The organism is Stenotrophomonas testudinis (assembly GCF_024499815.1).
Lineage (GTDB): Bacteria > Pseudomonadota > Gammaproteobacteria > Xanthomonadales > Xanthomonadaceae > Stenotrophomonas.
The window spans coordinates 1-113299 of sequence record NZ_JAMOKY010000004.1 but is presented as its reverse complement, the minus strand read 5'-3'; the positions used below and the strand labels follow the sequence as shown (position 1 = coordinate 113299).

107 protein-coding genes, 1 tRNA gene, 1 pseudogene and 1 riboswitch are annotated in these 113299 nt (G+C 67.6%); of the genes and pseudogenes, 60 read left to right on the top strand and 49 right to left on the bottom strand.

All coding sequences use genetic code 11. From position 1 onward, the window contains the following. Window positions 1-50: 50 nt before the first annotated feature. A complete protein-coding gene (locus NQ204_RS04265; protein ID WP_256643171.1) occupies window positions 51-1154 on the top strand; it encodes an NADH:flavin oxidoreductase/NADH oxidase in 1104 nt (367 codons plus the stop codon). Window positions 1155-1156: 2 nt separating this feature from the next. Here the strand turns inward: NQ204_RS04265 and NQ204_RS04260 are convergent, their stop codons facing one another. Next, window positions 1157-2068, bottom strand: coding sequence for a LysR family transcriptional regulator (locus NQ204_RS04260; RefSeq protein ID WP_256643170.1), 912 nt, complete (start codon window positions 2066-2068; stop codon window positions 1157-1159). A gap of 135 nt (window positions 2069-2203) precedes the next feature. Between NQ204_RS04260 and NQ204_RS04255 the strand changes: the two genes are divergently transcribed. From NQ204_RS04255 to NQ204_RS04245, 3 genes are all read left to right on the top strand, one after another. Then, window positions 2204-3082, top strand: coding sequence for a hypothetical protein (locus NQ204_RS04255; protein ID WP_256643169.1), 879 nt, complete (start codon window positions 2204-2206; stop codon window positions 3080-3082). Window positions 3083-3151: 69 nt separating this feature from the next. Further along, the gene (purU, locus tag NQ204_RS04250; RefSeq protein WP_116864342.1) at window positions 3152-4003 is read left to right on the top strand and encodes a formyltetrahydrofolate deformylase; all 852 of its coding nucleotides are present in this window, start codon (window positions 3152-3154) and stop codon (window positions 4001-4003) included. A gap of 84 nt (window positions 4004-4087) precedes the next feature. Next, window positions 4088-5059, top strand: a complete 972-nt coding sequence (locus NQ204_RS04245) for a glutathione S-transferase family protein (protein ID WP_256643168.1) — start codon at window positions 4088-4090, stop codon at window positions 5057-5059. Between the two features lie 13 nt (window positions 5060-5072). Here the strand turns inward: NQ204_RS04245 and pncA are convergent, their stop codons facing one another. The 5 genes from pncA to NQ204_RS04220 all read right to left on the bottom strand — a co-directional run bounded on the left by pncA (window position 5073) and on the right by NQ204_RS04220 (window position 11040). Beyond that, window positions 5073-5699, bottom strand: coding sequence for a bifunctional nicotinamidase/pyrazinamidase (gene pncA / locus NQ204_RS04240; RefSeq protein ID WP_116864340.1), 627 nt, complete (start codon window positions 5697-5699; stop codon window positions 5073-5075). A gap of 56 nt (window positions 5700-5755) precedes the next feature. Then, on the bottom strand, window positions 5756-6427 hold the full coding sequence (locus NQ204_RS04235) for an epoxyqueuosine reductase QueH (protein ID WP_116864339.1): 672 nt from the start codon (window positions 6425-6427) through the stop codon (window positions 5756-5758). A gap of 141 nt (window positions 6428-6568) precedes the next feature. Further along, window positions 6569-6797, bottom strand: a riboswitch (cobalamin riboswitch). A gap of 80 nt (window positions 6798-6877) precedes the next feature. After that, window positions 6878-8287 (bottom strand): nicotinate phosphoribosyltransferase, encoded by a 1410-nt coding sequence (locus NQ204_RS04230; protein ID WP_256643167.1) that lies wholly within the window; start codon window positions 8285-8287, stop codon window positions 6878-6880. 65 nt (window positions 8288-8352) lie between these two features. Then, the gene (locus NQ204_RS04225) at window positions 8353-9402 is read right to left on the bottom strand and encodes a bifunctional nicotinamide-nucleotide adenylyltransferase/Nudix hydroxylase (RefSeq protein ID WP_305888278.1); all 1050 of its coding nucleotides are present in this window, start codon (window positions 9400-9402) and stop codon (window positions 8353-8355) included. Between the two features lie 231 nt (window positions 9403-9633). After that, entirely contained in the window at window positions 9634-11040 is a 1407-nt protein-coding gene (locus NQ204_RS04220) for an FAD-binding oxidoreductase (RefSeq protein WP_256643166.1), read from the bottom strand. A 162-nt stretch (window positions 11041-11202) separates the two neighbouring features. Here NQ204_RS04220 and NQ204_RS04215 point away from each other — a divergent pair, with 162 nt between their 5' ends. Together NQ204_RS04215 and NQ204_RS04210 are read left to right on the top strand one after the other, a co-directional pair. Continuing rightward, on the top strand, window positions 11203-13083 hold the full coding sequence (locus NQ204_RS04215) for an RpoH suppressor (RefSeq protein WP_343238436.1): 1881 nt from the start codon (window positions 11203-11205) through the stop codon (window positions 13081-13083). A gap of 44 nt (window positions 13084-13127) precedes the next feature. Then, complete coding sequence (locus tag NQ204_RS04210) at window positions 13128-13562, top strand: hypothetical protein (protein ID WP_256643165.1); 435 nt, start codon at window positions 13128-13130, stop codon at window positions 13560-13562. Between the two features lie 183 nt (window positions 13563-13745). On the opposite strand, the gene NQ204_RS04205 is transcribed toward NQ204_RS04210, so the two are convergent. Then, window positions 13746-15113 (bottom strand): helix-turn-helix domain-containing protein, encoded by a 1368-nt coding sequence (locus NQ204_RS04205; protein WP_116864407.1) that lies wholly within the window; start codon window positions 15111-15113, stop codon window positions 13746-13748. Window positions 15114-15227: 114 nt separating this feature from the next. On the opposite strand from NQ204_RS04205, the gene NQ204_RS04200 reads away from it, so the two are divergent. From NQ204_RS04200 to mmsB, 5 genes are read left to right on the top strand one after another with little or no spacing between them, the layout of a single operon-like run. Further along, window positions 15228-16733 carry a CoA-acylating methylmalonate-semialdehyde dehydrogenase gene (locus tag NQ204_RS04200; RefSeq protein ID WP_256643164.1) on the top strand — a complete coding sequence of 502 codons (1506 nt, stop codon included), beginning with the start codon at window positions 15228-15230 and terminating at the stop codon, window positions 16731-16733. A 14-nt stretch (window positions 16734-16747) separates the two neighbouring features. Then, a complete protein-coding gene (locus NQ204_RS04195) occupies window positions 16748-17914 on the top strand; it encodes an acyl-CoA dehydrogenase family protein (RefSeq protein ID WP_256643163.1) in 1167 nt (388 codons plus the stop codon). After that, the gene (locus NQ204_RS04190; RefSeq protein ID WP_116864404.1) at window positions 17911-18708 is read left to right on the top strand and encodes an enoyl-CoA hydratase; all 798 of its coding nucleotides are present in this window, start codon (window positions 17911-17913) and stop codon (window positions 18706-18708) included. The genes NQ204_RS04195 and NQ204_RS04190 overlap by 4 nt, the downstream gene beginning before the upstream one ends. After that, window positions 18705-19880 carry an enoyl-CoA hydratase/isomerase family protein gene (locus tag NQ204_RS04185; RefSeq protein WP_256643162.1) on the top strand — a complete coding sequence of 392 codons (1176 nt, stop codon included), beginning with the start codon at window positions 18705-18707 and terminating at the stop codon, window positions 19878-19880. Before NQ204_RS04190 ends, NQ204_RS04185 begins: the two co-directional genes overlap by 4 nt. Further along, complete coding sequence (gene mmsB, locus NQ204_RS04180; RefSeq protein WP_256643161.1) at window positions 19877-20767, top strand: 3-hydroxyisobutyrate dehydrogenase; 891 nt, start codon at window positions 19877-19879, stop codon at window positions 20765-20767. Before NQ204_RS04185 ends, mmsB begins: the two co-directional genes overlap by 4 nt. A 168-nt stretch (window positions 20768-20935) precedes the next feature. On the opposite strand, the gene NQ204_RS04175 is transcribed toward mmsB, so the two are convergent. Both NQ204_RS04175 and NQ204_RS04170 read right to left on the bottom strand, forming a co-directional pair. Continuing rightward, window positions 20936-21361 carry an organic hydroperoxide resistance protein gene (locus tag NQ204_RS04175; protein ID WP_256643160.1) on the bottom strand — a complete coding sequence of 142 codons (426 nt, stop codon included), beginning with the start codon at window positions 21359-21361 and terminating at the stop codon, window positions 20936-20938. Window positions 21362-21470: 109 nt separating this feature from the next. Then, the gene (locus tag NQ204_RS04170) at window positions 21471-22451 is read right to left on the bottom strand and encodes a cation diffusion facilitator family transporter (protein WP_488192339.1); all 981 of its coding nucleotides are present in this window, start codon (window positions 22449-22451) and stop codon (window positions 21471-21473) included. Window positions 22452-22659: 208 nt separating this feature from the next. Between NQ204_RS04170 and NQ204_RS04165 the strand changes: the two genes are divergently transcribed. The 4 genes from NQ204_RS04165 (at window position 22660) to NQ204_RS04150 (ending at window position 27790) form a co-directional block, all read left to right on the top strand. Continuing rightward, window positions 22660-24114, top strand: coding sequence for a SulP family inorganic anion transporter (locus NQ204_RS04165; protein ID WP_256643158.1), 1455 nt, complete (start codon window positions 22660-22662; stop codon window positions 24112-24114). 87 nt (window positions 24115-24201) lie between these two features. Next, a complete protein-coding gene (locus tag NQ204_RS04160) occupies window positions 24202-24762 on the top strand; it encodes a lysozyme inhibitor LprI family protein (protein WP_256643157.1) in 561 nt (186 codons plus the stop codon). A gap of 3 nt (window positions 24763-24765) precedes the next feature. Beyond that, window positions 24766-25365, top strand: a complete 600-nt coding sequence (locus NQ204_RS04155) for a lysozyme inhibitor LprI family protein (RefSeq protein WP_256643156.1) — start codon at window positions 24766-24768, stop codon at window positions 25363-25365. A gap of 40 nt (window positions 25366-25405) precedes the next feature. Continuing rightward, window positions 25406-27790, top strand: coding sequence for a VgrG-related protein (locus NQ204_RS04150; RefSeq protein ID WP_256643155.1), 2385 nt, complete (start codon window positions 25406-25408; stop codon window positions 27788-27790). A gap of 48 nt (window positions 27791-27838) precedes the next feature. Here the strand turns inward: NQ204_RS04150 and NQ204_RS04145 are convergent, their stop codons facing one another. After that, a complete protein-coding gene (locus NQ204_RS04145; protein ID WP_256643154.1) occupies window positions 27839-29638 on the bottom strand; it encodes a peptidoglycan-binding domain-containing protein in 1800 nt (599 codons plus the stop codon). 43 nt (window positions 29639-29681) lie between these two features. Then, window positions 29682-30086, bottom strand: coding sequence for a lysozyme inhibitor LprI family protein (locus NQ204_RS04140; RefSeq protein WP_256643153.1), 405 nt, complete (start codon window positions 30084-30086; stop codon window positions 29682-29684). A 235-nt stretch (window positions 30087-30321) separates the two neighbouring features. Between NQ204_RS04140 and dusA the strand changes: the two genes are divergently transcribed. The 4 genes from dusA (at window position 30322) to NQ204_RS04120 (ending at window position 34152) form a co-directional block, all read left to right on the top strand. Beyond that, on the top strand, window positions 30322-31353 hold the full coding sequence (gene dusA, locus NQ204_RS04135) for a tRNA dihydrouridine(20/20a) synthase DusA (RefSeq protein ID WP_256643152.1): 1032 nt from the start codon (window positions 30322-30324) through the stop codon (window positions 31351-31353). 213 nt (window positions 31354-31566) lie between these two features. Continuing rightward, entirely contained in the window at window positions 31567-31950 is a 384-nt protein-coding gene (locus NQ204_RS04130; RefSeq protein ID WP_164073701.1) for a hypothetical protein, read from the top strand. Window positions 31951-32021: 71 nt separating this feature from the next. Further along, window positions 32022-32705 (top strand): response regulator transcription factor, encoded by a 684-nt coding sequence (locus NQ204_RS04125; protein WP_079224892.1) that lies wholly within the window; start codon window positions 32022-32024, stop codon window positions 32703-32705. A gap of 22 nt (window positions 32706-32727) precedes the next feature. Beyond that, window positions 32728-34152: an ATP-binding protein gene (locus NQ204_RS04120; protein WP_079224893.1), complete on the top strand. Its 1425-nt coding sequence runs from the start codon at window positions 32728-32730 to the stop codon at window positions 34150-34152. A 37-nt stretch (window positions 34153-34189) separates the two neighbouring features. Here the strand turns inward: NQ204_RS04120 and NQ204_RS04115 are convergent, their stop codons facing one another. Beyond that, window positions 34190-35008: a M90 family metallopeptidase gene (locus NQ204_RS04115; RefSeq protein WP_243402737.1), complete on the bottom strand. Its 819-nt coding sequence runs from the start codon at window positions 35006-35008 to the stop codon at window positions 34190-34192. Beyond that, entirely contained in the window at window positions 34975-35259 is a 285-nt protein-coding gene (locus tag NQ204_RS04110) for a hypothetical protein (RefSeq protein WP_116864393.1), read from the bottom strand. The genes NQ204_RS04115 and NQ204_RS04110 overlap by 34 nt, the downstream gene beginning before the upstream one ends. Window positions 35260-35401: 142 nt before the next feature. Here NQ204_RS04110 and birA point away from each other — a divergent pair, with 142 nt between their 5' ends. The 12 genes and pseudogenes from birA to NQ204_RS04055 all read left to right on the top strand — a co-directional run bounded on the left by birA (window position 35402) and on the right by NQ204_RS04055 (window position 44221). Continuing rightward, on the top strand, window positions 35402-36367 hold the full coding sequence (gene birA / locus NQ204_RS04105; RefSeq protein WP_256643151.1) for a bifunctional biotin--[acetyl-CoA-carboxylase] ligase/biotin operon repressor BirA: 966 nt from the start codon (window positions 35402-35404) through the stop codon (window positions 36365-36367). Beyond that, entirely contained in the window at window positions 36364-37095 is a 732-nt protein-coding gene (locus NQ204_RS04100; RefSeq protein ID WP_108767424.1) for a type III pantothenate kinase, read from the top strand. The genes birA and NQ204_RS04100 overlap by 4 nt, the downstream gene beginning before the upstream one ends. A gap of 10 nt (window positions 37096-37105) precedes the next feature. Then, the gene (locus NQ204_RS04095) at window positions 37106-37936 is read left to right on the top strand and encodes an SPOR domain-containing protein (protein ID WP_256643150.1); all 831 of its coding nucleotides are present in this window, start codon (window positions 37106-37108) and stop codon (window positions 37934-37936) included. A 40-nt stretch (window positions 37937-37976) separates the two neighbouring features. Beyond that, a tRNA-Thr gene (locus NQ204_RS04090) sits at window positions 37977-38052 on the top strand. A 162-nt stretch (window positions 38053-38214) separates the two neighbouring features. Beyond that, window positions 38215-38556: an Arm DNA-binding domain-containing protein gene (locus tag NQ204_RS04085; RefSeq protein WP_256643149.1), complete on the top strand. Its 342-nt coding sequence runs from the start codon at window positions 38215-38217 to the stop codon at window positions 38554-38556. Further along, a complete protein-coding gene (locus NQ204_RS19655) occupies window positions 38510-38671 on the top strand; it encodes a phage integrase central domain-containing protein (RefSeq protein WP_488192338.1) in 162 nt (53 codons plus the stop codon). The genes NQ204_RS04085 and NQ204_RS19655 overlap by 47 nt, the downstream gene beginning before the upstream one ends. Beyond that, window positions 38635-38898 (top strand): annotated as a pseudogene (locus tag NQ204_RS04080) (tyrosine-type recombinase/integrase); the annotation flags it as partial. The gene NQ204_RS19655 and the pseudogene NQ204_RS04080, both read left to right, overlap by 37 nt. 128 nt (window positions 38899-39026) lie before the next feature. Beyond that, complete coding sequence (locus tag NQ204_RS04075) at window positions 39027-39212, top strand: hypothetical protein (protein WP_116863149.1); 186 nt, start codon at window positions 39027-39029, stop codon at window positions 39210-39212. A gap of 494 nt (window positions 39213-39706) precedes the next feature. Further along, window positions 39707-40762, top strand: coding sequence for a radical SAM/SPASM domain-containing protein (locus NQ204_RS04070; protein WP_116863154.1), 1056 nt, complete (start codon window positions 39707-39709; stop codon window positions 40760-40762). Beyond that, on the top strand, window positions 40759-41805 hold the full coding sequence (locus NQ204_RS04065; protein ID WP_256643147.1) for a hypothetical protein: 1047 nt from the start codon (window positions 40759-40761) through the stop codon (window positions 41803-41805). The genes NQ204_RS04070 and NQ204_RS04065 overlap by 4 nt, the downstream gene beginning before the upstream one ends. Before the next feature lie 13 nt (window positions 41806-41818). Next, window positions 41819-42334, top strand: a complete 516-nt coding sequence (locus NQ204_RS04060) for a hypothetical protein (protein WP_116863156.1) — start codon at window positions 41819-41821, stop codon at window positions 42332-42334. Window positions 42335-43993: 1659 nt separating this feature from the next. Then, on the top strand, window positions 43994-44221 hold the full coding sequence (locus tag NQ204_RS04055; protein ID WP_133249393.1) for a hypothetical protein: 228 nt from the start codon (window positions 43994-43996) through the stop codon (window positions 44219-44221). A gap of 1004 nt (window positions 44222-45225) precedes the next feature. Here NQ204_RS04055 and NQ204_RS04045 read toward each other — a convergent pair. Continuing rightward, the gene (locus tag NQ204_RS04045; RefSeq protein WP_256643145.1) at window positions 45226-45747 is read right to left on the bottom strand and encodes a hypothetical protein; all 522 of its coding nucleotides are present in this window, start codon (window positions 45745-45747) and stop codon (window positions 45226-45228) included. 531 nt (window positions 45748-46278) lie between these two features. Here NQ204_RS04045 and NQ204_RS04040 point away from each other — a divergent pair. The 4 genes from NQ204_RS04040 (at window position 46279) to NQ204_RS04025 (ending at window position 49083) form a co-directional block, all read left to right on the top strand. Beyond that, on the top strand, window positions 46279-47049 hold the full coding sequence (locus NQ204_RS04040) for a DUF3011 domain-containing protein (RefSeq protein ID WP_256643144.1): 771 nt from the start codon (window positions 46279-46281) through the stop codon (window positions 47047-47049). Between the two features lie 409 nt (window positions 47050-47458). Then, on the top strand, window positions 47459-48379 hold the full coding sequence (gene rocF / locus NQ204_RS04035; RefSeq protein WP_256643143.1) for an arginase: 921 nt from the start codon (window positions 47459-47461) through the stop codon (window positions 48377-48379). A 151-nt stretch (window positions 48380-48530) separates the two neighbouring features. Continuing rightward, on the top strand, window positions 48531-48668 hold the full coding sequence (locus NQ204_RS04030) for an entericidin A/B family lipoprotein (RefSeq protein ID WP_079224917.1): 138 nt from the start codon (window positions 48531-48533) through the stop codon (window positions 48666-48668). A gap of 193 nt (window positions 48669-48861) precedes the next feature. Then, the gene (locus NQ204_RS04025; protein WP_164073688.1) at window positions 48862-49083 is read left to right on the top strand and encodes a CsbD family protein; all 222 of its coding nucleotides are present in this window, start codon (window positions 48862-48864) and stop codon (window positions 49081-49083) included. Between the two features lie 79 nt (window positions 49084-49162). Here the strand turns inward: NQ204_RS04025 and NQ204_RS04020 are convergent, their stop codons facing one another. Next, on the bottom strand, window positions 49163-49975 hold the full coding sequence (locus tag NQ204_RS04020) for a hypothetical protein (RefSeq protein ID WP_256643142.1): 813 nt from the start codon (window positions 49973-49975) through the stop codon (window positions 49163-49165). 108 nt (window positions 49976-50083) lie between these two features. Between NQ204_RS04020 and NQ204_RS04015 the strand changes: the two genes are divergently transcribed. From NQ204_RS04015 to NQ204_RS04000, 4 genes are all read left to right on the top strand, one after another. Next, a complete protein-coding gene (locus NQ204_RS04015; RefSeq protein WP_256643141.1) occupies window positions 50084-51379 on the top strand; it encodes a tryptophan--tRNA ligase in 1296 nt (431 codons plus the stop codon). A 172-nt stretch (window positions 51380-51551) separates the two neighbouring features. After that, window positions 51552-51848: a hypothetical protein gene (locus NQ204_RS04010; RefSeq protein WP_099819624.1), complete on the top strand. Its 297-nt coding sequence runs from the start codon at window positions 51552-51554 to the stop codon at window positions 51846-51848. A gap of 184 nt (window positions 51849-52032) precedes the next feature. Continuing rightward, window positions 52033-52965 carry an MBL fold metallo-hydrolase gene (locus NQ204_RS04005; protein ID WP_256643140.1) on the top strand — a complete coding sequence of 311 codons (933 nt, stop codon included), beginning with the start codon at window positions 52033-52035 and terminating at the stop codon, window positions 52963-52965. Between the two features lie 81 nt (window positions 52966-53046). Beyond that, window positions 53047-54699, top strand: coding sequence for a M28 family metallopeptidase (locus NQ204_RS04000; protein ID WP_116863170.1), 1653 nt, complete (start codon window positions 53047-53049; stop codon window positions 54697-54699). An 89-nt stretch (window positions 54700-54788) separates the two neighbouring features. On the opposite strand, the gene NQ204_RS03995 is transcribed toward NQ204_RS04000, so the two are convergent. Beyond that, window positions 54789-55121, bottom strand: a complete 333-nt coding sequence (locus NQ204_RS03995) for a hypothetical protein (protein ID WP_243402670.1) — start codon at window positions 55119-55121, stop codon at window positions 54789-54791. Window positions 55122-55152: 31 nt separating this feature from the next. Further along, window positions 55153-56487: an MFS transporter gene (locus tag NQ204_RS03990; protein WP_116863171.1), complete on the bottom strand. Its 1335-nt coding sequence runs from the start codon at window positions 56485-56487 to the stop codon at window positions 55153-55155. A 312-nt stretch (window positions 56488-56799) separates the two neighbouring features. Between NQ204_RS03990 and yedA the strand changes: the two genes are divergently transcribed. Next, window positions 56800-57705, top strand: coding sequence for a drug/metabolite exporter YedA (yedA, locus tag NQ204_RS03985; protein ID WP_116863172.1), 906 nt, complete (start codon window positions 56800-56802; stop codon window positions 57703-57705). Between the two features lie 10 nt (window positions 57706-57715). Further along, the gene (rarD, locus tag NQ204_RS03980; protein ID WP_116863173.1) at window positions 57716-58642 is read left to right on the top strand and encodes an EamA family transporter RarD; all 927 of its coding nucleotides are present in this window, start codon (window positions 57716-57718) and stop codon (window positions 58640-58642) included. Window positions 58643-58742: 100 nt separating this feature from the next. Here the strand turns inward: rarD and NQ204_RS03975 are convergent, their stop codons facing one another. The 5 genes from NQ204_RS03975 to NQ204_RS03955 form a co-directional block, all read right to left on the bottom strand. Further along, entirely contained in the window at window positions 58743-61568 is a 2826-nt protein-coding gene (locus NQ204_RS03975; protein WP_256643139.1) for a TonB-dependent receptor plug domain-containing protein, read from the bottom strand. A gap of 359 nt (window positions 61569-61927) precedes the next feature. Beyond that, window positions 61928-63244 (bottom strand): ABC transporter permease, encoded by a 1317-nt coding sequence (locus NQ204_RS03970; RefSeq protein ID WP_116863175.1) that lies wholly within the window; start codon window positions 63242-63244, stop codon window positions 61928-61930. A gap of 12 nt (window positions 63245-63256) precedes the next feature. Then, entirely contained in the window at window positions 63257-64414 is a 1158-nt protein-coding gene (locus NQ204_RS03965; RefSeq protein WP_116863176.1) for an ABC transporter permease, read from the bottom strand. 14 nt (window positions 64415-64428) lie between these two features. Then, window positions 64429-65118, bottom strand: coding sequence for an ABC transporter ATP-binding protein (locus NQ204_RS03960; RefSeq protein ID WP_049480023.1), 690 nt, complete (start codon window positions 65116-65118; stop codon window positions 64429-64431). A 104-nt stretch (window positions 65119-65222) separates the two neighbouring features. After that, window positions 65223-66473, bottom strand: coding sequence for an efflux RND transporter periplasmic adaptor subunit (locus tag NQ204_RS03955; protein ID WP_116863177.1), 1251 nt, complete (start codon window positions 66471-66473; stop codon window positions 65223-65225). Window positions 66474-66676: 203 nt separating this feature from the next. Between NQ204_RS03955 and NQ204_RS03950 the strand changes: the two genes are divergently transcribed. The 4 genes from NQ204_RS03950 to NQ204_RS03935 are packed head-to-tail and all read left to right on the top strand — an operon-like array spanning window position 66677 to window position 70178. Continuing rightward, the gene (locus tag NQ204_RS03950) at window positions 66677-67585 is read left to right on the top strand and encodes an ABC transporter ATP-binding protein (RefSeq protein WP_256643138.1); all 909 of its coding nucleotides are present in this window, start codon (window positions 66677-66679) and stop codon (window positions 67583-67585) included. Next, window positions 67582-68358: an ABC transporter permease gene (locus NQ204_RS03945; protein WP_256643137.1), complete on the top strand. Its 777-nt coding sequence runs from the start codon at window positions 67582-67584 to the stop codon at window positions 68356-68358. Before NQ204_RS03950 ends, NQ204_RS03945 begins: the two co-directional genes overlap by 4 nt. Before the next feature lie 6 nt (window positions 68359-68364). Continuing rightward, window positions 68365-69579: a sensor histidine kinase gene (locus NQ204_RS03940; RefSeq protein ID WP_256643136.1), complete on the top strand. Its 1215-nt coding sequence runs from the start codon at window positions 68365-68367 to the stop codon at window positions 69577-69579. Continuing rightward, complete coding sequence (locus NQ204_RS03935) at window positions 69576-70178, top strand: response regulator transcription factor (protein WP_116863181.1); 603 nt, start codon at window positions 69576-69578, stop codon at window positions 70176-70178. The genes NQ204_RS03940 and NQ204_RS03935 overlap by 4 nt, the downstream gene beginning before the upstream one ends. Window positions 70179-70262: 84 nt before the next feature. Here the strand turns inward: NQ204_RS03935 and NQ204_RS03930 are convergent, their stop codons facing one another. The 9 genes from NQ204_RS03930 to NQ204_RS03890 all read right to left on the bottom strand — a co-directional run bounded on the left by NQ204_RS03930 (window position 70263) and on the right by NQ204_RS03890 (window position 78162). Next, a complete protein-coding gene (locus tag NQ204_RS03930; protein ID WP_116863182.1) occupies window positions 70263-70799 on the bottom strand; it encodes a cytochrome b in 537 nt (178 codons plus the stop codon). After that, window positions 70796-71902, bottom strand: a complete 1107-nt coding sequence (locus tag NQ204_RS03925; protein ID WP_256643135.1) for a catalase family peroxidase — start codon at window positions 71900-71902, stop codon at window positions 70796-70798. Before NQ204_RS03925 ends, NQ204_RS03930 begins: the two co-directional genes overlap by 4 nt. Window positions 71903-72043: 141 nt before the next feature. Next, window positions 72044-73411, bottom strand: coding sequence for a leucyl aminopeptidase family protein (locus NQ204_RS03920; protein WP_256643134.1), 1368 nt, complete (start codon window positions 73409-73411; stop codon window positions 72044-72046). A gap of 3 nt (window positions 73412-73414) precedes the next feature. Continuing rightward, on the bottom strand, window positions 73415-74137 hold the full coding sequence (locus NQ204_RS03915; protein ID WP_108767453.1) for an HAD family hydrolase: 723 nt from the start codon (window positions 74135-74137) through the stop codon (window positions 73415-73417). Between the two features lie 31 nt (window positions 74138-74168). Continuing rightward, entirely contained in the window at window positions 74169-75275 is a 1107-nt protein-coding gene (locus tag NQ204_RS03910; RefSeq protein ID WP_256643133.1) for an AI-2E family transporter, read from the bottom strand. Window positions 75276-75342: 67 nt separating this feature from the next. Continuing rightward, the gene (locus NQ204_RS03905) at window positions 75343-75789 is read right to left on the bottom strand and encodes a protein sip-5 (protein ID WP_256643132.1); all 447 of its coding nucleotides are present in this window, start codon (window positions 75787-75789) and stop codon (window positions 75343-75345) included. After that, a complete protein-coding gene (locus NQ204_RS03900) occupies window positions 75786-76256 on the bottom strand; it encodes a phage holin family protein (RefSeq protein ID WP_116863188.1) in 471 nt (156 codons plus the stop codon). Before NQ204_RS03900 ends, NQ204_RS03905 begins: the two co-directional genes overlap by 4 nt. A gap of 8 nt (window positions 76257-76264) precedes the next feature. Further along, complete coding sequence (locus NQ204_RS03895) at window positions 76265-76627, bottom strand: hypothetical protein (protein WP_108767457.1); 363 nt, start codon at window positions 76625-76627, stop codon at window positions 76265-76267. A gap of 101 nt (window positions 76628-76728) precedes the next feature. Further along, a complete protein-coding gene (locus tag NQ204_RS03890) occupies window positions 76729-78162 on the bottom strand; it encodes a Do family serine endopeptidase (RefSeq protein WP_256643131.1) in 1434 nt (477 codons plus the stop codon). Window positions 78163-78609: 447 nt separating this feature from the next. Here NQ204_RS03890 and NQ204_RS03885 point away from each other — a divergent pair, with 447 nt between their 5' ends. After that, the gene (locus NQ204_RS03885) at window positions 78610-79572 is read left to right on the top strand and encodes a histone (protein ID WP_256643130.1); all 963 of its coding nucleotides are present in this window, start codon (window positions 78610-78612) and stop codon (window positions 79570-79572) included. Window positions 79573-79678: 106 nt separating this feature from the next. Continuing rightward, window positions 79679-80359, top strand: a complete 681-nt coding sequence (locus tag NQ204_RS03880; RefSeq protein WP_256643129.1) for a hypothetical protein — start codon at window positions 79679-79681, stop codon at window positions 80357-80359. A 28-nt stretch (window positions 80360-80387) separates the two neighbouring features. Here NQ204_RS03880 and NQ204_RS03875 read toward each other — a convergent pair whose 3' ends face one another. Beyond that, window positions 80388-80747 (bottom strand): DUF1428 domain-containing protein, encoded by a 360-nt coding sequence (locus tag NQ204_RS03875; RefSeq protein WP_108767461.1) that lies wholly within the window; start codon window positions 80745-80747, stop codon window positions 80388-80390. 286 nt (window positions 80748-81033) lie between these two features. Between NQ204_RS03875 and NQ204_RS03870 the strand changes: the two genes are divergently transcribed. Together NQ204_RS03870 and NQ204_RS03865 are read left to right on the top strand one after the other, a co-directional pair. Then, complete coding sequence (locus NQ204_RS03870; RefSeq protein ID WP_116863191.1) at window positions 81034-81606, top strand: OmpO family porin; 573 nt, start codon at window positions 81034-81036, stop codon at window positions 81604-81606. A gap of 189 nt (window positions 81607-81795) precedes the next feature. Then, window positions 81796-82473 carry a response regulator transcription factor gene (locus NQ204_RS03865; RefSeq protein ID WP_116863192.1) on the top strand — a complete coding sequence of 226 codons (678 nt, stop codon included), beginning with the start codon at window positions 81796-81798 and terminating at the stop codon, window positions 82471-82473. Between the two features lie 9 nt (window positions 82474-82482). Here NQ204_RS03865 and NQ204_RS03860 read toward each other — a convergent pair whose 3' ends face one another. Continuing rightward, a complete protein-coding gene (locus tag NQ204_RS03860; RefSeq protein ID WP_079224964.1) occupies window positions 82483-82872 on the bottom strand; it encodes a DUF6165 family protein in 390 nt (129 codons plus the stop codon). Between the two features lie 187 nt (window positions 82873-83059). Between NQ204_RS03860 and NQ204_RS03855 the strand changes: the two genes are divergently transcribed. Further along, the gene (locus tag NQ204_RS03855) at window positions 83060-83758 is read left to right on the top strand and encodes a TorF family putative porin (RefSeq protein WP_116863193.1); all 699 of its coding nucleotides are present in this window, start codon (window positions 83060-83062) and stop codon (window positions 83756-83758) included. Here NQ204_RS03855 and NQ204_RS03850 read toward each other — a convergent pair. After that, a complete protein-coding gene (locus NQ204_RS03850; RefSeq protein ID WP_305888284.1) occupies window positions 83755-84903 on the bottom strand; it encodes an MFS transporter in 1149 nt (382 codons plus the stop codon). The two genes, NQ204_RS03855 and NQ204_RS03850, sit on opposite strands and share 4 nt — an antisense overlap. A 157-nt stretch (window positions 84904-85060) precedes the next feature. Between NQ204_RS03850 and NQ204_RS03845 the strand changes: the two genes are divergently transcribed. Further along, the gene (locus tag NQ204_RS03845; RefSeq protein ID WP_256643127.1) at window positions 85061-85948 is read left to right on the top strand and encodes a LysR family transcriptional regulator; all 888 of its coding nucleotides are present in this window, start codon (window positions 85061-85063) and stop codon (window positions 85946-85948) included. Here the strand turns inward: NQ204_RS03845 and NQ204_RS03840 are convergent. Continuing rightward, a complete protein-coding gene (locus NQ204_RS03840) occupies window positions 85917-86384 on the bottom strand; it encodes a YehS family protein (protein WP_256643126.1) in 468 nt (155 codons plus the stop codon). The genes NQ204_RS03845 and NQ204_RS03840 overlap by 32 nt on opposite strands. Before the next feature lie 84 nt (window positions 86385-86468). Between NQ204_RS03840 and NQ204_RS03835 the strand changes: the two genes are divergently transcribed. Both NQ204_RS03835 and NQ204_RS03830 read left to right on the top strand, forming a co-directional pair. Continuing rightward, complete coding sequence (locus NQ204_RS03835) at window positions 86469-86972, top strand: hypothetical protein (RefSeq protein ID WP_256643125.1); 504 nt, start codon at window positions 86469-86471, stop codon at window positions 86970-86972. 150 nt (window positions 86973-87122) lie between these two features. Then, a complete protein-coding gene (locus tag NQ204_RS03830; protein ID WP_116863197.1) occupies window positions 87123-87875 on the top strand; it encodes an SDR family NAD(P)-dependent oxidoreductase in 753 nt (250 codons plus the stop codon). 129 nt (window positions 87876-88004) lie between these two features. On the opposite strand, the gene NQ204_RS03825 is transcribed toward NQ204_RS03830, so the two are convergent. The 4 genes from NQ204_RS03825 to NQ204_RS03810 form a co-directional block, all read right to left on the bottom strand. Continuing rightward, a complete protein-coding gene (locus NQ204_RS03825; RefSeq protein WP_256643124.1) occupies window positions 88005-88907 on the bottom strand; it encodes an SPOR domain-containing protein in 903 nt (300 codons plus the stop codon). Between the two features lie 21 nt (window positions 88908-88928). After that, a complete protein-coding gene (gene argS, locus NQ204_RS03820; RefSeq protein WP_256643123.1) occupies window positions 88929-90617 on the bottom strand; it encodes an arginine--tRNA ligase in 1689 nt (562 codons plus the stop codon). 128 nt (window positions 90618-90745) lie between these two features. Then, window positions 90746-91450: a RadC family protein gene (gene radC / locus NQ204_RS03815; protein ID WP_256643122.1), complete on the bottom strand. Its 705-nt coding sequence runs from the start codon at window positions 91448-91450 to the stop codon at window positions 90746-90748. A gap of 70 nt (window positions 91451-91520) precedes the next feature. Beyond that, on the bottom strand, window positions 91521-92147 hold the full coding sequence (locus NQ204_RS03810; protein ID WP_116865391.1) for a response regulator: 627 nt from the start codon (window positions 92145-92147) through the stop codon (window positions 91521-91523). 228 nt (window positions 92148-92375) lie between these two features. Between NQ204_RS03810 and coaBC the strand changes: the two genes are divergently transcribed. The 3 genes from coaBC to NQ204_RS03795 are packed head-to-tail and all read left to right on the top strand — an operon-like array spanning window position 92376 to window position 96496. Next, window positions 92376-93641, top strand: a complete 1266-nt coding sequence (gene coaBC / locus NQ204_RS03805) for a bifunctional phosphopantothenoylcysteine decarboxylase/phosphopantothenate--cysteine ligase CoaBC (protein WP_256643121.1) — start codon at window positions 92376-92378, stop codon at window positions 93639-93641. Next, window positions 93638-94126 carry a dUTP diphosphatase gene (gene dut / locus NQ204_RS03800; protein WP_116865360.1) on the top strand — a complete coding sequence of 163 codons (489 nt, stop codon included), beginning with the start codon at window positions 93638-93640 and terminating at the stop codon, window positions 94124-94126. The genes coaBC and dut overlap by 4 nt, the downstream gene beginning before the upstream one ends. A 12-nt stretch (window positions 94127-94138) precedes the next feature. Further along, a complete protein-coding gene (locus tag NQ204_RS03795; protein WP_256643120.1) occupies window positions 94139-96496 on the top strand; it encodes a phosphomannomutase/phosphoglucomutase in 2358 nt (785 codons plus the stop codon). A gap of 75 nt (window positions 96497-96571) precedes the next feature. Here NQ204_RS03795 and NQ204_RS03790 read toward each other — a convergent pair whose 3' ends face one another. From NQ204_RS03790 to pyrE, 8 genes are all read right to left on the bottom strand, one after another. Beyond that, complete coding sequence (locus NQ204_RS03790; protein ID WP_116865362.1) at window positions 96572-97285, bottom strand: response regulator transcription factor; 714 nt, start codon at window positions 97283-97285, stop codon at window positions 96572-96574. Beyond that, on the bottom strand, window positions 97266-99926 hold the full coding sequence (locus NQ204_RS03785; RefSeq protein ID WP_256643119.1) for a sensor histidine kinase: 2661 nt from the start codon (window positions 99924-99926) through the stop codon (window positions 97266-97268). The genes NQ204_RS03790 and NQ204_RS03785 overlap by 20 nt, the downstream gene beginning before the upstream one ends. A gap of 51 nt (window positions 99927-99977) precedes the next feature. Next, window positions 99978-100628, bottom strand: a complete 651-nt coding sequence (gene kdpC / locus NQ204_RS03780; RefSeq protein WP_256643118.1) for a potassium-transporting ATPase subunit KdpC — start codon at window positions 100626-100628, stop codon at window positions 99978-99980. Next, on the bottom strand, window positions 100625-102682 hold the full coding sequence (kdpB, locus tag NQ204_RS03775) for a potassium-transporting ATPase subunit KdpB (RefSeq protein WP_116864938.1): 2058 nt from the start codon (window positions 102680-102682) through the stop codon (window positions 100625-100627). Before kdpB ends, kdpC begins: the two co-directional genes overlap by 4 nt. Window positions 102683-102692: 10 nt before the next feature. Continuing rightward, on the bottom strand, window positions 102693-104402 hold the full coding sequence (gene kdpA / locus NQ204_RS03770; RefSeq protein ID WP_256643117.1) for a potassium-transporting ATPase subunit KdpA: 1710 nt from the start codon (window positions 104400-104402) through the stop codon (window positions 102693-102695). Between the two features lie 12 nt (window positions 104403-104414). Next, window positions 104415-104507 carry a potassium-transporting ATPase subunit F gene (locus NQ204_RS03765; RefSeq protein ID WP_079225483.1) on the bottom strand — a complete coding sequence of 31 codons (93 nt, stop codon included), beginning with the start codon at window positions 104505-104507 and terminating at the stop codon, window positions 104415-104417. A gap of 373 nt (window positions 104508-104880) precedes the next feature. Continuing rightward, window positions 104881-105525, bottom strand: a complete 645-nt coding sequence (locus NQ204_RS03760; RefSeq protein WP_116864936.1) for a hypothetical protein — start codon at window positions 105523-105525, stop codon at window positions 104881-104883. A 16-nt stretch (window positions 105526-105541) separates the two neighbouring features. After that, a complete protein-coding gene (pyrE, locus tag NQ204_RS03755) occupies window positions 105542-106201 on the bottom strand; it encodes an orotate phosphoribosyltransferase (protein WP_108767480.1) in 660 nt (219 codons plus the stop codon). 163 nt (window positions 106202-106364) lie between these two features. Between pyrE and NQ204_RS03750 the strand changes: the two genes are divergently transcribed. The 3 genes from NQ204_RS03750 to NQ204_RS03740 all read left to right on the top strand — a co-directional run bounded on the left by NQ204_RS03750 (window position 106365) and on the right by NQ204_RS03740 (window position 108772). Next, the gene (locus tag NQ204_RS03750; RefSeq protein ID WP_116864935.1) at window positions 106365-107165 is read left to right on the top strand and encodes an exodeoxyribonuclease III; all 801 of its coding nucleotides are present in this window, start codon (window positions 106365-106367) and stop codon (window positions 107163-107165) included. Then, window positions 107162-108463 (top strand): AmpG family muropeptide MFS transporter, encoded by a 1302-nt coding sequence (locus NQ204_RS03745; RefSeq protein WP_116864934.1) that lies wholly within the window; start codon window positions 107162-107164, stop codon window positions 108461-108463. The genes NQ204_RS03750 and NQ204_RS03745 overlap by 4 nt, the downstream gene beginning before the upstream one ends. Window positions 108464-108541: 78 nt before the next feature. Beyond that, entirely contained in the window at window positions 108542-108772 is a 231-nt protein-coding gene (locus tag NQ204_RS03740) for a hypothetical protein (RefSeq protein WP_116864941.1), read from the top strand. Window positions 108773-108851: 79 nt separating this feature from the next. On the opposite strand, the gene NQ204_RS03735 is transcribed toward NQ204_RS03740, so the two are convergent. Together NQ204_RS03735 and NQ204_RS03730 are read right to left on the bottom strand one after the other, a co-directional pair. Then, complete coding sequence (locus NQ204_RS03735; RefSeq protein ID WP_116864940.1) at window positions 108852-109979, bottom strand: anhydro-N-acetylmuramic acid kinase; 1128 nt, start codon at window positions 109977-109979, stop codon at window positions 108852-108854. Between the two features lie 67 nt (window positions 109980-110046). Further along, entirely contained in the window at window positions 110047-111522 is a 1476-nt protein-coding gene (locus NQ204_RS03730; protein WP_116864933.1) for a M23 family metallopeptidase, read from the bottom strand. A 167-nt stretch (window positions 111523-111689) separates the two neighbouring features. Between NQ204_RS03730 and tyrS the strand changes: the two genes are divergently transcribed. After that, complete coding sequence (gene tyrS / locus NQ204_RS03725; RefSeq protein ID WP_116864932.1) at window positions 111690-112901, top strand: tyrosine--tRNA ligase; 1212 nt, start codon at window positions 111690-111692, stop codon at window positions 112899-112901. The last annotated feature ends 398 nt before the right edge of the window (window positions 112902-113299 follow it).

Genomic DNA, 113299 nt, shown 5'->3' with positions numbered 1-113299 from the left:
CAGGCTCTGCAGCGGTGCAATACGCACCCCCTCCGCATGTCCTTACCGTCTTGAGCCAGCTGTTCTCGCCGATGTCCCTCGGCCCCCTGACCCTGCCCAACCGCATCGTGATCGCGCCGATGTGCCAGTACTCCGCCGAAGAGGGCCGCGCCAGCGACTGGCACGCCATGCACCTGGGCAACTTGGCGCAGTCCGGCGCCGGCCTGCTGATCCTGGAAGCCACCGCGGTCGAACCGCGCGGACGCATCAGCTGGGCCGACCTGGGCCTGTGGGACGATGAGACCGAGGCCGCCCTGGCGCAGGTGCTGGCCAGCGTGCGCCGCTGGTCGTCGATGCCGCTCGGCATCCAGCTGGCCCACGCCGGTCGCAAGGCCTCCACCGCCCGCCCGTGGGACGGTGGCCGCCAGCTGCCGGCCGACGATGCCCGTGGCTGGACCACGGTGGCGCCGTCGCCGGTGCCGTTCCATGCCGCTGACCCGGCACCGGAGGCGCTGGATGAAGCCGGCATCGCCGAGGTCATCGCCGCCTTCGCCGCCAGCGCGGTGCGCGCCGAGCGCTTGGGCTTCGAGCTGATCGAGATCCACGCCGCGCACGGCTACCTGCTGCACCAGTTCCTGTCGCCGCTCAGCAACCGCCGCACCGACGGCTACGGTGGCTCGCTGCCGAACCGCCTGCGCCTGCTCGTGGAAGTGTTCGATGCGGTGCGCGAAGCGGTGTCGGACAAGGTGTCGGTGGGCGTGCGCATTTCCGCCACCGACTGGGTCGATGGCGGCTGGGACCTGGTGCAGAGCGAAGCGCTGGCGCAGATCCTCGACGCACGTGGCTGCAACTTCCTGCACGTGTCCAGCGGCGGCCTCGACGAGCGCCAGAAGATCAGCGTCGGCCCGGGTTACCAGGTGCCGTTCGCGACGGCCATCAAGGCCAAGAAGCTGCGCATGCCGGTCATCGCGGTCGGCCTGATCACCGAGCCGGAACAGGCCGAATCGATCCTGCGCCACAACCAGGCCGATGCCATCGCCCTGGCCCGCGGCATCCTGTACGACCCGCGCTGGCCGTGGCACGCCGCTGCCGCGCTGGGCGACAGCGTGGTGCCGTCGCCGCAGTACCTGCGCTGCGAGCCGCGCGAAGCGCGCAACGTGTTCCGCGCGCGTTAGCCTCAGACCTGCCAGGCCGGCGCGATGCCGGCCTGCAGGTGCTCGAACAGCGCGCGGATCTTCGCGGTGAAATCGCGGCGATCGCTCACGCAGAAGAACACCTCCATCGGCTCCGGCTGCCAGTCGCTGGTCGGATCGAACACCGCCTGAAGGCGGCCATCGCGCAGATAGGGTTCGGCCACGAATGCAGCCAGCCGGGTGATGCCTGCACCTGCAGCGGACAGTTCGGCCAGCGCGTCGATGTCATCGCAGACCATGCTCGGCGGCAGCGCAGCGTCCACCCGCTGTCCGTCCTTCAGCAGGCCCCAGCGCAGCGGCCGGCCATCGGTGGGGAAGCGGTGCAGCAGGCCGCGATGGCCATTCGGTGCGGCCGGATCGGCCGGCGTGCCGTGCGCCTTCAGATACGCCGGCGACGCACAGAACACGAACGGAATACGCGCCAGCGGCCGCGCCACCAGCCCGTCTTCCAGCTGCGCGCCGATGCGGATGCTCGCATCCACCGCTTCCGGCCCATGCTGCACGGCGCGATCGCTCAGCCGCAGTTCCAGCTGCAGCTGCGGGTAGCGCTGCTGCAGGCTGGGCAGCAGCGGTGCCAGCACGTGGCGGCCGAACGCGCTGCTGCTGGCGATGCGCAGCGGCCCGGACGGTTCGATGTCGCCGGCGGTGACCATCGCCTGCGCGCGCGCCAGGTCGGCCTCGATGTGCCGCACCTGCGCCAGGTACACCGCACCGGCCTCGCTGAGCGCCAGCTGCCGGGTGCTGCGGTTGAGCAGGCGCACGCCCAGGTGGGCTTCCAGCCGGTTGATGTTCTGGCCCACGGCGGTGGCGCTGATGCCAAGGTGGCGGGCCGCGGCGGCAATGCTGCCGGTCTCTGCGGTGCGGGTGAAGCTGCGGATGAGCTGCAACAGGTTCATGACCGACCAGCTTGCCATGCGGGAGGGCAAGTATCGCTTGGGTCTGTACCAAGCCGCGCAGCGTTGTCGCGTCCGCATCTGGTGTGTGCCCATCGACCGCGCTAGGCTGCCTGCATCCATGGGGAAGGAGGCCGCATGAAGCCGATCGCGCTGCGTCGTTGGACGGGTGGGCTGCTGTTGTTGGCCAGCGCCGGCGTGTCCGCCGCCCCGACCCCTCTGGCCGACCGCCTGCTGGCCATCGACGAGGACGCGCGGGCGGTGCCACTGGCCGAGCGCGTGCAGCGCCTGCAGGCGGCCTATCAGGCCGATCCGCTGGCATCGATGCTTGCCGAAAGCTGCCAGGCCGTACCGGCCGAGCGCGTGGAGGATGCATTCGCGGCCACCCAGCTGGTCAACTTCTACGCGCCGGACGCGCAGCGGCTGGACCAGATGCAGTGCCTGTTGCCGCGTCTGCGGGGCCAGCGCGATGCCGAGAAGGCCCGCGCCGATGAACTGCACCGTGCGCTGATCGCACAGCGTCGGTTCGCCCAGGCCAATGCGCTGCGCGCCGACGCCGGCCTGGATGCCAAGGTCCTGCCCGAGATCACCGGCGATATGGTGGCGGCGCGCCAGGTGCTGGTGCTTTCAGACGCCGACCACGCCGTCCGCCGCACCCTGCCGCAGCAGGGCTGGCAGGTCGTGGCGCTGGTCCATCCGTACTGTGGTTTCTCGCAGCGTGCCCTGGCGGCGATCACCACCGATCCCGCGTTCGCCGGGTTGCGGCCACACCTGCAGCTGGTGGTGCCCAACGACCAGAGCTGGCCCAGCCAGCAGATGCTGGACTGGAACCGTGCCCATCCCGATCTGCCGATGCAGCCGCTGCAGCCCGGCCCGGCCTGGACGGCGCTGCGCACCGGCCAGACGCCCACCTTCCATCTGCTGAAGGACGGCGAGCTGACGACCACCGCGCTGGGCTGGGAGAACGACGGTCAGGCGCTGCGGGCACTGCAGGCGCTGATGGAGGCGCCACGCTGATCATCGGCGCACACGGTTGCATCGGTGACCATCGTCCCCGCCGCCACGGCGCTGCCCTAAACTCGGGCGATGCGCCCCGATTCCATTCTTACCCTGTCCTGCCCCGACCGCACCGGCATCGTCTACCGCGTGTCCGGGCTGTTGTTCGACCACGGCTGCAACATCCTCGACGCCCAGCAGTTCGGCGACGAGGAGAGCGGACGCTTCTTCCTGCGCGTGCATTTTGACCGCGACGCCAGCCTGCCGCTGGATACCGTGCATGCGGCGATGGCCGCGCTGGCCGCCGACTACGGCATGGACTGGCAGCTGCACGACGGCCGCCGCCGCGCGCGCCTGCTGGTGCTGGTCAGCAAGCAGGGTCATTGCCTGAACGATCTGCTGTTCCGCGCCCATAGTGGCCAGCTGAAAGTGGATATCGCCGCGGTGGCGTCCAACCACGCCGATTTCGCGCCGCTGGCCGCGTCCTACCAGGTGCCGTTCCATCACCTGCCGGTGAACGCGGACACGCGCGCGGTGCAGGAACAGCAGATCATCGATCTGGTCGAGCGCGAGCGCATCGACCTGGTGGTGCTGGCGCGTTACATGCAGATCCTCTCACCCACGCTGTGCCGTGCCCTGGCCGGCCGCGCGATCAACATCCACCACAGCTTCCTGCCCAGCTTCAAGGGCGCGCAGCCGTACCACCAGGCGCACGCGCGTGGGGTCAAGATCATCGGCGCCACTGCGCACTACGTGACCGAGGATCTGGACGAAGGCCCGATCATCGAACAGGACGTGGCCCGCGTGGACCACGCGATGGCGCCGCGCGAGCTGGTGCGGCTGGGCAGCGATACCGAATCACAGGTGCTGGCGCGCGCCGTGCGCCGGCATGTGGAGCACCGCATCCTGCTCAACGGGCATCGCACGGTCGTGTTCCGCTGAGGGGCCCCGCCTCCACGCAGTTCTCACCGGACGTTGCGGCTCCACGCGCTACGGTATCGGTTCTGCAGCAGAGGGAGCACCGGCATGGGCCAGCTCGTTGATGGCGTCTGGCAGGTCGGCACCGCAGGTGCCGCCGGCGAGGATGGGCAGTTCCACCGCGAGGAATCCACGTTCCGCCACTGGCTGACAGCCGATGGCGGGCCTGGGCCGCAGGGCCAGCCAGGGCATGCGGCCGCATCCGGGCGTTACCGCCTGTATGTCAGCCTGGCCTGCCCCTGGGCCCACCGTGCCCTGATCATGCGCGCGCTCAAGGGTCTGGAATCAGTGCTGCCCGTATCGGTAGTGCACTGGTACATGGGTGACCAGGGCTGGACGTTCCAGCCAGGGCGCGGCGTGATACCCGACCCGGAACTGCAGGCGGAATACCTGCATCACCTGTACACCGCCGCGAAGCCGGGCATGACCGGCAAGGTGACCGTGCCGGTGCTGTGGGACCGCGAGCAGCGCAGCATCGTCAGCAATGAATCGGCCGACATCCTGCGGATGTTCAACGAGGCATTTGACGGTCACGGTGCGCTGCCCGGTGATTACTACCCTGAAGCCCTGCGTGCGGACATCGATGCGATCAACGCACGCGTCTACGAGGCGGTCAACAACGGCGTCTACAAGGCAGGCTTCGCCAGCACCCAGCAGGCCTACGACGAGGCCGTGGGGCCGCTGTTCGAAACGTTGGACATGCTTGATGCGCAGCTTCAGCAGTCGCCGTGGCTGGTGGGTGGTCGAATGACCGAGGCCGATATCCGCCTGTTCACTACGCTGCTGAGGTTCGATGCGGTCTACCACGGCCATTTCAAATGCAATGTGCGGCAGATCGCCAGCTACCCCGGTCTGAACGGGCTGCTGCAGCGGATGCTGGCGATGCCTGCGGTCGCCCGCACGGTGGATGCCCACCACATCACCCACCACTATTACCAGAGCCATCGCCAGTTGAACCCGTCCGGCATCGTCGCGAAGGGGCCGGCACGGTTGAGGGATCTGCCGCCCGCGCAGCTGTGAAGGCGGCCATCGATCAAAGGATCGCAATCCCCGCCTTGCCCAGCGCCTCACGCACCATCGCGTCATTGGCTTCGGTCACCGGCCGCGTCAGCTCCCACAGGAACTTCACCCGGAAGCCGGATTTCACCGCGTCCTGCGCGCTCCACAGCACGCAGTAATCGCGCGCCAGGCCGCACACATGCACCTCGCAGATGCGTCGCTCATGCAGCCAGCCGGCCAGGCCTGTCGGCGGGCGCTCGCCCTCCGGGCCATGGTTCTCGCGGAACGCGCTGTACGAATCCACCTGCTGGCGGGTGCCCTTGCGCAGGATCAGGTCGGCCACGGTCCAGTCCACGCCCGGGTGCAGCGCGGCGCCGTCGCTGCCCTGCACGCAGTGGTCCGGCCACAGGGTCTGCGGCTGCGCGTGCAGCAGGATGCTCTCGAACGAGCGCGTGCCGGGGTGCTGGCTGGCGAAGGAGGCGTGGTCGGCCGGGTGCCAGTCCTGCGTGGCCACCACCGTACGGTAGCGGCGCTGCGCCAGCAGCTCGGCAACCGGCGCCACCAGCGCATCGCCCTGGTCACAGGCCAGCGCGCCACCGGGCATGAAGTCCGGCTGCAGGTCGATCACCAGCAGGGCGACATCGGCGGGCAGGGCGGTCATGGCAGGGTCCAGCACAGCAGAAGGGGCGACCAGCGTGGCCGCCCCCCGCGCGCACGTCAATCGCCTTGCGGCGTTTCAGCATCCTGGCCGTAGTACAGCAGGCCGATCTTGATGCGCTCGCGACCGGTTTCGCGGCGGTGGCGGTTGGCATCGCGCAGCGAATACACGCAGCCGCAGTACTCCTGCTGGTAGAACTGTTCGCGCTTGCTGATCTCCACCATGCGGCTGGCACCGCCGCCCTTGCGCCAGTTGTATTCCCAGTACTGCAGGCCTTCGTAGCGCGATGCCGCGCGCACGCCGCAGTCGTTGATCTGCGCCATGTTTTTCCAGCGCGAAATGCCCAGCGACGAACTGATGGTGTCGTAGCCGTGCTCATGCGCGTACAGCGCGGTGCGCTCGAAACGCATGTCGAAGCACATCGTGCAGCGGATGCCGCGCTCGGGCTCGTTTTCCATGCCGCGCGCACGGCTGAACCAGTTGTCGGTGTCGTAGTCGCAATCGATGAAGGGGATGCCGTGCTGCTCGGCGAAGCGGATGTTCTCCTGCTTGCGCAGCTCGTATTCCTTCACCGGGTGGATGTTGGGGTTGTAGAAGAAGATCGCGTAGTCGATCCCGGAGGCGGTGATCGCCTCCATCACTTCGCCCGAGCAGGGCGCGCAGCACGAATGCAGCAGCAGGCGCTTGCCGTCGGCGGGGAGGGACAGGGCGGGGCGTTGGAACTCGGTCATCGTCGGGTGCATCTGGGCGTGGGCAACGGGTCTGGCCGGAAACCGTGAACAGGACGCGCGCGGCCACGCCGCCTGCACGCCCAGGACGACATTGGCCCCGGCAACCTCCCCGCGGAGATTCCAGGTCGAGTCAGGGGACGGTCGTGTCCCCCGGCCGGGGCCGGTATTCGGGCTGATGGACACGGGCCGCAGCCCACCTACTACCTGCCGCTTCCCAGGCGCGAGCCCAGTGCTGTTGGCAGGATTCGTTTCCATTCACCGCTGCGGGGCAGCTCCGGAATGGGCGCGCGAGGCGCCTTCACCGGATTCCCATTCAAATCCCTGCCGTTGTCGCAACGACGGCAGGGATACCTTCGGCGTGCCCACGGTGGACGCGTTGCCGGCGTGGGTCAAGAGGCAGTGGGGTCGGAGCCCGTTGCGCTGCAACGGGATCCGACCCCGGAGACGCCGTCAACGTCCCGCAGCAGCCCGCGCGCGGATGTCCTCCAAGCGCTGGTCGTACAGCAACCGCCCGTTCTCCCACACGGTCACCATCGCATCCTCGAAGCCGGCCGGCAGCGTGTCGTCACCGCTGGCTGGCAGCGCCACCGTGTGCAGGCTGCCGTCGTCCAGCCGGCGCAGCAGGCGCATGCGACCGCGCTTGCTGGTCTTGCCGGCATCGGTGATCGGGTCCTTGTAGACGTCGATCCACGCACCGTCCACCCGCGCGGCCGAGCACTTCAGCGCGAACTTCTGCGTATCGCGATCCAGCCGCTGCAGCAGGGCACCGCCCATGCCGAAGGCCACGTTGTCGGCAGCGTAGCCGTCCCCTGTGATGCGCTGCAGGATGGCGCGGATCGTGTCCGGGTTGATGCCATCGCCCTGGATCACCCGCAGGTGGTTGAGCACGCGGTAGCCCTTGCCGTTGATCGTATGGCCAAAGGCCTCGTCCAGGCGGCGCAGGCTCTCGGCCACCACCTCCACCGGGTCCCCCGAATCGGGGCGGATGACCAGGGTCGCGCCCGAGGCGATCACTTCATCGCGCAGGGTGGTGCCCCAGTGTTCGCTGATCGCGCGGTAGATGTCATAGCTGTCCGACACCACTGCGACGATCGCACCGGGCTTGCCGAACTGGCGCAGCATGTTGCGGTAGGCATCCACTTCGCGCTCGCGGCCCCAGCTGGTGATGGTGCTGTGCTCGGCGGCGGGAATCGAATAGCCGGCCATCGGCGCGTGGTAGTGCGCGCGGGCCAGGCACAGCGCCGAGACGGTGTCGGTGCCGAGGAAGTTGACCAGGTGCGCGGCACCGCCCAGCGCGGCCGACTGCAGGCTCGACACACCGCGTGCGCCGAAGTCGTGCAGCTTGAACGGCAGCTGCCCCTGCGGGTCGTCGCTGGTCTGCTGCAGGAAGCCGGCGACGGTCTGCCGCGCATGCCAGCTGATGGTGGCCACGGTGACCGGGTACCACACGCGCAGCAGCAGGGTTTCCAGGTACGAGGGCACCCAGAACGCGGCCGGGTCGGTCGATTCGATGGTCATCAGCGCCTGGTGCGTGGGCACCACGCTGCCCTCGGGCACGGCGCGGATGCGTACCGGCAGGTGGCCGCCGAGGCGGTCGACGATATCTCGCCAGCCGGCTTCATTGAACGGTTCGCCATGCGCGGCGAACACCGCGGCGGCGTCGTCGATGTCGGCGTGGGTGATGGGCCGTGCCAAGGCGTCCTTGAGGATCGCCTGCAAGCCGAAGAACACCGTGCGGTCGTGCAGGCCGCCGCGCGATTCCACGTAGAAGAACGTGGCATCGGTACCCGGCGGGTACTGCAGCCAGTGGCTGGCCTTGTAGCTGTCGGTGTCGAGGAGAAGATTATCGAGGTAATGCATGACGGAAGCTCCTTCGCGTCGAGTGACACCGGCGGTCTATCCGCCGGTGGGGAAAGCCGGTCGGGTCAGCCCCGGCCGAGGAAATACTCCAGGATGTGCAGGTGGTCTTCGAACAGCTGCGGGCCCATCTCCAGCGCTTCGCTCACCGGAATCCAGCGCGCCTTGTCGGCATCGTCGCCGCCGCGCACCGCCGGCAGTTCACCGGCCGGGAATTCGAAGTGGAAACCGTGGGTGATGGTGCGGCCGCGCTGGCTTCGGTCGGGGTGGTCGAACACCTGCTGGCTCTTCAGCGAACCCTTCAGCACCGGCAGCGGGATCTTCAGCCGGGTTTCCTCGCGCAGTTCGCGCAGGCAGCTGTCGAGCAGGCTCTGTTCCTGGCCGACGAATCCACCGGGCAGAGCCCATAGGCCCTTGCCGGGTTCCGAACGGCGGCGCACCAGCAGCACGTGGCCCGAATGCACTACCACCGCATCGGTGGTGACGAAAGTGGGCGCGTAGGGCGCGTCCTTCCAGGCGGCCTTGTACTGTTCGATGAAGCGGTACTCGGCCACCAGCTGGCCATAGGCCGGTGCGCTTCTGCGGAAGGCTTCGAGCATGTCGTACACCGGCGCCGGCACGTTGCCACGCAGCATCAGCAGCGCACCGTGGAAGTCGACGTCGCCGGCTTCGAACAGGTAGCGGCGCAGCTCGGTGGCCGACAGGGTGGCCGTGTGCTGCACGTCCACCAGTGGCCACTGCGGGAATTCGCGCAGGTAGTAGCTGGAGGCGTCCTTGTCCATGCCGATCAGGCCGACCTTGGCATCGGCGGCGGCGCCGTCGTTGCGTAGGGCTTCGGCGACCTGGCGCTGCACGTTGGCGATCCACTGCGCTTCGTTGTACAGGTGGTCGCGCAGCGGGCGGATCAGCAGGCGTTGGGTGTTGCCATCGAGGGCGGCCTGGATCATCACGGCGCGTTCGGCCACGGTCCAGGGATTGCGCAGGCTGCGGGGGGTATCGGCAGAGCCGACCAGGAAGATCAGCTTGCGGGCCCGGCTCAGGGCCAGGCGGGCAACGGCGGCGTGGCCGTTGTGGAAGGGCTCGAAACGCCCGATGAAGACGAGATAGTCGAATTCCATGAGAATCCCTCATGTCGTTGTGGCAGCCGCGGGTCTGTCCCTTGGCTTGGTGCAGATGCTACGCCGATGGTTGTGGGGGTCAAGTGTGGGGGTTGCCGGCAGGGCTGCGCCCTGCACCTGCCGAGGCCAGAGCAGGAGCCTGCTATCCGTGGGTTGGCGGGGGGGGCCGGTTGAGGGAGACGCTGCAAGTACGTCCCTGTAAGCTCGGTCGCCGCTTGCTCGTGTGCGCTGCTAAGGCGCTGCGAGGTAGCGCTGCCAGAGGTGGTTCACCAGCTGCATCTGCGGGTCGTACTGGCGTTTGCGTTCAACGAATGCGTTCCACTGCGGGTACGCGCGCTGGAACTGCTCGCGTGTGGCGTGCGGGCGGTAGGGCAGGTAATACCGGCCGCCGCTTTCCACTGCCGCGTCGATCAATGCGCGGGTCCAGCGTGTGGACATCGTGTCGCCCCACGGGTGCCGTCGTTGCTTGTGGTACAGCACGAAGCAGAACACGTCTTCGTTCGCCCACTTCATCAATGCGGTCGTATCAGCGGGGGCGTGGCGGATCGATACATTCAGTGCGTCGACACGGTGGTGCTGCAGGATCGCGGACATGCGCGTGGCGAAGGCCTGGAAGCTGCCCACGGGGATGAAGTATTCCTGCAGCAGGTAGGTCGACACCGCGCGCATGCGGGGTTCCAGCGAGGCCACATCCAGGCTCGCTTCCAGGTTGCGATGGATCACCCGCGGTTCGGCCATCTGCTGCCTCACCACCGAGCTCTCGCGCAGCTGCGGGCCGCCGGGCAGTTCGGTGACGGCCCAGATCATGTTCTGTTCGTGGACATAGTTGGCACCCCGCGGTATCAGGCGCCGGGTGTCGGTCAGCGCTGCAGTGCTGCGCCGCCAGGTCACGGTCACCGGTGCATCGAAACGCGGCGGAATGAGGTCGGCGTTGTGCATCAACGCATCGCTGCGCGACGCCACGTTCTCGCGGAACCACTGCGGGTAATCGGCCAGCGCCACCCGCTCCATGTGCCGCGCCATGCGGTCGTTGTCGGCCAGGTCCAGCTCGACTTCACTGACCACGCCGATCAGGCCATAGCCCCCGATGACCGCGGCGAACAGCTCCGGGTGCTGCGTGCGCGAGGTCTCGACCACCTCGCCGGACCGCAGCACCACCTGCAGCGCACGCACGGTGGAGGCCATGCTGCCGCTGCCGACGTAGCGGCCATGGCAGTTCACCGACACCGAACCGCCGACGGTGAAATTGCTGAAGCTCTGCATCACCTTCACCGACAGGTTGTGCGGGTCCAGCCATTCCTGCAGCGCGCGCCAGCGCATGCCGGCCTGCACGCGCACCGCCTTGCGCGCGACGTCCAGCCACAGCAGGCGGTGGCTCGGCGTCAGGTCCAGCTGCAGGGCGCCGGCCGCACTGGTCTGCCCGCCCATGCTGTAGCGGCCGCCGGCCACGCAGACCGTGCCCCGGTGCTGCTGCAGGGCGGCCTGCAGGTCGGCCGTTTCGGCAACGGCCCGCACCGCGGCCACGTCGGTAGGTTCCAGCTGGCTGATGTCGTTGGCCACGGGCGTGCCGCGCCGGGTACAGGCACTGGCGGCAGTGGCGGCGGCACAGCCTGCGATGAACGCGCGACGGGTGGTCATGGCAATCCCTGCATGAGTGTCCTGGGCGCAGTGTGCCCCGGCACGGCGGGAGTGGCCAGTAGGCCTTCCGTGGGCGGGTTCTCAGGCTGTGAGAACCCTTCGCGTCATACTGCATCCGTAGCGTCGGGTGGCATCTCAGGCACAGTCAGCGGGGGCAGGGTAGTGGCAGACAAGTACTGCGATCTGGTCATGAAGGGCGGCATCACCAGCGGCATCGTGTACCCCAATGCGGTACTGACGCTGGCCCGCGATTATCGGTTCAAGAGCATCGGTGGCACCTCGGCCGGCGCCATTGCCGCGGCGGTGGCGGCAGCGGCGGCCTATGGCGATCGCCGCCAGCAGGCCGGCGAGCACCTGGCCGACGACGCCGGCTATGGCGGCCTGTCGGTGGTGTCGGCGCAGCTGTCGCGGCGCGGCTTCATCTACAGCCTGTTCCAGCCGGCGCGCGGTGCGCGGGCGGCCTACCGGCTGCTGGTCGCGCTGACCGGTGGTTACGGCTGGCCGCGCAAGCTGCTGTGCCTGGCGGTGGCCGTGTTCGAGATCGCCCCGCTGGAAGTGCTGGTGTCGCTGGCGCTGCTGCTCGGCCTGGGCTGGTGGGGTGGCGGCTGGAGCGGTGTGGCGGCCACCCTGCTGCCGTCGCTGCTGTGCGCCTATGGTGCCGGCGTGGCCGGTGCCGCGCTGCGGGTGGCGCGGGTGGCGCGACGCAACCTGCTGGGCCTGTGCAGCGGCCTGGGCCGCGATGCACGCACACCGGCTCTGACCGAATGGCTGCACCGCAGCCTGCAGCAGCTGGCCGGCAAGTCGCTGGATGCGCCGCTGACCTTCGCGGACCTGCACGACGCACCGCGCTATGCCGGCGAGCCGGAGAGCCCGCATGCGATCAGCCTGCAGATGATCACCACCTGCGTGTCGCACAACGAACCGCGCACGCTGCCGCTGGGCGGCGCGCAGTTCTGGTTCCTGCGCGAGGAGTTCGAGCAGCTGTTCCCGGCCAGCGTGGTGCAGTGGCTGGTCGACCACGCCGGTGCGCCGGTGGAGGCGGACGGGCGGCAGTATCACCACCTGCCGCAGGGCCCGCAGCTGCCGGTGCTGGTGGCCACCCGCATGAGCCTGAGTTTCCCGCTGCTGATCAGCGCGGTGCCGCTGCATGAACCGGCGCGTCGTGAGCGCCGCTGCGAACCGTCGCCGGCCGCGGCCGCGGCCGATGCCGAACACAACGTGGCCGACAGCATGGAAGGGCTGACCAGTGCCGGCCAGTCCTGCGGCCCGGTCATCACCGCCTTCCGCATCTGCTGGTTTTCCGATGGCGGCATCAGCAGCAACTTCCCCATCCACCTGTTCGACGCGGCGATGCCACGCTGGCCGACCTTCGCCATCAACCTGGTCTATCCGCAGAACGCCGAGGATGTCAGCCACGGCGCCACCGGCCAGCAGGCACTGGAGCGCGCGGTTGTCCTTCCCACCGAGAACCGCCATGGCTGGCAGCGGCACTACCAGTCGATTGCCACGCCGTTGGCGGCGGCCGAGCTGGGTCGCTTCCTGTTCGCGGTGGTGGCGACCATGCAGAACTGGCGCGACCTGCTGCAGGCGCGTGCACCGGGTTACCGCGACCGCATCGTGCATGTGAGCCTGCAGGGCGACGAAGGCGGCATGAACCTGGACATGCCGCAGGAGGTGCTGAGCCGCATCGCCGACAAGGGCAGCCTGGCCGGTGCACGCTTCTGCGCGTTCTCGTTCGAGAACCACTACTGGATCCGCTGGCGCAACCTCGCTTCGGCCTACCAGCGCTATACGCTGGAAGTGGCGCGCACCGACGACCCGGCGCAGCAGGTGCTGGCTTATCGCGCGGCGTACTCCATCGTCGCCAGCGGCGAACCCGTGCCGCCGTCGTACAAGCTGGGCTCGGAAGACAAGCGCCGTGGTTCACAGCAGCTATGGGCGCAGATGGTGGAGCAGGGCCGCACCTGGGAAGACCTGGGCCCGGACCTGACCGACGGCGCACCACGCCCGCTGCCGCAGATGAAGGTCACGCCGATCTACTGAGCCCGATGGATACAATCGCGGCCCCCCATTGCAAGGAACGCCCCATGTCCCGTCAGCAGCTGCTGGACCTGCTCGAACGCCTCGACGCCCGCGATCCGGAGCACCTGCCGGTGGTACCGCTGGCCGCGTACTTCGAAGGCAACGATTTCGAAGAGTGCATCGCACCGAACCAGTGGGGCTACGGCCGCCCGCCGATTGCCGAGCTGTACGCACGCCTGGCCGCGATTGCTGAAAAGCCGGAAGTGGAAGGTGTCTACGTGGGGCTGCACCAGGACTGGGGCAGCGCACTGGACGACGACAGCGAATGGCCTGCCGCGGAGAACGTGCACGTGCTGACCCGCGCCGACGCCGCAACCGTGGAAGGCTGGCTGCAGGGCCTGGAATGCGACGGCGTAGGCGAAGGCTGGCCGTACGGCCAGCACATCGACGCTCCCGTGCCCTCGGAAGGCCACCGCGTACTGACCGTGTTCTGGGACTAGAACGTGCCAACCAAGGTTGGCAGCTACCAGTAGAGCCACGCCACGCGTGGATGCATTTCGCGCACGGCCAGAGCGTGCCGACCAACGGTCGGCACCCACCCCGCCTTCCCACGGAATGTCCGCTGTTGCTGTTGCTTCGGCTAGAGGCTTCTGCAGGTGCAGGGCGCAGCCCTGCAAAACCCCTTACCTCCCCGGCAACTGCGCGAACGCGCGCTGCATGCAGTCCTCCCGCGGGCACACCCGGCACCCCGGCCCAATCGACACCGAATTGCCCGGGCTCTGCACATCCAGCCCCAGCGAATACACCAGCCGTTCCGCATGCTGCAGGTCGCAGCCCAGCGCCACCGCAAACGTCTTCCGCGGCTGCCCATGCCCCACCGGCCCGCTGCTTACCTGCCGCGCCAGCCAGAAGTGGCGCCGCCCATCGGGCATGCGCGCGGTCTGCGTCAGGATCCGCCCCGGCTGGTTGAACGCCTCGTAGACGATCCACAGCGGGCACGACCCACCCACCTGAGAGAAATGGAAGTCGGTCGCCGAATGGCGCTTGGACACATTGCCCGCACGGTCCACGCGGATGAAGAAGAACGGCAGCCCCGGTGCACTGCGCCGCGCCAGCGTGCTCAGCCGGTGGCACACCGCCTCGAAGCCCACGCCGAACTGATGCGCCAGCAGCTCGATGTCGTAGTTGCTGGCCTCGGCCGCACGCAGGAAGCGCATGTACGGCATCACCAGCGCCCCGGCGAAGTAGTTCGACAGGCCGATCCGCGCCTGCGCGATGCGCGCGTCATCGTGGAAGCCCGCGCGGGCGATCACCGCATCGATCTGCGGCAGGTAACCGTGCAGGGCCAGTTCGGCCGCCATCTGGAACGCCTGCTGGCCCGGTTCCAGGTAATCGGGCAGCCACAGCCGCCGCGCGCCGGCATCGAACTGCCGCTTCTCGCGCCCGGCCTGCAACGCAGCCACTTCCACCAGCACGCCGTGGCGGTCGGCCAGCAGCTGGCGCAGGCGCGGCGCCACATGCCCCGGTGACAGCCCCCACTCGGCGAACAGGCGCTCGGCCAGTTCGTCCAGCTCGGGGATGTGGTTGTGCATACGGTTGAAGAACTCGCGCACCTGGTCGCCGGCGGGCAGGGTGCTGCCGGCCGCCGGCTCGCCCAGCTGGAATTCCAGCGCAGCGGCATGCTCGCGCAGGGCCAGGTGGCGGCGGTGCAGGTCCAGCAGGGCGCGGCTGACCTGCGGCAGGTTGCCGGCCAGTGCCCGCAGTTCGGTGGCACTCACCTCCGCCAGACCCAGGTCGCGCAGCGTCTCGCCCAGCGCCTCCTGCAGCGCGGCGGGCTCATCGTCGTCGAACAGGGCGGAAACATCGCCCAACACCTCGCCCAGCTTCTTCTGCACGGCCGGCGTCAGCGGGCGCTTGTTGCGCTCGATCTGGTTCAGGTAGCTGGCCGACAGGCCGAGGGCACGAGCCAGGTCCACCTGGCTGTAGCCGCGCTGCTCGCGCAGCCGCAGCAGGCGCAGGCCCAGCTGGCGTTGTGAAGGCTGGAAATTCACAGAATTAACATGAATCGTCTGGCGTGTTGGCCAGATTAAGCGGATTCAGGCCGGAAATCGAGGTGGGTGATGTGAATAATGCCAAGCATCTTTCGAGCCAGTGGGATTGTCGTCATGACTGTTGCAGCGCCCCGTATCCGCATGCTGATCGATGGCCAGTTCATTGAATCGGCCACCTCCCACTGGCAGGACGTGATCAATCCGGCCACCCAGGACGTGCTGGCCCAGGTGCCGTTCGCAACCACCGGTGAAGTGGATGCCGCCGTCGCCGCCGCCAAGGAAGCCTTCAAGACCTGGCGCAAGACCCCGATCGGCACCCGTGCGCGCATCTTCCTGAAGTACCAGCAGCTGATCCGCGAGAACATGAGCGAGCTGGCCCACATCCTCACCGCCGAACAGGGCAAGACCCTGCCCGACGCCGAAGGCGATGTGTTCCGCGGCCTGGAAGTGGTCGAGCACGCTGCCGCCATCGGCAACCTGCAGCTGGGCGAGCTGGCCAACAACGTGGCCAACGGCGTGGACACCTACAGCATCATGCAGCCGCTGGGCGTGTGCGCCGGCATCACCCCGTTCAACTTCCCGGCGATGATCCCGCTGTGGATGTTCCCGATGGCGATTGCAACGGGCAACACCTTCATCCTCAAGCCGTCCGAGCAGGACCCGATGGTGACCATGCGCCTGGTTGAGCTGGCGCTGGAAGCCGGCATTCCGAAGGGCGTGCTGAACGTCGTCCACGGTGGCGAGGAAGTGGTCAACGCGATCTGCGACCACCCGGACATCAAGGCCGTGTCGTTCGTCGGTTCCACCCGCGTCGGCACCCACGTCTACAACCGCGCCTCGCTGGCCGGCAAGCGCGTGCAGTGCATGATGGGCGCCAAGAACCACGCCGTGGTACTGCCGGACGCCAACAAGGAACAGACCCTCAACGCGATGGTCGGCGCCGCCTTCGGTGCGGCCGGCCAGCGCTGCATGGCCGCCTCGACCCTGGTGCTGGTGGGTGAAGCTCGCAACTGGGTGCAGGATCTGGTGGCCAAGGCGCAGACCCTCAAGGTCAGCGGCGGCACTGTGTCCGGCACCGACGTCGGCCCGGTCATTTCCTGCAGCGCCCGCGAGCGCGTCGAAGGCCTGATCGCCTCGGGCGTGGAACAGGGCGCCAAGCTGGTGCTCGACGGCCGCAAGCCGCAGGTCGATGGCTTCGAGAAGGGCAACTTCGTCGGCCCGACCATCTTTGCCGGTGTCACCACCGACATGCGCATCTACCAGGAAGAAATCTTCGGGCCGGTGCTTGTCATCCTCGAAGCGGAAACGCTGGACGAGGCCATCGCCATGGTCAACAGCAACCCGAACGGCAACGGCACCGCGCTGTTCACCCAGTCCGGCGCAGCCGCGCGCAGGTTCCAGGAAGACATCGACGTCGGCCAGGTCGGCATCAACGTGCCGATCCCGGTGCCGGTGCCGCTGTTCTCGTTCACCGGTTCGCGCGCGTCCAAGCTAGGCGACCTGGGCCCGTACGGCAAGCAGGTCGTGCTGTTCTACACCCAGACCAAGACCGTCACCGCACGTTGGTTCGATGACGAGACGCTGAGCCACGGCGTCAACACCACCATCAGCCTGAAGTAAGGGCAGGAGCAGCCATGAGTCACTCGATGACGACGGACCAGGAAGAAGCGCAGCAGGCGTACCGCGAAGCGGCGCGTGACTTCGCACAGGCCGAACTGGCGCCGCACGCCGCGCGATGGGATGCGGAGGGCATCTTTCCGCGCGAGGCGATCGCCAAGGCCGGTGAACTGGGCTTCTGTGGTCTGTACATGGACCCGGAAGTCGGCGGCAGCGGCCTCAGCCGCCTGGACGCCGCCGTCGTCATCGAGGAGCTCGCCAGCGTCGATCCGTCGACTGCGGCGTATGTCAGCATCCACAACATGGCCTCGTGGATGGTGTCCAAGTGGGGCCAGGCCGAACTGCGCGATGCGTGGGGCACCGATCTGTCCTCGGGCAGCAAGCTGGCCTCGTACTGCCTGACCGAGCCGGGCGCCGGCTCCGATGCGGCTTCGCTGAAGACCACCGCCGTGCGCGACGGTGACTTCTATGTGCTGAACGGCTCCAAGGCCTTCATCTCCGGCGCCGGTGCCACCGAGCTGCTGGTGGTGATGGCGCGTACCGGCGGTGCCGGTGCGGGCGGTGTCAGTGCCATCGCAGTGCCGGCAGACCTGCCGGGCATCAGCTATGGCCGCAAGGAAGAGAAGATGGGCTGGAACAGCCAGCCCACCCGTGGCATCACCTTCGAAAACGTCCGCGTGCCGGTCAGCCACCTTCTGGGAGAGGAAGGCGGCGGCTTCAAGCTGGCGATGAAGGGACTGGACGGCGGACGCATCAACATCGCCGCCTGCTCGCTGGGTGCCGCGCAGGGCGCGCTGGATGCCGCACGCCGCTACATGGGCGAGCGCCGCCAGTTCGGCAAGGCGCTGGCCGATTTCCAGGCGCTGCAGTTCAAGCTGGCCGACATGGCCATCGAACTGGTCGCCGCCCGGCAGATGGTGCACTCGGCCGCGCGCAAGCTCGACGCCGGTGCCAGCGATGCCAACGTGTGGTGCGCGATGGCCAAGCGCTTCGCCACCGATGCCGGCTTCAAGATCTGCAATGAAGCGCTGCAGATCCACGGTGGCTACGGCTACATCCGCGAATACCCGATCGAGCGCCTGCTGCGCGACAGCCGCGTGCACCAGATCCTGGAAGGCACCAACGAGATCATGCGGGTGATCGTTGCCCGCCACCTGCTCAACACCGAAGAGGAACTGCGATGAAGGATTGGCGTACCCAGGAGCACGTGGGCCTGAAGGTCGAGGCCGATGGCCACACCGCCGTGGTCACCCTGCACAACCCGCCGGCGCACACCTGGACCGTGCACAGCCTGTCCGCGCTGCGCGACCTGGTGGGCGCGCTCAACGCAGACCGCGACATCTACGCGCTGGTGATCACCGGTGACGGCGAGAAGTTCTTCTCCGCCGGCGCCGACCTCAACCAGTTCGCCTCGGGCGACAAGGCCGCCGCACGCGAAGCCGCACGCCGTTTCGGCGAAGCCTTCGAAGCGCTGTCCGGCTTCCGTGGCGTGTCCATCGCCGCCATCAACGGCTACGCCATGGGCGGTGGCCTGGAATGCGCGCTGGCCTGCGACCTGCGCATCATCGAAGACCACGCCCAGGTGGCGTTGCCGGAGGCCACCGTCGGCCTGCTGCCGTGCGCCGGTGGCACCCAGAACCTGCCGCGCCTGGTCGGCGAGGGCTGGGCCAAGCGCATGATCCTGCTGGGCGAGCGCATCAATGCTGAAACCGCCGTGCGCATTGGTCTTGCCGAAGAAAAGGTCGGCAAGGGCGAAGCCAAGGCGCTGGCGCTGGAATGGGCGAAGAAGGCCGGCAAGCAGAGCCCGACCAGCATCGCCGCCTGCAAGACCCTGGTGCAGTCCACCCGCACCGGCACCCACGCCTCGGCACTGGTGGCCGAGCGCGAAGCCTTCGTCGATCTGTTCGACACCGCCGACCAGGTCGAGGGCGTGAGCGCCTTCCTGGAAAAGCGCGCCGCGCAGTGGAAGAACGCATGACCACCGACACCGTTGCCGACGACGCACCGGTGCTGTTCGAAGAGCGCGTGGCCGGCAACGGCACGCGCATCGGCTTCGCCACGCTCAACGCGCCGCGCACGCTCAATGGCTTCTCGCTGCCGATGGCGCACCTGCTGCTGAAGCAGTTGAACGCCTGGGCCGACGATGACGGCATCGCGATGGTGGTGCTGCAGGGTGCCGGCGAAAAGGCCTTCTGCGCCGGTGGCGACCTGCACAGCCTGTACAAGGCCATGGTCGCCTTCCGCAACGCCGGCCACGGCGACATCCGCGAAAACGACTACGCCGCTGAGTTCTTCGACGTCGAATACCGCGTTGATTACCTGATCCACACCTACACCAAGCCGATCCTGTGCTGGGGCCACGGCATCGTGATGGGCGGCGGCATCGGCCTGATGTCCGGCGCCAGCCACCGCGTGGTCAGCGAGCGCTCCAAGCTGGCCTTCCCGGAAATCACCGTCGGCCTGTTCCCAGATGTGGGCGGCAGCTGGCTGCTGCCGCGCGTGCCGGGCAAGGGCGGCCTGTTCCTGGCCCTGACCGGCGCGCTGCTGAACCCGGGCGATGCCATCTACGCCGGCCTGGCTGACGTGCACGTTGCCGAAGAACGCCGCAGCGCGGTGTTCGATGCGCTGCTGCAGGTGGCCTGGTCGGGCGATGCCGCGCACAACCACGAGCGCCTGGATCATCTGCTGCAGTCACATGCCAGCGATGCAGCCACCGGCCCGCTGCTGGCCAATGCCGCGCAGGTCGACGCGCTGTGCGCAGGCGACGATCTGCCTGCGATCATCGCGCGCATCCGCGACCTGCAGACCGACGATGCCTGGCTGCAGGCCGCACAGAAGACCCTCGCTGCCGGTGCACCTGGTTCGGCGCGGCTGGCCTTCGAACTGCAGCGCCGCAGCGCCGGCCAGGACCTGGCCAGCGTCTATCGCCTGGAGTACGTCACTGCGCTGCACTGCGCCGCCCGTGGCGACTTCGCCGAAGGCATCCGCGCGCTGCTGATCGACAAGGACCGCAACCCGCAGTGGAACCCGGCCACCCTGGCCGAGGCCACCGCCGCGTGGGCGGACACGTTCTTTGTTTCCCCCTGGGCCGAGGCCGCGCACCCGCTGGCCGACCTGGGCACTCCGCTTGCTGAAAGGAGCCTTGCATGAGCCGCATTGCATTCATCGGGTTGGGCAACATGGGTGGCCCGATGGCCGCCAACCTCGTCAAGAACGGCCACACCGTGCGTGTATTCGACCTGGTGCCGGCCGCGGTCCAGGCCGCCGTCGACGCCGGTGCCAGCGCCGCACCGTCGGCGCGCGACACCCTGGCCGACGCCGAAGTGGTGATCTCGATGCTGCCGGCCAGCCGCCACGTCGAAGGCGTGTACCTCGGCGATGACGGCATCCTTGCCGACATCCCGGCCAGTGCGCTGGTCATCGACTGCAGCACGATCGCCCCGGCCAGCGCCCGCAAGGTCTCTGAAGCCGCTGCCGCGCGTGGCCTGCAGATGCTCGACGCACCGGTGTCCGGCGGCACCGCCGGTGCACAGGCGGGCACGCTCACCTTCATCGTCGGTGGCGAAGAGGACGCGCTGGAACGTGCGCGCCCGGTGCTGCAGGCGATGGGCAAGAACATCTTCCACGTCGGTGCGAGTGGCGCCGGCCAGGTTGCCAAGCTGTGCAACAACATGGCGCTGGGCGTGATCATGGCCGTCACCGGCGAAGCCATCGCCCTGGGCGTGGCGCACGGTCTGGACCCGAAGGTGCTGTCGCAGATGATGGCGGTCAGCACTGGCCGCAGCTGGGCCACCGAAGTGTGCAACCCGTGGCCGGGCGTGCTGGAAAACGCGCCGGCCTCGCGCGGCTACAGCGGCGGTTTCGGCAGCGACCTGATGCTGAAGGACATGGGTCTGGCGGTGGAAGCGGCGATGAATGTCGGCGCCTCGATCCCGCTGGGTGAAGTGGCCCGAAACCTGTATTCGATGAACCACCAGGCCGGTCGCGGCAAGCTGGATTTCTCCAGCGTCGTGCAGCTCATCACGAGCGAGAAGTAAGGCTTGAACGTGTAGAGCCGAGCCTATGCTCGGCTGTATGGATCAGCCGAGCAGGGGCTCGGCGCTACACAAGCAAATGCGTCCCCGGCCTTGTGCCGGGGCCCACCCGAGGTGGGATGGGCGGATGCCCGGTTTCGACCGGCATCCGCCCATTTTTTTGGGGTCGGATCAGGCAACGATCAGCGTCACGTCGATGTTGCCGCGGGTGGCGTTGGAGTAAGGGCAGACGACGTGGGCCTTCTGCACCAGCTCCTCCAGCTGCTCGCGCGGCACACCCGGGGCGTTGATGGTCAGCTCGGCTTCGATGCCGAAACCGGTCGGGATCTGGCCGATGCCGACCTTGCCGGTGACGGTGGTCTCGGCCGGCAGCGCGACCTTGGCCTGGCCGGCGACGAACTTCAGCGCGCCAAGGAAGCAGGCCGAGTAGCCGGCAGCGAACAGCTGTTCCGGATTGGTGCCCGGGCCGCCGGCGCCGCCCAGCTCGCGCGGGGTCGACAGCTGGATGTCCAGCACGTTGTCGGAGGAGACCGAACGGCCTTCACGGCCGCCGGTGGAGGTGGCCTGGGCGGTGTACAGAACCTTTTCGATGGACATGGGATGCTCCTGGTCAGTGGGTGGGTGTTTCGACGGGTCTACTTTGCCCGGTCCTTCAGGACGATGGGTGATAGTTCGTCCTGAATATTTGATTTATCGTCCTATCTACTTAGATCGTCCACTCGCGGTCGGTGGTGAACATGATTGTCAGCCAGCGGTCCGGCGAGGCCTCGCCCAGCGCATCGCCGATCTCGTCGCGCAGCTGGTCCCACTCCACCAGCGGCCGCGGCGGGTCGTCCTCGCGGACCACGAAGAACAGCTCGATCTGCTCGCCACGGCCGACCTGGGCCACGTAGCTGCGGTGTTCGACAAAGCCATGCCGGGCCACGATGTCGCGCGCCACGGCATCCACGTGCGCCTGCAGTTCCGGCGGGGTCACCAGCAGGATCCCGGCCAGCGCGCGGCGCACCGTGCCCAGCGGCGCCACCATCACGAACAGGCAGACCACCGCCAGGATGGCCGGATCGATATAGGGCCCGACCCAGGCCAGCGACGTGCCCTGCACCAGCACGCCGCCCACGAACGCGACCACATAGCAGGCCGACATGCTGGCGGCGATCACCCAGTTCTTCGCGTCCAGGGCGATGAAATCCGAACCGATGCGGCGGTTGGCGCGCCACACGAACGCGCCGAACGCACTTTCCGCCAGCAGCGAGACCACACCGAACACGATGGCCGGGCCCAGCGCGATGTGGCGCCCGCCGGACATCAGCGCATCCACCGCATTGACCAGCGCGTACAGCGCCGCGCCGATCATCAGCAGGCCGCTCACCCCCAGCACGATCGGTTCCAGGTGCCAGAAGCCCATGGTGAAACGCTGGTTAAGCCGCGACTGCAGCGCATCGGTCTGCGTGGACAGCGCGATCAGGCGTGCCACCAGCAGCGACAGCCAGGTCATCACCACGTCGATCAGGCCGTAGATGCCATCGAAGATGATCAGCGAGGAATTGGCCAGCAGGCCGAACACCACGCCGGCCAGTGCAACCGCCAGCGAGAAGGCGATGGACAGGCGCAGCACGCCCTGTTCGGTGGCGGGGTCGAAGAAGCGGGGAGAGGGCAGGACCATGGCCCGATTGTAGGGCCGCGCCATGTCACCCGGCGTTCAACCGCCGCCCGCGCTACCCCTGCCGGGTCGCTTCCCGTAGACTGCGCGCCTCCCACGTACCGGCTCCCGACTGCAGTGATCACGCCACCCTGACCCTTGCCGCACCTCGGCAGCCGGCCCGCCCGGCTCAGGAACCCGTGTCTTTCCACTGCAGCGCCACGTGGCCCCACGCCCGTGCGCGCGGAGTTTTCCCATGCAAACGTCCTACCCCCTGCGCCAGCAATGGCTCGGCAACATCCGTGGTGATCTGCTGTCCGGCATGGTCGTAGCCCTGGCCCTGATTCCCGAGGCCATCGCCTTCTCGCTGATCGCCGGCGTCGACCCCAAGGTCGGCCTGTACGCCGCGTTCTCGATCGCCGTGGTCACCGCCATCGCCGGCGGCCGCCCCGGCATGATCTCCGCCGCCACCGGCGCAATGGCGCTGGTGATGGTCGACCTGGTCAAGGACCACGGCCTGCAGTACCTGTTCGCCGCCAGCATCCTGGCCGGCCTGCTGCAGGTGCTGGCCGGCGTGTTCAAGCTCGGCTCGCTGATGCGCTTCGTCTCGCGCTCGGTCATCACCGGCTTCGTCAACGCGCTGGCCATCCTCATCTTCCTGGCGCAGATGCCGGAACTGATCGGCCGCGGCCCCACTGTCTACGTGCTGTGTGCCGCCGCGCTGGCCATCATCTACCTGCTGCCGCGCATCACCCGCGCGGTGCCGTCGCCGCTGGTCGCCATCGTCGTGCTCACCGCCGTGGTCATCGGCTTCGGCGTGGACGTGCGCAGCGTCGGCGACATGGGCCAGCTGCCCGACAGCCTGCCGCACTTCCTCATTCCCGACGTGCCTCTCACCTGGGAAACGCTGCGCATCCTGCTGCCGGTGTCGGCCACGCTGGCCGTGGTCGGCCTGCTGGAATCGATGATGACTCTGCAGATCGTCGAGGACATCACCGAGACCCCCAGCGAGCGCAACCGCGAGTGCGTCGGCCAGGGCGTGGCCAACACGGTTACCGGCTTCCTCGGCGGCATGGCCGGCTGCGCGATGATCGGCCAGTCGGTCATCAACGTGACCTCCGGTGGCCGCGGCCGCCTGTCCTGCCTGGTGGCCGGCGCGCTGCTGCTGGTGCTGGTGGTGTACGGCAGCGACTTGGTGCGGCAGATCCCGATGGCGGCGCTGGTGGCGGTGATGATCATGGTCAGCATCGGCACCTTCAGCTGGCGCTCGCTGCGTGACCTGCGCACCCATCCGCGAAGCTCGTCCGCCGTGATGCTGCTGACCGTCGTGGTCACCGTGGCCACCCACGACCTGGCCAAGGGCGTGCTCAGCGGCGTGCTGCTGTCGGCGCTGTTCTTCGCCCGCAAGGTCGGCCGCATGCTGGATGTGCAGCGCGAAGACACTGCCGATACCCAGATCTACCGCGTGCGCGGCCAGGTGTTCTTCGCCTCGGCCGGCCAGCTCGGTGCGGCGTTTGATTACCAGCACGTGGCGCCGAAGGTGCAGATCGACCTGCGTGATGCCCATCTGTGGGACCTGACCGCAGTGGCGGCGCTGGAGCGCGCGCAGGAAAAGCTGGCCGGGCATGGTGCGCAGGTGACGGTGGTGGGCCTCAATGCCGCCAGCCAGACCCTGATCGAGCAGGTGGGCGGCGCGCGCGGCGGGCACTGAGGCACCGCGACGGCGCCCACACAATCTGAATCCGGTCAGGCACCTGAAACCCGGGCTGCCGTAGGATTGCCGGCGTGATGGGGACCGATGGACGGCCCCGCCGGGGCCAGCTTCTGCTGGCCCCACGCCAGGGAGATGCAGGTGATGCAGGCAATGCGCTTCCGTAAGCACATGACCCTGAACCGTCGACGCTGGACGGCGCTGATGCTGTGCATGGCACTGGGCGCGTGCCAGGCGCCTTCCTCCACGGCATCGACCGACACGCCATCGACCGAAGCAGCCGCCACCGCGCCCGCGCAGGCCGTGCTGCGGCCTGCATACAGCCAGTGCGTGCGGGACGCGCGTGGCATGGACGACCAGCTTGAAGCGTGCGACGCCAGCGAGCTGGCCTACCAGCGGAAGCAGATGGAGGCCGAGGTCGCGCGCCTCATGGGTGGCGCCGATGGTCCTGCCAAGGACCGCTGGATGGACGAGCAGGCGAACTGGGCCGAAGACACCGACATGCGTTGTTCACCGGCCAGCGACCACGTGGGACCGATGCTGGATGCACAGTCGTGCCGCATCAACCGGTATGCCAAACGCGCCGTCGAGCTTCGTTCGCGCGAGCTGGCGCCACACTTCAGTGATCCCGTTTCCAAGGAGAGATGAGCAATGCAGGCAATGATGCTGTTTACGTGCAACCGACGCCATCTACCCGCCAACGCGGCTGCATTCTTCCTTGCGCTGGTTACCAGCTTCGCCCTGACCGCCTGCGAGGACACAACGGGGGACGCGACGACGGCCGCAGCCCCTGCAGCATCGGCCCAGGCAGGCAACGCTGCCTCCGCAGCCCCGCCGGCAGCGCTCGCCGCACCCGGAGCGTCCACCTCGGCCGACGCCGATGCGGAAGACTTCCCGGCCCCGCGCCCGGATGACTCATACAACACGGCGACGCTGCGTCCGCAGTACGCGACCTGTGTGAATGCTTCCGGCGGCGCGACGCCCGCCCTGCAAGCCTGTGGCGATGAGGAACTGCGCTATCAGGAGGACCGGTTGGCGGCGGTTGTCGCAGAGCAGGTGGCCCGCCCGGACAGCAAGGCCAAGGATGACTGGATGGAGGCGCAGGCCGCGTGGTGGTCCGACACCAACCGTTACTGCACGTCGGACCCCGGTACCGAAGGCCAGGGCCAGATGCTGGACGCACAGTCCTGCCGCATCAACCGCGTGGCCAACCGCGTTGACCAGTTGAACGCTTCGACCGATCAACCCTGAGCCCCCTCTTCGAACCTCCAAACGCAAGGAGACCAGCAGCATGGACGTGGTGACCGACGCAAAGAAGGCGATGGACGGCTGGCACCGCGGCCAGACTTCCGCAAGCTACGAAACCAGCAATCGCGGCCCGGGCTGGATTTCCTCTGGAAAGGGCGACCATGGCGGCGTTTCCTATGGCACCTACCAGTTCGCCAGCGCAGTGGGCGGGGTGGACGAATACCTGGCGGGCTCGCGTTACGGCGCCGAATTCCGTGGCCTGACGCCGGCCACCCAGGCCTTCAACGATCGCTGGAAGGAGATCGCCGACCGGGACCCGGGTGCCTTCGGTCGCGACCAGCACAACTTCATCCAGCACCAGTACTACGACAAGCAGCTTGCGCGCCTGAAGGACGCAGGGGTGGATCTGCAGGGCCGTGGCCCCGCGGTGCAGGATGCCCTGTGGAGCACGTCGGTGCAGTACCGGAACATGACCCGCGGTGTCTTCGTCAACGGCCTGAAGGAGGCTTATGGCGATGGTTACAAGCTGTCTGAACTGAGTGATGAGCAGATCGTGCGCGCGGTGCAGGACTACAAGCACGACAACGTGCAAAGACACTTTGAGAGTTCACCCACGCAATGGAATGCGCTGCGCGAACGCACGCTCAATGAAAAGGCGGATCTGGTCGGGCTGGCGCGTTACGAGCAGGTCAGCCGCCATCCGCAGGATTACCAGGGCAAGACCTACGAACAGGCGTTCGGCGAACCGCTGCACCGTGCGCGGGGCAGCCATGCCGCGCGCCCAGCGATGGCCGACGGCGTGCTGGTGCAGGGCGAGCGGGGTGCCGAGGTGCAGGCCCTGCAGCAGAAGCTGGCGCAGGCCGGCTACACCGGCAAGGACGGCAAGGCGCTGAATCCCGATGGCGATTTCGGCGGCAATACCGAACACGCGGTGCGACAGTTCCAGAAGGCCCATGGGCTTGAGGAAGATGGCAAGGCCGGTCGCGATACGCTGGCCGCGCTGGGCGCTGGTACCCAGGCGCGAGCACCCGCGGGCGAGCGCAGCCACTCGCCGGCCCCGGCCTCGGCGGCCGCTGCTGCCTCCCCCGGTGGAGGCCGCATCACCGTGGTCGAACCGTATGGCAACGTCACCAGCAATCGTACGCTGGCCCACGGCATGAGCGGAGACGAGGCCTATCGCCTGCTGAAGATCCACCACCCCAACACCAACGCCGAAGCGGTGCGGACCGGCGATGCCAGCAAGGCCGATCGCCAGTCCGGCATGGTGGAAGGGGAGATGGAGAACATCCGCACCACCGGCGACAAGAACGGCATTCCGCTGGTGCGCAAGGACCTGATCCTGACCGACCGCCTGGCCAACCGCGATGTGATGATCCCCAACCCGGTGGCCGGCTACGTGGAGTTCCTGAAGGACCCCACCAACGGCATCCGCATCTACAGCCACCCGGCCGGCGATCCGCGTCGCGAGCTGGTTGGCCAGGTCATGCACGGTGCGGCTGGATCGTCGCCGTACAAGAACGGTGACTTCGTTGAATACGGCGCGCCGCTGGTCAAGCAGTCAAACGCCGGCACCAAGGCCGTGCACGCCCACATCGAGCTCGAGCCGGACCAGTACCGCCGCTACCTGGGCGACATGCTCAACGACCGCATCACCCTGGGCGGCACGGTGCACGCGCAGGGCCCTGCCGCCGCGCAGGCCGCGCGCAGTGCGCAGCAGGCGCCGATGGCCGACGGCATGCTGGTGAAGGGCGAGCGGGGGGATGAGGTCAAGGCGCTGCAGGGCAGGCTGGCCGCGCTGGGTTACACCGCCGCCGACGGCAAAGCGCTGGGCGCCGATGGCATCTTCGGCAAGGACACGCTGGCTGCGGTCAAGCAGTTCCAGGCCAACAACGGCCTGGACGATGACGGCAAGGCTGGCCGCCTGACGTTGGCGCGCCTGCAGGATCCGGCTGCAGTAAAGGCTGGCGCGCAGACCACCACCGCCCCGGCACGTGCCGAGCCGGTGGCACCTGCCACGCCCGCAACGCCCGCCAGCATGCGCGACGCCGGGCATGTCGAGAACCCGCGCTTCAACCAGGCGCTGGAGAAGCTGCAGGCGTTGCAGCAGCAGCGCGCACAGGCCGGGCTGAGCCCGCTGTTTGCCAACGCACAGGAAACCGAACGTGCCGCCGGCCAGCTGGCCTATGAGAGCAAGGTTGCCGGCATGCGCCAGATCGACCATGTGCTCGCGCGCCCGGATGGCACGGGCCTGTTCGCGGTGCAGGGCAACGTGGGCGACCCGGCTGCACAGCGCGCCTTCGTCGATCGCCAGCAGGCGGTGTCGCAGTCGGTGGAAGCCAGCACCCGGCAGAGTGCCGAGCTGGATAGCCAGTTCAACCCGCAGGTGCAGGCCCAGCAGGAAGACCAGGTGAAGGGGCGCGCGCTGTAAGGCTGCTGAAAAGACAGGCCCCGGGCTGTCCCGGGGCCTGTAGTGCGCTTACGCCATCATGGCCCGCGGGCCGTGCTGCTGGGTCTGCTGGTCGATCCGCTGCTGCTCGCGCTGCTGGTCGCTCACCTGCAGGGCGCGCTCGCTGTTTTCCTGCACGCTCTGGCCCATCGCCTCGGCCGTGGACACCGGTGCGGAATTGCGGTTCAACGCGCTTTCGTCGCGCATCGCATTGGCCTGCACGGCGCGCGCCATCGAGCCATCCTGGTTGAGCTCCACCCGGTCGATCTTCCACATCCCGGCCCGGGTCGCTTCCACGGTGAGAGCGGCGGCCAGCTTCTCGCTGTGTTCGCCGGACGGCAGCCCGCGCGCTTCCTCGGCGAATTTCACCTGCACCAGCGTCTCGGTGTACAGCCAGTTCTGCGGGCTTCGCGGGTCGGACATCGGGTACACCGTCTCGCGCGCCGGATCGGCGGCGGTCTGCTGTCCAGGGTTCTGGTTCTGGCCCTGGTTCTGACCCTGACCCTGCACCCGCTGCTGCATTTCGCTGGCCAGTGCCTGGCGGGTGTCCGCATCGGCGATGCCGGTGGCGGGCAGGCCGTGCTGCTGCTGGAACGTGTTGATGGCATGGCGGCTGCCAGCGCCCAGGTAGCCATCGCTGGCGATGGCCTGGCCCTTGGCATCGGTCAGCCCCAGCGCGGCCAGGTTGCCCTGCAGTTCGCGCGCTTCGCGGTCGATGGCGGTCAGCGTGTCACGGCCGGCCTTGCCGTCCACCGGGTCCAGGTTGTGTGCGCGCTGGAATTCCTCCACCGCCTGACGGGTGGTGGCATCGAAGCGGCGGTCGGGGTTCAGCGTCTGCTGGCCATCCGCGCTGGCAAAGCCGAGCGCCACCAGGTTGTTTTCCAGCTTCAGCACCTCGCGGCCGCTGGAGCCCTCCTTCAGCGTCTGCGAAGCGGCCTGCTGCCGCGGCGCGCCGATCTGGCCCAGCGCCACCTGGATGTCGGCATCGTTCTGCTCGCCGGCCGGCGAGAAGTCGCGGCTGCTCACCTTGGCGTGGGCGCGGTCCATCGCGTCCTTGTTGTTGGCGTAGGCATCCTCGTAGCGCACGGCGATGTCACCGGCCTTGGGCGCATCGAAATACTGGTAGGTCTCGCGGATCTGGCCGGCCTTGGCGCGCAGCGCCTCGTAGTCACCGCCTTCTTCCAGCACCTTCTGCAGCTTGGGCAGCTGGCTGGGCAGCTGGTTGGCGGTCTTGGCGATCAGGCTGATCGCTTCGAAGCGGTTTTCCTCGGCGATGTTGCTGCCATGCGTGTCCACCATCGTCATGCCGGTCTGGGTGGCGTTGCGCACCTGCGGGTAATCGATGTTGGCGTGGATCCACTGCTTGCCTTCGGCCGACCCCGCCCACGCGTTGATGCTGTCGCGGGTGTTGGTGTCGATGAATTCGATCGAGCTGCGCCCGCTGAGGCCATTGCCGTGGCTGAGCAGGTCGCGGCGCAGGTCGGCGTGGTCCTGGGTGAAGGGCAGGTTGTGCGCCTTGGCGTAGGCGCTGGCCTGGTCGATCACTGCATCGACATAGGTGGTCTCGCCCGGTTTCAGGGCGTGGCCGTCGATGGCGCCCAGCGCCCATTCGCCACGCTGGCCGAAGTCGACCTGGATCGCGCCCAGGCTGTAGCCGCTGTTCTGTGCGACCCGGCTGACGGTGCCCCAGTGCGGTTCGCTCACGCCCTGGGTGATGCCGGCGATGGCCAGGTGGTAGGACGCGGGGCCGCCCTCGGTGCCACGGCCGACCGCGAAGTACACCGCGCCGGAGGTGGCATCCAGGTCGTGGGTGTCGATATTGGTAGGCATTTTCTACATCCTTGTGCAGGGGGAGGGCATGCCCTCCCGAAGGTCAGTCCAGCAGCTGCAGGTAGGCCTGGAGCTGGTCGGCACGCGCGCTCAGGCGCATCGCGTCGTTCAATCCGCTCTGCAGGTTGCCCGGCTGCGAATCGTCGTACAGCGCGGTCTCCAGTTCGCCATCGCGGCTGCGCGACTGCAGCCAAGCGCGTTGCGCGTTCACCAGCTTGGTCTTCTTCGCGCCGCTCAGCTTGGCCTGCAGCTGTTTGTAGGCCTGGTTCAGGCGCTGGTCCTGGCGGGTGGTTTCCGACGACAGGCACGCGGCCTGCTCGATCGCACCTTGCGCCTTGTCCCTGCAGGCGGTGAAGGTCGGGCTCAGCCCGGTCGCGGCCGGTGCCGCGGTCGCCGTGCCAATGGCCAGGGCGGCCACGGCCAGTGCTGCGGCGAGGGTCCTGCTCATACGCTTGTGCTGCATCGTCTGCTCCACACGTCCAATCCATTGCGAGCGCGGGACTATAGCGGCGTCAACATTCCGACACCGTCAACGGAAGGCGACAACTGTGACCGGTTGCTCAGGATGATGGATCTGGATTGGCCTGGCCTTCAGGCAGGCGGCGCCGGTGCCGTCCCCGCAGCACCCGAGGCCCGCCCGGCGCCATTCAGCCGTCCGGTGTAAACTATTGATCTCACTGGTAATGCCAGTCTCCACGATCAACACCCCGATGACGTCCGCCACCGCCCGTTACGCTGATTCCCTACGCCTGTCCGTTGCCCCGATGATGGATTGGACGGACCGCCACTGCCGCGTGTTCCACCGCGTGCTGGCGCCGGGTGCCCGGCTGTACACCGAGATGGTGCACGCCAACGCCGTCATCCACGGTGACCGCGAGCGCCTGCTCGGCTTCGACGCCAGCGAACAGCCGCTCGCCCTGCAGCTGGGCGGCAGCGATCCGGCCCTGCTGGCGCAGGCCGCGCGCATTGCCGCCGACTGGGGCTACGACGAGGTCAACCTCAACTGTGGCTGCCCGTCCGACCGCGTGCAGGCCGGGCGTTTCGGTGCCTGCCTGATGCGCGAACCGGCGCTGGTGGCCGAGTGCGTGGCGGCGATGGTCGCAGCGGTGGACATCCCGGTGACGGTGAAGTGCCGCCTGGGCGTGGACGAGGACAACGAGTACGACGTGTTCGCCGGCTTCGTCGACCGCCAGGTCGCCGCCGGTGCCGCCATGGTCGTGGTACATGCGCGCAACGCCTGGCTGAAGGGCCTGTCGCCGAAGGAGAACCGCGAGGTTCCGCCGCTGAAGTACGACTGGGCCTACCGCCTCAAGCAGGCGCGCCCGGCGCTCCCGGTGGTCATCAACGGTGGCCTGGCCACGGTGGAAGCCGTGCAGGCCCAGGCCGCGCATGTCGATGGCGTCATGCTTGGCCGCGCCGCGTACCACGACCCCTACCTGCTGCATCAGCTGGAGGCGCTGCACACCGGCGCCGCGCTGCGCCCGCGTGGCGAACTGCTGCGCGCGATGCGCCCCTACATCGAGGCCCGCCTGGGCGAGGGCCTGGCCCTGAAGCACATCACCCGCCACCTGCTGGGCCTGTTCCACGGCCAGCCGGGCGGTCGCGCGTTCCGCCAGGTGCTGAGCGAAGGCGCACACCGCCCCGGCGCCGACTGGGCGCTGATCGAGCAGGCGCTGGCGGTCACCGAGCGCGAGGCCGATCGCGCCGCAGCGTGATTTCAGTCACATTCCTGACTTGACAAGGCCCATGGATTCGTCCCGAATGTTCACTTAGATGAACGACGCCGGAGAGCACCCGGAAAAGTTCAGATCGGATTCACCGCGCCAAACCAATCATTTGCAAAGGAAATGTAAAGGCCGGGTCTCGTATCCGGTGCTCCGGATTTACGACTTTTGAACGAATCGCCGTGCTCGGCTAGGATCGCATCGATGTCTTCCGCTCCCTTCCACCGCCGCATTGCCCTGGCCACCTGCGTGGTCCTGGCGGCTGCCCCCCTTTCTGCAGCGATGGCCCAGCAGCCACCGCGCGGTGGTGGCGGCGAGCCGCGTGCGGCCATGCGCGCGGAAATGATGGATCGTGGTGGCCGTGGCGACGACCGTTCGCTGTCCGATGCCGTGCGCCGGGTGCAGCGCTCCACCGGTGGCCACATCCTCGGCGCCGAGCGCGTGCCGTTCGATGGCCGGGACATCAACCGGGTCAAGTACATGGATGACCGGGGCCGGGTCCGCTACATGGACGACCCCGCCCCGGCACGTTCACAGCCGCGCACGCCGCGGTCGGATATGTCATCACTACGCGGCGATAACCCCTGAACAGGGATAGTTGCCGTAATACACCGTACCCACAGGCCTCCGGGCCACACCCAGGACACTAGGGAGAGTTCATGCGTATCCTTCTGGTCGAAGACGAAGCCCCGCTGCGTGAGACCCTGGCAGCCCGGCTCAAGCGCGAAGGTTTTGCCGTCGATGCTGCACAGGACGGCGAGGAAGGCCTCTACATGGGCCGCGAAGTACCGTTCGACGTCGGCATCATCGACCTGGGCCTGCCCAAGATGTCGGGCATGGAGCTGATCAAGGCTCTGCGCGACGAGGGCAAGAAGTTCCCGGTGCTGATCCTGACCGCGCGTTCGAGCTGGCAGGACAAGGTCGAAGGCCTCAAGCAGGGCGCCGACGATTACCTGGTCAAGCCGTTCCATGTGGAAGAGCTGCTGGCCCGCGTCAACGCGCTGCTGCGCCGCGCCGCCGGCTGGAGCAAGCCGACCCTGGAATGCGGTCCGGTTGCCCTGGACCTGGCAGCACAGACGGTCAGCGTCACCGGCAGCAATGTCGACCTGACCAGCTACGAGTACAAGGTGCTGGAATACCTGATGATGCATGCCGGTGAACTGGTCTCCAAGGCCGACCTCACCGAGCACATCTACCAGCAGGATTTCGACCGCGACTCGAACGTGCTGGAAGTCTTCATCGGCCGCCTGCGCAAGAAGCTGGACCCCGACGGCGAACTGAAGCCGATCGAGACCGTGCGTGGCCGCGGCTACCGTTTCGCGATCCCGCGCAACGAGGGCTGAGCCTTCCACAAGGCGATAAACGATGTCCGGCCGTCTGTGGTTCTTCCGACGCTGGCGGCCGCGCTCACTGCAGGCGCGCCAGCTGTTCGCCGCGTCCGTGGGTCTGGTCGCGTTCCTGGCCCTGGCCGGTTACGCGCTCGATGCCGCCTTCGCCGACACGGCGAAGGCGAACCTGCGTGAGCGCCTGAAGAACTACGCTACGGCCTACGCGGCCGGCATCGACTTCACTCGCGACCGCTCGCTGTACATCCGCGAGCAGCCGCCGGATCCGCGCTTCGACGTGCCCGGCAGTGGCCTGTACCTGCAGGTGGTGATGCCGGACGGCAAGGGCAATTCGATGTCCGCCGAAGGCCCGATGCTGCCCACGGTGGGAGGCGGCCTGCTGGCCCCGCGCCAGGAAGTGTTCGAAGGCCCGCTGCCGATGATCCAGATCGACGGCAGCCAGGGCTCGGTCTACCGCTACGGTCTGGGCCTGGTGTGGGATGCCGACGCCGACCCCGCCACCGAATTCCCGTACACCATCTACGTGATGGAAGACTCGCGCGCGCTGGGCGCGCAGCTGCGCGTGTTCCGCAGCCGGGTCTGGTTCTACCTGGGCGGCATCGGCCTGATCCTGCTGCTGCTGCAGACGGTCATCCTGCAGTGGAGCCTGCGCCCGTTGCGCCGGGTCATCACCGAGCTGACCAAGGTGCAGCGCGGCGAGACCGAGCGCATGAGCGAGCGCCACCCGCGCGAGCTGGAGCCGCTGACCGACAGCATCAACGCCTTCATCGAGAGCGAGCGCGAGAACCTCGAGCGCCAGCGCAACACCCTGGCCGACCTGGCGCACAGCCTGAAGACGCCGATCGCCGTGCTTCGCACGCAGATGGACAGCGGTGCCGGCGATGGCGCCCTGCGCGAGGAACTGGACGTGCAGCTGCAGCGCATGAACAATCTGGTGTCCTACCAGCTGGCGCGCGCCGCCTCTTCGGGCCACAAGCTGTTCTCCGCACCGCTGCCGGTGGAATCCAACGCCGAGGAAATCGTGCGTGGCCTGGAGAAGGTCTACGCGTCGAAGGGCGTGCTCTGCGAATTCGACATCGACCCGGCCGCGCGTTTCCACGGCGAACCGGGCGACCTGCAGGAACTGCTGGGCAACCTGCTGGAAAACGCCTTCAAGTGGGCCAAGCGCCGCGTGCTGCTGACCGCGCAGCCGCTGCCGGCACCGAACGCGCGCCGCGCCGGCCTGCTGCTGGCGGTGGACGACGATGGCCCGGGCATCGCCCCGGAAGACATCGGCAAGGTGCTGCAGCGTGGCGTGCGCGGCGACGAACGCGTGCAGGGCCACGGCATCGGCCTGTCGATCGTGCAGGACCTGATCAAGGATTACCGCGGCGAACTGCTGGTCGCCCGCTCCAGCGAACTGGGTGGCGCGCGCTTCGAAGTGCGCCTGCCGCCAGGGCCGTAACGATCCGGCAATCCGATCCGCCGGGCATGGCCCGGCGCTACCGCTGCTCTGTAGAGTCGAGCCATGCTCGACTGCTTTCAGCCGGCGGCTCACCATAGAACCGCCGCAGGTGCGCGGCCACCTCCGGCAGCGCCTGCGCCAGCACCTCCGGCGCGGAGAAGTGGTACTCGCTGGCCACGGCGAAGAACTCTTCCGGCGCTTCGGCGGCATAAGGGTCGATCAGCGTTTCCTCGCCAGCATCCACCTGCGCGCAGAACGCATCGTAGGACTGCTGGAAGGCCGCCGCCCATTCGCGCTGCCACGCACGCGGCAACGGCGGCGTGCCGTCCATCGCGCCATCCAGTGCATCCAGCTTGTGCACCATCTCGTGCACGGCCACGCAGTAGCCTTCGTGCGGTTCGGCCAGGTCGGCCTGCACGTCGGCCCAGGACAGGATCAATGGCCCGCTGTCCCACGACTCGCCAATCAGTTCGTCATCCCATTCGTGCAGCACGCCGGCTGCATCCATGTGGCTGCGATGCACACGGAAGGCATCGGGGTAGACGATCAGCTGCGACCAGCCTTCCAGCCCGACCTCGCCGAATTCCAGCAGCGGCAGGCAGCACAGCGCGGCCAACAGCACGCCGTCGGCCACCTGCAGCTGCAGGTCGCCAATCGGGGTGATGGTTTTCTCATGCAGGAAGCGGGTGGCCAGCACGCGCAGACGCGCACGGCGCGCATCGTCCAGGCCCCGCAGCCAGGCGGCGCGGCCGCAGGCTTCATTCCACATCGCATCTTCGATGGGCCGCGGCGCAGGCCGCAGCCACTGCAGCAACGACTTGATCAGCGGAACATACCCGGCAGGTAGCTGTGCCACTTCGGTGCGCGGATGCGCTGCAGCACATCGTCATCGCTGCCGCCGCCACCGCTGCTGGTCGCGCTGCTCGCCGCCGGGCGCACCGGTGCCGGCTTGGCCGCGGTGGCCGAAGCGGTGGTGGTCGAAGCACGCTGCGAAGCGGCATCCGGGGTGGAGTACACACAGCCCCCACGGCTGTCGTCCAGCGATGCTGTTGCCGAGGCCGCGAAGGGCATCGCCAGCAGGATCAGGCAATGGGCATAGTGGCGCATTGACGACATCCAGGTTGAGGGAGGGTGAGTTCCCGATTCTAGCCCGAACCCGGCCCTGGATTGGAAGCCCCTCCCCCGGCACCCCGCGGGCGTCGCTGGCGGCTTTCCCGCATAATTCCGTTCTGACCTTGTGGAAGCTGCCGTGGACGATCGCCAATTGCTGGCCAAACTCGCTGCCGGTCGCCTGTCCGGCGACGCCCTGGCCCGTGAGCTGGGCCAGACCCGGGCGGCCATATGGAAGCGTATTCAAGGACTTAGAGCTGCCGGTGTGGACATCGAAGGCCGTGCAGGCGAGGGCTACGGCCTGAGCCAGCCGCTGGAGCTGCTGGACCCGGCGGCCATCCGCGCGCACCTGCCCGACGACGCCGTGGCCCTCCTGCATGACCTGCAGGTGGCCTGGACGGTGGATTCCACCAATGCCGAATTGCTGCAGTGCAGCGCGCCGCAGCGCGGCGTTTGCGTCCTGCTGGCCGAGCGCCAGACCGGCGGTCGCGGTCGTCGTGGCCGCAGCTGGGCCTCGCCGCTGGCCGCCCACGTCTACCTGTCGGTATTGCGCCTGTTCTCCGGTGGCCTGGGACGCCTGGCCGGCCTCAGCCTGGTGGCCGGCGTCGCCGTGGCCGAGGCGCTCCACGACCTGGGCTACACCCAGGCGCAGCTGAAGTGGCCCAACGACGTGCTGGTGGACGGGCGCAAGCTGGTCGGCCTGCTGGCCGAGGGCGGAGGCGAATATGCCGGCCCGGCACGCGCGGTCATCGGCATCGGCATCAACGTGCACATGCCGCCGGCCTTCGCCGAACAGATCACCCAGCCCTGGGTCGACCTGGACACCCTGGCCGGCAGCCATGTCGACCGCAACGTGGTGGTGGCCGCCGTGCTGGCGCGCCTGCTGCCGGCGCTGGACGTGTTCGACCGCGAGGGCCTGGCCCCGTTCCTGCCGCGCTATGCCGCCTTCGACATGCTGGCCGGCCGCGAGGTGCGCGTGGAGCTGGAAGGCCAATGGCAGCACGGCACCGCGCTGGGCCTGGCCGATGACGGCGCCCTGCGCGTACGCATCGATGGCCACGAGCGCCTGCTGCATGCCGGCGAAGTGAGCGTGAGGAAGGCATGAGCGATTGGTTGTTCGACCTCGGCAATTCGCGCTTCAAGTTCGCTCCGTTGCAGGGTGACCGTGCCGGTGATGTGCAGGCCTGGGCGCATGGCGCCGAAGGCATGGCCGCGCAGCCGCCGCACAGCCTGCCCACGGGCGGCACCGCCTTCGTTGCCAGCGTGGCCGCACCGTCGCTGACCACCGCCATGCTGCAGCAGCTGCAGGCCCGCTTCGGCGATGTGCGCGTGGTGCGCACCAGTGCCGAATGCGCAGGCGTGCGCATTGCCTACGCCAAGCCGGAAAAATTCGGCGTCGATCGTTTCCTCGCACTGCTGGCCGCGGCTACCGCACGGCGTCCGGTGCTGGTGGTGGGCGTGGGTACCGCGCTGACCATCGATCTGCTCGACGCCGACGGCCAGCACCACGGCGGCCGCATTTCCGCCTCGCCCACCACCATGCGTGAGGCGCTGCATGCGCGCGCGGTGCAGTTGCCGGCCAGTGGTGGCGACTACAGCGAATTTGCCAACGACACCGCCGACGCGCTGGCCTCCGGCTGTGATGGCGCCGCCGTGGCCCTGGTCGAACGCAGTGCGCGCCAGGCGCAGGCGCTGCTGGGCGTGGCTCCCGCACTGCTGGTGCATGGCGGCGGCGCACCGGCATTGATGCCGTTGCTGGACGGCGCCGATTACCACCCGTCGCTGGTGCTGGACGGCCTCGCCCGCTGGGCGGTGCACCAGCCCGCAGGCTAGTATCGGCAGCATGCTGACCCGTGCCCTGATCGTCGTGCTGGCCATCCTCAACGTAGGCGTCGCCAGCTGGTGGCTGCTGCGCAGTGAACCCGCGCCGGCCACGCCACCCCAGCCCGCCACCGGCGTGGCCGAACTGCGCTGGCTGCCGGGCGGCACCGATGCCGCTGCCGTGGCGCAGACCGCCGCCACCACCGCGCCGACCGAGGCGCTGCAGGAGCGTGAGGCTGCGCCCAGCGCCGCCGTGGCCGCCACCGAGGCACCGGCAACCACGCCGCCCGCCGAGGCCGCCCCGTCTGCGGAGGCCGCGCCTGCCGTGGCCGCTGCCGAAAAACCGGCCGAGCCCGTGGTCGAGAAGCCCGTCGTGGAGAAGCCTGCCGCCCCGCCGCGCTGCGTCGCCCTCGGGCCGTTTGCCGACCGTGCCGCGGCCGTGGCCGCACAGGGCCGTGCCGGCAAGCTGCTGGCCCCGGCGCGCCTGCGCGAACAGCCCGCCGCCAGCGGCAGCACCCGCTACCGCGTGCTACTGCCGGCCGCTGCCAGCCGCGAAGACGCCCAGGCCATGGTCAAGCGCATCGTCGCTGCCGGCCTCAGCGATTACTACATCATCAGCCAGGGTGAAGAGAGCAATGCCATCGCCCTGGGCCAGTACCGCAACCGCGAAGGCGCCGAGCGCCGCATCGCGGCCGTGCAGGCGGCCGGGTTCCAGCCGCGCCTGGTGGCCAGCGGCGATGCCGGGCAGTGGTGGCTGGAAGGGCAGCTGGCTGCCGGCAGCGAACCGGCGCAGGCGCAGCAGCGCAGCGGTGCCGCGCAGCAGCGGTCGCTGGAATGCACGCGACTGCGCTAGAATCGCCCCACCACGGCGCTGCCGCCGGTGAAGCCCCCATGCCGCTTTAGCTCAGTTGGTAGAGCAACTGTCTTGTAAACAGTAGGTCATCCGTTCGATTCGGATAAGCGGCACCATCCTCCGATCCACTGGCATCCACGGATGTCCACGGTGCACAATCAACCCGCTGAAATGGCGGGTTTTTTTGCTTTTCTGCCCCCGGCCGTCCATGAGCATCCACCCAGACTGGGTGTGCAATTGGGGGTACATGGGGATTCAAGCAAGAGAGATAGGACGATGTGCCCCCAACGGCCCATAAGTCGTTGACGGATATCGCTGCAAGTAACGCAAAGGGCAAAGAGAAGCCCTACAAGCTTGCGACAGGAGCAGGGCGCTACCTGCAGGTCATGTCCAGTGGGAATCGCTACTGGCGAATGAAGTGCCGCCATGCGGGCAAAGAGAACTTGCTCTCCATCGGGGTCTACCCGGAGGTGACTCTGAAAGAGGCGTGTGGCAGGCGCGACGGCGCGCGTGCGCAGCTGCGAGACGGGAAGGATCCTTCTGAGGAGAAGCAGCTTGGAAAGCTGCGAGTGGATGCTCGAGACATACGCGTTCCCATGGCTGGGCAAGCGCGCAATTGAAGACATCAGCACTGCAGAGGTTCTGTCAGTTCTTCGCCGGCTTGAGGCTCAGGACAAGATTGAGTCGACCCAACGACTGCGCTGCGTAGGCTGGGCTACGGGACAGACGACATGACAGGTCACGGATTCCGGAGCATGGCGTCCACGCTTCTGCACGAAATGGGGTGGACGTCGGATGCGATTGAGCGGCAATTGGCTCATGCGGAGCGGAATCCAATCAAAGCAGCTTACAACTGTGCTGAGCATCTTCCGGAGCGGCGGCGAATGATGCAGGCATGGGCTGACTACCTGGACAAGCTGAAGAGTGGAAAAGCGAAGCCAGTGCTGCGAGCAGTTGCTTAAGTACGCCAGATGGTATGTGGCCCGTAGTCAAGAGCGTCCATCGCGCTTATCCGCCGGTCTACCGGTGGCTTTGCCGACCCGGATGTTCGCTTTCGGCCACACCCCAACACAGCCCAGGCCTGGTTCCCATGTCGGAGAAGCATGACCGCGGCCTCTCTGGCTTGGATGCCTACTACACAGGCATCCAGGCGCTTGACGAAAATCCTTGGCGTCGACGCAGCCGCCCGTATCTGGAAATGGAAGCATTGGGAGAGACTGTGCTGGAAAGAATCAGACTGTTCCTCAACCTGGAAAACATCTTCAACGTCCGCTAGAGCATCCACAACCCGACGCCTTGGCCTCGCCGCGCCGACGATGGCCAGTGGACCTTGGATGTATGACCGCTGGAAGAGGTTGTGGTGGATGGTGGTGTTGGGATGACGTCCTAGGGTGTGGCCCCGCCCGGAGCGGCGACGTCTGCTTTCGGCCAGAAGCGGACGTCCACCGGATCTGCCTGCCAGTCATCCTCGTCGCGCCGACTGGCGATGCTCGCGACTTTCGCGCCATAGCTGCACAGATGTGATACCACCCGGCAGCACGGTGCCGGCTGGATATGCCGCTTAAAACACGCCCCGCGAGTGCTTCACAGCTCTTGCGCAGCGGCCGGCCGAGCGCGAAAGCAGGAGTTATGAGTTGGGTTTGGCAGTGAGTTGCCATCGCCTGAATGCGTGTGGTAGAAACTGAACCGTAGCAGCCAGCAGTAGCGACGGAGCGATGATCTTATCTCGCTCTGAAATGGATCTTCGCTTTCTGAAAAGGAGGTTATGACGTGTCTCTGGATGAGCATCTTGCTCCTCGCACCATCACGATGATCACGACGTACGGCTGCACTGCGGAATGCCGGCAGTGCTGCTTCGAATCGAGCCCCCGCGTGAAGGGGCGCCTATCTCTCGAAGAGATGACGCAGTCAATCTCTGACGCGAAGCGCAATTTCCCCTCTCTTCTGGTTGCAGTCTTCAGCGGCGGCGAAGCCACTATGCTCAAGGCTGACCTTACCGCCGCCATTGCACATGCAACTAACGAAGGCCTTTCGACACGAATCGTCAGTAATGGATCGTGGGGGAAAACAATGGCCAGCGCACGTAAAAAGGTCGCTGAACTGGCTGGCGCAGGACTCAAAGAACTGAACCTCAGCACCGGCAAGGACCATCAGGAATGGGTTCCTGCCAAGAGCATCATGCACTGCGCAGTTGCTGCTGCCGAGCATGGGCTTTTCTGCTTGATTACGGTTGAAGCGGACGTCGAGGGAAATCCTCACTTCCGCGCAGTAGTGGAGCAGCCGGAGGTCCGGGCATTGGTCCAGGACAGAAAGCTGGTCATTCAGTCCAACTCCTGGATGCCCTTCCAGGAGACTGGCGACGTGCGAGGTGGAACGGTTGCGAAGCAGACACTGCGCAAGGGGTGCGGCCAGATCTTCGACAACATCGTCGTGACGCCCTACAGAGAAGTCTCGGCGTGCTGCGGCCTGACGCTGGAACACATTCCAGAGATGAAGCTTGGCAGCATCAATGATGAAGCGGTATCAAAGATCTACCAGCGGCAGACTGATGACTTCCTCAAGTACTGGATTCATGCTGACGGTCCGTACCAGATCATCGAAAAGCTCTTACCAGAGCAATCCGCCAACGATCTTCTCAAAGACGTAGTCCACATCTGTCAAGCCTGCGTAATCCTTCACAAGAACCCTGATGTACGCAATCGCTTGCTCGAAAGGCATAAGGAGTTCATGCCGTCTGTCATGACGCGCTTCTTCCTGGCCAAGGCTATCAATGAAGTGGGCTTGAAGCGAGTTGCAAGTCAACCTGCCATGGAGGCAATTCAATGAAGCGTCGTCGTTTCATCCAGTCTACCCTCGTCGCTGCCACTGCAGCCCCTGCCGCGGCAGGTTTGGCTGCTTCCAACGCCGGCACGCGACTCTATGGTGAACCAGGGAGTTTGACCGGTGGCTCGCAGGGAGCCGCTCGCTTCATGTTGCCCATCTCCAGAGCGGGCGTTCCAGTAGAAGGCTGGCTGGAGTACTCAAGGTTCAGTGCCCTGATCGAGGATCTGTTGAAGGACCGTGCTGCCAGTACAGCATTCAATCAAGACCCTGCTGGCTTTCTGAAGAGTCGAGGCATGGACGGCTCGGAGCTCGTAAAGGGCGATGCGAATGTTGCATTGTTGATTGCAATGTCCCAGCCAGAGGTAAAGCAGGCGGTCTTGGACAAGGACTACCGAGCAGTTATCTCCTACCTGCAAGCAGCTGGCACTTTCTCGCCTGTGTCTACTGACGCTCTCACGAAGAGAGTTGGTAACGTTATCCAGCACAACCGGAATGAGATCGCCAGCGGCCTCAAGTTGGCTCCCGGCACCAAACTGGATCTCAAGACCTACAAAAAACTGCTCGCAAGTTCAAATGGTGGCGCCACTCCCCTGGACGCAGCTGCCTTGGCCGCGGTCGGAGATAACAACGACGCATCGCTATTACTCGGTGCTTTCGCCCTCGTTGTTGCAGCCGTTGGTGCTGCTGTGGGTGTGCATTCCGTGGTGGTTGCCTTCACTTGGCTGGCAATCGTGTCGAGCGTGACAGTTGAAGGTGGCGGCGAAGATGATGATGAGAAGAGTCGCTCAGCCCGAGCATATGGAGGCCTGCTGCAAATCTCGGATCCTGGTGCCCAGCAGAACATCGAAATTGCGGGTCGACTAGCCCAGCTTACTGGCTCACCTCGCGTATTCGAGCTGACCAAGGACGAGCTGGCCCGGGCAGAGCTAGGCGCGTTCTTTGCAGCGATGAAGGAACACAGCCTACTTGACTACGATGAAGCGGAGCTTCCCGATCTCGTAGAAGCAACGCTTGGGTTCACCGAGAAATCGATCGGAATGAGCTAGGAGATCCGGACGTATGCAATGCACCATCCCCGTCTCTCTGTTCAATCGCAGCATGCTCTTCCAAGAGCTTGCCCCCGCGGCCGTCCTCTTCATCTGTGCTATAGGCCTCGCATTCCATGGCGGTCTGGAGCCCAGAAAGAAGTTATTTGCGATCGCCATCCTTTGCGTCGTTGGAAGTGCGACCTCGGCATCCACAGCGATGCTGGCGCTGCGTTCGAAGATCGATATCAACGGCGGCACTGCCACCTTGCATGCGGGCTTCTGGAAGGCCGAGTTGCCTACGCCCGCGTTAGTAGGTGCAGGGGCAACTGAACAGGTCAGCGATTCGCTAAGGAAGCGAAAGAATGGCATGAGCTCGGGCGGCGTCAATGCAGGCTGGTTCGAGGATCCGAACGGCAAGCGTGTCTTCGCACTGTCCGCAGGACGAACTCCCGTTCTTCTGACCACCAGCAGCGGCTTCAGCCTGGTACTGGACCAGTCGACAGCTGATGCGATCACTGAGTGTATTCGCAGCGAATCCAGTCGCTAGCGATGCTTGCCCATCGGGTTCCATGGCGCAGCCATGGTGGAGGAACCACCACTTTCAAGCTGGCATTCGAGCGACCCCACCATCCCTTGCGTGCATCCAGCAGGCACGCGGCGCGCTGCGTGCCCACTGTGTCACGGACGTATCTTCACGAGCGGTTGCTTGCGTGAGCCGTGGGGTACATGGCTTGGGGTTGCGGCATCCAATTGATTACTGGAGGCAGGTGCTCCGCTTCATTGGCGCTTTGGCTGGCGTCTGCTCCCGGCCATTAGCGGGCGTCAAGTACGCTCTGCTGAGGTGAGCGTTGCGAGCGAGATTCGTGTCTCCGAGTTACTCGCAGGATCACAGGGCGCGCCCAAGGCTGCTTCGTTGGTTTGCGCTCCAGCTGGCCTAAGTCCAAATTGAAGAGCAGTGTTGAAGTGAGCGTGCCGAGTTGAAGCGTGACAGTCCGAGATATCCGGCAGTGTCCGCTCCCAAAGGAGCGATAGCACGTTCGCGGCAGGGAGCGTAGCGATTGCCGTGAGCGGATGCCAAAAGCGTCAGCGAGGGAGGCTACGCGGGTACAGCCGCTGGAAGGCTGGATACCCTCGCACCGGAGGACGTGTTGGCAGCTGGTCAATCTCAGCCGGCTTGGTTGAGCGAGTGGCCCCGAGGTCCTGGTGGCCGGCTCCTCGCTGCCACGTTACGATCGTCAAGCGCCGAGATATCAGATTCAGGGGCCATATAGATCGTCCGGGTTGATCCCTGCTCGGATCAAAATGCGATCACGCCGCAACTGTTCTTCCCATTGTGCTGAGAACTGCGCTGTTGGCACGTCCGCAGAGTTGTGGCACGTCGGACACGTGAGCTGAACGCCGGTTGCGACTTCTTCAAGCCCCCGGCCTGCAGACAGTCGGCACTCTCTGCCGCAGAGCTGACAACTGCAGATGACAGTCTCGACGCTCTTGAGGCTGCCGTTGATGCGCAACAGAGCGCGGATCCTGAGGATCCGCAACGAAATTGACGTGGTCATGGGGTCCAGCCATATCAGGGCTGGACACGGGCGCGAAGAATGTCGCGCCGGAGAAGAGCCAAGAACGGTCACTCTATCGTCCATCCGATGAAAGACGCATCAAGCCGAGCTGTGCCAACGACTCTCTCGTGATCATTTCTGGCGTGTGCAGCAAAGTGCGACTATGTTCGATAGTCCCTCGCGCCTGCTCGAGGTTACTGACGTATTCGTTGTCCTACAAAGGGGAAACGGAAATGAGCTTCCAGCAGCCTTCCGCGATCTCTTCAGCGCCGGGATTTCCTCGCAGACTAGGCCGCCTTGCCAAACGCTCCTGAAGGTCGTGTAGCCAGGCAACCTGGGTGCCATGCGGATTTCTGGTGTATATGTCGCAGGCCAGTCGAATTACGGGCGCAACCTCGTGACGGAAGTTCAGCGCAGGAAGAGCCCCGGCATTGAAGGCCAATTCCCAGTGAGCAAGCTCTCTGTCTATGTCGACGTAGTCCTTGTTTCTTGGGCTTTCCATGGCAGTTCTCCTTTCGGGGCTCCGACTCTACTCGCTTAGTCACTCTGCTGTTTGCGCCCTTGTTCATAAATGGGACGCTGCAGTACGCCCTCCTAACGGAGAAGAGAGGACTGTGAGTGGGCAGCACCTAGCTGCAGTGGAGTGACGTATGAACAATGTCAATCAGAGTCAGGATCCGCGTGCCAACGACAGTAGCGATGCCAAGCGAGCTGGGCAGAAGGGACAACAGGGCCAAGTGAATGGCGAAGAGCTCGGTGGCGGTTCCGATGGAAAGGGCGAGAGGAATCCGCAGAAGCAGCAGCAAGGCAGCCAGGAGGGCGGCAAACAGGCAAGTGGCAAGGAAACGCAAGGTGAGCAGCAAAACGCTCGCCGCTAGGGCATAACGAGGAGCCGCGCGTAGCGCGGCTTTCTTCTGGCTCAGCAGGAATCAGAGATCATGGCCTTGCATGAGAAAGCGGTTGGTTTGATGACCAAGATCATGTATCAGTTTCGCCCAGCGGTTACGACGACCATGGGGCTTTGTCGTTCTTGTCATTCCCCGAGCCCTGGTGGAATGGAGTGCGCACGTTGCCTTACTGAAGAGCTCGGACGGATCATCGAGAATCGCGGTGCCGCTGTCCGTTGGCTTGATTCATTTCTGAAGGTTCAGCAGGACGAGGCCCAGGTTTTCCTGTGCGCCAGTCGCGTCGCCCCGAGCGGGCATGCCTGAGCCTGCTACCGGGTTTGGGTCCTCCGCATGCCTTTCTTCATCAGCATCTACGATAGAAATGGGAGAGGGTTACGCCTTCCTGAAGGGTGGTGGATCGACTTGTCACGTGCTTCTCCGGCCCTGGTCAGGCGATCAACTCGCATTGATCTGCCCATGTCCTCTGTTGACGAGCATCCCCGGATAGATCCAGTGGTGTTGGACGATCTCCATCGCCGTATTGAAGGTGCCCAATGGCTGACCTAGAAAAGTACGACCCAGTAAGCGTACGTTGGCTTAGCTTTCGTCTGCGGAATGGGCAGTCCATTGGCCCAGAAAAGCTGAAGGCCGTTTGGTCAGATGCCGCCGAGATGAATACTTGCAGCGTGCGCAGGGAACATGGCCCGGACGGTCATGTTGTCTATGTGCTGTATGCGCCGCGTGGTCTTCCTATGCCGCGGCGAGCAGAAATGCGGCTGCGATCAATGCTGGAAGACGCTGGATACGCCTTCACAATGGGAGCGATTGCGGGTCGTCACCCGGTCGGGGGCTAGTCCGATCTCTCGGTCTGGAGGTGGCGAAGGTCAATCGCAGGCCGCGTGATGCCGAGGCCTGAGCTGATTGGCAGGCTTTAGCAATTGCTGCATGGCGGGCTCGACCTCGGAGTGAGCACGGGAGATGCCCGCGTAGTCTTTTTATCGCGTCACCTGAGTAACCTTGGCGTTACCGCCCATCTCCGCCTGGATGACCATGAACTGCAGACTCGGCCGCAGCGTCTGCAGCGCTTGCAACTGCGCTGGCGACAGCGCGCTGTTGCGCAGGCGGAAGCTGTGGACTGGTGCGAAAGCGTCACTAGCGAACAGACGCTCGTACGTCGCAAACGACGTCACCGCATCGGCCTCGCAGACATCGGCCCAGGTGAACTGCAGTTCGGTGGACTCGCTGAAATTCAGCAGGCCCAGTGCAGGCAGGTCGCGCGATACAGCCAGGTGTTCGATGAAGCGCTGGGTATCACTGCCAGCGCCGATCTGCAGGATGTTCAGATGCGGCAGCGGCACATCGAAGAAGCTGGTATCGGGCGCGTTGGGCACCACCAGCTCGGTCAGGTAGGGCGCACGGCTGGCGAAGCGGGCGATCTCTCCAGCCTCTTCCATGATCGAGCCTGCGCGCTGGATCAGCGACGCATGGTAGTGCTCCGGTGCGGTGGGCGTGACCACCAGTGAACGCAGACGCGGGAACTGGGCGTTGCTGTCCAGCAGGGTGGTGAACTCCCATTCGCGAGTGCCGTCGCGCCTTCATCCCGCCCGTGAAGCGCAGCGACATGACCGCGTGGGCAACGGCAGGATCAGACAGGCAGGCCAGGCTCCATTCGAACGCCGCGTCCCACGGGTTGCCGAAAAATTCCACGTGCAGCCCGCCGTACAGCGGGGCCACCGTCGGACGTGTCTGCAGTGCCGACCACAGCGGCCCGGCGGGGGCGGTGATGTCCAGGTCGTACTCGTCGGCCGTCTCCAGGCTGAAGGCGTGGATGCGCTGCTGCAGTTCCAGCAGCCACTGCTGGGCGAGTTCGAAGTCAGGCGCGGCCGTGGCAGGTAACCAGTCATCCTTGGGTGAGCCGGGATGATAGCCTCGGCCCTGCAGGTTCGGCAGCGCCGTACCTGTCTTCACGATGCTCCTCACGAACCGCCATCCCTGTCCCGTCGCATACTGTCGCCATCCGCTCGTCCGGGCCACTTTGGGAATCGATCATGCGCCGCCACGCTGTTTCCCTTGCTGCTGCACTGCTGTGCTCCGCCTTCGCGGCCCCGGCCATGGCCGCCGTGCCGTTCTTCAATGCCAGCTGCCCCGGCGGCCTTGATGTGCACGCCGACGAGGGCGGCCCGGTGTACGTGCAGGGGCGGGAGGCGGCGCTGAAGCGCTTCAACGACCGCTATTTCGAAGCGCGCGACGCGCAGAGCGGGGTGACGCTGTCGATCACTACCGGTGACGACGGTGCGCCGCAGATCAGCTACACCGGCCGGGGCGGTGCCAACGGCATCTGCCAGGTCAGCGGTAGCGGCGCACCCGTGGCGGGCGAGCGACATGATCGCCGCCGCCACGATGACAGTGACGATGAAGGTGCGGCGCTGCCGCGCGAAGCCACCTGCGAGTCCACCGACCAGCGCCAGGTGTCGTGCGAGATGGACACGCGCGGCAACGTGGAAGTCGCCCGCCAGATCAGCCACACCCGCTGCGAGCAGGGCCAGAACTGGGGCCTGTCGCGGCATTCGGTGTGGGTGAACGGCGGCTGCCGCGCGGTGTTCCGCAATACTTCGCGCGTTGCGTACACCGTGCCCAGCGGCGGCACTGCGCTGGGGTCGTGCAACACGCGCAAGGGCGCACAGGGCACGCTGGTGACCCAGGTACCGGTGGGCAGCGACTACCAGGAACTGATCATCGATTACCCCGATGGACGGTTCCTGTGCATGCTGCGCAACAACGGTGAAGTGCAGAGCGTGACCCCGGTGCGCCGCCGCTGAGCGCCGAACCGCCCCCGGCGGCGCGGTGCGCCGGGGCAGTGGCCAGTGGTGGCCGGCGTTACTGCCCTATTACACGCTGCGGTGGCGTGGGAATGTCATTGCTGTTCTACGGGATCGCTACCTTTTTTGTAGGTGTACGCGGTGACGCTCCACCCGCCGCCATGACCGGACGATGGTGCGACCTACGTAAATTCCCACGACTGTACGGACCCATAATGAGTAAGAGGCAATCGCGACTCGCATGTGAAGCAGGTCAACAGAGTCCGGATCTCGCATGCCCCACAGTGGGCTTGTCCGACCCGAGATTCCATTTGGGCTGGCAGATCATCCGGTCCCTGCTGCACCGCCGCGAGTGGTGTCACATCCCTCTGGCTAGACTGTGCTTCTTTTTCGTCTGCAGGAGGCACCCATGGCCCACCCCATTTCCGTCACCCTGATCGGCGTGCCCACCGACGTGGGCGCGGGCCATCGTGGTGCGCGGCTTGGCCCGGAAGCCCTGCGCGTGGCCGGCCTGCCGGAGGCGCTGGCGGCGCGCGGCGTGGACGTGCGCGACCTGGGCAACCTGGATGGCCCGCGCAACCCGTGGACCTCGCCGGTGCAGGGTTACCGCCACTTGGACGAGGTGGTGGCCTGGAACCGAGCGCTGATGGACGCCAGCTACGCTGAACTGCAGGCCGGGCGCATGCCGATCATGCTGGGCGGCGACCATTGCCTGGGCATCGGTTCGATCACCGCCGTCGCCCGCTGGTGCCGCGAACAGGGCAAGACCCTGCGCGTGCTGTGGCTGGATGCGCATTCGGATTTCAACACCAGCGATGTTACCCCGTCGGGCAACATCCACGGCATGCCGGTGGCCTGCCTGTGCGGCCTCGGCCCGGACGCGCTGACCCAGCTGGGCGGCAGCAGCCCGGCCATCACCCCGGCGCAGATGCACCAGATCGGCATCCGTTCGGTGGACCCGGACGAGAAGCGCCTGATCAAGACCCACAAGGTCGATGTCTACGACATGCGCTACATCGACGAGAACGGCATGAAGCGCACCGTGGAAGCGGCACTTGCCGGCATCGACGAGAACACCCACCTGCACGTCAGCTTCGACGTGGACTTCCTCGACCCGAGCATCGCCCCGGGCGTGGGCACCACGGTGCCGGGCGGGGTGAACTACCGCGAGGCGCAGCTGGTGATGGAGATGATCGCCGACAGCGGCCGCATGGGCTCGTTGGACATCGTTGAACTGAACCCGCTGCTGGACACGCAGAACGCGACCGCCGAGCTGGCCGTGGACCTGGTGGAAAGCCTGTTCGGCAAGTCCACGCTGATGCGCGGTTGAGGCCGGCGACCTTTGCCTGAATGGCTTTTGGGCCTGTTCACACTCGCTGCACGCGGCAGACGCCAGATTGCACGTCACGCAAGGCCATTCCACTGTAGGAATGGCCAAGCGCGATGAAAACCATGTAGTGGCGAACCCCAGGAGAAAACCCATGAAGCGTGTAGTTGCCCTGATGCTGTTGTCGATGTTCTCGGTGGCCATGCTGGCTGGCTGCAATACCGTTGCCGGCGCCGGCAAGGATGTGCAGAAGGCTGGCCAGTCGGTTGAGGACGCCGCCAAGGGCAACTGAGCCCGGGGTGGTGCCCAATCAAAGAGGCCGGGACACTGTCCCGGCCTTTTTCTTTTTGCGCAGGCAAGCCCGCCGGTAGTGAACCATTCAAGCAGGTGAGCATGCTTTTCATTGCGGGTTGACTGTTGTTCAACGCCGAGTGCGCCAAGCTGCAGCCACGGTAAGAACGCCGTTGCATCCGAGGACTCGAGCAATGAACAAAGACATCATTTCCGGCAAGTGGTCGCAGCTCAAGGGCAAGGCCCAGGCCAAGTGGGGCGATCTGACCAACGACGATTTCGATGTGGCCGAAGGCAACGCCGAGTACCTGTCAGGTCGTCTGCAGGAACGCTATGGCTGGGCCAAGGACCGCGCTGAGAAGGAAGTGAGCGAGTTCTCCGACAGCATCCGCAAGGATTACCCGGACTTCAAGTAAGTCCGTCGCGCTTCCCCCACAGCGCGCCCGCACAGCCCGGCGCCCGTACCGTGATGGTGCGGGCGTCGTGCTGTCTGCCTCAGCGTGCCGGCGGGTCGGGCACGTAGCGGTTGGGGAAGGCCTGCGGCTCGCGCGGCAGGCGCGAGCGCGTATCCATCACGATGCCGCGTGCGCGCAGGTTGCGTGCGCTGTCGTAGCGCAGCTCCTGCACTTGGGCGGGGCTGCGGCTGGCGCGCTCGAACGCGGTGTCACGCACCTGCGAAGTCTCGCGGTCGCCGTGGCCGGTGCCCAGTGCCGGGGCCTGCGACCTGGCGGCGTAGCCCTCGGCACGGCTGGCGCTGCTGTCAGCGGCCGCTTCGGCCGCCGGGGCCGCGGGCGCCGGTGGCGGCAACTGCCGCAGGCGCGGTTCCGAGCGGGGCTGCGGATGCCAGCGGTACATCTCGTTGAACACCGCGATGCCGATCACGCCGACGTTGTCCGGCCGCCCGGTGCGGCTGGCATAGCTGCCGCCGGGGCTGCTGAACACGAACTGGGCCACCTCGTCCTGGCTCTTGCGCCAGCCGGTGATGTCCGCGCTCTGGCCGGGGTTGAGCACGTAGCCGGTCTGCGAGGGGTTGGCGTCTTCGCCGGAAATGGCATTGATGCCGTCCACTGACAGCACCACCAGCACGCGCCGCGGGCTGTCGTTGTGCAGGCGCACCGCATAACGATGGCCGCGCTCGCCGGCCACCCAGCGCTGGCCGTCGGCCGGGTAGCTGCGCAGTTCGGTGCCGCGGTCGCGGTCGACCAGGCTCATGCGGACGGGGCCGTCCGGCGCGACCGGCGGCGGCAGCGGGGCCGGGCGGAAGCCGGCCAAGGGCAGGATCAGCAGCAGGGGCAGCAGGCGTTTCATCGGGCGTCTCCAGCGGGGTTGGGTGAACAAACGCGCCGCAGGCCCTGACGGGGTTGGTCGCGGGCACGGTAAACTGGCCCCGTTCATCGAAGGTTACCCCACGCAGTCATGACGACCCGAGTCCTTACCGGCATCACCCCCTCCGGCACGCCCCACCTGGGCAACTACGTTGGCGCCATCCGTCCGGCCATCGCGGCCAGCCGCGCGCCGGGCATCGAGAGTTTCTTCTTCCTGGCCGACCTGCACAGCCTGATCAAATCGCAGGACCCGCAGCGCACCCAGCGCGCGACCCTGGAGATTGCGGCCAGCTGGCTGGCCTGCGGCCTGGACCCGGAACACGTGTGGTTCTACCGCCAGAGCGACATCCGCGAGACCACCGAGCTGATGTGGTTCCTCACCGCCATCGCCAGCAAGGGCATCCTCAACCGTGCCCACGCCTACAAGGCGGCGGTGGACAAGAACCGCGAAGAGGGCGTGGACGAGGATGCGGGCGTCAGCGCTGGCCTGTTCATGTACCCGGTGCTGATGGCCGCCGACATCCTCATCTTCAAGGCCAACCAGGTGCCGGTGGGCCGCGACCAGATCCAGCACATCGAGATGGCGCGCGATTTCGCCCAGCGCTTCAACCACGTGTACGGCAAGGAGTACTTCCCGCTGCCGGACGTGGTGATCGACGAGCAGGTGGCGACCCTGGCCGGCCTGGACGGCCGCAAGATGAGCAAGAGCTACCACAACACTATTCCGCTGTTCGTGCCGCGCGAAGAGCTGAGGAAGCTGGTGTTCTCGATCCTGACCGATTCGCGCGCACCGGGCGAACCGAAGGACACCGAGGGCTCGGCGCTGTTCCAGATGTACCAGGCCTTCGCCACCCCGGAACAGACCGCCGAATTCGCCAAGGCCTTCGCCGCCGGCATCAGCTGGGGCGATGCCAAGCAGCAGCTGTTCGAGCGCATCGACGGCGAGCTGTCGCCGCTGCGCGAGCGCTACAACGCGCTGATGTCCGAGCCGGAGAAGATCGAAGCGCTGCTCAAGCGCCGTGGCCAGCAGCTGCGCGAGCAGCTGGCGGCCCCGCTGCTGGAAGAACTGCGCCATGCGGTGGGCCTGCGAGATCTGTCCGATGCCGGCGACATCGCCAGCGAAGATGCCGGTGAAGCCCGCGCCGCGCCGCCGCTGTTCAAGCAGTACCGCGAGAAGGATGGCCGTTTCTACTTCAAGCTGACTGCAGGTGACGGCACGCTGCTGATCCAGAGCGAGGGCTTCGACTCGCCGCGTGATGCCGGCCAGTTGATCGCCGTGCTGAAGCAGGCCGAGCAGGGCGACCAGCTGCAGAGCGATCTGTTCAAGCTGGAAGCCGAGGTCGATGCGGTGCTGGCGGCGCTGTCCGTGCTGCGCGAAGCGGCCTGACCTGCACCACCTTTGTAGAGCCGAGCCCACGCTCGGCTTTGCTTTGCATATGTAGAGCCGAGCCCACGCTCGGCTTGGCGGAAAAGCAGCCGAGCATCGGCTCGGCTCTACAGTGCATTGCGGCCATGGCATGATGTCGGCGCGCCTCAGGCGCGATGACATGGAGTCTGCAATGGCCTGGTTGTCGCTGCTGCTGTTCCTGCCCTGGTTCATTCTGCTGGGCAGCCTGTATTGGCTGTTTCCGCGCCAGCCGCGTACCGCGCGGCGACGCTTGTTCGATGGCGCCACCCTGGCGCTGGCGCTCGCCCTGAGCATCGTGGCGATGCTGTGGGGCCACCACATCGGTCTGGTACAGCCGGGCGCCGGACCGATCTGGCCGCAGGTGCTGGCGGTGCTGTACGCCTATGGCGCGTTCCTGGCGGTGCTGGTGATGGCCCTGTTGCTGCGCCCGCGCTGGTTGCGCCTCTGATGTAGCGCCCCGCGTGTGCCCTCTGTAGAGCCGAGCCCACGCTCGGCTGATGTCTGGCAGAAAGGCTGCCGAGCGTGGGCTCCGGCTCTACAGAATTGCTCCCTCCGACCAAAGCCGCATCGATCACGCCATGCCGGCGCGCCTACCATGGGCCTCTGTTCCCGATCCTGCCAGGTGCGCGTCGATGACCGCCGATCCCAGCATCCACACCATCGATACCGGTTTCCAACGGCCTGATTTCGATGCCGCCTACCTGATCATCGAAAACGGCCGTGCCGCGTTCGTCGACTGCGGTACCGGCCTGTCGGTGCCGGCGATGCTGCAGGCCTTGACCGACAACGGGCTGGGCGTGGAGGCGGTGGACTGGCTGCTGCTGACCCACGTGCATCTGGATCATGCCGGCGGCGCTGGCCTGCTGATGCAGCAGCTGCCGAATGCGAAGGCCGTGCTGCACCCGCGCGGCGCGCCGCACATGATCGACCCGACCCGGCTGATTGCCGGTGCCACGGCGGTCTACGGCGCCGAGGAGATCGCCCGCAGCTACGGCCGCATCGAGGCGATTCCCGAGGCCCGCGTGGTGGTGGCCGAAGATGGCCACCGCATCGACCTGGCCGGCCGTGAACTGCTGTTGCTGCACACGCCGGGGCATGCGCTGCACCACTACTGCGTGTGGGACGCGCGCAGCCGCAGCTGGTTCACCGGCGATACCTTCGGCATCTCCTACCGCGAGCTGGACAGCGCGCAGGGTGCCTTCATCTTCCCCACGTCCTCGCCGGTGCAGTTCGATCCGGAGGCGATGAAGGCGTCGATCCAGCGCATGCTGGGCTATGGCCCGCAGGCGATGTACCTCACCCACTATGGTCGCGTGCAGCAGGTGCAGAAGCTGGCCGACGACCTGTTCGAGCAGATCGACGCGATGGCGACGATCGGCCGCCAGTGCGATGGGCGCCCGGACCGCCACCGTTGCCTGCTGGCCGCGCTGCAGGCGCTGTACCTGGAACGTGCACATCAGCATGGTTGCGCGCTGGACCAGGCCGCGGTGGCCGAGGTGCTGGCGATGGACATCGAGCTGAACGCGCAGGGCTTGGCCTGCTGGCTGGACCGCGCATCACGCTGACCGGGAGGCCTGCGCGGCGGTGTCACGACCACGTTACACTCTGGTGACTCCCCTTCCTGCCGTGGTATTGCCGTGAATCCGATGCGTGTGTTGCTGCTGTCGTCCTGCCTCTTTGTCGGGGGCCTGGCCCATGCGGCCAACGACCTGCCCGGTGGCGGCATCGATCCGCAGGCACTGTCGCGCCACGTGCAGGTGCTCGCGTCGGACGAATTCGAAGGCCGCGCACCGGCCAGCGAAGGCGAAGAGCGTACCGTGCAGTACCTGATCGAGCAGTTCCGCAGCTACGGCCTGCAGCCCGGCGGCCCCGATGGCAGCTGGGTGCAGCAGGTGCCGCTGGTGCGTGCGCAGCTGGACGGCCCGGCCAAGGCCAGCCTGCAGCTGAAGAAGGGCAAGCGCACGCTGGCCAATGGCGTGGACGTGACCCTGCAGAGCCTGCAGCCGCGCAAGCGCGTGCAGATCAACAACGCACCGCTGGTGTTCGTCGGCTACGGCATCGACGCACCGGAGCGCCACTGGAACGATTACAAGGACGTGGACCTGCACGGCAAGATCGCCGTGGTGCTGATCAACGACGCCGACTTCGAGGCCGATGCACCGGGTGCATTCGATGGCAAGGCGGTGACCTACTACGGCCGCTGGACCTACAAGTTCGAGGAAGCCGCGCGCCGCGGTGCCGAGGGCGTGCTGATCGTGCACGAGACCGCGCCGGCCGCCTACGGCTGGGCCACGGTGAAGAGCTCGGGCACCTCGCCGCTGTTCGACATCGAGCGCGGCCAGGCCGAAGCGATGGCCCAGCACACGCCGCTGCGTGGCTGGATGCAGCGCGAGCTGGCCGAGGCGATCTTCGCCGACGCAGGCCTGGATTTCGACGCCGAGAAGCGCAAGGCCATGCAGGCCGACTTCCGTCCGGTGGTGCTGGACAACGCGAAGCTGAGCGTGGATTTCGCGATCAAGCGCGAGCCGGTGGTGACCCGCAACGTGGTGGCCAAGCTGCCCGGTGGCGAGCATGGCGATGAGGCCGTGATCTTCTCCGCGCACTGGGATGCCTTCGGTATCGGCCAGCCCGATGCCAAGGGTGACCGCATCCGCCATGGCGCCATCGACAACGCCACCGGCGTGGCCACCGTGCTGGAACTGGGCCGCGTGTTCGCCGCCGGCCCGCAGCCGCAGCGCAGCCTGTACTTCGTCGCCCTGACGGCCGAAGAGAAGGGCCTGCTGGGTGCCAGCTACTATGCCGCACACCCGCTGGCACCGCTGGAAAAGACCGCTGCCGTGCTGAACATCGAAATGTTCAGCCCGGATGGCGCGACCCGCGACATCGCCTCGTGGGGCAAGGGCCGGGTGTCGCTGGAAGGCGACCTGGAGCGCGTGGCCAAGGCCCGTGGCCGCAGCTACAGCCCCGACCCGAACCTGGAAGCGGGCTTCTTCTACCGCGCTGATCACTTCGCCTTCGCCCGCCTGGGCGTGCCGGCCATCACCATCGGCCCGGGCCTGGACAAGCTGGACGGCGGGGTCCAGGCCGGCCGCGCGCTGCGCGAGAAGTACTTCGCCGACTGCTACCACCAGGCCTGCGACGCCTGGACCCCGAGCTGGGACCCGGCCGGCCACGCCGCCGACACCCTGCTGGTCTACGACCTGGGCGCCGAACTGGCCAACAGCCGCCGCTGGCCGCAGTGGGAGAAGGAGTCGGAATTCCACGGCGCCCGCGAAAAGAGCGACGCCGCCCGCCGTTGAAGGTCGTGCCGGCCGCTGGCTGGCGACCTCATGAACCTTCGGAAGCAATGCGGAGTTGCCGGCCAGCGGCCGGCACGACCGTGTTTTCGTCAGCGCCGGCGCAGCAGCTTCCACGTGCCCCAGCCACTGGCGGCGAGCACGGCCAGATAGCACACCACCATCGTGCGCAGGCCCACCGGAGAGCCCGGACTGATGCCGCGATGCAGGCGCAGCTGCATCGAGCTGTGGCCACTGCCCAGATCCACTGTCATCTGCAGCGCCACCGCGGCACCGACCATCAGCAGCGCCACCCCGAAGCCGATGCGCGGCCACGACGCCTGCGCGCTGGGGCGGCGCAGCAGCCACGCCAGTGCTGTGGCTGCGGCGAGCACCACCGCGATCCACATCAGCGGCGACGCCGGAGACGCAGCAGCCACCGGCATTGCACCGGTGGCTGCGATCAGTACGACGCCCTTACTTGCGGGTGCCGTCGAGCCAGTTCGGGCCCTTGTTGGTGAGGAAGAAGACATAGACCACCAACGATACCGCGATCGTGGCGGTGACGTAGATGGCGAACCAGTCGACGTGGCCGGTCTTCAGCGCGCCTTGGTACAGCAGCGGGGCGGTACCGCCGAACAGCGAATTGGCCAGCGCATAGCCCAGGCCCACGCCCAGTGCACGGATATGGGTGGGGAACAGTTCTGCCTTCACCACCGCGTTGATGGACGTGTAGCCGGTGAGGATGACAAAGCCCAGCGCCAGGGTCAGGAAGGCGAGGGTGGCATCGTGCTGGTGCGGCAGCTGGGTGATCAGGTACCAGCTGTACAGCACGCCGCCCACGCCGAAGAACACCAGCAGGCTCTTGCGGCCGATGATGTCCGACAGCCAGCCGCCGACCGGCTGCAGCACCATCAGGAACGTCAGTACGCCGAGGTTGACCAGGGTGGCGGTCATCGGATCATCCGCGGCAAACGCGCTCTGGATCATCTTCGGGCCGTTCACCGAGTAGGTGTAGAAGGCAATCGTGCCGCCGGCGGTGATCAGGAAGCACAGCAGCAGCGGGCGCCACTGGTGCACGATCAGTTCGTACATCGAACCGGACTTCTTCGCCTTGCCTTCGCGCGCGGCCTCGATCGACGATTCTTCCATCGTCTCGTCCATGCCCCGGCGCAGCCAGAACACCACGACCGCGGCGACGCCACCGATGCCGAAGGCGATGCGCCAGCCGAACTCGGAAATTTCCGGCTTGCCCCAGACATTCAGCATCAGGAACAGGGTGAGCTGCGCCAGCACGTGGCCACCAACCAGGGTGACGTAGTGGAACGAGGACAGGAAGCCTCGGCGGCCGGGAATGGCGGCCTCGGACATGTAGGTGGCGCTGGCGCCGTACTCGCCGCCGGTGGCGAAGCCCTGCAGCAGGCGCGCGAACAGCAGGATGATCGCCGCCCAGATGCCGATGCTGGCCGCGGTGGGCGTGATGGCGATGAGGAAGGAGCAGACGGCCATCAGGGTGACCGACACGGTGAGCGCCAGGCGACGGCCGTGGCGATCGGCGAAGCGGCCGAAGAACCAGGCACCGATCGGGCGCATCAGGAACGTGGCGGCGAAGATCGCCCACACGTACATGGTGGAGTTCTTGTCTTCGGGCGAGAAGAACTGCGATTCGAAGTACACGGCGAACACCGAGTACACGTAGACGTCATACCACTCCACCAGGTTGCCGGCGGAGCCTTTGAGGGTATTGGAGATCGAGCGGCGCAGCGCGGCGCCGTTGGTGCTGGGGACAGCAGGTTGGGACGTGGTGCTCATCTGGGTGAGGATCCTCGATGCGGTGCTTCCATGCGGGAAAGATCGGTGCCAGGGGCGCGCGTGGGGCGCTGCCAGCCAGCCTCCTAGGTACTGCATCCCACGTCAACGCCGGGTGCCGGAGGGGCGGGCAGGGCATGGGGACCGCACAGGGTGACAGCGGCCTGCAGGGCAAACCATAGCTAGATCGTCGTACGCGATGTCGTGCGCTGCGTGTTCAGTAAAGCCCTGCAAGGCCTGCGCGACTGCCCAAAGCGGGGTTGCTCCGTCACCCGAACCTTCTAGAATCCCTTTTCCCCTGCCTGCTGGTGCGTCATGTCGGCTTCCCCTGTTCCTTCTGCGGCTGCCCCCCGGGGGGGCCTTGTCGCGCTGGCCTTGCTGCTGGTCTACGTGGTCTGGGGCTCGACCTACCTCGGCATCGCCAAGGCCCTGCACGGCGGCGCGCTGCCGCTCACCATGGTCTCCGGCAGCCGCTTCATCATCGCCGGCGGCCTGATGTACCTGGCCCTGCGCCTGTTCTGGAAGATGCCGCGGCCGAGCCTGCGGCAGTGGCGCAACCTGATCATCATGGGCGTGACCATGCTGGTGCTGGGCAACGGCATGGTGGTGCTGGCCGAGCGCGAAGTGTCTTCCGGCCTGGCCGCGACGGCGGTGGCTTCGGTGCCGTTGTGGATGGCGCTGTTCTCAGCGCTGCGCGGCCAGCACGCCAGCCGCGGCGAATGGCTGGGCATCGCGGTCGGTTTCATCGGCGTGGTCTGGCTCAATGCCGGCAGCAGCCTGACCGCCTCGCCCACCGGGCTGGTACTGCTGCTGATCGCACCGGTCGGCTGGGCGTTCGGTTCGGTGTGGGCGCGCGGCCTGGACCTGCCTGGTCCGTTCATGACCGCGGCCGGGCAGATGATCTGCGGTGGTGTGCTGCTGGTGCTGATCGGTCTCGCGGTGGGCGAACGTCCGACCACGCTGCCCGACACCGGCGGCCTGCTGGCCATGGCCTACCTGTGCGTGTTCGGTTCCATCGTGGCCTTCACCGCCTATGTCTGGCTGCTGCACAACGTGCGCCCGGCGCTGGCCGGCAGCTACGCCTACGTCAACCCGGTCATTGCGGTGCTGCTGGGCGCAGCTCTCAATGGCGAGCAGTTCGGCTGGCGCGATTTCCTGGCCATGGCGGTCATCCTGCTGGGCGTGGTGGTGCTGACCATGGCCAGGACGCGAAAGAAATGAGCATGAGGAAGTGAGCATGGACGAGCAGGAACAACGCCGCGGGCTGCTGGTCACCGCGTCCACCTTCGTGCTGTGGGGGCTGGTGCCGGTGTACTGGCATCTGCTCAACGAGGTGCCGTCGTTCCAGATCATTGCCCACCGCATCATCTGGTCCACGGTGCTGGTGGTGGCGTGGCTGCTGCTGAGTGCGCGCCTGGGCTGGTGGCGGAAGATCGCCGCGCAGCCGCGCGCGCTGCCGATCCTGGCGGTATCCAGCCTGACCATTGCCTTCAACTGGGGCCTGTACATCTGGGCGGTCAATGCCGGGCATGTGATCGAAACCAGCCTCGGCTACTTCATCAACCCGCTGGTGAACGTGCTGCTGGGCGTGCTGGTGCTGAAGGAGCGCCTGCGCCGCGTGCAGTGGATCGCGGTGGGCATGGCCGCGGTAGGCGTGGCCTGGTTGACCATCGATGCCGGCACGCCGCCGTGGATCGCGCTGGGCCTGGCGTGTTCGTTCGGCCTGTACGGGCTGCTGCGCAAGCTGGTGTCGGTCGATCCGGTGGCCGGGCTGGGTGTGGAGAGCCTGTACCTGTTCATGCCTGCGCTGGCATTTGCGGTGTGGGCCGAGAATGGCCATGGCGGTGCGTTCTTCCACGGCTGGGGCTGGCGCAACGATCTGCTGCTGGTGTTCGGTGGCGTGGTCACGGCCGTGCCGCTGATCGGCTTCGCGTACGGAGTGAAGCGCATTCCGCTGTCGCTGGTCGGCATCCTGCAGTACATCGCACCGAGTCTGCAGCTGCTGCTGGGCGTGTTCTTCTTCCACGAGGCGTTCGACACCGGCAAGGCGATTGGTTTTGCGGTGATCTGGGCCGCACTGGTCCTGTTCGTCGGCGAAAACGTGCGGGCGATGCGGGCGGCGAGGGGTCGGATCCCTCCGCAACGCGGAGGGCTCTGACCCCGGTTCCGGCAAAAAAGAACGGCGCCCCGGGGGGCGCCGTTCTGCTTCCATCTCCGGCCAGGAGAGAGTTGGCCGGAACGGGAACGCGGTTGCAGGCTTAGAAGCGCTGCTGGTACTTCATGTACATGAAACGACCGATGTCGAAGCCGCCGTAGTAGACGAAGCTGCTGTTCGGCTGGCTGTACATGATCGGACCCTGGTGGTCGAACACGTTGTTCAGGCCCAGCGAAACGGTGCCATCCCACGGCAGGGCGTAACGCACCTGCAGGTCGTGGAAGGTGTTCGAACCCACCTTGTTGGTCGGCGAGGCATCGGTGTAGGCCGAGCTGAAGCCCGGCAGGTTGCACTCGTCCATGTAGGAACACTTCTCCTTCATGCTGGAGTAGTAGCGCGCGGTCCAGCCGATGCCCAGGTTGCCGTACTGCCAGTCCAGGTTGAAGGTCGAGCGCACGCGGAAGTTGCCGCCCCAGCTGGTCAGCTGTTCCACCGGCGTGGTGACGGCGTTGTCGTTACGCTGCTCCAGGTAGTCGGTGTAGGTCGTGTTCCAGGTGACGGCGAACTTGCCGAACGTGGTTTCCGGCAGGCGGTAGCGCGCGCTGATGTCATAGCCGGCGGTTTCGCGGTAGCCGGCGTTGACCAGCGAGCGGTCCAGCGCGTTGACCTGGCCGTTGCTGCCGCGGGTGAAGCGACCGCAGGCCGCGTCCGAACCCTGCACGTAGCACTGTTCCAGGATGCTGGTGGCCGACTCGCCGACGATGGCGTTGTCGATGCGGATCTTCCACCAGTCCAGGCTGACGTCCAGGCCCTGCACGAAGTCCGGGCTATAGACCAGGCCGACGGTCCAGGTCTTGGCGGTTTCCGGCTTCAGCTCCGGGTTGGAACCCGAGCTGAAATCGGTGGTGGCCTGCTGGCCCGGCTTGCTGGCCACGCTGCCGTCGCTGTTGAGCTGGCGGAAGTTGGCCGGCACGTTCAGGGCCTTGCAGCGTGCGGCAACCGCGGCGCTGGTGGCGGCGGTGCCGAACGAGGTATCGCACGGGTCGGTGAACGAGTCACGGCTGCTGACGGTGCCGCCGTACAGGTCGTCCACGGTCGGCGCACGGAAGCCGGTGCCGTAGGTGGCGCGCACCAGCAGGCTGTCGATCGGCTTCCACTTCACGCCGAACTTGCTGTTGGTGGTCGACCCGAAGTTGTTGTAATCCGAGTAACGACCGGCCACGTCCAGCGACAGCTCACGGGCGAACGCCATGTCGGCCAGCAGCGGCACCTGCAGTTCCAGGTAGACCTCGTTGAGCGAGTAGTCGCCCTGGGTCGGCTTGCCGCTGGTGCCGGCGATCTGGCCGTTCTGCACCATCAGGTCCGGGGTGTAGCGTGCTTCTTCGGTGCGGTGCTCGAAGCCCATCGCGGCCAGCACGTCGCCGGCCGGCAGGGTGAACAGCGAGCCGGAGATGTTGGCACTGGCCACCTTGGTGGTGGTCTGGCTCTTGTCCACGAAGCGGGCGAACAGGTAGTCCTGCACGTCCTGGTTGCTCAGCGAGCCCGGACCGGTGTAGCCCATCGGCGCCGCGGGATTCCACGGCACGCAGCCGGCGATCACCGCATCGGTGGTACCGCAGTAGGCCACGCCATCCTTGATGAAGGACGGGCCGACGGCGAGGTTGACGTTCGGCTGGTACATGCTGCCGGTGCCGATGCGCTCGCCTTCATTGCGGTTGTAGGTGTAGTTGACGTTCCAGTCCCAGTAGCGCGAACCGGTGTCGAAGCTGCCTTCCAGACCGAGGCTGCCGCGCTTGGTCTCCATGTTGTTCTCGGTGCCACGCAGCATTTCTTCGGTGCGGTGCGAGAACAGCACGTCCTGGCCCCACAGGTTGAATGCGCTGTCCCTGGAGAGGGCGGCGCGGGTGCCGTTGCGCGCCTGTGCGGCAGTCACCGAGTACGGGTAACCGGCCAGGTGCTTGCTCGATTCGCGCTTGCTGTACAGCGCATCGGCAACCAGACGCAGGTTGTCGGTGATCGAGAATCCACCGTTGGCGAACACCGAAGTGCGCTCCAGGCCGGTCAGCAGGCTCATGTTGGTCTTGGTGTTGGCACCATCGGCCGGGTTCAGCGTGTGGAAGTTGGCTGCATCGGTCGGGTCGCCGCCCGGGCCGACGGTCACCGGCTTGCCGCCGACGGTGACGCTGCCCCACGGCGTGGTGCCGTTGAGGCCATCGTTCGGATGACGCGGGCCGTTGACGTAGCGGGTGAACTCACGTGCGCCGCCCATCACTTCGTCTTCCTTGGTGCGCTCGGCACCCACGCTGAACCAGCCGCGGTCGAAGGTCTTGCCGAAGGTGGCGCTGTAGGAGCGCTTCTGGCCGTCACCTTCGCCGTACTGGCCGACGTAGACGCTGGCTTCGCCACCGTCGAAATTCTTGCGGGTGATGATGTTGACCACGCCGGCGATGGCGTCCGAGCCGTACAGCGCCGACGCACCGTCGGTCAGTACTTCGACGCGCTCGACGATGGCCGAGGGAATCGAGGCCAGGTCGGAATAACCACCGGCGCTGACGCCCATGCGGCGGCCGTCGATCAGCACCAGGCTGCGTTCCGGGCCCAGGTTGCGCAGGCTGACATACATGCCACCGAAGTCGCGCGAGGAGGTCAGCGACGAAGCGCGGCTCATGCTCGGCGAACCGGCAGCGGTCACGTCCTGCAGGATGTAGGCGACGTTGACGTAGCCCTTCTTCTCGATCTCGGCGCGGTTGAGCGCGACCACCGGCTGGGCGGTCTCGACACTGGCCTGGCGGATGCGCGAGCCGGTGATTTCGATGCGATCGAGGTTGGTGGTGTTGTCGCCCGCATCCTGTGCGAGGGCGGGGGTGGTGCAGCTGGCGGCCAGCGCGATGACGATCGCGTTGCGCAGCGGGGTGGTCTTCAGGGACATCCGTGAAATCTCGTGTTTCAGAAAAAAACATGCGCCCGTTCTATGGGCGCGTGGGGTACTGCAAACCAACGTGGGGGGCGGGATTCTAGAGTGTTTTCATTCGTAACTGTTTGTCCCGGCGTGTTACATCGCGCTGAACATGAATCGCAACCAACAATCCACAGGGGTGCTGTGCGCAGCGTCACGCGCGGGGTGTGTTCGATGCGCAGAGGCATCGATAACGGCGGTAGTCGCGCGATCTGTAATGCACGGAGTGTGCGAACGTTCATCCACGTGTGGCGTGGATGACGCGCCCAAAAAAAAGGGCGAAGCCTCTGCTTCGCCCTCCACATGCATCACTCCACCCACCGGCGCGTTGATCAGGTCTCGCGCAACGCCGTGGTGATCGGCAGGCGCGCCGCGCGCAGTGCCGGGAACAGGCCACCGACCAGGCCGATGCCCAGTGCCCACTTCAGGCCATTCCACAGCAGCTCCGGCGACACGTGGAACTTGAACACCACCGCGCTGAAATTGCTGCCGATGGTGGACACGCTGTAACCGTTGAACAGCAGCCAGGCCACCGCGCAGCCCAGCAACCCGCCCAGCAGCGCCAGCAGCATGGTTTCCAGCATCACTGCAGTCACCACCGGCAGGCCGCGGAACCCGATCGCACGCATGGTGGCGATCTCGCGTGCACGCGTTGCGACCGCGGCGTACATGGTGTTGAGCGCACCAAACACCGCGCCCACCGCCATGATCGTGCCGATCACCTTGCCAAGAATGTCGATCAGCTTGGTCAAGCCGCCGCCCTGCTTGCTGTAGTACGCACGCGTGGTTTCCACGTCCAGCTTCAGGCGCGGATCGGCCGCCACGGCCGCCTTGAACTGTTCGAAGCCAGGCTTGCCATCGGTGCGCACGCTGATCGACTGCCACGCACTGCGCTGGTAGGTGGTGGCCAGCGTATCGGCATCGGTCCACATTTCCGAATCGTGCGCATCCCCCGAGGCGAACACGCCGACCACGGTCCAGGCCTGGTTGCCCAGGGTCAGCGTCTTGCCGACATCCAGATTGCGGAACTGTCCCTGCGCACCTTGGCCGACCACGATCTCGCGCAGGCCGGTGCCGAACTTGCGGCCCTGCACGATCTTCACCTTGTCATGCACCGCCCACGCCTGTGGGCCGACGCCGCGGAACTGCGCGTTGACGTCGGTGCCGTCGGCCTTGGACACGAGGTTCACCACCTGTGACAGCTCCGGCGACAGCAGCGGCCGGCCTTCGCCATCGCGGCTGATGCCGGGCAGGGTGGACAGCATCGGCACCTGCTCGCGGGTGATGACCGAATTGGTCTCGGCCTGCGAACCGCCACGCAGCACGATGGCGGTGGTGTCATCGCCGGTGTTGTTGAGCGTGGCCTGGAAGCCCTCGCCCATGGCCAGCATCGCCACCAGCACGCCGACCACGCCGGCAATGCCCACCACGATCACCGAGGAGGCACCCCAGCGCTGCGGCAGGCTGGCGATGCCGATACGGGTGGCCGCCAGCGCCAGCCGCCCACTGCGGGTCAGCAGCAGCCACAGCGCCACCAGCAACGCCACGGCCAGCACACCCACCCACGGCAGGCCGATCCACAGCACCAGGCCCACCGCCAGCAGCAGCACGGTCAGCGCATTGCCCAACCACTTCTTGATCCTGTTCATCGGGAGTCCTCCTCAGCGGCCGGCCAGCGCATCGACGATCTTCAGGCGTTTGGCGCGCAGCGCGGGCAGCAGCCCGACCACGACGCCGATCACCACGATCAGGCCGATGCCCACCAGCCAGGTGGGGGTGGGTACGTGCGGTGGCAGCATGCCCAGGCTCTTCGGCGCGATCGCCGGCAGCACCAGTGCGGCCAGGCCCATGCCGATCAGGCCGCCGAGGCCGATCAGCAGCACCGACTCGACCATCACCAGCGTCAGCACGGTGCTGTCCTTGAAGCCCAGCGTCTTCAGCGTGGCCAGCTCGGGAATGCGCTCGCGCACGGCCTGGGCCATGGTGTTGCCGGTCAACAGCAGCAGGGTGAAGAACACCGCGCCCATGATCGAGGTGACGATCATGCCGATGTCCGCGAACTGCTTGACGAAGGCCTGCTGGAACGCCGATTCGGTCTGGGTCTTGGTCTCGTGGTCGGAGTTGGCCGAGATCGCATCGATGGCCTGCGCCACGCGGGAGGCATGGTCGGGGTTGTCCAGGGTGATCGTGTACCAGCTCACCTGGTTCTTGATGTAATCGTTGGATTCGTCGAAGTATTTCCAGTTCATCATCAGCTGGCGTTCTTCGTTGCTTGCCTGCGCGCGGTCCTTCGAGCGGAAGATGCCCTTCAGCTCCAGCGGCCAGTCATTGCTGCCGCCGCGCGGGAAGATCGTGGCCTGCAGCGGAATGGTGTCGCCGATCTTCCAGCCGAACTGGTTGGCCAGGGTCTCGCCGACGATGGCGCCGGTGCGGGTCTGCTTCCAGTCTTCCAGCTGCGCCGGGTCGATCTGCAGTTCGCGGTAGACGTCGAAGTAGTTGGGCGACACCGAGAAGTTCGGGAAGAAGTTCTTCGGGTCTTGGTAGATGCCGCCGAACCACATGCCATAGGCCACGTCGCGCACGCCATCGACCTGGCGGATCTGGGTTTCCAGGCGGATCGGCAGCGACTGGGTGATCGACAGGCGCGAGGCGGTGACCAGGCGGTTGGCACCTTCCACGCTGCCGCCGGAATTGAACGCCACGCGTACCGAATCGAGCATGCCGAACAGCAGGAACGCGGCGACCACCGAAAACAGGGTCAGCAGGGTCCGGGTGCGGCTGCGGAACAGCTGGGCCCAGACCAGGGAAAAGTATTTCATCGCCGGGGCCTCCGTCAGTGGGCCAGCGGGGCGTCGGCCAGCTCGCCCTTGTCCAGGTGCACCGTGTGGGTGGCGTACTCGGCGGCCTTCGGGTCATGGGTGACCATGATGATGGTCTTGCCGTGTTCGCGGTTGAGCTGCTGCAGCAGGCCCAGGATCTCCTCGGCCGATTGCCGGTCGAGGTCGCCGGTCGGTTCGTCGCAGATCAGGAAGGTCGGATCGGAGACGATGGCGCGGGCAATCGCCACGCGCTGCTGCTGGCCGCCGGACAGTTCGTTGGGGCGGTGGCTGCGGCGGTCGGCCAGGCCGACCAGGGTCAGCGCGATCTCGGCATTGCGCTTGCGCTGTGCGGCGCTGAGGTGGGTCAGCAGCAGCGGCAGCTCCACGTTCTTCTGCGCGGTCAGCATCGGCATCAGGTTATAGAACTGGAACACGAAGCCGACGTGGTGGCTGCGCCAGGTCGACAGCTGGCCGCCACTCATCTGGTCGATGCGCTCGCCTTCGATGCTGATCTCGCCGCCACTGGGGTTGTCCAGGCCGCCGATCAGGTTGAGCAGGGTGGTCTTGCCCGAACCGGACGGGCCCATCAGCGCGACGAAGTCGCCGCTGGCGATGTCCAGGTCGATGCCATGCAGCACCTTCACTTTTTCCGGGCCGCGTTGGTAGGTCTTGGTGATGTTGCGCAGTGAAACCAGGGTCGACATCGGGGCTCTCCACGAAAGGTGCGACACGGGAACGCGCGCCGGCCACGGGCCGGAGGGCATGCATCGAACGGTGCTGCCGGCGGCGCCACGCGGGCGCCAAGCCGTTACTGCGCTTGTTTCAGTCGAACCCTGGCGCCATCGCGCAGGGTGTCCGGTGGGCTGACCACCACGCTTTCACCCGCACTCACGCCCTTCAGCAGCTGGCGGTCCTTGCCCATTGCCTGGCCGGCCTGCACGGGGCGCTGCTGCACGCGGTCGGCATCGCCCAGCACGAAGGCCACGCTGGCACCGTCGCGCTCGACCACCGCCGTGGCTGGCACGCGCACGCCCTGCGGCGTGTTGGCGGTGGCCTGCGGCTGCGCCTGTTCCAGGAAACTGACCCGCACGCCCATCTCCGGCACGATGCGCGGGTCCTTCACCTTCAGCGCCACGCGCACCTTCACTGTGGCCTTGCCACGGTCGGCGGTGGGAATGATGGCGATCACCTCGCCGGGAATCTTCCACTCCGGGTAGGCGTTGAGCGTAGCTTCCACCGGCATCTTCGGCTGCACGCGGCCGATGAAGGCTTCGCCCACTTCCACTTCGATCTCCAGCGACTCCATGTCGACGATGGTGCCGATGCCGGTACGGGTGAAGCCGCCGCCGGCCGACAGCGGCGAGACGATCTCGCCCGGCTGCGCGGCCTTGGCGGTGACCACGCCGGAGAACGGCGCGCGCACGATGTTGTTGTCCACGCCGAGGTCGGCGATGGCGAGCTGGTCGCTGGCTACCTTGACGTTGCGTTGGGCGGTATCGAGCTGCGCGCGGATGCTGTCACGCTGGGCCACGGCCTGGTCGTACTGCGAACGCGAGACCAGCTGCTGGCCGACCAGCGCCTGCAGGCGGCTGGCTTCGGCGGCGGCCTGGCGCTGCTGCGCCTGCAGGCCGGCCACCTGTGCACGTGCGGCCTGCACCTGCGAGGCGGAGAGGCTGCGCTGTGCATCGGCATCGATCGGGTCCAGCGTGGCCATGACCTGGCCGGCCTCCACCCGCATGCCTTCCTCGATCATCACTTCGCGCACCTTGCCGGTGATTTTGGCCGACACCGTGGCCATGCGCCGGGCCACCACGTAGCCGCTGGCATCGAGCACCGAGCTGCTGGCACTTCCCTGCTGGATCGCCACTGCCGGTGCGGTTTCCACCTCCATCGTCGGCGTGCGGCCGAACAGGAAGAAGGCACCGCCGGCCAACAGCAGCACGATCACCACCAACGCGATCCACAGCCAGCGGCGGCCGCCCGGGCCATTCCCGGAGGACGGCGGCGGGTTCTTGCGGTCGATACGGAGTTCCTTCAACAGCTCGGCAGAAGCGTTCATTGCGTTCCATCACAGGCGTTCGGGCGGAGTGGCCGGAAGGGCGACAGCAGCGGTTCCGGTGGCAAAGCGTGCGGCACAGCATGCAGGTGGCACGGGGCGGGATGGCAGTGACAGCTGTCACCCGATGTAGCTGACGGCGGCCACTGCGAAACGTGACCGGGGCAGCACAGGATGGCAACGTCCCCGCTACCGGTACCGCACCCATGGATCCGACCGCAGCTCCCACTACGGCCCCGCTGGCCCGCCTGCACCAGGTGCAGGTGCATTACGCCGGCCATGCCGCACTGCAGGGCATCGACCTGCAGGTGCGTGCCGGCCAGGTCCTGACCCTGCTGGGCCGCAACGGTGCTGGCAAGAGTACCGCGATCAGCGTGCTGCTGGGCCTGCGCCGCGCCGATGCCGGGCAGGTCGAACTGCTCGGCGGTGATCCGCAGCAGCGCGCCAGCCGCGTGGGGCTGGGCGTGATGCTGCAGAGCACCACCCTGCCGCCGATGCTGCAGGTGGATGAACTGGTGGCGCAGGCCAGCGCCTGCTATCCCGATCCGATGCCGCTGGCCGAGGTCCTGCAGCGCGCCGGCCTGCAGGATCTGGCCCGCCGCCGCTATGGGCAGCTGTCCGGTGGCCAGCAGCGCACGGTGCAGTTCGCCATCGCGCTGTGTGGGCGCCCGCGTGTGCTGTTCCTCGATGAGCCTACCACCGGCCTGGACATCCAGGCGCGGCAGGTGATGTGGCAGGCGATCCGGCAGCTGGTGGCCGAAGGCTGCGGCGTGCTGCTGACCACCCACTACCTGGAGGAGGCCGAAGCCCTGGCGCAGCAGGTGGTGGTGTTGGAACAGGGCCGCGTGCTGGCCGATGCGCCGCTGGCCGAGCTGCGACTGGCCGACCGGCCGCGGCGCATCCGCTGCCGCAGCAGCCTGGCGGTGGAAGAAGTGCAGCACTGGCAGGGCGTGCAGCAGGTGCAGCGCGACGGTGCGTACCTGCAGCTGCTGGCCAGCCCGGCCGAACCGGTGGTGGCGCGCCTGCTGGCCGCCGATGCACGACTGCAGGAACTGGAAGTACAGGGCGCGGCATTGGCCGACGCCTTCCTCGACATGACCCGGGAGGCCGCATGAACACCGTGACCCGTACCCTCGCCGCGCCGCGCGCCTCCGTGCGTGCCGCCCTGCGCCCCTACATCGCCGAGCTGCAGGCCGAGCTGCGCCGGGCCTGGCGCACTCCGGCCTTCGCGGTGCCCTCGCTGCTGTTCCCGGTGCTGTTCTACCTGTTGTTCGGCGTGCTGCTGGGGCGTGGCCACGCGCCGCTGTACCTGCTGGCCACCTACTGCGTGTTCGGCGCGATGGCGCCGGCCCTGTTCGGCTTCGGCGTGCAGCTGGCACTCGACCGCGAAGGCGGCCTGCTGACCCTCAAGCGCGCGCTGCCGATGCCGGCGGCGGCACCGTTGCTCGCACGGCTGGCGATGGCGGTGATGTTCGCGCTGCTGGTGGCGGGCCTGCTGGTCACCGCGGCCAGTACCCTGGGCGGCGTGCATCTGCAGGTGCGGCAGATCCTGCAGCTGCTGGCCGTGGCCGCACTGGCGGCCCTGCCGCTGGGCGCCATCGGCCAGCTGATCGGCAGCCATGTCAGTGCCAGCGCGGCCCCGGCAATGGTCAACCTGGTGTACCTGCCGCTGGCCCTGCTCTCGGGCCTGTGGCTGCCGCTGGCGGCGCTGCCCAAGCTGTTCTCGACGATGGCGCCGCTGTGGCCGACCTGGCACCTGGCGCAGCTGGCGCTGCCGGTGGTCGGGCTGCCTGCGGCAGGCAGCCTCGCCGGGCATCTGCTGGTGCTGCTGGGCGTGACCGTGGTGGCACTGCTGCTGGCGCGTCGCCGCCTGCGCCGGGTCGGCTGAACTGGCATGATCGGCAGCGAACGTCCCCGCCTGGATCCGCCCGTGCCGTCGAGCTGGCTTGCCTCCCTGCTGCGCCCCGCGCCGGATTCGGCCGTGGCCGACCAGTTGCGGCGCGGCAAATCCCCGTGGAGCGGTGCGATCCACCTGCTGTGGTCGGTGTGGATCTTCCTGACGCCCGCGCTGGGCAATGGCTTCACCCTGCGCTGGTTGTTCCTCACCCTGGCCAGCTATCCGCTGTTCCTGTTCCTGTATGCACGGGTGATGCTGGCGCCGCGCCACCACGGCCCGCGTTATGCGCTGGCGATGGTCGCGCTGTCGCTGGTGCTGCTGCCCTGGTACCCGTCCGGCCTGAGCTACTTCGTGTTCGGCTGCGTGCTGATGCGCATGAGCGGCCGCAGCGGCTGGTGGATGTACCTGCTGCAGCTGACCGGATTGAACATCGTGTTCTGCTCGGCCGCGCTGTACTTCGGCTACCCGTGGCAGGCGCTGGTGTGGATGCCGGCGGTGTCCTTCATCGTCGGTCTCGTGGTGAACGTGGAGGCGTTGAGCCAGCAGCGCGATGTGGCCCTGCAGCTGTCGCAGGAGGAAGTGCGGCGGCTGGCGACCACGGCCGAGCGCGAGCGCATCGGCCGTGACCTGCACGATCTGCTCGGCCACACGCTGTCGCTGATCACGCTGAAGCTGGAACTGGCGCGCAAGCTGTACGACCGCGATGACGCGCGTGCGCGGCAGGAGATCGGCGAGGCCGAGGCCATCGCCCGCGAGGCACTGGCGCAGGTGCGCAGTGCGGTCACCGGTATACGCGCCAGCGATCTGGCCGGCGAGCTGGCCTCGGCGCGGCTGCTGCTGGAATGCCAGCAGGTGCACCTGCACTACACGGTGCCACCACCGATGCCGGTGGAGGTGGAGCGCGGCCTGGCCCTGGTGCTGCGCGAGGCGGCCACCAATATCGTGCGCCATGCGCAGGCGACCCAGGCGCGGGTGGAATTCATGCAGGAAGGACGGCAGCTGGTGATGCAGATACGCGATGACGGACGGGGCGGCCTGCAGGCCGAAGGCAATGGCCTGTGCGGCATGCGCGAGCGCGTGGCCGCGCTGGGCGGCCAGCTGCAGGTGCGGTCGGGCAGGGGCGAGGGCACCGTGTTGAGCGTGCGCGTATCGTTGGCAGCCGCCACGACACCGGTCCCGTCGGCCTCGCTGGCACAGGACGGTGCGGCATGATCCGCATCCTGCTGGCCGAGGACCAGGCCATGGTGCGCGGCGCGCTGTCGGCGCTGCTAAGCCTGGAGCCGGACATCGAGGTGCTGGGCAGCGCCGCCGATGGCGAAACCGCCTGGCGCATGCTACAGCAGCTGCAGCCGGACATCCTGGTGACCGACATCGAGATGCCCGGCCTGACCGGCCTCGAGCTGGCCCAGCGCATCGCCCGCCACGAACTGCCGATCAAGGTCGTCATCGTGACCACCTTCGCCCGCGCCGGTTTCCTGCGCCGCGCGCTGGAAGCGGGAGTGCTGGGCTATCTGTTGAAGGATGCCCCGGCAGAGAATCTCGCCGAAGCGCTGCGCAAGGTGCAGCAGGGCATCCGTGCGATCGACCCGCAGCTGGCGATGGACGCCTGGTCGCAGGCCGATCCACTGACCGACCGCGAGCGCCGCGTGCTGCGCCTGGCCGGTGAGGGCCGCACGGCCAGCGAGATTGCCGAGCAGCTGGGGCTGTCGCACGGCACGGTGCGCAATTACCTGTCCGAATGCATCGGCAAGCTGGGCGTGGCCAACCGCATCGAGGCGTACCGGCTGGCCCGGCAGAAGGGCTGGTTGTAGAGCCGAGCCCATGCTCGGCTGCTGTTCGTCGCTGCGCGCCGCCGCCCGAGCATGGGCTCGGGCGCTACCGATTGCCGGCCCTGCTCAATCCTTCCCGCGCGCCATCGCCTGGAACACGCCATCGCGGCGCACCCACAGGTGGAACAGCGCCGCGCCCACGTGCATCAGCACCGTGGCGAACAACACATACGCCAGCAGGCTGTGCGCGTTGCGCAGGGCGGCATACAGCGCAGGGGTGTGCGGCACGATCGGCGGCAGGTGCAGGCCGCCCCACAGGGTGATCGGGTAGCCGCCGGCCGACAGCATCGCCCAGCCGATCAGCGGCATCGCCAGCATCAGCCCGTACAGCATCCAGTGCGATGCCTTCGCCGCCAGCGCCTGCCACACCGGCAGGTCGGCCGGCAGCGGTGGCGGGCGGTGGCGCAGGCGGTTGTACAGTCGCAGCAGCACCAGCACGAGGATGGCGATGCCCAGCGGGCGGTGCAGGTCGATCAGCATCGGCCGCAGGTGCAGCGAGGCGACCATGGTCACGCCGACGAACAGCATGGCCAGGATCATCACCGCCATGGTCCAGTGCAGGATGCGCGCGAGCAGGTTGAAGTGGCCGTTGCCGGTACTCATCGTGCGGCCTCCTTCTTCGGTTGTTCGACGTTGCCGGCGGCGCGCTCGCGTTCGCGGCGGTTGAAGGACTGCGAGTACACGGCCGAGCGTGCGGCCAGGATCGGGTCGTCACTGCCGTGCACGCCGCTGGGCAGGATCAACGGGTCGAAGTTGATCTGGCCGCAGGCGCCTTCCTCCTGCGACTGCATGCGGTCCAGGCTGAGCACGCCGGCCACTACCTGCTCGCGCGAGTCGGGCCACGGCGTCGACGGATCGTCGATGGCATCGCCGGGCGCGGCGGTGCTGACCATCAGGTTCCACTGCACCGGGCCCTTGGCCAGGCGCTGCTGCAGTTCCTGGCTGAGGAAATCGACGCTGGCCTGCTTGCGCGTTTCCGCATCCATCTGCACCACCGGCGCCAGCGGCTGCCAGCGCCAGCGCACCGCGCGCTTCTGTCCCTGCGCGTTGGTGAACCAGAAGCTGTTGACGCTGTTGTAGGTGGTATCGGCCCAGCTGCTGGTCCACGGCGCGGTCTTCGCCCATTGCTGGAAGGCCTGCGCACTGGGGTATCTGGCCAGTACGGCGGCCATCTTCTGCGGGTCGGGCTTGCCGGTGGCCGGGTCGGGAATGGAGGCGCGGGTCTGCTCGTAGAACGCTTCGGCGTCGGGCACGGCGAAGAACGGGAAGCTGTTCATCGCCATGCGCCATTCCTGGCCGTCGTCGCTGACCATCTGCACCGCCATGCTGCGCACGCGCGCGGTGTTGTCGGCGCCGTACGGGTCGCCGCCACCGATCGACAGGCGGCCCATCACCGGCACGCGCGCCTGCGAGAACACCCGCGCGCTGGACAGGGTGGGCGCCTGCGCGCTGGGTTTGAACCAGCCGCTCACGCAGATGCCCTTGCTGTGCGCACGGCGGAAGCCTGGATGGGCCGGGCCGGTGGCTTCGATGGTGTCGGTGAAACGCTGCGCGGTGAGGCGGTTGCCGATCCAGCCGGCCAGCCAGGCGAAGGCCAGCGCGGCGCCGCCCAGGATCAGGGCGATCAGGGCGATCCAGGGCAACGGGGAATGCGTGCGCGGTGCGCCGGGCGTCTGGCCGGCGCGGGTGTAGCGGAAGAGCGACATGGTCGGGTTCCTGCCTTCACGGATCGTGTGGGTGGTCGACCCGCACATCCTCGCAGAACCCGACCGGGGCCGAAATTCAATTTTTCGTCAGATTTGCCGGCCCCGGCAGGAGGACGCGCCGGGCAGGGCCCGGCGTCTCCATCAGGCGTAACGCGCCTTCAGCATCGCCCAGGCCGAACGCAGGGCCAGGGCCTCGCCACCGGCCGGACGGCCGGGGCGCTCGCCGTCGTTCCAAGCGTAGACGTCCAGGTGCGCCCAGCGCTGGTCGTTTTCCAGGAAACGCTCCAGGTACAGCGCGGCGGTCACCGAGCCGGCCATGCGCGAGCCGGCGTTGGCCAGGTCGGCCACGCCGCTGCTCAGGTAACGCAGGTACGGGCGCCACAGCGGCATGCGCCACACCGGGTCGCGGGTTTCATCGCCGGCCTGCAGCCACTGCTGGGCGACGGTGTCGTCGTTGCTGAACAGGGCCGGCAGGTCCGGGCCCAGCGCGATGCGGGCGGCACCGGTCAGGGTGGCGAAGTCCAGCACCAGGTCGGGCTTCTGCTCGCCGGCGAAGGTCAGCGCGTCGCACAGGACCAGGCGGCCTTCGGCATCGGTGTTGTCGATCTCGACGCTCAGGCCCTTGCGCGTGGCGATGATCTCGCCCGGGCGGAAGGCATCGGGGCCGATCGCATTTTCCACCGCAGAAATCAGCAGGGTCAGGCGCACCGGCAGCTGCTGGGCCATCACCAGCCCGGCCAGGGCCAGCGCGTGGGCGGCACCGCCCATGTCCTTCTTCATGTTGCGCATGCCGTCGGCCGGCTTGATGTCCAGGCCGCCGGTATCGAAGCACACGCCCTTGCCGACCAGCGCCAGCGCCGGGTCGCTGTCCTTGCCCCAGCGCAGCACGATCAGGCGCGGCGCACGGTGCGAGGCACGGCCCACCGCATGGATGGCCGGGAAGTTCTGCTTCAGCAGTTCATCGCCGGTGATCGCTTCGACCTGCGCACCGTGGGCGTCAGCCAGCGCACGCGCGGCGTCTTCCAGCTGCTGCGGGCCCATGTCTTCGGTCGGGGTGTTGACCCAGTCGCGCACGCGCAGGCTGGCGGCGATCAGGTCGGCCACTTCCGCCGACGGGCTGGCCAGCAGCTGCGCCGGTGCACGGTTGCGCTTGCGGTAACGGTCGAAGCGGTAGCTGCCCAGGCCCCAGCCCAGCTGCAGCAGCGCCTGTTCGGCGGCCGGCAGCTCGGTGACCAGCTGCCACACGCTGCCTTCGGGCAGGGCGTGCGGGGCATGCGCATAGGCGTAGGCATCGGCACGGTCGCCGACCCCGATCACTGCACCGGCCAGGCCGTCGGCGCCCGGCAGCAGGGCCACGCTGTGGCCGGCGGCGGTGAAGCCCTGTGCGTCCAGCCATGCCTGCTGGGCGACCGGCTGGGCGGCCTTCCAGCTGGCGTACTGCTCGCGGTCCAGCACGTGCAGCGGCAGTGCGGCGGTGGCGGTGGCGGTGAAGCCGGTGATCTCGCTCATGCGTCAGTTACTCCGGTGTTCGTCGGCGGCATCGAGGTTGGCGTCCAACCAGTCGGCCAGGCCGGTAAGGGTGTCGAACTGCAGGTCCGGCTGCAGCTGCGGATGGGTCCAGGTGGCAGCGTCGCGGTTGATCCAGCAGCCGCGCAGGCCGGCGGTGATCGCCCCGGCCACGTCCATCTCGATATGGTCGCCCACGTGCAGCACCTGCGCTGGCGCCACACCCAGGCGGTCGCAGGCGGCATGGAAGATGCTGGGCTCCGGCTTGGCCGCGCCATGTTCGCGCGCGCCCAGCTGGAAGGCGAAAAGATGCGACAGGCCGATCCGTTCCAGGTCGGCGTTGCCGTTGCTCAGCGCCGCCACCGGTACCCGCGCGGCGATGCGCGCCAGGGCCTCCAGTGCGTCGGGGTAGTACTCGACCTGGTTGCGCGCGGCATAGAACACTTCGTAGGCCGGCTCCAGCAGGTCCAGGCTGGCGCCGCTGTTCTGCAGCGCCTCCTGGATCGTCAGCCGGCGCAGCGCGCTCAGGTCGAAGTGCAGCTGCGGGTTGTCGCGGAAGGAGCGCTCGCGCAGTTCGCGCATGGCCGCCACCGGGTACATGGCGGCGGTGGCGGGGCTGTGCTCGCACATCCATTCGTGCAGGACCACGTCGATGCGGGCGCCGATCGGCGCGAACGGCCACAGCGTGTCGTCGAGGTCGAGGGTGATGGCTTGGACTGGAAATTTCACCCGGCCATTCTACGCCTGCCCGCCGGGGCTTTCATTCCAGCAGCCGCGCCCAGCCCTGCATGCCCTCCAGCCGCGCCAGCACCAGCTTGATGCAGACCAGCAGCGGCACCGACAGCAGCAGGCCGACCATGCCCCACGCCCAGCCGAACACCATCAGGGCCAGGATCAGCACCAGCGGCGACAGCTTCATCTGCCGGCCGAGCACGATCGGGGTCACCAGTTGCCCTTCCAGCGTATGCAGGCCCAGGTAGGCGGCGGCCGGCAGCAGGGCCTGCAGCGGATCGCGGAACTCGACGAAGCCCATCAACAGCATCATCGCCACGCCGATCAGCGGGCCCACGTACGGCGCGAAATTCAGCAGCGCCGCCACCGTGCCCCACAGCAGCGCCTCCTGCAGGCCGATGCCGAGCAGCATCAGCACGCCGGCAAACACCAGCCCCACCAGTGTGTTGATGACACTGATGGTGAGTACGTAACGGGAGACCTCGCGTTCGATAGAACGCAGGATGTCGGTGGTGAAGCGCTGCTGCTGGCGGTTGGGGAACAGGGCGATGGCCGCGCGCTGCAGGCTTTCGCCATAGATCATGAAGAACAGGGTGAGCAGCACCACCGCCAGCACCGAGGCGGCCAGCTTCGGCGCCCGGGTCAGCACACGATAAGGGTCGTCCAGCTGCGTGCGGATGACCTGGATCCTGCGGTTGCTCTCGCCACCGGCGACGCGCGCGAAATTCTCCGCCGCCTGGTTGGCCTGCTGCACGGGCTTGGTCAGGTCCTGCACCTGGCGGGCGACCTTACGCAGCTGCTGCGGTGCTTCCTGGGCCCAGTCCATCGCCGGGCCGATCAGCTGCACGCCGAGCGAGGCGGTCACCCCCAGGCCGGTGCCGAGGATCAGCAGCGCACCGATGGCGCGCGGGATCCACAGCCGGCGCAGGACGCGCAGGATCGGGTTGCCGACCAGGGCGAAGAACATCGCCAGCAGCACCGGCAGGATGATGTCCTGCGCGGCCCACAGGGTGAAGGCAACGGCCAGGGTGGCCAGCACCACCAGCGACATCGGCCCGCGCGGGCGCGAGGGCGGCGGCAGGGTCGCCTTGCTTTCCGGTTCGGGGGCCACATGGGACAGCAGAGACTCGCTCATTGACGCACCGACCGGGAAAGGAGGCCCATTATCCGCCCGCCGCGATCAACGCGGCGGGTGTGTGGAGTCAACGTTCGGAGACGTCAGTGGCCGCTTCGGCCGGCTGCGGTTCGCGCAGTTCCGGTTCGGGAGCGGCTGCCGGTCGCGGAGCCTGGCGGGCAGCGGCCTGCGGGGCCATCTGCTCGGCGGCTTCGTCGGCCTGGTCGGCCGCTTCATCCGCCGTATCGGCCGCGTGAGCGGCCATCGCGGCGGCAAATGCCGCCTGGCCGCTGGCAAACAGGTTGGATACCGAACCGATCATCTGCAGCCAGCGTGCACCGTTGAGCTTGCCCGGTAATTCCAGCTTGCCGGCCAGGAAACCGCCGGCAAGGCCGACGGTGATGATGCGCAGCGGCGACCAGCCCTGCCGCCAGACCTGGCTGAGCACGGTCCAGCTGTCCTCGGTTTCGGCCATGCGCACGGCCATCACCTGTTCGCAGCGCTTGACCCGCCGCTGCAGCGCACCGAACTTCATGGCTTGCCCTCCGGAATCTGCACATCGGCATCGGGGTCGTCTTCGCTGGGCTCGTCGAACAGGCCCAGCTTCGACAGCTGGCGCCGCGTGGCGTGCATGCCGGTGTGGTGGAAGAAGTAGGACACCCGCCAGATGGCGTAGCCGGTGACGGCCAGGCTGAGCAGCGAAGTGATCAGCAGGGCCTGCAACCAGCTCAGGCCCCAGCTCTGCAGCAGGGCGATGAGGGTGGCGGCCATCAACAACCAGGCCGAGGCACCGAACACGATGCCGACCCCGGCCCAGGCCAAGGCGCGGCCGAATGCGCTGCGGGCCAGCGCGAAGTCGGCCGAAGCCAACCGCCGCAGCGAACGCAGCGAATGCTTCGCCGAATCGGCGGCGGCCTTACCGGCCGCGCCGACCTGGCGGATGCTCTCGTCCAGCGGCGGGGTGGCCGCCGGATCGGGTGCTTGCGTGGTCTCTTCGCTCACGCCGCAGCTTACTTGTCGCTGCTGCTGGCCAGCTTGGCGATCAGCCAGCCGGCGGCAAAGGCCACACCGAACGACGCCAGCGGACGCTCACGGATCAGCTCGGCGGCGCTGTCGACCAGGTCCTTGCCCTTGTCCATCAGTGCATCGACCTGTTCCTTGGCAGCGGCACCGCCGAATTCAGCGGCGGCCAGGCCGGACAGCGCGCTGTCGGACAGTTCGGCCTTGACGTTGGCCTTGCCGATGCGCAGTTCGTCGGTCGCAGCACCGGAAGCGCCCTTGATCGCACCGCCGGCAGCACTGGCGGCCTGCTTCAGGTGGGAACCGGCTTCACCCAGGTGTTCCTTCAGGTTCTCGGTATTGGTGGGGCTCATCGAATCACTCCTGTTGCGATGGGGGGACGAACGAGGCGTTCGGCCGATGGGGCGTACAGCAATAGCATCGGCCGGGTATAGGGGGTGTTACGGCGGGGCGATCAGCGCATCACCAGCTGGCCCTGCTGCTGGCCGTTGTTGCGCAGGATGCGCAGCACCAGATTGGCCGGGCGCTGCTGGAAGTTGGCCCGCCAGCTGGCCAGGTCGGCGAATTCGCCCACCGTGGCCTCGGTGATGATGTCGCCCTGCTGCAGGCCGTTGCTGGCCGCGCGGCTGCCGCGCTTGACCTCGCTGACCAGCACGCCGCCCACGCCGGATTGGCGCAGCGACTCGGGCAGGTCGGTGAAAGTGGCGCCGGTCAGGCGCGGGTCCAGGCTGTCGCCGGTCACCGAGCGTGCCTGTTCCTTCAGCGTGGCCTTGACCTGCACCGCCTTGCCTTCGCGGCGCACATCCAGCGCCAGAACGCTGCCGACCGCCGCCAGGCCTTCGACGTTGTGCAGGGCTTCGGCGCTGTCCACGCGCTGGCCATTGGCCGACACCACCACATCGCCCGGCTTCAGCCCGGCGGCAGCGGCGGCCGAACCGGCCAGCACACGGGTGATCAGCGCACCGCGCGTTTCACCCAGGCCCAGGCCTTGGGCGATCTGCGCGCTCAGGTTCTGCGCTTCCACGCCCAGCGTGCCGCGCACCACCACGCCATGCTTGACCAGCTGGTCGACCACGCTGCGTGCCAGGTTGGAGGGAATGGCCAGGCCCAGGCCGATGTTGCCGGCCATGCTGCCCTGCGGATTGAAGCTGGCGGTATTGATGCCGACCAGCTGGCCCTGCAGGTTGACCAGCGCGCCGCCGGAATTGCCCGGGTTGATCGACGCATCGGTCTGGATGAAGTTCTGGTAGCCGAGCCCGCGGATGCCGGTGCGGCCCACCGCCGAGACGATGCCCGAGGTCACCGTCTGGCTGAAACCGAACGGGTTCCCGATGGCCACGACGAAGTCGCCCACCCGCAGCTGGTCGCTGTTGCCGAGCTTGATGTCGGTGAGGTTCTGCGCCGGGATGCGGATCAGGGCGATGTCGGTATCGCGGTCCGAGCCGAGGAACTCGGCCTTCACCGTGCGCCCGTCGGCCAGGGTCACCTGCACGTCGTCGGCGTTGTCGATGACGTGGTGGTTGGTCAGCACCAGGCCTTCGCTGGCGTCGATGATGACGCCCGAACCGAGCGACTCGTTGATGCGTTCCTGCGGCACGTCGGGGAACAGGCGGCGGAAGAACGGGTCGTTGAAGAACGGATTGCGGACCCGCACCACCTGTTTGGTGTTGACGCTGACCACGGCCGGCATGGCCTTTTCCAGCATCGGCGCCAGCGACGGCACGGCCTGCCCGGCCACCGCCGCCGGCAACGCGGCACTGGTCGGCAGCGCAGCGGGCAGCGGCGCCGCATCGGCGCGGTTGTCCAGATGGGCGTTGATGCCGGTGGCGACGAAGCCGCCGAAGGCAGCAGCGATTGCGAGCGTGAGCAGAGTGGGAAGCGGTCGCATGGGAGTCGGTTCGCAGGCGGTGGAGTGGGGCCGTAGGGCTATACGGTAGAACAAGCTGAATGAGTGTGTCGCGGTCCGGATAAATGGCCCATGAAAAAAGCCCGGCTCGCGACGCGCATGTCGACCCTGCAGGCGTGCCTCCGCCGCGTGCCGACACGTTCGGATACTTGCGCAGTTCGGCGCATCCTGGCGTTGCGATGCCGCTTGGCACGCAGCTTGTTGTTCTGCGATGCGCCGTGGCCCGCAGGCGGGGTGCGAACAAACACCCATCATCGCGTAGCACTTAAATAAAGGGGTTTTCTGAATGCAGCTCGGTCCGGCGCTGGTGTTCGCCTACACCAGGTCCGTCGCATCCGGTGCGATTGAATATGTGCGCCCCGTTCCACGATGGACAATGTCGGTATAGCATCGCCCCGTTTTGACAATCCAGGCCCCCAGGAGGGCAACATGAGCAACGGTAATGGTGTGTCGGTCGTGACCGACGCCGTCGAGAACGTTAAAGAAACCGCCGCCAACGTTGGCGAGACCATCGCCCACGCCGCCGAAGACGCCGTGAAGTCGGTCGAGAAGACCGTCAAGCGCGCCACCAAGGCTGCCGGTACCCGCGTTGCCAAGGCCAAGAAGGCCGTGGCCAAGGTCGAGAAGACCGTTGCCAAGAAGGCCGAGAAGGCTGCCAAGTCCGTCGGTAAGACCGTCGCCAAGGCGAAGCAGAAGCTGGAAACGGCCAAGAAGAACGCCAAGGCCGAAGCCGCTGCCCTGAAGAAGGAAGTGGCCAAGAAGAAGGCTGCTGCCGGCAAGGCTGTGACCAAGAAGGCTGCTGCGGCCAAGAAGACCACCAAGGCCGCCACCAAGGCTGCCGGCAAGAAGGTCGCCACCGTGAAGAAGGCCGCCACCAAGAAGGCTGCCGTCGCCAAGAAGACCGTTGCCAAGAAGACCGTTGCCAAGAAGACCGTTGCCAAGAAGACCGTTGCCAAGAAGACCGCGGCCGCCAAGAAGGTAGTCGGCAAGAAGGTCGCCACCGCCAAGAAGGCCGTGGCCAAGAAGACCGTTGCCGCCAAGAAGGTTGCCGGCAAGAAGGTTGCCGGCAAGAAGGCTGTGGCTGCGAAGAAGGTTGTCGGCAAGAAGGTTGCCGCCACCAAGAAGGTCGCCACCAAGAAGACCGCCGCTGCCAGGAAGGTCGTCGGCAAGAAGGTTGCAGCCACCAAGAAGGTTGCCACCAGGAAGACCGCCGCTGCCAGGAAGGTTGTCGGCAAGAAGGTCGCCGTCGCCAAGAAGGCCGTGGCCAAGAAGGCTGCGCCGCTGAAGAAGGTTGCCGCCAAGAAGGCACCGGCCAAGAAGGTCGTCGCCAAGAAGGCCGCTGCCAAGAAGACTCCGGCCAAGGCCGTGCGCAAGGCCGCCAAGCGCAAGTAATCGCGCGGTGACAGAAGGCCCTTCCGCCCCCGGGCGGGAGGGCCTTTCGCATTTCAGGGGCGCGCTTTGCGGCAGGATGCAGTTTCTTCCCGCTGGAGCCCCGGGCATGCGCGGTATCGATTTCAGTTCCTGGCAGGGCGTGCTCTCCACCCTGGCCGGCCTGGTCCTCATCACCCTGCTGGGCGTGGGCATCCGCCTGCTGGTGATGCAGACCCTGCAGCAGCGCCGCGAGCGCGAGAACCGGCAGATCAACGAACGCCTGCGCACGCTGATGGCGGCCTACAAGACCTTGAGCGGTTCGTTCACCGGTGAGTTGGGCGTGGACCCCACCCATCGCCGCGACCTGCGCCAGCGCGAAGCCGAACAAGGCATCGCCGAGCCCGGCTCGGACCGTGCCCGGCGCATCCGCGATGCCGTGGAGGCCGCCCTGTCGGACATCCTGCTGCTGGGCACCGACGAACAGGTGCGCTTGGCGGCTCGCGCGGCCGAGGAACTGGCACAGGGCCGACCGGTGCACACCCACGAACTGGTGGTGTCGCTGCGTGACTTCGTGCGCGAAGCCCTCGACCTCGCACCGATCCCAACCGATCTGCGCATTCCGCCGCAGGGGCCGACCCGGCCCAGTGGCAGCGGTGGTGCCAGCGGCAAGGCACGCAACGACGGCGATGCCAAGGGCGGCCGCGGCGGAGGTGGCATGGGCGGCGGCATGGGAGGCCTGGGCCTGGGGGCTGGCGCCGCGCTGGGCGCCGGCCAAGCGGCGGGCAGTGAGGACACGGACGCGCGCTGAGCGCGCGCCCGGCCCGTGCCATCGGTACTCAGGCGGTCAGTTCGTAGATCGGAACGAAGCCGCCGTAGATCATCCGCGCACCGTCGAACGGCATCGGATTCTGTGCCGGATCCAGCCGCGGGTCTTCCATCATCTTCTTCATGCCGGCATCGCGGGTGGCCTTGTCCGGCCACTCGATCCAGGAGAACACCACCGTCTCATCCGGCGTGGCCTTCACCGCGCCGAAGAAGTCGGTGGTCTTGCCGTGCGGCACGTCATCGCCCCAGCACTCGACCACGCGCAGGGCACCGTACTCGATGAACACCACGTCGCCGCTGCGCGCGTGGGCGAGGAATTTTTCCTTGTTGGCAGTGGGCACCGCCAGGACGAAACCATCGATGTAACTCATCGCTTGCCTCCGAGGTGGGCCGTGGCACATGCACGGCCTTCAATGACCCGACGAACCGGCGTGGGGGAAATCGACAACCATGCAGTGAATACGCGGCGATCACGCCACAGCTGCGTTCGCGACCGCGCGCGTATGCCTGAGGCTGCCTGAATCAAGCCAAAAAATTCAGCAATGCGAAGGTCGCTGTTTTCAGGGAGCGTTGTGGCGAATAACGGAGAATTTACATTCCCGATGCGATGGCGCCCTGGCGCTGCTGCACAACATAAGAAAGAAAAGGTGTACCCCCATGAAGAATTCGCTGATTGCCCTGGCGCTGGCCGCTGCCCTGCCGTTCACTGCCTCGGCCGCCGAGAACCTGTCCTACAACTACGCTGAAGCCGACTACGCCAAGACCGACGTTGATGGCGTCAAGGCCGACGGTTGGGGCGTCAAGGGTTCCTACGGCTTCCTGCCGAACTTCCATGCCTTCGGTGAGTACAGCCGCCAGGAAGTCGACCACACCAACATCAAGGTCGACCAGTGGAAGGTCGGTGCCGGCTACAACGTCGAGATCGCACCGTCGAGCGACTTCGTTGCCCGCGTCGCCTACCAGAAGTTCGACCAGAAGCACGGCCTGGATCTCAACGGCTATAGCGCTGAAGCCGGTGTCCGCACCGCCTTCGGTCCGCACGCCGAAGTCTACGGCCTGGTGGGTTACGAAGATTATTCGAAGAAGCACGGCGTGGATCTGGACGGCCAGTGGTACGGCCGCCTGGGTGGCCAGGTCAAGCTCAACCAGAACTGGGGCTTGAACGGCGAGCTGAAGATGAACCGCCACGGCGACAAGGAATACACCGTCGGTCCGCGCTTCAGCTGGTAACTGCTGCACGGCGCGTCCACGCGCTGGAGATGCACCAACAGGCCCGGCATTGCCGGGCCTGTTGCGTTCTGACAAAGCGGAACGACAGGTGACTGCCCACCGTGTCGTTTGCGGCATTGCAAGAAATTGGATTCCGCTGCTGCAGGTGCGGTCCCAGGATGAAGGTCCTGTCCAACAGGACCCGCCGCAATGTCACCTGCGCTTCCTCCCCTGCTCCCTGATCGGCCGCGCCGGCTGGCGTTGATGGATCCGCATCCGGTCCTGCGGTTGGGCCTGGAAGTGCTGTTGAGCCAGCACAGCGGCGTGCAGGTCTGTGCCAGCTTCGCTGACGAAGCGCCCCTGCTCATGCTGCTGCAGCAGGACCCGCACGCGGTGGATCTGCTGGTGATCGATGCGTTGCCGCTGGGCGACCTCGGCGATGGCCTGGCGCTGCTGCGCGAACTGACGCAGCGCTGGCCGCGCCTGCCGGTGCTGGTGCTGTCGGCCCACTGCAATGCCAGCACGGTGGCCACGGCCATGCAGGCCGGTGCGCGCGGCTTCCTGTCCAAGGCGACGTCGCCGGAGATGCTGCTGCGCGCGCTGGATACGGTGTCCCGCGGTGGCCGCTTCGTACCACCGGAGCTGCGCACCCAGCTCAGCCGCTCGCGCACCCGGCGCGCGCCTGCGCCCACGCTGACGCCGCTCAGCCGGCGCGAACGTGAAGTGCTGGGGCTGGTGCTGCAGGGCTGCAGCACCGGTGAAGTGGCGCGCCGCTTCCAGCGCTCGGCCAGCACCATCAGCACGCAGAAGAAAGCCGCCTACCAGAAGCTGGGCATCCACAGCGATGGCGAGCTGTTCCGCATCCGCCACCTGCTCGAATGCGGCTGACGCAGGGGCTTACTCGCCCTGGTACTGCTTTTCTTCCACCAGCGCCGAGCCGGCCACGCGGTTGATCTCGTTCTTCACCACGATGCGCTCGCCATTGGTGCCGTAGACACCGCGTGCCAGCTGGATGAACGCATCATCGAACACCTGCGCCGCTTCCTTGTCGCGCAGCTGGTCCTGGATGTCCCACATGCGTTCGTTGATGGCCTTGAGCTGGGTGCGCAGCGCGCCCAGCGCCGGCTGCGCCTGCAGCTGCTGCTGCAGCAACGGCAGCAGGCCGTCCAGTTCGGTGCGTACATTGGCCAGCTTGGCGGCATCGTCGATGCGCTCGGCCTTGATCTCGAGGATGGTGATCTTGTCGATCAGCTCGCCGATCGATACCGGGGTCAGGATGGCGTCCACGCAGGGCTCCTTTTAACAGGGCGCCATGATACCCCGGCAACCGTCGAGCCCCTTCGCTTTCGTCGAGCCCGGTCGCTTTACGTTGATTTTGCGCGAACGCTGCCGCTGCGCCATCGATCCGTTACGGCCCCGCCGCCGACACTGCCGTCCCGGCGGCACGACCGCCTTGTACGAGGAACACCACGCAGTGGACAGCAAGGGGATGAGCGCGGCCGTGGCCGCACTGGTGGCCGGCGTGCTCGGCATCGGCAGCGCGCAGGCGCAGGTGCAGGCCAACGGCAACATGGCGGTGACCAGCGATTACGTGTGGCGCGGCAGCTCGCAGACCGGGGGCGACCCGGCGGTGCAGGCCGGGGCGAAGCTGGCGCTGCCGTCGGGCCTGTATGCCAGCGTGTGGGGATCGAACGTGTCGTTTACCCCGGATATCGGTGCGCGCAGTGAATTCGATCTGGTGGCGGGCTGGTCCGGTGCGCTGGCGCAGGACTGGAGCCTGGATGCCAACGTCACCCGCTACCTGTACCCGGGCACCGGCCGCGCGCTGGACTGGACCGAACTGGGTGCCACCCTCAGCTGGAAGCAGCGGGCGTGGCTGCAGCTGGCCCATTCCAGCGATGCCCTGGCCGGTGGGCATCGCGGCACCTATGCGCAGCTGGGCGGACGCCTGCCCTTGAACGACCGCTTTCGCCTGGAAGCGGCGGTCGGCCACTACTGGCTGGCCGACGCCCAGGGCCCGGACTACCTGCATGGCCAGCTCAGCGCCATCGCCACCCTGGCACCGGCGTGGGAACTGCGTGCCACCGTGCACGACACCGACAATGCCGCGCGCCGGCTGTTCCCCGGCAATGCCGGCGGGCGCTGGGAGCTGGCTCTGCAGGGCAGTTTCTAGCGGGCCACCGCTGCCTGGCGCGCACGCCACGCGCCAGGCAGCCACAGGAGCAGGGCCAGCACGGCTACCGCCGCGCCGGCCACGCACACGCCGGTCCAGCCGAAGTGCTGGTAGACCTGCGCCGACAGCAACGATCCCAGCGAGCCACCGATGAAGTAGCCGGTCATGTAGCCGGCGTTGAGGCGGTTGCGGGCTTTCGGCTGCAGCGCATAGATCAGGTTCTGGTTGCTCACGTGCAGCAGCTGCGCGGCCAGGTCCAGCACCACCACGCCCACCAGCAGCGCCAGCAGCGAATGCGTCGACAGGCCCAGCGGCAGCCATGAGAGCAGCAGCATCGCCAGCGCGATGGCGGTGGCGCGGCCGGTCTGGCCACGGTCGGACATGCGCCCGGCCAGCCCCGCCGCCAGCGTGCCAGCGGCACCCACCAGCCCGAACAGCCCGATGGTGGCATCGCCGTATTCATACGGCGGCCGTGCCAGCAGGAAGGCCAGCGGTGTCCAGAAGATGGCGAACATGGCGAAGCTGCACGCGCCCAGCAGGGTGCGCTGGCGCAGCACCGGTTCCTGCACGAACAGCGTGCCGATCGAGCGCAGCAGGGCGAAATAGCCCAGGCCGGCGGTGTGGTGGAAGCGCGGCAGCCCGCGCTGCAGGGCCAGTGCGGTCAGCACCAGCACGGCAGCGGCGATGGCATAGACCAGGCGCCAGTCGCCCAGGCTGGACAGCAGGCCGGCCACGGTGCGCGCCAGCAGGATGCCCAGCAGCAGCCCGCTCATCAGCGTGCCGACCACGCGGCCCCGGTGTTCTGGCGCGGCCAGGGTCGCGGCAAACGGCACCAGCACCTGCGCCACCACCGAGAACAACCCGGTGATGGCCGTACCCACCAGCAGCCAGGCCAGCGACGGCGCGCAGGCACTGATGACCAGGCCACCGGCCGAGAGCAGGCTCATCACCACGATCAGGCGGCGGCGTTCAAACAGGTCACCCAGCGGCACCAGCAGGATCAGGCCGGCGGCGTAGCTCAGCTGGGCAGCGGTCACCACCATCCCGATCTGGCCGAAGGGCACGCCGAAGGCATCGGCGATGGTGTGCAGCAGCGGCTGCGCGTAGTAGTTGCTGGCCACCGCCACGCCGGTGGCCACCGACATCAGCAGCACCTGCCAGCGGTGCAGAGGGGGGAGGGAAGGGCTCACAGGGCATTCCAGAACGTGGGGAGCACAGTGTCCTCCTGCTGCATTGATGATGGAAATGAATCATCATCATCCTTGGCATCTTAAATTCAGATGGTTGCCAGGGGCAGCCCGCATGAACCTCAAGCAGCTTGAATTCGCCGTGGCTCTGGCCGAAGAGGGCAACTTCACCCGTGCGGCCGCGCGCTGCCATGTGGTGCAGTCGGCGCTGAGCCACCAGATCGCGCACCTGGAAGCAGAACTGGGTACGCCGCTGTTCGAACGCCTGCCGCGCCAGGTGCGGATCACGCCGGCCGGCGAGGCGCTGCTGGTGCATGCACGGCAGGTGCTGGCCAGCCTGCGCCACCTGCGAGCCGATGTGGCGGCGGTGACCGGCGAGGTGCGCGGCACGCTGGCGATCGGGCAGATCTCCTCGCTCACCGACATCGACGTGGTGGCCATCCTCGCCACCTTCCGCCGGGCCTACCCGCAGGTGGAATTCCAGCTGCGCGTGGACAAGAGCGAAACCCTGATCGCGCAGGTGCAGGCGCGCGAACTGGATGTCGCCCTGGTCGGGCTGGCACCGTCGGCCAGCCTGGATGGCGTCTGCCAGCAGATGCTGCAGGAAGAGGACCTGGTGGCGGTGGTGGCGCCGACGCATCGGCTGTCCGGGCAGGCGCGGTTGCCGCTGGCCCTGCTGCAGGACGAGGCGCTGGTGGATTTCGCGCGCGGTACCGGCGCGCGCCGGCAGACCGACGATGCATTCGCCGCGGCGGGCCTGCCACATCAGGTGCGTTTCGAGGTCAACCAGATGGAGCTGATCGAGCGCTTCGTCCGCCATGGCCTGGCGGTGGGCATCGTGCCTGTGCTGATCGCGCAGGGGTTCGAGGGGGTGGTGCGGATACCGCTGCAGCCCACCCCGACCCGGCGCGTGCACCTGGCCTGGCAACGCCTGCCCACGCCGGCGGCGCGGGCCTTCGTCGAGGCCGTGCTCAGCCGCGCACGCGCAGGCTCAGGCCCTTGAGGAAGTTGCGCAGCATCTGGTCCAGGCAGCGCCGGTAATTGGTGTGGCCGGGCTGGCGGAACAGCGCGCCGAGCTCGGACTTGGACACCTTGAAGCCGACGCTGGCGAAGATCTCCATCAGGTCCACGTCGCGCAGCTGGAAGGCCACGCGCAGCTTCTTCAGCACCACATTGTTGTCGATGCGGGTTTCCACCGCGCGCAGCGGCTGGCTCTCATCGCGACCCCGCAGGTGCACGATCAGCCCATCCAGGAAGTGCGCCAGCGCGCCGTCGTTCATCGCTTCGAAGCCGGCCTCGTCGTCGCGCCGCAGCCAGGCCTTGACCTGCTCGGTATCGACCACGAAGGCGGGGTCGGCCATCTGGCACAGGGTCACCACGTGGTGGTCGCCCAGGTCCAGCGCGTAGCGCACGCTGCGCAGTACATCGTTGTTGATCATGGCCCATTGTACCGGCCCGGCGTGTGTCACCGGACTGTCATCCCGTCGTAGCAAAGTGTGCGCACTTCCGCTGAGACTTCGCCGATGCGCCGGTTCCTTCTGTCCGCCCTGCTGGTCGCCAGCAGCTTTGCCGCCACCGCCCAGGACCGCTTCGTGCCGGTCGAGCAGCGCCTCAACGCGGCCCAGCTGGCCGAAGTAGGGCTGAGCCCGGCACAGCTGCAGGCACTGAACCGGGTGCTGCGCGAGGCGGAACGCGCAGCGCCAGCGTCGGCGGCCCTGGCAGCCCAGCCGGCGGCAGCGGTGCCCGCAGCACCCTTGCCAGCCAACGTGCCGGCCCCGGCCGCCATGCACCTGGGCCTGGAAGAAGGCCCGGTCACGGCACGGGTGGTGGGCGATGTCGCCGGCTGGGAGCCGGGCACCGTCTTCACCCTCGACAATGGCCAGCAGTGGCAGGTGATGAAGGGCCAGATGAAGCTGCGCAAGACCGTGCAGGCGCCGCAGATCGAAGTGATTCCGGGCATCGCCGGGCGCTGGTTCCTGCAGGTGGACGAAGACCTGCCCATGGCACGGGTGTTCCGCCTGCGCTGAATCCTGGCGGGGCCCGTGCCGGGGTCGGATCCCTTTGCCGCAGGCAAAGGGCTCTGACCCCCAAGCCTGGCCAACCCGGCCTGATCGGGCAACGCAGTCACCGGCCGACGGTGCCAGAATGGGGGTCTGGTTCCCCACGGAGTTGTCTGCATGACCCGCACCGTCCTGATTACCGGCGCCACCTCCGGCTTCGGCGCCGCCGCCGTCCATCGCTTCGCCCAGGCCGGGTGGAAAGTGATCGCCACCGGCCGTCGTGGCGAACGCCTGCAGCCGCTGGTCGACCGCTATGGCAAGGACGTGGTGCACGCCGCCGTGTTCGACGTGCGCGACCCGGTGGCGATGGAAGCCGCGCTGCTGGCGCTGCCCCCGGCCTTCGGTGACATCGACCTGCTGGTGAACAACGCAGGTCTGGCCCAGGGCACCGCGCCGGCGCAGAGCGCCAGGCTGTCGGACTGGACCACCATGATCGACACCAACATCACCGCACTGGTGACCCTGACCCATCGCCTGCTGCCGCTGCTGGTCGAGCGCAAGGGCGCGATCATCAACATCTCCTCGGTGGCCGGCGTGTACCCGTATCCGGGCGGCAACGCCTATGGCGGCACCAAGGCCTTCGTCAGCCAGTTCTCGCTGGGCCTGCGCTCGGACCTGCACGGCACCGGCGTGCGCGTGACCACGATCGAGCCGGGCATGGCCGAAACCGAATTCACCGTGGTCCGCACCCACGGCGACCAGGCCGCCTCGGACAAGCTCTACACCGGCGCCAACCCGATGACCGCCGAAGACATCGCCGAGCAGATCTTCTGGGTTGCCACGCTGCCGCCGCACCTGAACATCAATCGCCTCGAACTGATGCCGGTCAGCCAGTCGTTCGCCGGTTTCCAGGTCGCCCGCGAAGGCTGACCGGGGCGCATCGTTTTGTAGAGTCGAGCCATGCTCGACTGTCGTTGAATGCAGTCGAGCATGGCTCGACTCTACAAAAGCAAAAAAGCCGGGCAATGCCCGGCTTTTTTCATCCACATCCGCAACGGCTTACTGCGCCTTGATCGCCATCGCCTGCAGGCCGGTGCCATCCAGCTTCTGCTTGGCTTCGGACAACTCGCCGGCACTGCCGTAGGGCCCCATGCGCACGCGGTACACGGTCTTGCCGTTGATCTGCGCCGATTCCACCCGCGCGGCCAGGCCCATCATCGCCAGCTTTGCCTTGGTCGCCTCGGCATCGCCGGACGCACCGAAGGCGCCGGCCTGCAGGATGTAGCGCGTGTTGTCAGGCGCTGCGGCCGGTGCCGCGGCAGCCGCCTGCGCAGCCTCCGCGCGCGGGGCCGGCGTGGTCGCCGCCGTGCTGGTGGCCGCCGGTGCTGCCGTCGAAGCCGACGGCGTGGCTGCCGCGGGGCGTTCGCTCAGCGGTGCCGGCAGCGGGCGTGCCGTGCTGGTGCCCGGGGTGGTGCTGGCCACGCTGGGGGTCGCCGCCGGTGCCGCAGCCGCAGCCGCAGCCGCAGCCGCCGGAACCGGCTTGCCTTCCAGGGCCGCCTGCGCGCGCTGCGCCTCGGCCTTGGCCCGGCGCAGTTCTTCGGCACGCGTGCTGGCGGCCAGTTCGGCGTCGGACATCTCGACTTCCTTGCCCGGCAGCAGGGTGTAGAAGTCGTACTGCGTGGCCGCCGGCTTGGCCGGTTCAGCGGGCTTCGGCGTGGCCGGCGCTTCCGCCGGCTGGCTGCCGACATCGCTGTCGGCATCGGCAACCGGGGCCGGCTGCGCGTTCGGGTTCGGCTGCGGGCCGGCGCGCAGGAAGCCATCGCCTTCGCCCTTGAACAGGTTCGGCGCCGCCAGGAACACCACTGCGGCAATGGCCACACCAGCGACCAGCCACACCCATCCCGGGGTGCCCTGGCTGCTGCTGTTGCGTCGTGCCTGGCTTTTGCCGCGTCGTGCTGCCATGTGTACTGCGTCTCCTGAAACTTACATTTTTTCCGGGGCGCTGACGCCCAGGAGGTCGAGGCCATTGGCCAGTACCTGGCGCGCGGCGCAGGCCAGGGTCAGCTTGGCATTGCGGTCGGTGGCGTCGTCCACCAGCACCGGCGTCCCGTGATACCACGTGTGGAAGGCGTGCGCCAATTCACGCAGGTACTGCGCCACCAGGTGCGGTTCCAGCGCCACGCCAGCCGCTTCGACCACTTCCGGGTACCGCGAGATTTCGTTCATCAGCAGCAGCGAGGCGTCGTCGGCCAGGCGGCCGAGGTTGCCCAGCCCGTTGCCCTGGTCGTACACCAGGCCCTTGTCCTGCGCCTGGCGCAGCAGGCTGCAGACGCGGGCGTGCGCGTACTGCACGTAGAACACCGGGTTGTCGTTGCTCTGCTGGCGGGCCAGGTCGATGTCGAAGGTCAGCTGCGAATCGGGCTTGCGCGCGATCAGGAACCAGCGGGTGGCATCGCGGCCGGCTTCCTCGATCAGGTCGCGCAGGGTGAAGTAGCTGCCAGCACGCTTGGACAGCTTCACTTCCTCGCCGCCGCGCATGACGGTGACCATCTGGTGCAGCACGTATTCCGGCCAGCCCTGCGGGATGCCCACTTCCATCGCCTGCAGGCCGGCGCGCACGCGGGCCAGCGAACCGTGGTGGTCGGCGCCCAGCTCGGTGATCGCGCGCTCGTAGCCACGCTGCCACTTGGACAGGTGGTAGGCCACGTCCGGCACGAAGTAGGTAAAGGTGCCGTCGGACTTGCGCATCACGCGGTCCTTGTCGTCACCGAAGTCGGTGCTGCGCAGCCACAGCGCACCGCCTTCCTCGTAGGTGTGGCCCGAGGCCTGCAGCTTGGCGACCGCTTCGGCCACCTTGCCATCGGCGTACAGCGAGCTTTCCAGGAAGTAGATGTCGAAGTCGACGCCGAACGCGGCCAGGTCCAGGTTCTGCTCGTTGCGCAGGTAGGCCACGGCGAAGCGGCGGATCGCGGTCATGTCGTCCGGATCCTTGGCGCCGACCACCATGGTGCCTTCCAGGTCGACGCTGGCGCCGGCCAGGTAGGCACGGGCCACGTCGGCGATGTACTCACCGCGGTAGCCACCTTCCGGCCAACCGTCCTGGTCCGGGGCGATGCCCTTGATGCGCGCCTGCACCGACAGCGCCAGGTTCTCGATCTGCACGCCGGCGTCGTTGTAGTAGAACTCGCGCTTGGCGTTCCAGCCGTTGGCATCGAGCACGCGCGCCACGCAGTCGCCGATCGCCGCCGCGCGGCCATGGCCGACATGCAGCGGACCGGTCGGGTTGGCCGACACGTACTCCACGCCCACCGTGCGGCCATTGCCGGACAGGTTGCGGCCGTAGTCGTGGGCTTCCTTGATGACCGAGGCGGCTTCGCGCTGGTACGCGGCCGGGGCCAGGTGGAAGTTGATGAAGCCAGGGCCGGCGATCTCGACCTTGCTGACGTCCTCGCTGCGCGGCAGCGCGTCGACCAGCGCCTGGGCCAGTGCGCGCGGGTTGCTGCGCGCGGCCTTGGCCAGCAGCATGGCGGCATTGGTGGCGAAGTCGCCGTGGTCGCGGGTCTTCGGGCGCTCGACCACGAAGTCCGGCGGCAGGGAGTCGGCGGGCAGGGTGCCGTTGGCGCGCAAGGCTTCGATGCCTTGGCTGATCAGGGCGCGGAGGAGATTTTTCACGAGGCCTGCTGTGAGAATGAGCGGCGGAATCGCCCATTTTAGCGCAGATGCCGGCGCGTACGCTGACCGAGGCCTGCCCATGTGAAGACGCACGACCTCCAGTGGCCAAGCCCGCGGGGCCAGCGGCCTCAGCCGAACAGGCGCGGCGGGTGCTGCGGCAGCAGGCCGCGTTCAGCAAATGAAACCGGCCGCCCCTCGCCAATGACGAAGTGGTCCAGCAGGCGGATGTCGACCAGCGCCAGGGCCTGCTGCAGCTCGTCGGTGATCCGCGCATCGGCCCCGGACGGCTCGGGGTCGCCCGAGGGATGATTATGGCTGAGGATCACAGCCGCGGCGTTGTGCAGCAGGGCCCGCCGCACCACCTCGCGGGGATAGACCGGCGCGGTGTTGATGGTGCCGGCGAACAGCTCCTCGCAGGCGATCAGGCGGTGCCGGTTGTCCAGGAACAGCACCAGGAACAGTTCGCGCGCCTGGCCGCGCAGCCGGTGCTGCAGGTAGCGGCCGACCGCCAGCGGGTTGTCGCCCACGCTTTCGCCCTGCGCCAGCTCGGCGGCCAGGTAGCGGTGGGCCAGCTCCAGCCCGGCCGCCAGCGTGCAGCTGCGCGCTGGCCCCAACCCGGGCAGGCGGGCCAGCTTGGCGGCGGGGCGGTCCAGCAGCACCCGCAGCGGACCGTGGCTGCCGAGCAGGTCGCGCGCGGTCTGCACCGCATCGCGGCCGCCGAAGCCGGAGCCCAGGAACAGGGCCAGCAGTTCGGCATCGGAAAGGGCGGTGGGCCCGCGCGTCAGCAGCTTCTCGCGGGGGCGTTCCTCGGGTGGCCAGTCGTGGATGGACATGGCTGCATGGTCGCTGCTGCGGCGCCCGCCAGCCATCGGCATTTGCCGCCCGCGATGGTCGGCCTATCCCTCAACCGCGCTGGGCCTGCAGGTAGTCGTACAACTCCTGGTTGTTGTCCAGGCCCAGCTTGCGCATGGCCTCGGCCTTCTGCCGGCTGATGGTCTTGGCGCTGCGGCCGATGTGCTCGGCGATGGCATTCACGTTCAGGCCCGCGCCCAGCAGCTGCACGACCTGCTGTTCGCGGGCCGAAAGCGTCGCCTGCGGCCTGGGGAACAGCAGATCGCGCGATTGCAGCAGGCGGCGCAGCTGGTGGGACACGAACACCTTGCCGGCCATCACCGCGCGCAGGGCCTGGGGCAGTTCGGCGAAGTCGGCGCTCTTGTCCACCAGACCCTGCACGCCATCGCGCAGCAGCCCATCCAGCAGCCCGGGGTGGCGCGCGCCGGTCAGCACCACCACCGGCAACGCGGGGTGCTGCTGGCGCAGCGTCTCCAGCAGCTCGGGGCCGTCGGGCCCGGTGCCGGGCATGGAAAGGTCGGTCAGGATCGCGTGGCAGGGCTGCTGGGCGACCAGGTCGAGCAACCCGGCGCCATCGGCGGCCGCGCCGGTGACGCACATCTGGTGGCGTTCGAGCACGATGCGGATGCCGTGCAGTACGACCGGATGGTCGTCGGCGATGATGATGCGCGGATGCACGGTGCACTCCTCGGAAAACCAGATGGCGCACCCGAGGGGGCCAACCGTGATTCTGAGGAAGCGGCGGCCGGCTGAGGTATAGGAAAGTTCCGAATCGAAGAGGGGACAACCCGGAAAACGATGTAGCCTGAGTTCCATCTGCTGATAGCTGCGCGCTATGTGCGCTGTGTACCGGGACGTTACCGACCATCGGGTAAGCTAGCGCCCTCGTTTGCACAGGATTTCCAGGTGGCTGATTCTCCCAACGCCCTCCCCGCGCCGGCCCGCGCGCTGGAGGGCCAGAAACTGCTGTTGTGCGTCGGCGGCGGGATCGCGGCCTACAAGGCACTGGAACTGGTCCGCCGCCTGCGTGATGCCGGCGCGCTGGTCCAGGTGGCGATGACCGCCGGAGCCCAGCAGTTCGTCACCCCCCTCAGTTTCCAGGCCCTGTCCGGCCAGCCCACCCGCACGACCCTGTGGGACAGTGCCGCCGAACAGGCCATGGGCCACATCGAACTGGCGCGCTGGGCCGACCGCATCGTGGTCGCACCGGGCACCGCCGATCTGCTGGCACGCCTGGCCCAGGGCCACGCCGATGACCTGGTCAGCACCCTGTGCCTGGCCAGCACCGCGCCGCTCACCGTGTGCCCGGCGATGAACCACCGCATGTGGCTGCACCCGGCCACCCAGGCCAACATCAGCCTGCTGCGCCAGCGTGGCGCGCAGGTCATCGGCCCGGTCGACGGGCCGCTGGCCGAGGGCGAGTCCGGTCCCGGCCGGCTGGCCGAGCCGGGCGACATCGTCGCCGCGCTGGCCGGCCTGGCTGGCCGTGTCCCGGCTGCCGCCGCCACGCCGGAAACCCGCGCGCTGCAGGGCCTGCGTCTGCTGATCAGTGCCGGCCCGACCTATGAGGACATCGACCCGGTGCGCTACGTGGGCAACCGCAGCAGCGGCAAGATGGGCTTCGCCCTGGCCGGTGCCGCCGCCGCCCTCGGCGCCGAGGTGGTGCTGGTCAGCGGCCCGGTGCAGCTGCCGACGCCGCCCGGCGTGCACCGCGTGGACGTGCGCTCGGCCGCGCAGATGCGCGATGCCGTGCTGAAGGCGCTGCCGGCCGACATCTATATCGGGGCCGCCGCCGTTTCCGACTACACCCCGCGCCAGGTGGCCGCGCAGAAGCTGAAGAAGACCGCCGACAGCCAGTCGCTGGTGATCGAGCTGGTGCGCACGCCGGACATCCTGGCTGAGGTCGCCGCACAGACCCAGTCGCTGAAGCTGGTGGTCGGCTTTGCCGCCGAAACCCACGACGTGGAGAAATACGCGCGTGGCAAGCTGATCGACAAGCGCCTGGACCTGGTGATCGCCAACCAGGTGGGCATCAGCGGCGGCGGTTTCGAGAGCGACAACAATGCCGCCACGGCCTTCTGGCAGGACGGCGAACAGGTATTCCCGGCTACTTCCAAGCGCGAGCTGGCCGAACAACTGCTGGCGCTGATCGCGCGGAGGCTTCAGGCATGACCCAGGCAGCATCCACCCCGGCGGCCCCTCTGCAGGCATTGCAGGTGAAGCTGCTCGACCCGCGCTTCGGCGACAGCTGGCCGCTGCCGGCCTATGCCACCGAAGCCAGCGCGGGCATGGACCTGCGCGCGGCGCTGGAAACGGCGCTGACCCTGCAGCCGGGCGATACCGCGCTGGTTCCCAGCGGCCTGGCCATCCACATCGGCGACCCGAACCTGTGCGCGGTGATCCTGCCGCGCTCGGGCCTGGGCCACCGCCATGGCATCGTGCTGGGTAACGGCACCGGCCTGATCGATGCCGATTACCAGGGCCCACTGCTGATCAGCGTCTGGAATCGCGGCCGCGAAGCCTTCACCATCGAGCCGGGCGACCGCATCGCCCAGCTGGTTGTCGTACCGATTGCCCGTGTCAGCCTGCAGGTGGTGGATACTTTCACCGACAGCGTGCGGGGAACGGGTGGATTCGGCCATACCGGGGTGCGTTGACGGGGGAGACGGATGAGCGGCAGCGGGGAAGGACGGCAGAAGCAGTCAATGGGGCGCAATGCGCCGTTGCTGGGTGTGGCGCTGTTGTTGCTGGCCGGCTGGTTCGGCTGGAGCGCCGTGCAGCAGTGGCGGCAGCAGGCCAACGGGGACACGCTGGCGCAGGCCCGCGATGAGGCGGTGCAGGGCGTGCAGCAGGCCGCAACCGGCCAGCTGCAGCAGCTGCAGCAGCATCTCAAGGGCGATCGCGTGCAGCAGTCGCTGCAGGCCGGCGACGCCGCCGGCGCCGCGCAGGCCCTGCGTGAGAGCTGGTCCGGGGTCGAGCAGGTGGACGTGCTGACGGCCGGACTGGCCGATGCCTACGCCGATGGCGCGACCTTCGGTTACGCCCGCCTGGCGCTGCTGGAATCGGTGCTCGCCGACGGCAAGCCGGGGCTGCGGGTGGTCCGCGATGGCGGGGGCAACCGCCTCGGCCTGGCGGCGCCGGTGCAGCTGGGCGCGCTGGGCCCCGCCGTCGTCTATGTGCGGCAACCGCTGCTGCGCCTGACTGGCCCGCTGGACCAGGTACGCGCGCCGTCCAGTGGCTTCCTGTCCCTGCGCCAGGGCGCGCACGACATCGTCGCGCACGGTGACGCCCGCCTGGCCGACAGCGCCGAAGCGATGGCGCGGCCGATCAAGGGCACCCCGCTGCGGCTGACCGCCAGCGTACCGAACATCGAACCGGGCCCGCTGGGCCTAGGCGCCCTGCCCAGTGCCATCGTGGCGCTGTTGCTGGCCTTCATCGCCGTGCTGCTGGTGGTTGGACGTGGCCGCCTGCCGAAGTCGCTGCCGATGCCGATCCGTCGGGGTGCCGCGGTCGAGGCCGACCAGGGCCCCACCCTGCGCGAAAGCCTGCAGATGGCCACGCCGGTCGTGCCGGGCACTGATGCGGCCGACGCCACCGCCGGCGGGCCGCCCGCGGTACCGCCGCCGCCGCCGATGGACCTGCCGGCCGACATCTTCCGCGCCTACGACATCCGCGGCGTGGTGGGCACCGAGTTGAACGCGCGCAACGCCGCGCTGATCGGCCAGGCCATCGGCACCGTCGCCCTTGAACAGGGGCTGCGCGAGGTGGTGATCGGCCGCGACGGCCGCCTGTCCGGGCCGGAGTTGTCGGCCAGCCTGGCCGAAGGCCTGCGCCGCGCCGGCTGTTCGGTCATCGACATCGGCCTGGCGCCGACGCCGCTGGTCTACTTCGCTGCCTTCCACCTGCGCACGGGCACCTGCGTGGCGGTGACCGGCAGCCACAACCCGCCCGAATACAACGGCTTCAAGGTGGTCATCGGCGGCGAAACGCTGTCCGGCGATGCGATCACCGATCTGTACCAGCGCATCAGCGAAGGCCGCCTGGCCCAGGCCGCCGAGCCGGGCGACTACCAGCAGCGCGAGGTCGCCGCCGACTACATCCAGCGCATTGCCGACGACGTGCAGCTGGACCGCCCGCTGAAGGTGGTGGCCGACGCCGGCAACGGCGTGGCCGGTGCGTTCGCCCCGCAGCTGCTGGAAGCCATCGGCGCCGAGGTCATCCCTCTGTACTGCGATGTCGACGGCACCTTCCCCAACCATCACCCCGATCCCAGCGAACCGGCCAACCTCGAAGACCTGGTGCAGACGGTCAAGCGCTTCGGTGCCGACCTCGGCGTGGCCTTTGATGGCGACGGCGACCGCCTGGGCGTGGTCACCGGCGAAGGCAGGATCATCTATGCCGACCGGCTGCTGATGCTGTTCGCCGCCGACGTGCTGATGCGCAACCCCGGCGCGATGGTGATCTACGACGTGAAGTGCACCGGCAAGCTTTCCGATCATGTGCTGCGCAACGGTGGCAGCCCGCTGATGTGGAAGACCGGGCATTCGCTGATGAAGGCGAAGATGCGCGAGACCGATGCCGAACTGGCTGGCGAGATGAGCGGCCACTTCTTCTTCAAGGAACGCTGGTTCGGTTTCGATGACGGCCTGTACGCCGCCGCCCGCCTGCTGGAAATCCTCGCCCAGCGCGAAGAGACCCCGCACGAGGTGCTGGAGGAGCTGCCGGACATGGTGTCCACGCCGGAACTGAAGGTGCCGGTGGCGTCCGGGACGCCGCATGCGCTGGTGGCGATGCTGGTGGCCGCGGCGCAGTCCGAGGACAACCCGTATACCGGCGGTCGCCTGTCGACCATCGATGGCCTGCGCGTGGACTACCCCGACGGCTGGGGCCTGGTGCGTGCCTCCAACACCACCCCGGTGCTGGTGCTGCGCTTCGAAGGCAACGATGAGGGCGCACTGCAGCGCATCCAGGCGCTGTTCCGCAGCCAGCTGCAGGGCCTGCTGGGCGACACCGCGCTGGGCTTCTGATCGGTCGTGGTGGGGCCGGGCTGCGCCCGGCACCGCGATCCGCTCTGGTGGGTGCCGACCGTTGGTCGGCACGCCTTACCCCTTGAACCGCAACCCCACGCCCGGTTCGGTGAACAGATAGCGTGAATCCAGCGCCGAATCGCCCAGCTTGTGCCGCAGCTTGCCGACCAGGATGCGCAGGTAGTGCGTGTCGTGCTGGTGGGTCGGCCCCCAGATCTCCTGCAGGATCTGCGGCTGGGTCACCACCCGCCCGGCGTTGCGCAGCAGCAGTGACAGCAGCGCGTACTCCTTGCGCGTCAGCGCCACCGGCTCGCCATCGATCGCCACTTCGCGGCGCACCAGGTCCACGTGCAGGTGGCCATCATCGAACACCGGCGGGGTGCCGTCGCTGGGTACGCTGCGGGTGCGCAGCAGGGCGCGCACCCGGGCCATCAGCTCCTGCGTGCCGAACGGCTTGGTCACGTAGTCATTGGCGCCGGTATCCAGCGCCCGCACCTTCTCGTCCTCGCCGGCGCGCACGGTCAGCATGATCACCGGCACCTGGCTCCATTGCCGCAGCTGCGCCAGCACCTCGTGGCCTTCCATGTCCGGCAGGCCGATATCCAGGATCACCAGGTCCATGTCCTCGCTCGCGGCCATTTCCAGGCCTTCCTGGCCGGTGGCGGCCTGGCGCACCTGGTAGCCCTGCGCGCGCAGGCTGATGTCCAGGAACCGGCGGATCTGGGTTTCATCGTCGATCACCAGCACGCGCGCGGCCGGCACGCTGGTATCAATCGGGGTCGGGCTCATCGTGGGCAGCTGGCTTGAGCAGGGGCAGGGTGATGCGGATCAGGGTACCGCGACCATCGCGTCCGGGCAGCGCCTGCACGCTGCCGCCGTGGGCGCCGATCATGCCCTGGCAGATGGTCAGGCCCAGGCCGGTGCCGTGGCGGCCGCGGTCGCCGCGCTCCACGCTGTAGAACATGTCGAAGATGCGCGCGCGCTCGTCATCCGGAATGCCGGGGCCGGCATCGATCACGTCGATGCGCAGCTGGCCGTCCAGTTCGCGTGCCTGCACCTGCACCGGCGCATCGGGCGGCGAGAACTTGGCGGCGTTCTCCATCACGTTGAACACCGCCTGTTCGACCAGCGCCGGGTGCACCCAGATCGGCGCCATCGTGGAAGGAATATCCAGTTCCAGCCGCACCTTGGGCTGGTAGCGCTGCAGGCGGCGCGCGGCCGAGCCGATCAGTTCGTCCACGCCGATCCAGTCGCGGTTGATGGTCAGCCCTTCGTGGCCGAGCCGGGTCATGTCCAGCAGGTTCTGGATGTAGCGGTCCAGGCGCTCGCCTTCCACCAGGATGGTGTCCAGCAGCGCACGGCGGTCGGCCATGTCCATCGCCGTGCCATAGCTGGCCAGGCTGTCGGCCGAACCGATCATCGCCGCCAGCGGCGAACGCAGGTCGTGCGATACCGAAGACAGCAAAGCCGAGCGCAGCCGCTCGGTCTCGTTGCTCACATGCGCCTGCTCCAGCTCGGCCACCAGCCGCGTGCGCAGTGCGGCCTGGGCGATGTCATCGACCATCGCTTCGGCCAGCTGGCGCTGTTCGGGCAGCAGGCGCGCCTGCGCACCAGGCAGGTACAGGCCGGCCACGCCCACGGCGCGGTCCTCGCCATCCAGCAGGGGCAGGAACCACCACTGCGCGCCAGCCAGCGTATCGGTGAAGCGGCCGCTGGGCTGGCCGTGGCGCAGGGCCCAGTCGGCCGCGGCCAGGTCGGTATCGCCGGGCTGGGCGCGGCCGCCGGTGGCGGTGTCGGCGCCGATCCGCAGCCACGCCGGCACGTCCATCGCCTGTTCCAGCGCCTGCCTGCCGGCCTGCGCGACCTCGCCGTTGCCGGCCGCGCTGGCCAGCTGCCGGCCCAGCTGCTGGCGCGCACGCGCATGGCGGTTGGCCGCGCGCAGGGCGATCACCTGCATGCGCAGGCGCGAGGCCAGGCGCCCGGCCACCAGCGCCGCCGCGAGGAACAGGAACACGGTGATCACGCCCTGCCGCGCACCGATGGCGAAGGTGAAGCGCGGCGCGATGAACAGGAAGTTGTAGGCCAGGAAGCAGAGGATCGCCGCCATCACCGCCACGCTGGCGCGGGTGCGTGCCGCCACCAGCACCACCGCCACGATGAACACCATCGACAGGTCGGCCATACCTACCCACCGTTCGCCGAGCCATGCCACCGCGCAGGCCAGTGCGGTGGCCAGCAAAGCCTGCAGCGGCTCGTGGCTGATCCCGCGCATCGGTGGCAGCAGGCCTTCGCGGCGCGCGCGTGCGCGTGCCTGCGGCGTGCTGATGATGGTGATCTCGTAATGCGCGCCGCGCTGGATCAGCTGCTGGGTCAGCGTGCGGTTGAACATCCGCGCCAGCGGCCGCTCGCGGGTTCGGCCCAGCACCAGGGTCGACACACCGTTGTGCGCGGCATGGTCGAGCAGGGCGTCGGCGATGCTCGAGCCATGCAGCAGCTCGGCATCGCCGCCCAGCCGCCGCGCCAGCGCGAAGGCCGCGTCGATCTCGCGGCGTGTGGCCTCGTCCTGGCGCCGGCCCTGCACGGTCACCACCGTCCACGGCGCATCGCGACGTTCGGCGATGCGTCGCGCCACCCGCACCAGGTATTCGCTCTGGCCACCGCCATCGATGGCCACCAGCACGCCGCGGCGCAGCGGCAGGTTGCCTTCGCCGCGGGCGGCGCGGGTCTCGCGCAGGCTGCTGTCGACCCGGTCGGCCGCCTCCTGCATCGCCAGTTCGCGCAGCGCGGTCAGGTTGGCCGGCGAGAAGAACGCCTGCAGTGCCTGCGCGGCCTGCTCGGGCACGTACACCTTGCCCTGCTGCAGGCGCGCGATCAGCTCGCGCGGCGGCAGGTCCACCAGCACGATGTCGTGCAGGCGGTCGAGCACGCCGTCGGGCACGGTCTCGCTCACCCGCACGCCCGTGATGCGCATCACCACGTCGTTGAGGCTTTCCAGGTGCTGGATGTTGACCGTGGTCCAGACGTCGATGCCGGCGTCCAGCAGCTCCATCACGTCCTGCCAGCGCCGTTCGTGGCGGCTGCCGGGTGCATTGCGATGGGCCAGTTCGTCCACCAGCACCAGTGCGGGATGGCGCTCCAGCACCGCGTCCAGGTCCATCTCCAGCAGCGCGTGGCCGTGGTAGGCCACGTCCTTCAGCGGCAGCTGCGGCAGGCCTTCCAGCAGGGCCTGGGTATCCACGCGGCCGTGCGTCTCGACCAGCCCCACCACCAGGTCCACGCCACGGCGCAGCTGTTCCTGCGCGCGGGTCAGCATGGTGTAGGTCTTGCCCACGCCCGGCGCCGCGCCGAGGAACACGGTCAGCTTGCCGCCGGCCTCGCGCTGCAGGCCTTCCACCAGCGCGTCGGCCTGGCGGGTACGCGCATCATTCATCGCCGCTGCTGTCATGGCCGCCATTGTGCGCGCCGTCGGTGCAGGCGGGCATCACGGTGCCTTCGCCGCCTGGTCCAGGGCGAAGTTCAGGGTCACCACGTTCACCCGCGGCTGCCCGAACACGCCCCACTGGCGGCCTTCGGTATGCGCCTGCAGCAGCGCCTGCACGCGTTCCATCGGCAGGCCGCGCGCACGCGCCACGCGTGCCACCTGCACCTGCGCGGCAGCCGGTGACAGCTGCGGGTCCAGGCCGCCGCCGGACTGGGTGACCAGATCGGCCGGCACCTGCGCCGGGCTCACGCCTTCGCGCGCCGCCACCGCCGCGGTGCTGGCGGCCACGCGCTCGGCCAGCGCCGGGTTGCTGCGGGCCAGGTTGGAACCGGCCGCGGCCATCGGGTCATAGTTGGCCGCCGAAGGCCGCGCCTGGAAGTAGCCATCACCATTGAACGGCTGCGCCAGCCAGGCCGAGCCGCGTACCTGGCCACTGCCATCGCGCAGCAGGCTGCCTTCGGCCTGGGTCGGGTAGCTCAGGCCGGCAAAGCCGGTGGCGATACCGGCGTAGACCGCACCGGCCAGCAGCAGGGTGGCCAGGCCCAGGCCGATCGCCGGGCGCCAGCTGGCATCGTCCTGCAGGCGCGCCACGCGGGCCTCGGCCGGATGTTCGCGGGGCAGGGAAGAAGAAGTGGAGACAGAACGGTTCATGCGCCGGATACCAGGACAAGAAGAAGGTCGATCAGCTTGATCGCCGCGAACGGCAGCAGCACGCCACCGAGGCCGTACACCAGCATGTTCCGGCGCAGCAGCGCGGTTGCCGTGGCCGGGCGGAAGCGCACGCCACGCAGGGCGAGCGGGATCAGGGCGGGAATCACCAGGGCGTTGAAGATCAGCGCCGCCAGCACTGCGTTGCGCGGGCTCGACAGCTGCATCACGTTCAACGCGGCCATGGCCGGGACCGCAGCGGCAAACAGCGCCGGCAGGATCGCGAAGTACTTGGACACGTCGTTGGCCAGCGAGAAGGTGGTCAACGCGCCGCGGGTGATCAGCTGCTGCTTGCCCACTTCCACCACCGCCAGCAGCTTGGCCGGGTCCGAATCGAGGTCGACCATGTTGCCGGCCTCCTTCGCCGCCTGCGTGCCGGAGTTCATCGCCAGGCCGATGTCAGCCTGGGCCAGCGCCGGCGCATCGTTGGTGCCATCGCCGACCATCGCCACCAGGCGGCCACCGGCCTGTTCCTGGCGGATGCGTGCCAGCTTGTCTTCCGGGCGCGCCTCTGCGATGTAATCGTCGACGCCGGCTTCGGCGGCAATCGCAGCAGCCGTCAGCGGGTTGTCGCCGGTGATCATCACCGTGCGGATGCCCATCGCCCGCAGCTGCGCGAACTTCTCACGCATGCCGTGCTTGACCACGTCGGACAGCTCGATCACGCCCAGCACATGGCGACCCTCGGCCACCACCAGCGGGGTGGCACCGTTGCGCGCCACCTGTTCGACGCGCCCGGCCAGTTCGGCCGGCACCGTGCCGCCCAGAGCCTGCACGTGGTTGCGGATCGCATCCAGCGCACCCTTGCGGATCTGCCGGCCATGCTCGAGGTCGACGCCGGACATGCGGGTCTGTGCGCTGAAGGCCAGGTACTCGGCCTGCTCCGGTTCGGCGGTGCTGCAGCCCTGCTCCCGCGCCAGGCGCACGATGGATTTGCCTTCCGGGGTCGGGTCGGCCAGCGAGGACAGCAGCGCCGCTTCGCGCAGCTGGCTGGCGTCGATGCCGGCCAGCGGGTGGAAGTGGCTGGCCTGGCGGTCGCCGTAGGTGATGGTGCCGGTCTTGTCCAGCAGCAGCACATCGACGTCGCCGGCCACTTCCACCGCCTTGCCCGACTTGGCCAGCACGTTGGCGGCCAGCGCACGGTTCATGCCGGCAATACCAATCGCTGGCAGCAGGCCGCCGATGGTGGTCGGGATCAGGCACACCAGCAGCGCGATCAGCAGCAGCGGATCGACCTTGACGCCGACGTAGGCGCCGATCGCCGGCAGGGTCGCCACCACCACCAGGAAGGTCAGCGTCATCGCCGCCAGCAGCAGGGTCAGCGCGATCTCGTTGGGGGTCTTCTGCCGGTTGGCACCTTCCACCAGCGCGATCATCCGATCCAGGAAGCTGTGGCCCGGCTCGGCGGTCACCCGCACGATGATCTGGTCGGACAGCACCTTGGTGCCGCCGATCACGCCGGAGCGGTCGGTGCCGGCCTCGCGCAGCACCGGCGCCGACTCACCGGTCACCGCCGCTTCGTTGATGGTGGCCAGGCCCTGCACGATCTCGCCATCGGCCGGTACCAGCTCGCCGGCACTGACGATCACATGGTCGCCCGGGCGCAGCTCGGCAGCGGCCACCTGGGTTTCGGCCGCACCCGGCTGCGGCGCGGCCAGCCGGCGTGCCACCAGGTCCTGGCGGGCACGGCGCAGCGAGGCGGCCTGGCCGCGGCCGCGGGCTTCGGCCACCGCCTCGGCGAAGTTGCCGAACAACACGGTCACCAGCAGGATCGCGGTCACCGCCAGGCCGAAGCCCAGCGGCGCGTTGCCGGTCAGGGTGACGATGGCGGCGACGATCGTGCCGGCCATCACCACCGCCATCACCGGGCTGCGTACCAGGTGCATCGGCGAGAGCTTGCGCACCGCTTCCACCAGCGCGCGGCGCAGGCCGGCGGCATCGAGCAGGGCAGGGCGCGGGGCAAGGGAACTGCGGGAAGAACTTGCGTGGGTACTCATCAGGGTGTCCTTAGTGCAGTCCCAGGCTCAGGTGGTCGGCGACGGGGCCGAGGACCAAAGCCGGCATGAACTGCAGCACGGTCAGGATGACGATCACCGAGACCAGGGTCAGGGCGAAGGTCGGGGTTTCGATCTGCAGGCTGCCGGCCGATTCCGGTGCCTGGCGCTTGGCGGCCAGCTGTGCGGCCACCACCAGCGGAATGATCAGCAGCGGGAAGCGGCCCAGCAGCAGTACCAGCGAACAGCTCAGGTTCCACCACACGGTCGCATCGCCCAGGCCCTCGAAGCCCGAGCCGTTGTTGGCATAGGCCGAGACGTACTCGTAGAACACCTGGCTGATGCCGTGGAAGCCCGGGTTGGAGGTGCCGGCCAGGCCGGGCACGGCCAGGGTGATCGCGGTGAACACCAGCAGGGTGATCGGCTGCAGCAGCACCAGCAGGGCCAGCAGGCGTACCTGCGGGGTTTCCAGCTTGCGGCCGAACAGTTCAGGCGTACGCCCGGTCATCAGCCCGGCCAGGAACACGCCCAGCAGCAGGTAGACGATGAACTGCTGCAGGCCGCAGCCGATGCCGCCCCAGATCGCGCTGACCAGCATGTTGACCATCGCGATGCCACCGCTCAGCGGCGCCAGCGAATCGTGCATGCCGTTCACCGAGCCGTTCGACACCTGGGTGGTCACCGCCGCCCACAGCGCCGTGCCATCGGCGCCGAAGCGCACTTCCTTGCCTTCCATCAGCAGCGGCGTGGCCGCGCTGGCGCTGTGGCCCTCGCTCCACATCATCGCGCCGGTGGAGAGCAGCGACATGCCCAGCATGCAGCTGAACACCAGGACGCCGAAGCGGCGTCGCCCGGTGAACGCACCGATCATGAAGATCACCGCCAGCGGGATCAGCAGGATGCCCACCACCTCCAGCATGTTCGACACCGGGGTCGGGTTCTCCAGCGGGAAACTGCTGTTCGGGCCGTACCAGCCGCCACCGTTGGCGCCCAGCTGCTTGGCCGCGACCATCGCCGCCACCGGGCCCAGCGGCAGCTTCTGCTGGGCCATGCCGGCGCTGGCGTCGATCGGCGTGGCCTGCGGTCCGCCAGCCATGGTCGAGGGCACGCCCTGGCTGGCCAGCAGCAGGGTCCAGACCAGGCACAGCGGCAACAGGAAGCGCACGCACAGACGCACCACGTCCACGTAGTAGTTGCCCACCGGCACTTGGCGGTCGCCGCCGGCCGCAGTCGCCGCCGTAGTCTGCGGTGCACGCGCGAACAGCGCACGCAGCGTGGCCACCGCCAGCGCCAGGCCCATCATCGGCGTCACCACCTGCAGGCCGGTGATGCCGGTCATCTGCGAGAGGTAGGACAGCTGCGCCTGGCCCGAGTAGTGCTGCTGGTTGGTGTTGGTCAGGAACGAGATCATCGTGTGCAGCGCGCTGTCCCAGCGCATGTTCGGGATCTGGTCCGGGTTCAACGGCAGCCAGGCCTGGGTCATGAACACCGCCTGGGTCAGCACCGCCACAACCACGTTGCTCAGCACGAAGGCCAGCACGTAGCCGCGCCAGGACATCGAGCGCGCGGCATCCACGCCGAACAGCCGGTACAGAGGTTTCTCGATCCAGTGGAACAGCACGTCGACCTTCATCGGCGTGCCACGCATCACGCGCGCCAGGTACAGGCCCAGCGGCCAGGCCAGCAGCAGGCTGGCGGCAAGAATCACAAGCATCTCAGTCATGGCAGGCTCCGCTCAGAACGACTCGGGCCGCAGCACGACATAAAGAAGATAGGCGGCGGCAACCAGCACCAGCACGCCACAGAACAACGACAGCCAGGGGGACATGGGAAATGCGTCCTGGTGGAACCCCTCCACCTCAGGCCGCCATCGTCGTCCTGTCCCCCATAAACGCACTACGCGCCGGACGGGGCCGGCGCGTAAAGAGTGCATAAATTCCTGTAAAGCCGAGCCCATGCTCGGCTGCTCCTGCCGGTGATCACGCCAGGCCGAGCATAGGCTCGGCCCTACAGGGAATCACGAAGGGGTCGCCTGCTCGGCCGCCCTTTGTAGAGCCGAGCCCATGCTCGGCTGCTCCTGCCGGTGATCACACCAGGCCGAGCATAGGCTCGACCCTACAGGGGATCACGAAGGGCTCGCCTGCTCGGCCGCCCTTTGTAGAGCCGAGCCCATGCTCAGCTATACAGGGAACCTTGGGCGATCAACCGCCCGGGGCCATCCCCTTCAACTCGCGGTAGCGTTGCAGGCTGGCCTCGATCTCGGCCTTCAGCGTGACCTGCTGCTGCTCGAAGCTGGCCTGCAGGCGCTGCTGCGCCTGCAGCTGGGCGTGGCGCTGGCGGATCGCCTCGGCCTGCTTGTCGTCCACCTTGTCGCCGGCCAGCTCGCGATCACCGGCCGTCCCCAGCAGGGTCACCAGCGAATCGCGCAGGCTGCTGACGTTGTAGCGGGCGGTGTTCAGATTGTTGTCGAGCACTTCCTGGCGCTCATTGAACACCTTGCGCAGTGCATCCTCGCTGCCATAGGTCGACAACATGGCCTGCTCGGTGCGCTGCTTGGTCTGCGCAGCCATCAGGTCCAGCTGGGCCTGCGCCGCCACGGTGGCCGCGGCGGCGCGTTCCTCGTCGGTCAACGCGCGCTGCACCTGCGCATTGCGCACGCCGCTGTTGGCGTTGAACTCCTCGCGGGCGTTGTTGACCGCATTGGCCGGCAGCGAATCGCTGCAGATCCGCTCCTTGCCCTCGTTCCAGCAGTACAGCTTCTTGTCCGGCGTGCCGGACTGGGCCAGCAGGCTGACCGGCAGCGCCAGCAGCAGGCTGGCGGCAACGATGGCAGGAACTCGGAACATGCGACCTTCCCCTGGGTCAGCGTGCGGAACGGACGCCGTACTGGGCGCGATAGGCCTCCAGCGGCTGCCGGTAGCCCACAAGTTCCGGGTTTCCGGAGGCGAAATCAAGCAGATCGGCCAGAGTTGCGACGGCGATCACCGGGATGCCGGCTTCCTCGGCCACGGCCTGCGCCGCCGAGCGGTGGTCGGCTTCCGAGGCGATCTCCTGGCGGTCCAGCGCCACCACGATGCCGGCCGGGATGCCGCCGGCAGCGCGGATGATGGCCAGGGCTTCGCGGATGGCGGTGCCGGCGGTGATCACGTCGTCGACGATCAGCACGCGCTTGCCGGTCAGGTCGGCGCCGATCAGCTGGCCGCCCTCACCGTGGTCCTTCACTTCCTTGCGGTTGAACGACAGCGGCAGGTCGCGGCCACGCTGGGCCAGCTCGCAGGCCATCGCGGTGGCCAGCGGGATGCCCTTGTAGGCCGGGCCGAAGACCACGTCGTACTTGATGCCGCTGGCGTCGATGGCGTCCGAATAGCAGGCGCCCAGCTGGGACAGCAGCGAGCCGGAGTCGAAACGGCCGGCGTTGAAGAAATAGGGGCTCAGCCGGCCGGACTTGAGGGTGAACTGGCCGAAGCGCAGGGCATCGGCGGTCAGGGCCAGCTGCAGGAAACGGTGGCGGTGGTCGCTCATCAAAACTCGATTCATCTTCATTTGGAGCACAAATCCTAATCCAGCTGGGTTTTCCGCGCTCGTCCGGCCCCGTGTGAAGGCCCTGCCGGGACCATCCGGCGGGCTGCGCGGGCCGCCGGGCAACCGGTATGCTTGCCCGGTTTCCCGCCGTAGGTTCATCCGCATGCGCATCATCAGTTTCAACGCCAATGGCATCCGCTCGGCCGCCACCAAGGGCTTCCTCGACTGGTTCCGGGCCCAGGACGCCGACGTTCTGTGCATCCAGGAAACCAAGGCGCAGGAGGACCAGCTCACCGATCCGATGTTCCGCCCGGACGGCCACCACTGCTTCTACCGCGACGCCATCACCAAGAAGGGCTACAGCGGCGTGGCGATCTACAGCAAGCGCGAGCCGGATCAGGTCATCACCTCGCTGGGCTGGGCCCCGTTCGACGACGAAGGCCGCTACATCGAGGCCCGCTTCGGCAATCTCAGCGTGGTCTCCTTCTATATTCCGTCCGGCAGCTCGGGCGACCTGCGCCAGGGCTTCAAGTTCGAAGTGATGGAATGGCTGCGGCCGATCCTGGAAGAGTGGGCGCGCAGCGGGCGCGACTATGTCCTGTGCGGTGACTGGAACATCGTCCGCTCGGCGCTGGACATCAAGAACTGGAAGTCCAACCAGAAGAATTCCGGTTGCCTGCCCGAGGAGCGCGACTGGCTCAACGGCCTGTGCGCCGACCACGGCCAGGCCACCGACGTGGCCACCGGCCGCGGCTGGGCCGATGCCTACCGCCTGCTGCACCCCACCGGCGAGGACTACACCTGGTGGAGCAACCGCGGCGCCGCCCGCGCCAACAACGTCGGTTGGCGCATCGATTACCAGTTCATCACCCCCGGCCTGCGTGACCGCCTGCGCAGCTGCGCGATCTACCGCGACGAGCGCTTCTCCGACCACGCCCCGTTCACCGTGGACTACGACCTGTGAGCGAAGCCGCTGCAAAGCCCAGCTACAAGGGCTGGGCCGGGATCAAGCGCGCCTTCGGCACGCCCTCGGCCCTGACCATGGCCCTGTTGGGCTTCGGCAGCGGCCTGCCGTTCCTGCTGATCGCCTCGCAGACCCTGTCCACGCGCCTGCGTGATGTCGGCCTGGACCTGGGCAGCATCGGCCTGATCAGCCTGGCCAGCTTCTTCTACCTGCTGAAGTTCGTCTGGGCGCCGCTGCTGGACCGCTATGCCTTCCCGCTGCTGGCCTTCATGGGGCGCCGCCGCTCCTGGCTGCTGCTTTCGCAGGTGGCCGTGCTGATTGGCCTGGTCGCGCTGGCCTTCGTCCGCCCCGAACAGGGCGTCTGGCCGCTGGTGGCCTGGGTGCTGGTGGCGTCCTTCGCCGGTGCCACCCAGGATTCGGTGGTTGATGCCTACCGCATCGAGATCGCCCCGGAAACCGCTCAGGCCGCGCTGGCGGCCACCTACACCCTGGGCTACCGCATTGGCCTGATCCTGGCCGGTGCCGGCGCGCTCTATCTGGCCCAGTTCGAAGGCTGGATCATCGCCTACCTGGCCATGGCCGGGCTGATGCTGCTGCCGATCATCACCACCCTCCTGTGCCGTGAGCCGGACCGCCCCGCGCAGGCCGTGCAGCGCCGCATCGATGTGGCCGAAGCCTTCGTGCAGCCGATCACCAGCTTCTTCACCCGCAACGGCATCGCCCTGGCGCTGGGCCTGCTGGCCTTTGTCGGCCTGTTCAAGTTCCCCGACCAGGTCATCGGCGTGATGGCCGGCCCGTTCTACCTCGATTCGGGCTTCGACAAGGCCGACATCGCCACCGTCTCCAAGCTGTTCGGCGTCTGGATGGGCATCGGCGGCGCCTTCCTCGGCGGCATCGCGGTGGCCGCCTTCGGCTTCCGCCGCATGCTGCTGGTGGCGGCGCTGGGTGTGGCCCTGTCCAACCTCGCGTTCCTGTTGATGGCGCACAACCCGGGCCAGCTATGGGCGTTCTACGCCGCGCTCAGCGCCGACAACCTGTTCCAGGGCTTCGCCGGCACCGTGCTGGTGGCCTTCATGTCCTCGCTGACCGACCGCAACTTCACCGCCACCCAGTACGCCCTGCTGGTGTCGCTGGCCAACCTGCCGGGCAAGTTCGTCGGCGGCGTGTCCGGCTACATCGTGGAGGCCACCTCCTACAGCACCTTCTTCATGCTCAGCGCGGTCACCGTGGTGCCGACCCTGCTGCTGCTGGCCTGGCTGTGGCCGCGCATCCACGACCGCAGCGCCCCCGCCCCCTGATTGCCTGACTGCGCAACCTGCGGGATGATCGCCGCGGACGCGCCGAGGGGGCGGTGCCTTGCGAACGGGGGAGTGAGCATGGCCGATGTAGTGCTGCGGGACGTGGACCCGCTGCTGTTTGAACGTATCCGAAGGGTGGCCGTAGCGCGCGGCTGGACCCACGAGCAGACCTGTTGGGTGCTGCTTGAACAGGGCCTGCTGAGCAGCGAGCTTGAAGTCCGCTCCGGCTTCGGCGATCCCGAGGTGGATGCCCTGTCAGCGGCGATCGCCGCCCTGCAGGCGATGCCGGCGGGGCAGGGATTCGATTGAGCTGACACCGCGTCGCCGGGCATGGCCCGGCGCTACCGCGCGCTCTTGTAGAGTCGAGCCATGCTCGACTGCCTTGCCATCACGCTAGGTGGATCGCCCCGAGAATCCGCGGCCCCGATGCCCCGGTCACGCTCGGCAGGTTTCCGGCCATCCCGTCCATCGTCCGCTGCGCCAGCCAGGCGAAGCCCATCGCCTCCATGTACTCCGGGTCCAGCCCATGCACGGCGCTGGATTCCACCGCCACGCCCGGCAGCAGCGCCGCCAGCCGGTGCATCAGCTGCCGGTTGTGCACGCCGCCCCCGCAGACCAGCACCCGGCGGGTGTCCGGCTGCTGGGCCCGCAGTGCATCGGCCACGGTCACCGCGGTCAGCTCCAGCAGCGTGGCCTGCACATCGGCGGCCGCGTACTCGCCTTCGCCCATGCGCGCCTCGGCCCAGGCCAGGTGGAACTGCTCGCGGCCGGTGCTCTTGGGCGGCGGCAGGTCGAACCACGGGTCCGCGCGCCAGCCGGCCAGCAGCGCCGTGTCCACCGCACCACTGGCCGCATAGGCGCCATCGGCGTCGAAGGTGCGGCCGGTATGGCGCTGGCACCAGGCGTCCATCAGCGCGTTGGCCGGGCCGGTGTCGAAGCCGCGCGGCATGCCGTCGCGCGGGATCAGGGTCAGGTTGCCGATGCCGCCCAGGTTGAGCACCGCGCGGTCTTCGCCGGCCGTGCCCAGCATCGCCAGGTGGAAGGCTGGCATCAGCGGCGCCCCATGGCCGCCGGCCGCCACGTCGCGGCGGCGGAAGTCTGCCACGGTGGTGATCCCGGTCAGCTCGGCGATGCGGTTGCCATCGCCCAGCTGCACGGTGAAGGCCGGATCGGCCAGCGGCCGGTGGCGCACGGTCTGCCCGTGCGAGCCGATCGCCCGTACCTGGCCGCGGTCCACGCCGGCCTCGTCCAGCAGCTGGTTGGCGGCCGCCGCGAAATTGATCGCGATGCGTGCATCCAGCTCGCCCAGCTCCTCCAGCGACTCCAGCGGACCGCCTTCGCCCAGCGCCACCAGCCGCGCGCGCAGCACCGGCTCCCAGCGGGCGGTCAGGCCGTGCACGAAGCGGCAGCCGCCGCTGGCGGGGAACTGCACCAGCGCGGCATCGATGCCGTCGGCGCTGGTGCCGGACATCAGGCCAAGGTAGAGCGGGGCATCGGCGTCGGCAGTCGTGTTCATGGCGGGCATAAAAAAAGGACGCGGCAAGCTTGGGCTGCCGCGTCCTTTTTCGTCAACGCAGGGCCGGTCAGCCGCGCTTGTGGCCGTTGGCCGGCTTGGCCTTGGCGCTGGCCACCTCGGTCGAAGCGGTGGCCTCGCGGCTGCTCGGGGCCGGGCTGGCCTCGGCGTAGATCAGCTTCTCCATGCCCTGGATACGGGCCATGGCCGGTGCGGTCTGCGCCCGGAAGGCCACCAGCTCGGCGCCCTTCAGCGGTTCCGGCGGCGGCATGGTCACCGTCAGCGGATTGCGGTGCTCGCCGTTCACGCGGAATTCGTAGTGCAGGTGCGGGCCGGTGGCCAGGCCGGTCGAGCCGACGTAGCCGATCACCGTGCCCTGCGCCACGCGCTGGCCGGTCTTGATGTTCGCAAAGCGCGACATGTGCCCGTACAGGGTGGTGTGGCCACGGCCGTGGTCGAGGATGACCACGTTGCCGTAGCCGCGCTGCACGCCGGCGAACTGCACGCGCGCATCGCCGGCGGCCATGATCGGCGTACCGGTGCGCGCGGCGTAGTCCACGCCCTTGTGCATGCGCATCTTGCCCAGCACCGGGTGCTTGCGCGCGCCGAAGGTCGAGCTCAGCCGCGCGAACGGGATCGGCATGCGGATGAAGCTCTTCTTCAGCGAACGACCGTTGATGTCGTAGTACTCGGATTTGCCGCCGCGCTCGAAGCGGAAGCCCGAATAGGTCTTGCCACCGGTGGTGAAGGTCGCCGCCAGGATCTTGCTGGTATCGACCTTCTCGCCCTCGCGCCAGGTCTCATCCATCACCACGCTGAAGCGGTCGCCCGGCTGCAGGTCCTTGGAGAAGTCGATGTCGTACTTGAAGATGTCGTCGGTCATCGTCGCGATCGCCGACGGCGACAGCCCGGCCCGGCGCGCCGCGGCATACAGCGAACTGGTGATCTCGCCGCTGGTGACCACCGTGCGCGTGGAGGTCTCGCGCTTGATCACCTTTTCCTTGATGTCATCGCCGGCCAGGCTCAGTTCCACCCGGTTGTCGCCATCGCGGTCGAAGCGGATGCTGCGCAGGTCGCCCGAAAGCGGCATGTCGAAGGCGATCTCGGCGCCGGGGCGCAGCTTGGTCAGCGATTCACGCGCGCCCGGATGGTCCAGCACGCGGTGCAGGGTGGTGGCGGGGATGCCGGCCTGGTCGAACAGGTCGCTCAGGGTCTGCCCGCGCTGCACCCGCAGCACCTGCCAGCTGTCGCCCGGGGTCTGCTGCTGGCGGGCCAGCGACAGCGGCGGCAAGGGCAGGGCCAGGCTGGTGTGGCTTTCGGCGTAGGGCGAATCGATGGTGTGCGAGAAACCCGGCACGATCGTCGCCACCAGGGCGCCGATGGTCGCGAACAGGCTGGCGTGCACCCAATGGCGGCGCGTCCAGCGTTCATTGAAAGCGGCGGGGAGATGCTGCCTGAGCTTCCGGTGCAGGGCATTGTCGTGCAGGACGTGGAGACGTTCCTGGAAGCGCTGCTTGCGTGCGCGCCCTTGTTCGGAATTTTGCATCAGTGGTTTTTTCCTGCGGCCCGGGAGCGCGGGCCTGATCGCCGGTTACCATAGACACCTGAGAAAACCGCGTCAAACCCTTGTGCCTATTGGCTTTTGTGAAGCCGGATGGGTTAACTTGGCGTTAACACCCCACACAAGAAACGGCATAGCCGGGAGTAGTCACCGTGTCCTCGATTGAAGAAGCCCTTGCCCTGATCGGCCGTGGTGCCGACGAGATCCTCAAGATCGAGGATCTGCGTGCGCGCCTGCAGGAAGGCCGTCCGCTGCGGATCAAGGCTGGCTTCGACCCCACCGCGCCCGACCTGCACCTGGGCCACACCGTGCTGCTGAACAAGCTGCGCCAGTTCCAGGACCTCGGCCATCAGGTCATTTTCCTGATCGGTGACTTCACCGGCATGATCGGCGACCCGTCCGGCAAGAGCCTGACCCGCAAGCCGCTCAGCCGCGAGGACGTGCTGGCCAACGCCCGTACCTATGAAGAGCAGGTCTTCAAGGTGCTGGACCGTGACAAGACCCAGGTCCGCTTCAACTCGGAGTGGTTCAGCAAGATGGGTGCGGCCGACATGATCCGCCTGGCCAGCCAGCACACCGTGGCCCGCATGCTCGAGCGCGATGATTTCGCCAAGCGCTACGCCGCCCAGCAGTCCATCGCCATCCACGAGTTCCTGTACCCGCTGGTGCAGGGCTACGACTCGGTGGCCCTGGAAGCAGACGTCGAACTCGGCGGTACCGACCAGAAGTTCAACCTGCTGATGGGCCGCGGCCTGCAGGAACACCACGGCCAGAAGCCGCAGGTGGTGCTGACCATGCCGCTGCTGGAAGGCCTGGACGGCGTCAACAAGATGTCCAAGTCGCTGGGCAACTACATTGGCATCAGTGAACCGGCCATCGAGATCGTCACCAAGACCATGAAGGTCGACGACACCCTGATGTGGCGCTGGATCGAGCTGCTGTCCTTTGATATCAGCCAGGCTGAAGCGGTCTCGCTGCGTGAAGAGGTCGCCGCCGGCAAGCTCAACCCGCGCGTGATCAAGCTGCGCCTGGCACGTGAGCTGGCAACCCGCTTCCACGACGCCGCGGCGGCCGATCAGGCCATTGCCGGCTGGGAAGCGGCCGTGACCGGGCAGGGCGACATCACCCAGCTGCCGCTGCAGGAGGTGGCCATTCCCGCCGAAGGCCTGCGTATTGCCGCACTGCTGACTGCTGCCGGGCTGACCCCGAGCAACTCCGAAGCCAACCGCAAGCTCAAGGAGCGTGCGGTCAAGGTAGACGGTGAAGTAGTCGAGGACGGACAGCAGATGCTGCAGCCGGGCTTCGAAGGCCTGCTGCAGGTGGGCAAGCGCACCTTCGCCCGCGTGCGCCTGGTTGCTGCCTGACACCATATGGAAGGGCCGGCGCCAGCCGGCCCTTCCTTTGCTTCGGCTCTTGGCGGTATGCCTCCGCGGGCGCGATGGATGAACGGATGCAACATCCGTTGAAAAAAATCACCACACCCCCTTCACAAACCCTGTGGATGGGGGCATACTTCTCCTCCCCCGTCGCAGGGGTCGCCACCAAGGGGCTTCAGCGACAACAGGGCGCCCACCACCCCGAACGAGATGATCGAACGAAGGTGTTGACGGACTGAAAAAGTCTGGCATAATGGGCGGCTCGCTACGAAGGAAACTTCGCAGCACACGGGAACGGCGCTGAGGCCGCTTCCCCTGATCTTTGAAAGTATGCGCAGGTATCTTGTGAAGGCGCCTGCAGGAAGGATGATTGTCCATCTTGCAGA

Coding starts and splice junctions, on each gene's coding strand:
- NQ204_RS03990 (WP_116863171.1), bottom strand. CDS start 56,487: ATGAGCACCACGTCCCAACCTGCTGTCCCCAGCACCAACGGCGCCGCG.
- NQ204_RS04120 (WP_079224893.1), top strand. CDS start 32,728: ATGTCCGGCCGTCTGTGGTTCTTCCGACGCTGGCGGCCGCGCTCACTG.
- NQ204_RS03925 (WP_256643135.1), bottom strand. CDS start 71,902: ATGTCGCTCTTCCGCTACACCCGCGCCGGCCAGACGCCCGGCGCACCG.
- NQ204_RS19655 (WP_488192338.1), top strand. CDS start 38,510: ATGCTCGAGACATACGCGTTCCCATGGCTGGGCAAGCGCGCAATTGAA.
- NQ204_RS04220 (WP_256643166.1), bottom strand. CDS start 11,040: ATGACCACCCGTCGCGCGTTCATCGCAGGCTGTGCCGCCGCCACTGCC.
- NQ204_RS03870 (WP_116863191.1), top strand. CDS start 81,034: ATGAAGAATTCGCTGATTGCCCTGGCGCTGGCCGCTGCCCTGCCGTTC.
- NQ204_RS03795 (WP_256643120.1), top strand. CDS start 94,139: ATGAGCGGCAGCGGGGAAGGACGGCAGAAGCAGTCAATGGGGCGCAAT.
- NQ204_RS04160 (WP_256643157.1), top strand. CDS start 24,202: ATGGACGGCCCCGCCGGGGCCAGCTTCTGCTGGCCCCACGCCAGGGAG.
- NQ204_RS04150 (WP_256643155.1), top strand. CDS start 25,406: ATGGACGTGGTGACCGACGCAAAGAAGGCGATGGACGGCTGGCACCGC.
- rocF (WP_256643143.1), top strand. CDS start 47,459: ATGGCCCACCCCATTTCCGTCACCCTGATCGGCGTGCCCACCGACGTG.
- NQ204_RS04145 (WP_256643154.1), bottom strand. CDS start 29,638: ATGCCTACCAATATCGACACCCACGACCTGGATGCCACCTCCGGCGCG.
- NQ204_RS03850 (WP_305888284.1), bottom strand. CDS start 84,903: ATGTCGGTGGCCACCGGCGTGGCGGTGGCCAGCAACTACTACGCGCAG.
- NQ204_RS04185 (WP_256643162.1), top strand. CDS start 18,705: ATGACCACCGACACCGTTGCCGACGACGCACCGGTGCTGTTCGAAGAG.
- NQ204_RS03830 (WP_116863197.1), top strand. CDS start 87,123: ATGACCCGCACCGTCCTGATTACCGGCGCCACCTCCGGCTTCGGCGCC.
- NQ204_RS03940 (WP_256643136.1), top strand. CDS start 68,365: ATGATCGGCAGCGAACGTCCCCGCCTGGATCCGCCCGTGCCGTCGAGC.
- NQ204_RS04025 (WP_164073688.1), top strand. CDS start 48,862: ATGAACAAAGACATCATTTCCGGCAAGTGGTCGCAGCTCAAGGGCAAG.
- NQ204_RS03785 (WP_256643119.1), bottom strand. CDS start 99,926: ATGAATGATGCGCGTACCCGCCAGGCCGACGCGCTGGTGGAAGGCCTG.
- NQ204_RS03880 (WP_256643129.1), top strand. CDS start 79,679: ATGCGCGGTATCGATTTCAGTTCCTGGCAGGGCGTGCTCTCCACCCTG.
- pyrE (WP_108767480.1), bottom strand. CDS start 106,201: ATGAGCGACCACCGCCACCGTTTCCTGCAGCTGGCCCTGACCGCCGAT.
- NQ204_RS03890 (WP_256643131.1), bottom strand. CDS start 78,162: ATGCGACCGCTTCCCACTCTGCTCACGCTCGCAATCGCTGCTGCCTTC.
- NQ204_RS04005 (WP_256643140.1), top strand. CDS start 52,033: ATGACCGCCGATCCCAGCATCCACACCATCGATACCGGTTTCCAACGG.
- NQ204_RS03825 (WP_256643124.1), bottom strand. CDS start 88,907: ATGGCAGCACGACGCGGCAAAAGCCAGGCACGACGCAACAGCAGCAGC.
- NQ204_RS04155 (WP_256643156.1), top strand. CDS start 24,766: ATGCAGGCAATGATGCTGTTTACGTGCAACCGACGCCATCTACCCGCC.
- NQ204_RS04060 (WP_116863156.1), top strand. CDS start 41,819: ATGCAATGCACCATCCCCGTCTCTCTGTTCAATCGCAGCATGCTCTTC.
- NQ204_RS04260 (WP_256643170.1), bottom strand. CDS start 2,068: ATGAACCTGTTGCAGCTCATCCGCAGCTTCACCCGCACCGCAGAGACC.
- NQ204_RS03930 (WP_116863182.1), bottom strand. CDS start 70,799: ATGAGTACCGGCAACGGCCACTTCAACCTGCTCGCGCGCATCCTGCAC.
- NQ204_RS04010 (WP_099819624.1), top strand. CDS start 51,552: ATGGCCTGGTTGTCGCTGCTGCTGTTCCTGCCCTGGTTCATTCTGCTG.
- NQ204_RS03835 (WP_256643125.1), top strand. CDS start 86,469: ATGCGCCGGTTCCTTCTGTCCGCCCTGCTGGTCGCCAGCAGCTTTGCC.
- NQ204_RS04230 (WP_256643167.1), bottom strand. CDS start 8,287: ATGCATTACCTCGATAATCTTCTCCTCGACACCGACAGCTACAAGGCC.
- NQ204_RS03735 (WP_116864940.1), bottom strand. CDS start 109,979: ATGAACACGACTGCCGACGCCGATGCCCCGCTCTACCTTGGCCTGATG.
- NQ204_RS04255 (WP_256643169.1), top strand. CDS start 2,204: ATGAAGCCGATCGCGCTGCGTCGTTGGACGGGTGGGCTGCTGTTGTTG.
- NQ204_RS04195 (WP_256643163.1), top strand. CDS start 16,748: ATGAGTCACTCGATGACGACGGACCAGGAAGAAGCGCAGCAGGCGTAC.
- NQ204_RS03845 (WP_256643127.1), top strand. CDS start 85,061: ATGAACCTCAAGCAGCTTGAATTCGCCGTGGCTCTGGCCGAAGAGGGC.
- NQ204_RS04225 (WP_305888278.1), bottom strand. CDS start 9,402: ATGGAATTCGACTATCTCGTCTTCATCGGGCGTTTCGAGCCCTTCCAC.
- NQ204_RS03885 (WP_256643130.1), top strand. CDS start 78,610: ATGAGCAACGGTAATGGTGTGTCGGTCGTGACCGACGCCGTCGAGAAC.
- NQ204_RS04140 (WP_256643153.1), bottom strand. CDS start 30,086: ATGAGCAGGACCCTCGCCGCAGCACTGGCCGTGGCCGCCCTGGCCATT.
- NQ204_RS03740 (WP_116864941.1), top strand. CDS start 108,542: ATGGCCGATGTAGTGCTGCGGGACGTGGACCCGCTGCTGTTTGAACGT.
- NQ204_RS03975 (WP_256643139.1), bottom strand. CDS start 61,568: ATGTCCCTGAAGACCACCCCGCTGCGCAACGCGATCGTCATCGCGCTG.
- NQ204_RS04075 (WP_116863149.1), top strand. CDS start 39,027: ATGTCGGAGAAGCATGACCGCGGCCTCTCTGGCTTGGATGCCTACTAC.
- purU (WP_116864342.1), top strand. CDS start 3,152: ATGCGCCCCGATTCCATTCTTACCCTGTCCTGCCCCGACCGCACCGGC.
- NQ204_RS04190 (WP_116864404.1), top strand. CDS start 17,911: ATGAAGGATTGGCGTACCCAGGAGCACGTGGGCCTGAAGGTCGAGGCC.
- NQ204_RS04065 (WP_256643147.1), top strand. CDS start 40,759: ATGAAGCGTCGTCGTTTCATCCAGTCTACCCTCGTCGCTGCCACTGCA.
- NQ204_RS03995 (WP_243402670.1), bottom strand. CDS start 55,121: ATGCCGGTGGCTGCTGCGTCTCCGGCGTCGCCGCTGATGTGGATCGCG.
- dusA (WP_256643152.1), top strand. CDS start 30,322: ATGCCAGTCTCCACGATCAACACCCCGATGACGTCCGCCACCGCCCGT.
- NQ204_RS03965 (WP_116863176.1), bottom strand. CDS start 64,414: ATGAAATACTTTTCCCTGGTCTGGGCCCAGCTGTTCCGCAGCCGCACC.
- NQ204_RS04095 (WP_256643150.1), top strand. CDS start 37,106: ATGCTGACCCGTGCCCTGATCGTCGTGCTGGCCATCCTCAACGTAGGC.
- kdpB (WP_116864938.1), bottom strand. CDS start 102,682: ATGAGTACCCACGCAAGTTCTTCCCGCAGTTCCCTTGCCCCGCGCCCT.
- NQ204_RS03790 (WP_116865362.1), bottom strand. CDS start 97,285: ATGAGCCCGACCCCGATTGATACCAGCGTGCCGGCCGCGCGCGTGCTG.
- NQ204_RS04055 (WP_133249393.1), top strand. CDS start 43,994: ATGAACAATGTCAATCAGAGTCAGGATCCGCGTGCCAACGACAGTAGC.
- mmsB (WP_256643161.1), top strand. CDS start 19,877: ATGAGCCGCATTGCATTCATCGGGTTGGGCAACATGGGTGGCCCGATG.
- NQ204_RS04165 (WP_256643158.1), top strand. CDS start 22,660: ATGCAAACGTCCTACCCCCTGCGCCAGCAATGGCTCGGCAACATCCGT.
- NQ204_RS04200 (WP_256643164.1), top strand. CDS start 15,228: ATGACTGTTGCAGCGCCCCGTATCCGCATGCTGATCGATGGCCAGTTC.
- NQ204_RS03920 (WP_256643134.1), bottom strand. CDS start 73,411: ATGAGCGAGATCACCGGCTTCACCGCCACCGCCACCGCCGCACTGCCG.
- NQ204_RS04100 (WP_108767424.1), top strand. CDS start 36,364: ATGAGCGATTGGTTGTTCGACCTCGGCAATTCGCGCTTCAAGTTCGCT.
- NQ204_RS04020 (WP_256643142.1), bottom strand. CDS start 49,975: ATGAAACGCCTGCTGCCCCTGCTGCTGATCCTGCCCTTGGCCGGCTTC.
- NQ204_RS04210 (WP_256643165.1), top strand. CDS start 13,128: ATGTCCCGTCAGCAGCTGCTGGACCTGCTCGAACGCCTCGACGCCCGC.
- dut (WP_116865360.1), top strand. CDS start 93,638: ATGACCCAGGCAGCATCCACCCCGGCGGCCCCTCTGCAGGCATTGCAG.
- NQ204_RS04235 (WP_116864339.1), bottom strand. CDS start 6,427: ATGACCGAGTTCCAACGCCCCGCCCTGTCCCTCCCCGCCGACGGCAAG.
- kdpA (WP_256643117.1), bottom strand. CDS start 104,402: ATGACTGAGATGCTTGTGATTCTTGCCGCCAGCCTGCTGCTGGCCTGG.
- NQ204_RS03910 (WP_256643133.1), bottom strand. CDS start 75,275: ATGAGCGAGTCTCTGCTGTCCCATGTGGCCCCCGAACCGGAAAGCAAG.
- NQ204_RS03955 (WP_116863177.1), bottom strand. CDS start 66,473: ATGAACGCTTCTGCCGAGCTGTTGAAGGAACTCCGTATCGACCGCAAG.
- NQ204_RS03935 (WP_116863181.1), top strand. CDS start 69,576: ATGATCCGCATCCTGCTGGCCGAGGACCAGGCCATGGTGCGCGGCGCG.
- kdpC (WP_256643118.1), bottom strand. CDS start 100,628: ATGAACCGTTCTGTCTCCACTTCTTCTTCCCTGCCCCGCGAACATCCG.
- NQ204_RS03840 (WP_256643126.1), bottom strand. CDS start 86,384: ATGATCAACAACGATGTACTGCGCAGCGTGCGCTACGCGCTGGACCTG.
- NQ204_RS03945 (WP_256643137.1), top strand. CDS start 67,582: ATGAACACCGTGACCCGTACCCTCGCCGCGCCGCGCGCCTCCGTGCGT.
- NQ204_RS03750 (WP_116864935.1), top strand. CDS start 106,365: ATGCGCATCATCAGTTTCAACGCCAATGGCATCCGCTCGGCCGCCACC.
- NQ204_RS04040 (WP_256643144.1), top strand. CDS start 46,279: ATGCGCCGCCACGCTGTTTCCCTTGCTGCTGCACTGCTGTGCTCCGCC.
- NQ204_RS03730 (WP_116864933.1), bottom strand. CDS start 111,522: ATGCAAAATTCCGAACAAGGGCGCGCACGCAAGCAGCGCTTCCAGGAA.
- NQ204_RS04170 (WP_488192339.1), bottom strand. CDS start 22,451: ATGGCGCGGCCCTACAATCGGGCCATGGTCCTGCCCTCTCCCCGCTTC.
- NQ204_RS04175 (WP_256643160.1), bottom strand. CDS start 21,361: ATGTCCATCGAAAAGGTTCTGTACACCGCCCAGGCCACCTCCACCGGC.
- NQ204_RS04245 (WP_256643168.1), top strand. CDS start 4,088: ATGGGCCAGCTCGTTGATGGCGTCTGGCAGGTCGGCACCGCAGGTGCC.
- NQ204_RS04030 (WP_079224917.1), top strand. CDS start 48,531: ATGAAGCGTGTAGTTGCCCTGATGCTGTTGTCGATGTTCTCGGTGGCC.
- NQ204_RS03970 (WP_116863175.1), bottom strand. CDS start 63,244: ATGAACAGGATCAAGAAGTGGTTGGGCAATGCGCTGACCGTGCTGCTG.
- NQ204_RS04125 (WP_079224892.1), top strand. CDS start 32,022: ATGCGTATCCTTCTGGTCGAAGACGAAGCCCCGCTGCGTGAGACCCTG.
- NQ204_RS03765 (WP_079225483.1), bottom strand. CDS start 104,507: ATGTCCCCCTGGCTGTCGTTGTTCTGTGGCGTGCTGGTGCTGGTTGCC.
- NQ204_RS04110 (WP_116864393.1), bottom strand. CDS start 35,259: ATGCGCCACTATGCCCATTGCCTGATCCTGCTGGCGATGCCCTTCGCG.
- NQ204_RS04015 (WP_256643141.1), top strand. CDS start 50,084: ATGACGACCCGAGTCCTTACCGGCATCACCCCCTCCGGCACGCCCCAC.
- NQ204_RS03905 (WP_256643132.1), bottom strand. CDS start 75,789: ATGAAGTTCGGTGCGCTGCAGCGGCGGGTCAAGCGCTGCGAACAGGTG.
- NQ204_RS03865 (WP_116863192.1), top strand. CDS start 81,796: ATGTCACCTGCGCTTCCTCCCCTGCTCCCTGATCGGCCGCGCCGGCTG.
- pncA (WP_116864340.1), bottom strand. CDS start 5,699: ATGACCGCCCTGCCCGCCGATGTCGCCCTGCTGGTGATCGACCTGCAG.
- NQ204_RS03950 (WP_256643138.1), top strand. CDS start 66,677: ATGGATCCGACCGCAGCTCCCACTACGGCCCCGCTGGCCCGCCTGCAC.
- NQ204_RS04000 (WP_116863170.1), top strand. CDS start 53,047: ATGCGTGTGTTGCTGCTGTCGTCCTGCCTCTTTGTCGGGGGCCTGGCC.
- radC (WP_256643122.1), bottom strand. CDS start 91,450: ATGTCCATCCACGACTGGCCACCCGAGGAACGCCCCCGCGAGAAGCTG.
- NQ204_RS04130 (WP_164073701.1), top strand. CDS start 31,567: ATGTCTTCCGCTCCCTTCCACCGCCGCATTGCCCTGGCCACCTGCGTG.
- NQ204_RS03960 (WP_049480023.1), bottom strand. CDS start 65,118: ATGTCGACCCTGGTTTCACTGCGCAACATCACCAAGACCTACCAACGC.
- yedA (WP_116863172.1), top strand. CDS start 56,800: ATGTCGGCTTCCCCTGTTCCTTCTGCGGCTGCCCCCCGGGGGGGCCTT.
- NQ204_RS03760 (WP_116864936.1), bottom strand. CDS start 105,525: ATGTTCCGAGTTCCTGCCATCGTTGCCGCCAGCCTGCTGCTGGCGCTG.
- NQ204_RS03875 (WP_108767461.1), bottom strand. CDS start 80,747: ATGAGTTACATCGATGGTTTCGTCCTGGCGGTGCCCACTGCCAACAAG.
- NQ204_RS03895 (WP_108767457.1), bottom strand. CDS start 76,627: ATGAGCCCCACCAATACCGAGAACCTGAAGGAACACCTGGGTGAAGCC.